Here is a 102,621-nt window from a genome sequence, read left to right as displayed (position 1 = left end):
GCAATTCCGCCCACTTCATTTTTTTCCAAATACTCCGGGGAGCGCGAGGCGCTGGCCCCTCGCCCCCACTCTTGACACACGCACCCCCACCTGCCACATGGGCTGAACACACATAACCCGCAACCGGGCGTTCAGTGGGCGCCAAACCGACGAGGAGAGCCGATATGGCCCTGGATTCAAAATCCGTCTCTCTCACCTTTCCCGATGGCAATGCACGATCCTACGACGCAGGCGTCACGCCCGCGGAGGTGGCTGCCGATATCTCGACCTCGCTGGCGAAAAAGGCCATCTCGGCCACTGTGAACGGCCAGCATTGGGACCTGCAATGGCCCATCGATGCAGATGCCGACATCGCTATCCACACCATGAAGGATGAAGCGCAAGCCAATGAGTTGATCCGCCACGATCTGGCGCACGTGATGGCACGCGCTGTGCAGGAAATCTGGCCCGCGACCAAAGTCACCATCGGCCCCGTTATCGAAAACGGCTGGTACTATGACTTCGACCGCGAGGAACCGTTCACGCCCGAAGATCTCGGCCTCATCGAGAAAAAGATGAAAGAGATCATCAACAAGCGCGACCCCGTCACCACCGAGGTCTGGGACCGCGACCGCGCGATCAAGTTTTACAAGGCCAACAACGAGCCCTACAAGGTCGAACTGATCGAAGCCATTCCGGGTGACGAGCCGCTGCGCATGTATTGGCACGGCCACTGGCAGGACTTGTGCCGCGGTCCGCACCTGCAGCACACCGGCCAACTGCCAGGCGACGCCTTCAAGCTGATGAGCATTGCTGGTGCCTATTGGCGTGGCGACAGCAACCGCGCGATGCTGCAGCGCATCTATGGCGTGGCCTTTACCGGCAAGGAAAAGCTGAAAGCGCACCTGCACATGTTGGAAGAGGCCGCCAAACGCGACCACCGCAAGCTGGGCAAGGAAATGGATCTGTTCCACATGCAGGAAGAGGCCCCCGGCCAGATCTTCTGGCATCCGAATGGCTGGACCATCTACACGCAACTGCAGGACTACATGCGCCGCGCCCAGCATCGTGGCGGCTATGTCGAAGTGAACACCCCGCAGGTCGTGGACCGTAAGCTGTGGGAACGCTCGGGCCACTGGGACAAGTACCAGGAAAACATGTTCATCGTTGAAGTCGACGAGGAACATGCGCGTGAAAAAGCTGTTAACGCGCTCAAACCCATGAACTGCCCCTGCCATGTCGAGATCTTCAAGCAAGGCCTGAAATCCTATCGCGACTTGCCGCTGCGCATGGCCGAATTCGGTTCCTGTGCCCGGTATGAACCCTCGGGCGCGTTGCACGGAATCATGCGTGTACGGGGATTTGCACAGGATGACGCGCATATCTTCTCGACCGAAGATCAGATCGGCGACGAATGCGCGCGGTTCATCGGGTTTTTGACCGATGTTTACAAGGACCTTGGCTTTGAGAGCTTCAAGGTAAAATTCTCTGATCGCCCTGAGCAGCGCTCAGGCTCGGACGAGGTCTGGGACAAGGCCGAAGAAGCCCTGCTGACCGCGACCCGCGCGGCGGGCGTTGAACCGGAACTGAACCCCGGCGAAGGTGCCTTCTATGGCCCGAAACTGGAATTCGTTCTGACCGACGCTATTGGACGCGACTGGCAATGCGGAACGTTCCAAGTGGACTTTGTTCTGCCGGAGCGGCTGGATGCAACTTACATTGGTGCTGACGGTGCCAAGCATCGCCCCGTTATGCTGCACCGCGCCTGCCTGGGCTCGTTCGAACGCTTCATCGGCATTCTGATCGAGGAACACGCGGGCAAGCTGCCCTTCTGGCTGGCCCCGCGTCAGGTCGTGGTCGCCTCGATCACTTCGGACGCGGATGCGTATGTGATGGAAGTTGTTGAAACTCTGAAAGCCGCAGGCGTGCGCGCCGAGGCGGATATCCGCAACGAGAAGATCAACTACAAGGTCCGCGAGCATTCGGTCGGCAAAGTCCCGGTGATTCTGGCCGTTGGACATCGCGAAGTCGAAGAGCGCACCGTCAGTGTTCGCCGCCTCGGTGAAAAACAGACGCAGGTTCAGCCGCTTGAAGTTGTAACAAATGAGCTGTCACAGGCGGCCACCCCACCGGATATGCTGTAACAATCGGCGTCATATCGCTGGCAATCCGGCCCCAAAATTGGGGCCGGATTGAAACATTTCACTCTTTTTTCATCAAAAACAATATATTACGGTGCAAGAGGGCACTCCGCCCCCTGACGTGCTTGTGAGACACGGGCTCGTGAATTCAACTCCGGCCAGCAAGGAACTACCTTTGTCAGTGTCACAAGCAGACATACCCAGTCATCAAGAGGATTACCGAGATGTCGAACACAGCTAAATCCCTGGTTATCGCAACCGCAGTCGCAGCCGCCGTATCGGGCGCAGCAACCACAGCAACCGCTCAGGCAAAAGAAAAATGCTATGGCGTATCGCTGGCCGGTCAGAACGATTGCGCCGCAGGCCCCGGCACAACCTGCGCGGGCACCTCGACCGTCGACTATCAGGGCAACGCATGGACCCTGGTTGACGCAGGCACCTGCGCCGACATCGAACTGCCAGCACAGGCGGACGGCACACCGCGCAAAGGCTCGCTGGAAGCACAGGACCGCGACCTGCCGGCATAAGGTCGGCCAAACGAATTCAGGGGGCGGGCACCAACGCCCGCCCCTTCACTTTCGTGATCAAGGAGCTGGCTCATGTTGGACAATGCACACCGGTCGAACCGCCTGCCCGCAGCGCCGGGTGTCGGGTACAAACCGCAGCATTTTGCTCAGATACTTGAACACGCGCAGCCCGTTGCTTGGCTGGAAATCCATGCCGAGAACTATATGGGCGACGGCGGGCGGCCCTTGGCGCAGCTGCGCCACCTTTCCGAACAATTCCCGATCTCGGTCCATGGCGTCGGCCTGTCTATTGGCGGCGAAGGTGCGCTGGACCCCGATCATCTGGCCCGTCTGAAACATCTGATCAACTGGCTCAACCCCGCCAGCTTTTCCGAGCATCTGGCATGGTCTACCCATGACACGCATTTCTACAACGACCTGCTGCCGCTGCCGTACACCGACGCAACATTGACGCGCGTGTGCGAGCATATCAATCAGGTACAAGACACCGTCGGGCGGCAGATGCTGTTGGAAAACCCCTCCAGCTATCTGGCATTCGAAGAAAGCACGTGGTCCGAGCCTGACTTTCTGCGTGAAATTGCCCGCCGCACCGGCTGTGGCCTATTGCTGGATGTGAACAACGTCTTTGTCTCAGCGACCAACCTGGATTATTCGCCCCAAGGTTACATCGATGACTACCCGCTTGAGAAAGTCGGCGAAATTCACCTTGGCGGCCATGATGAGGATGAAGACGACCATGGCCATCCGTTGCTGATCGACAGTCATGGGCGCGAAGTGGTCGATCCGGTCTGGGCCCTTTTGGATTATGTGCTGGAACGTTCGGGCCCAAAACCCGTTCTGGTCGAATGGGACACAGATGTCCCTGACTGGCCCGTTCTGCGGGAAGAGGCTGTCCGTGCGCAGACCGCGCTGGACAAGATCCCGGCATGAGCGTTTCGCAATCCGAATTTCGCGCGGCCATGATGGATGCTTCGGCGCCCGTCCCCGAAGGTTTGCTGGACGCCGAGGCGCGACCGGCCGGTCGCCGGTTCAGCGTCTATCGCAACAATGTAGCCGTCTCGCTAACCGAGGCGATGCATCAGGCTTTTCCCGTCATCACCAAGTTGCTGGGGCCGCAGAACATGGACGGGCTGGCCGGGATATTCCTGCGTCAGCATCCGCCCTCTTCGCCGCTGATGATGTTCTATGGAGAGGCGTTCCCCGACTTCCTGGCCGGAATGCAGCAGCTTTCGCATCTTGGTTATCTACCAGACGTTGCGCGGCTGGAACTTGCTCTGCGCCGGTCATACCACGCCGCCGACAGCGAGCCCGCCCCGACAGAGGCATTGGCCGTGGACCCCGAGCAGGTCATGCAGGCCCGGCTGCGTTTTGCCCCGGCCATGCAGGTGATCCGCTCGGACTGGCCTGTTTACGCAATCTGGCGCTTCAACACCGAAGCGGACGCCCCAAAACCCGATGCGCGTGCTGAGGACGTGTTGATCACACGCCTGGAATTCGACCCGGCTCCTCAATTACTACCTGCGGGCGGAGCTGACTGGATTGCTCATATCGAAGGTGGCGACACAATCGGCGAGGCTTTTGAAAAAACCGCCGCGGAGTTGCCGGAATTTGATCTTGGAACCACTCTGGCGCTGCTTCTGCAAGGCGGTGCAATAACGTCTGTGACTATCGAAAGGCTGGAGACATGACTGCTTTGATCTCAACCTACAATAACGTTCTGGGAAAGGTGGACCTGGCGTCCAACTGGCTGACGCCGACATTGGCACGGCTGGTCTTTATCGCTGTCCTTCTGGTTTATTACTGGAACTCGGCCATGTTGAAGATCGACGGTTCGATCTTTTCGCCGTCCAGCGGAGCCTTCGGTCAGATTTTCCCCAAGGCTGCCGAGGCCGTATTGTGGGATGTGTCCCAGATGACATTCTTCCAGCGCATTGTCATTTTCTTTGGAACGGTCGCCGAATTCGTCCTTCCAGCGTTGCTGCTGGTGGGTTTGTTCACCCGTCTGGCCGCTTTGGGCATGATCGGCTTCATCTGGGTACAGACAATCGTCGATGTCACCGGCCATGGCGTGCAACTGGGCAGCCTTTTTGACGCGGCGCCATCCATCATGGATCAGCGTACACTTTGGACGTTCCTGATGCTGGTGATCGTCATCAACGGCGCAGGCCCGATCTCACTCGACCGGATTCTGCGCTTGAAGTGATCTAGAAATGCGCTTTGGGCTGGTCCGGCTTACCTGCCGCCAGCCCAAGCACCCCGGCTACCCCGGCAAATGCGATCGGGAACATGGTGAAAACACCAAAGCCAAAAGCGTAATACATCGCCCCCGCTGAAATCAGCAGCAGAATTCCGGCAAACAGAGCGCGCGCCGGTGCCATGGCGCCCCCGGCAATCGCCAGCAAAGGTCCGATGATTGAAACGACCTGAATCAGGCCGGGGTTGTCTACCTGATTCAGAACTCCATCAATCTCACCTACATGGTCGATCACGACCACCTTCGCATACCCGAAAAACCCGACGATCATACCGATCAACCCGGCAATTACGCCCAAAACCATGGCGGCATTACGCATAGAAAATCCTCGCTGCTACATGCAGGCACATAAGTATCTATTTAAGAAATACCAAGCTGCGCGCGTGTTTCAGCGGTCCAGCCCAGCAGCAGTTCTCCGTCCTTTTCGATCAACGGGCGCTTCATCAGGGTGGGATGCTCCTTCAAAAGCTCCAAAGGTGCCTTTACGCGCTGGGTGTCATCCAATCCGCGCCAGGTCGTCGACCTTGTGTTGAGCAAAGCATCGCCGAACGCGGCAAAAGCCTGCGACAGCACAGAATCCGGCACGCCATCGCTGCGGACGTCCACAAATTCAGCGTCTGGCAACGTTTTCAATGCCTTGCGACAAGTGTCACAAGTCTTCAGTCCATAAAGGTGCATGTCTTTACTGCTCCTGCATTTGGTTGCTTTTTAGGCAATCTTGCCGGTTTCCGGCGGTTATTCTTGATTTTTTACTTCACCGTGCAATGTTGAAAAAGGCGAAACATGTAAATTGGGCTGTTGAAAGAAGGCGAAACGGTCGAATTTGCGATGTCGCTCACCACAGCCCCCACCAATTTGTGGGACAATGCGTAAGTAGAAGGAGACACGGGACATGCCAACCGGCACCGTGAAATGGTTCAATACCACCAAAGGCTATGGATTTATTGCCCCTGATGAGGGGGGCAAAGATGTGTTTGTTCATATCTCGGCCGTAGAACGGTCCGGCCTGACCGGACTCGCAGACAATCAAAAAGTCTCATACGAGTTGCAGGACGGACGCGACGGCCGCCAGATGGCTGCTGAATTGAAGCCGTTGTAACAACATGCCCGCCAAGTGCGGGATGATGAAATTAAGGAGGACGGCCAATTTCCGGCCGTCACCCATCCCCCACCGGTTTTGTTCCATTATCCTCGCGCGGGTTTAGCGTCTGCGCGGCTTTGCCAATGTTCGCCCATCGCCACGATGCAGGATGTCCCGGATGCGTAGGTCACGACCATGGTCCAATCGCCATGCCGACTTGTCCAGACTTCCATAATTTGCTCTGGCCCGCGAACACCTGTTGCCACACGCTCCGCCCCGAACTGCCGTTCAAGCTTTTGATGCAGTTGCGGCGTCGGTTCGCACAACACCTCGGCTATAGGCGACTTGGCCTGCACAGGTAGCGCAAGGCCGGAAATCAGAGATGCGATCACTAGCTTTGTTAGATAAGCCATGGAACCAATGTAACGATTCCATGACAATGCGTATAGACAAAAGCTATGCGGTTTTAACTTCTATTTCCGGATAATCTCTTCGAATTCGCGCCATTCCCGGGCCGTCATACCCGAGCTTTCCTGCGTGACCTCCTGCCCTGCCAGCATGTTCCGAAGGCTTTCGACCATCTGAGCGGACAGGTTGACCGCGCCAAGCCTGTAATCTTCGAAAGCCTTGTAGGCAAACGGCACCCAATCGGCGGCAATCCTGCACATCGCATCCGCATAGACGCGGATTTCGTACTGCGCATGAGGGTCAGCGCGCAGGCGCAGGAAATGAAACAGGTTGTGCAAATCCACCTTCCAATACCATTGCGTGTAAATGTTTGCAGGCAGGTTCATCCGCGCCAGCTCGCGCGCTAGTCCCTGCTGCCCATCCTGGCTGATCATCGATTCGTAATTGTCGTAGCACCGGGTGCTGTCCGCCTTGAGGATTTCCAGAACCCGCGCTGCCTCTTCCCCTTCCAGAGCCGCACCGCGGCCCTGGTTATTTACCTCGGATTGAGCAGCGACGTGATCTGGCGCGGGAATATAGAACTCTCGGTCCAATATTGAGTAACGCGCCGAATACTCGTTCACGTTTGCCGTCCGATGCCGGATCCACTGGCGCGCCACAAAGACCGGCAGTTTCACATGCAGTTTTACTTCGCACATCTCGAACGGGGTCGAATGCCAGTGCCGCATCAGATACCTGATCAGCCCTTCGTCATTCTGAACCGATTTGGTGCCTTTGCCGTAAGACACACGGGCGGCCTGACAAATCGCGGCGTCGTCGCCCATATAATCGATCACGCGGACAAAGCCGTGGTCCAGAACCTGATGCGCGGTATACAGGTGATCTTCCATTCCCGCTGAAACGACGCGACGTGTTGGATGCGATTGCGCACGTTGCGCTTCGATCTCGGCCTGTTGGTCAGCGGACAGCGGCATCAAATTTTCCTTTCTGGCAATGAGTCGCCCCCTACTATATCTCGACAATCGTAACACCGGAACCGCGATATATGCCGCAACCCGCGTAAAACGCGATTTGTGCGACTTGGTGCTATCGACACGCTAAGTCGGCGCGCTAAGCTCTTGGCAAACTGAGTCGAAAAAGGATGGCCAAAATGGCGCTGACATATCTTCACACCATGATCCGCGTAAAGGATCTGGAAAAATCCATGGAGTTTTTTGAACTTTTGGGCCTGAAGGAAACCCGCCGGTATGACAGTGAGGCTGGACGCTTTTCATTGATCTTCATGGCTCCTCCGGGACAGGAGGACGCACCGATTGAGCTGACATATAACTGGGATGGCGATGATAAACTTCCCAGCGACAGCCGTCATTTTGGCCACCTCGCTTACGGTGTAGATAACATATACGAGGTCTGCCAGCACCTGCAGGACAATGGCATCACCATCAACCGCCCTCCGCGGGACGGTCGTATGGCCTTTGTGCGCTCCCCCGACAACATCTCAGTCGAGCTTCTGCAGAACGGCAATGCGCTGGAACCGGCCGAGCCCTGGGCCAGTATGGAGAGCACCGGCCACTGGTGATCCGGTGGATCATAGCATTGGGGCTGGCCGTATTGGCCAACCCGATCAGGGCTGAGCCGTGTCGTCTGGCCCTGGCGCTGGCGATGGATATTTCCGTTTCGGTCGATGATGCCGAAGACGCGCTGCAACGACAGGGTCTGGCGGCGGCTCTGTTGGCGCCGGAGGTTCAGGAAGCCTTCTTTTCTTCTCCGATGCCCGTTGCTTTGGCTGTGTATGAATGGAGTGGTCGATCCACTCAGCACATCCTCATGAATTGGCGTCTGATTGAAAACCAAGGTGACTTGCTGGCTGCCGCAGCCCGGATCAGCCAGTCGACCCGGTCCAACGAAGGCTCGGCCACAGCAATGGGGCACGCGCTGCGATTTGGCGCCAAGTTGATGCAAAGTGCGCCGGAGTGTCTGTTTCATACCATCGATCTGTCAGGGGATGGGACCAACAACGACGGATACGGACCGCAGATCGCCTACACGCGGTACTTTCCCCGGGAAATCGTGGTCAATGGGCTGGTGATCAACGCAGCCGACTTTGAAGGCGAGCTGTTTTTAATACCCTTCTTTGAAAACAACGTCCTGCACGGCCCCGGTGCCTTTTTGGAAGTCGCCCAGGGGTTTGACGATTTCGAACGCGCTATGCGAAAGAAGCTGAAGCGGGAACTGAGCGGCCTGCAAATTGGCGCGCTGCGGAAAAACGCCCCATGATGGTCCGTTTGATTGCTGCGCTCTTGTGCGTGATATCCGGGTCGGCATCAGCACAGTGCCGTCAAGCACTGGCTCTGGGACTGGATGTGTCAGGCTCAGTCGATGCGCAGGAATACCGGCTGCAACTGGAGGGTCTGGCCTCGGCATTGCGCCACCCTGAGGTCAGCCGGTTGATGCAATCCGACGGGACTGCGTCCGTGCGTCTGGCGATATTTGAATGGAGCGAACCCGGGCACGAACGGATGCTGCTGAATTGGACTGAGATACAGGCTGCCACCGATCTGGATGCGATCAGCCACAGTTTGATCCAGACATCGCGCAGCACCGCTCCACAGGGAACAGCCTTGGGATCTGCCATGGCATTTGGCGCGGACTTGCTTGGTCAGCAAGGGGCGTGCTGGCGCCGCACTCTGGACCTTTCCGGAGATGGCAAACATAACCTCGGCCCGCATCCCAAAGACGTAAAAACGGCATTGCGACGTGAAGGCATTTTAATCAATGGCCTTGTGATCGGCGCGGACGACCCGAGTGCCGGTGATCTTCGACATGTCCAGGTTGGCGAGCTCTCTGCCTATTACTCGGCCTGGGTCATTTTTGGGCCCAACGCATTTGTAGAGGTCGCGCTGGGATTTGAGGCGTTTGAAGACGCCATGACACGCAAACTGATCCGCGAACTGGACAGCCTTGTGCTGTCCGACGCACGCCCCTGATCAATAGATATACCTGATCTGATCCGTCCAATACCGTTCGACGCGGCGCAGCGACGTGGTGATGTCGTCGATACCTTCCAGTTCCAGCACGCCTCTGCCCTGCAATCCTTCGGCATGACGCGCAAACAGATCGGACACGATATCACGGATTTCCCTGCCGCGCGGTGTCAGGCGCACGCGCACCGAGCGGCGATCAATTTCGCACCGCTGATGGTGCATATACCCCATCTCGACCAGTTTCTTGAGGTTGTAGCTGACATTGCTGCCTTGATAGTAGCCACGGCTTTTCAACTCACCTGCCGTAACTTCGTGATCGCCGATATTGAACAGCAGTAGCGCCTGCACCGCATTAATCTCCAATACACCAACGCGTTCAAATTCGTCTTTGATGACGTCCAGCAGCAACCGGTGCAGCCGCTCCACAAGAGCCAGCGCCTCAAGGTAGCTGGTCATGAACCCTTTGGCCCCCAGCCCGGAGACCTGCATTTCCATACTCATCCGACCCTCCGATTCAGTCGTGCTGTTTCAGACACGATGAACCGAAAATCCGAAAAATCGGTTAAGCCGGATTTTTCATTACTTTTGAAACGTTTGCGCGATGTCCGAGATCAAACTGGTAAACTGCGCCGGCGGTTGCACCTGACCGGTGACCCATTGATACAGATCCTGATCATTTTCGTGCAGCAGCGCGTCATAGACATCCAACCCGGCCTCGTCCATGTCGGCCAGATTACGATCCGCATAGGCGGACAGGATAATGTCCATCTCTTTGATCCCGCGCCGCATCGATCGCATCTTCATACGCTTGATGCGCACATCCCGGGGTTCGCTCAATTCTTCTGCTCCAGCATCAGACGCATCTTCTTCTCCAGCCGCGCGGCGCGTTCTAAACAGGCCCGCATCTCGCCACGAATAGCGCGCAGTTCGGCCACGGCGGTTGACAGCTCCATACCGCCTTCGCCCTCTTCCACCGGCGCGTCCCTGCCTTCACCTTCTCCGGTCAACAGCCACATGATCGAGACATTGATCATGCCCGCCATCATCGACAACCGGTTCGCGCGCGGTTCGGACAGATCGTTTTCCCAATCGACAATCGTTGCCTTCTTGACCCCAAGCCGTCGCGCCAACTGAGTCTGTGTCATTCCCGCCGCTTCGCGCGCTCCGGCCAGGCGATCCCCAAATGTTGCAGAATCCGGACCATACCAGTCGTTTTCATCGTTCATTCGGGTCTCCAATTCACGTTGTTTAAGCGGCTTGAACGTCACTCGGGCGCACCCTATGACAGACGGGTTGAACATACAAACCGAGGCCCACCATGAGTTTCCTGTCTGCGACACTGTCACGCGTTAAACCTTCGCCCACCATCGCTATGACAGCCAAGGCAGCCGAACTTAAAGCCGCCGGGCGCGATGTCATCGGCCTGAGCGCAGGTGAGCCGGATTTTGACACGCCTCAGAACATCAAGGACGCCGCTGTTGCAGCCATTGCGGCAGGTAAAACGAAGTACACTGCGCCTGACGGCATTCCCGAATTGAAACAAGCAGCGTGCGCCAAGATGAAGCGCGATCACGGGCTTGATTACACGCCTGCTCAGATCTCGGTCGGAACCGGCGGCAAGCAAACGCTGTACAACGCGCTGATGGCGACGATGAATGACGGCGACGAGGTGGTCATCCCCGCGCCGTACTGGGTGAGTTACCCTGACATGGTCTTGCTGGCCGGCGGAACGCCGGTTGTCGTTGAGACGACGCTGGAGAACAGCTTTAAGCTGACGGCAGAACAACTGGAAGCCGCAATCACGCCAAAGACAAAATGGTTCATCTTCAACTCGCCCTCGAACCCAACTGGCGCGGGATATAGTCGGGATGAGCTGAAGGCGCTGACGGATGTTCTGATGCGCCATCCGCATGTCTGGATCATGTCGGACGATATGTACGAACACCTGGCTTACGACGGCTTCGAATTCTGCACCCCTGCCGAAGTTGAACCCGGACTTTATAACCGGACGCTCACTTGCAACGGGGTTTCGAAAGCCTACGCCATGACCGGTTGGCGCATCGGTTACGCGGCCGGTCCGGTCGAAATCATTGCAGCGATGCGAAAGATCCAGTCACAATCAACCTCGAACCCGTGCTCGGTCAGCCAATGGGCGGCGGTTGAAGCATTGAATGGAACGCAGGCGTTTCTGGCCCCAAACAATGAGACTTTCAAACGGCGCCGCAATCTGGTGGTACGGATGCTGAGCGAGATCGACGGCATCACCTGCCCGACACCTGAGGGCGCGTTTTACGTATACCCCTCAATCGCCGGGCTGATCGGCAAAACGACACCTGCCGGAACCGTCATCGAAAATGATGAGGCCTTTGCCACTGCCCTGCTGGAAGAGGCGGATGTTGCCGTCGTGTTTGGCGCAGCCTTTGGCCTTTCGCCGAATTTCCGTGTCAGCTATGCTACGTCCGATGCGGCACTGACCGAGGCCTGCAGTCGTATACAGCGTTTTTGTGCAGCTCTGAGGTAAACATGTCCGCCGATCTTCCCGAATACTACTTTCGCGTTCGTGAAAACGGGGCTGCGGTGTTTCGGATCGATACGGAAAACCGCCAACGCCGGATCGAGATGGATCAGATTGCCGTCATCAACATCCGAAATGGCGAGGTCAAGCCGCACGGGCAACGGGCTTTGTCCGAGCGGGATCAGGCAGAGATCGCCAAATGGATGGAAGAGCGCCGAGCCCTGCTGGCCCAGCGCGACATCGACGACATACATCGCGCCGTCGACCACCTGAACCTGACTGCACAATGGGCGCAGTCAAAGGCAAGTGACGAACAGCTTGAGGACGTGACCGACCGGTTGCTGATGGCGATGCACGACCTGCGCACGGTTCTGGTGCGCAAAAAGGCAGACCGGTTGAGCAAAGGTTAAGCAGGTTCAGCCGGTGCCTGCATCTGCCGCACCGAGTGCATCCAGAACCGGGCCATCAGCAGAACAGCTGCAAAGGCCAGGCCAAGAACCAACCCCAGCCATATGCCGATACCGTCCATCTGCCGGACAAATCCAAAATAGTACGACGCCGGAATACCAACGACCCAATAGCTGAGACCGGCAATGACCATTGGAATTTTGGCGTCTTGCAATCCACGCAGCAGACCCAGAGCAATGACCTGCGCTCCATCAACCAGTTGAAACAGCGCCGCCATGGCAACCAAACCGACCCCGATAGCCAGGATTTGCCCGCGCTGCGGATCATCCGCCTCCATGAACAATGAAATCAGCGGCTCGGCACAGGTCAGAAACAGGATAATCGTCAGAACGGACATGACCAGCGACATGCCCGTCACGGCAATTGCTCCTTTTTCAAGATGCGCCCTGTCCCGGCGGCCCAGCGCGTTGCCTGCCCTGATGGTGGCGGCGTTTGACAACCCCAGATGCACCATAAAAGTCGCCGAAGCGAGGTTCAGCGCGATTCCATGCGCGGCCAGCGGAACCTGACCCAGCCAGCCCATCATCACGGCTGATGTCGCAAACAACGACACCTCGGCCAAAGTGGTCAGGCCGATAGGCACGCCCAGCTTCCATACGCTGGCGAACATCTCCCAATCCGGGCGCCAGAAGCGTTGGAAAAGGCTATGCTCTGGCAAAGTCCGAACCACGTAGATAACAACGGCAACCAACGAAACGACCTGCGTTGCGATTGAGGCTATCGCTGCCCCCATCACGCCCAGTTCGGGCGCACCCCAATTGCCGAAGATGAGCGCATAGTTGGTCACTGCGTTCACAAGTGCCGCCGCAACCGTGATCCACAATACGATCTGCGTTCGCTCCAATGCAGCCAGATAAGACTTCAACACCATAACAAGCAGGGCTGGAAACAAGCCCCAACCCGCAACGCGCAGATATTCTGACGCAGTTTCAGCGACTTGCGGTTCTTGCTTCATGGCGATCAGGATTGGGTGGGACCACCACAGCAATGGCATGACCACAGCAGCGTACAGTAACGACAGCCAAAGCCCCATGCGAGTCGAGCGGCGTATGCTAGTTTCGTCTCCTTCCGCCGCTGCGGTGGCGACCATTGGCATGACCGCCCAGCCAAAACCCGCGCCGAACAAAAACAGCACGAAGTAATAGCTGCTGGCCAGTGTAACCGCAGCCAGCGCTTCGACCCCGTACCAGCCCAGCATGATCGTATCGGTCAAACCGATCGCAAACTGCGCCAGATGGCCTCCGATCAACGGCAGACCAAGCACGGCAATAGCCCGAAAGTGGGCCGGATATGTCATCACTTTTGTCATTGCACCAGCCATATGCGCGCGCTTGGTGCGGGACAAGAGCCGATCAATAAAATTTCATTGTGATACTTTGGCGCCCGCTTCCATCGAAAGAGCGGGCACCCTGGTGTTTAACGAGCGTCCGGATGCAACGTCGCGCCCAGAATATGCTCGGACCGGTGTATGACGTGATGCGCCTGCCCCACGATCAGGGGATCGGGTTCGCCAACAATGTCATGGTCCTTACCCGGGTAATCCAATGTCGACAGGAAATGCCGCATACAGTTCAGGCGGGCGCGCTTCTTGTCATTTGACTTGATGATCGTCCAGGGCGCGTCCGCGGTATCGGTGTAGAAAAACATGGCCTCTTTCGCTTCGGTATAATCATCCCATTTGCTGAGGCTGGCCTTGTCGATGGGTGACAGCTTCCACTGTTTCAGAGGATCGGTTTCGCGACTTTTGAAACGGCGTTGCTGCTCTTCCTGCGTGACCGAGAACCAATACTTGTACAGCTGAATGCCCGAGCGGACCAGCATACGCTCCAATTCGGGCGTCTGACGCATGAACTCAAGATATTCATTGGGCGAGCAGAAGCCCATCACCCGCTCGACACCGGCGCGATTGTACCAGGACCGGTCATAGAACACCATTTCACCAACCGTCGGCAGTTCCTGCACATAGCGCTGGTAATACCACTGCCCCTTCTCTTCCCAGGTGGGTTTGTTCAAAGCAACGACCCGAGCCTGTCGCGGATTCAGATGCTCCATAAACCGTTTGATCGTACCACCCTTGCCTGCGGCATCGCGCCCTTCGAACAACAGAACAAACCGCTGCCCTGTTTCCTGCGCCCACAACTGAACCTTCAATAGCTCTGCCTGCAGCTTTGCTTTCTGCGCCTCATAGGTCGCCCGTGCCATCTTGCGACCATAGGGGTATTTTCCGCTTTCAAACGCCTGGCGGATTTTCTCGGGACTGGGCGTAGAGGGGTCAACCTCAATGGCTGGTACGGGTTTGATCTGAGGGGAATTTATTTCGACCGGAGCAATGGCTTCCATACATTTTTTCCTTTTTCTACTGTCCTGGAAACGGGCTAGCAGAATGGCCGTGGATGCGCTTTGATTGGGGTCAAATTGATGCCTCAAAAACCCATAAATTCCGCGCCGGATCGGTGGTTCCAATGCACACGTCTTTTGTCGAGCTAAATGGCCAGACCTTTTGTCTCCGAACATGGGGGGATCGCGACGCACCTCCACTTTTGATGTTGCATGGATTCCCCGAATACGGCGGTGCGTGGACCGATCTCGCCCCGCACCTTGCGGATCGTTTCTTTTGCATCGCCCCGGACCAACGGGGTTACGGCCAAAGCTGGTGCCCCGAGGGTGTGCGGAACTATGCCCTGTCGCAACTGGTGTCTGACATGGCGGCGCTGATCCGTTCCCATGGTTCGCCGTTCACTGTATTGGGTCACGACTGGGGCGCATCTATTGCCTATGGGCTGGCCATGTTCCAGCCTGATCTGGTTGATCGACTCATCATCGCAAACGGCGTACACCCAGTTCCGTTTCAACGCGCCATGGCAGCGGGCGGCGCGCAATCAGAAGCCTCACAATACATCAACCTGTTGCGGGCACCCGATGCAGGGCAAAAGTTTTCCGAAAACAACTTTGCACAGCTCGAAAAGTTCTTTCGTCATGGCATGGGGTCGGATTGGCTGACCGAAAGCCGCATGACCGAATACCGCGTAGAATGGACCCGTCCCGGCCGGTTGCAAGCGATGCTGAACTGGTATCGCGCCTCACCACTGGTTGTCGCCAAGCCCGGAAAACCTGCGACAGACCTGCCCGATCTGCCACTCGACCGGTTGCACATCCAATGCCCGCACCTGCTGCTCTGGGGACCTGATGACAGGGCGCTTTTGCCCGAAGCAACGGATGGCTTGGAGGCGTTCGCCCCGGATCTGACACGCGTTGTGATCCCCGGTACTGACCACTGGTTGCATCATCAAAAACCGCAGGACGTGGCCCACGCCATTTTGGAATGGGTCCCTGATCTGTGCTGACAATTGAGGCGACGCTGAAAGAAAGGTAACTTGCCTCTGGCTTTATCGATGACCCCAGTCGTCGGGGTTGTCAGAGTTGTTCGGCGATAAGCCCAACTCATCCCCAACGGTTGAACATCCAAGCCCCAGCACTGTCCGGTTGGCATAAGAGAAATAGGAACAGACCTGGTTGATCTCCAGGATTTCGCCATCGCCCCACCCTGCCGCGCGCAGGGCCATCACATCCGCTTCGATCAGATCCCCCGGTGCCTCGGTCAGTTTTCGGGCGTAGGTCATCGCGGCCACCTGCGCTGCGTCCAGCGGAGCAGCAGCCGGATCGCGCGTTTCAATCGCCGCCCGGATCGCATTACCCCGCGCTTCGTCCCCAAGCAACCGCTGCAATCCTGCGAAATGATGCTCAACGCAATATCCGCACCTGTTCAACGAGCTGACCCACACGCCCAGCACCTCGAGAAACCATTTTGGTACCTTGTTGCCCGAGTGATGCAGCACTGCCTTGTAGATTGCCATATGGCCTTCCATCGAATGCGGCCGCAAAGAATGCGCCATCATGATGTTATCCACGTTATTACCCGGGCCCGTAACCCGGTCATACAGTTTCTTCAGCTTGCCCGTGGCCTCAGCGAAGGGAATGGTCTTGATCCAGCTCATCAGGGCTCCTGTTCTCGTGATCGCTTATCATCCTGAGACTAAGAGCGCTTTGGACAGGTGGCGAGATGAAATGTTTCTGATGAAGTCGCGGAGTTGTCAGCACCCATCCCACCCGCACCCGATTTTGGAATTGGCCGGCATTTTGATAAGATCAGACGATATTCAAACGAAAATACTTTAATCAGGAGAATTCAAATGCCGAGAGTTGTTCCGACTTCGTGGATGCCAAACGTAAGAATGGAGAGGATACATCTCCATTGGACTGGTGGCGGTAACTCAGCAAATTCAACGGACAAGAAATCCTACCACATACTGATCGAAGGAAATGGTGATCTTGTGCGCGGCAAGTCGATTGCCAAAAACGTCCGCCCCTTACCAAGCGACTACGCGCGTCACACTGCCGGGGCCAACAGTGCATCCATAGGTGTCTCGTTGTGCTGCATGGCAGGCGTTAATCGAGAAAGAGACTACAAGGATTCAACGGCTCCAATGACCACAACGCAGTGGAACAAAAGCTTTGAAGTCATCGCCGATCTTTCAGAGAGATACGATATTCTCATCACACCCACCAAGGTGTTGACCCATGCGGAGGTTGAGCCAAACCTGAATATCCCACAGAGCGGAAAATGGGATGTTACACGTTTGTCGTTCAACTCTAACCTTCGGGGACATCGGGATATTGGCAATGAAATGCGCGCCAATGTTGCCGCGCTGCTCGGGGACGGCGGGGTCTCAGCTGCGGACGACATGTCCGAGGCCGAAAAGCTTCCCAAGTTTCGCGTGTCCGGCGTTCATCCAGACGTTCTGAACTTCAGGGCATCACCGGGGGGCAAGAAAACAGGAGCCCTTCCAGAAAGAACCGTGGTTGAGCGATTGGGTGTTGATGGTGAATGGTGGCGGGTCAGAACCCGTCTTGGATATGTCGGATACGTACATTCGGGTTATCTCAAACCGGTTGATCCTTGATACTTGGCGCACCGAGGCTATCACCCGGTCCGAAACGGCCGATTGTGTCGCTTGATGAGCCTCAACCAAGATATCTGAAAAGTGCCGCGCCACGAATCCTTGACGAGACCCAGGTTGATTTCGACGCGCGTTAGGTCAGGTTTCGCGGAAAACAGATAGGTGCAGGGCGCCTTTCCTTACACTTTGGGCTCTGCGCAGCCATCCATTGCGGGTCGCGTCGAATAGGATCAGGAAACTTTTTTGGACCTTCATCGCAGGCCTGAGCTTTGCAAGAGCAACGCGTTACAAGCTACATAATTCTGCCGGTCGTGGCGTTCGGTGCTACAAGGGCAACGAGAGTTCGTTTGACGCTCAGACGATCCACAACACCTCGCGTCCCTCTTCCCCCGGACCACATCACCTGCCATAATGGGGGAAACTCAAAAACAAGAGCAGCACCCATGCCCGACGATCTGTTGACGCCCGAAGCAACCACCACCTATGACGCCTCGTCCATCGAGGTGCTAGAGGGTCTGGAACCGGTTCGCAAACGTCCCGGCATGTATATCGGAGGCACGGATGAGCGTGCGCTGCACCATATGGTCGCCGAAATCCTCGACAACTCGATGGACGAGGCGGTCGCGGGCCACGCCAACCGGATCGAGGTAGAGCTGCACTCCGATTACGCCCTGACCGTGCGCGACAACGGGCGCGGCATTCCGATCGATCCGCACCCCAAGTTCCCCGACAAATCTGCGCTGGAGGTGATCCTGTGCACCCTGCACGCGGGTGGTAAGTTCTCGGGCAAAGCCTATCAGACCTCGGGCGGTCTACACGGTGTGGGTGCATCGGTGGTGAACGCGCTGTCGGATTCGATGGTCGTGCAGGTGGCGCGCGACAAAACGTTATTCGAACAGCGGTTCTCGCGCGGTGTTCCGTTGGGCCCCGTGGAAAAGGTCGGCGCGGCCCCCAACCGGCGCGGCACTATGGTGACTTTCCACGCCGATGCCGACATCTTTGGCCATCACAAGTTCAAACCTGCGCGGCTGTTTAAATCCATCCGCTCCAAGGCCTATCTGTTCTCGGGTGTTGAGATTCGCTGGAAATCCGCAATCGATGACGGCGAAACCCCGACCGAGGCGAGTTTCCACTTCCCCGGCGGCCTGTCGGATTACCTCAAGGAAACGATGAACGGCTCGTCCACCTATGCTGAGCAACCCTTCGCTGGCACCGTGGACTTCAACGAAAAATTCGGCACCCCCGGCAAGGTCGAATGGGCGATCAACTGGACGCCCTCGCGCGACGGGTTCATACAGTCCTACTGTAACACCGTCCCCACGCCCGAAGGCGGCACCCATGTGGCGGGGTTCTGGGCGGCGATCCTCAAGGGGATCAAGGCGTACGGAGAACTGATCAACAACAAGAAGGCCGCGCAGATCACCCGCGACGACCTGATCACCGGCGGCTGTGCGCTGGTGTCGTGCTTTATCCGCGAACCGGAATTCGTCGGCCAGACCAAAGACCGCCTGGCCACGGTCGAGGCGCAACGGCTGGTCGAAAACTCGGTCCGTGACCATTTCGACAACTGGCTGGCCGCGGATACGAAATCCGCCGGCGCGATACTGGACTTCCTCATCCTGCGGGCTGAGGAACGTCTGCGCCGACGGGCCGAGAAGGAAACACAACGCAAGTCCGCCACTAAGAAACTTCGTCTCCCCGGCAAGTTGGTGGACTGTAGTAGTTCAACACGGGACGGCACGGAATTATTCATCGTCGAAGGCGATTCTGCGGGCGGTTCGGCAAAAATGGGCAGGGACCGCAAAACACAGGCCCTGCTGCCCCTGCGCGGCAAGATCCTGAACGTGCTGGGCGCGGCCAGTTCGAAGCTAGGCACCAATGCCGAGATCAATGACCTGACACAGGCACTGGGTGTGGGCCTTGGCACCAAGTTCAATGTCGACGACCTGCGTTATGACAAGGTCATCATCATGACCGACGCGGATGTGGACGGGGCGCATATCGCCTCGCTGCTGATGACGTTCTTCTTCACCCAGATGCGGCCTATGATTGACGCAGGCCACCTGTACCTCGCCTGCCCGCCTCTGTACCGCCTGACCCAAGGCGCCAAACGCGTCTATTGCCTGGACGAGGCTGAGCGGGACGAATGGCTTGAGAAAGGTCTGGGCGGCAAGGGCAAGATCGACGTCTCGCGTTTCAAAGGTCTGGGTGAAATGGACGCCAAGGACCTGAAAGAGACTACGATGGACCCGGCGTCCCGCAAACTGATCCGGGTCACCATCGACGAGGACGAACCCGGCGAGACCGGCGACCTGGTCGAGCGTCTGATGGGTAAGAAGCCCGAACTGCGGTTCCAGTATATTCAGGAGAACGCGCGGTTTGTGGAGGAGTTGGATGTTTGATTTCTTTAGGCGCAAGACGCGCCTTCTAGCTCTTAGGCGCAGCCTTAAAAAAAGAGCACCATCCCCATTTGCCTATAGTTCCACTAACAACTACTACGTACCCACACTTTGGCGCGAGGATACAGAGCAATCTGTGTTGGTGGACGAGATAACCGGATGCTCGATAGTTGGTCGGCTTTGGATAAACGACGAGTTTTCTGAGTACCTAAAAATACCAATCAAAGAGTTACCCGAATGGGAACTAAAGATTACACGTTTTTTCGGTTATGTTCGTAAAGACTTTGAAACAACGTCGAAGTTTATCGCCGGAGAATTGACGTTTTCTACCGAACGCGCGTGGATACACGAAAAGTTCTTTCAGTCTCTGTATAATGCGACACTGAGACATCGCGATGATAGAATTGCAGTGCTCAAGAAAATTGTAGAATTGCACTACAACCGAGCTCTAGATGGGGCGCCAATACTGTATGAAGCTAAGAAACGATCCATAATTCAATTGGAAACTGACCACTTTGGTCAAAGAATCTACGGTCACCCCAAGCATGATCAAATATCAGCACGGTTTCGTTTATTGATTGAGTCCCTTGCTAGCTCTGGTGACCTTGAGAAAGTTGGACGCCACGACTTCAAGTTATCGGCTAAAGCACTGGTGACTATTTCAGATTACGCCCAAGAAGAACGTCGTCATAAAGATAATGTGCGGCAAAACCGAATGCTGTTCTGGATCACCGTGGCAATAGCGTTAGCTACTGCTGCACAAGCTTATTCAGTGTGGCAATCGGGGACTTGATAGTGAACATTTTATTCGCGACCAAGGGTTGTCCATTTCTCAAAAGAATATTCTCATCAGGCTGTGACTAGATGACAGACACACCAACACCACACGCGCCCTCAAAAAACCAAAATCTACTGCAATTCAAATTCCTTCAGTTTACTAATCAAACCAAGACCCGGTGTCCCCGTGACAAGTCGGCTTGGATTTAACGATTAAGGATTTGCAATGGCCCGCCTTTATGACAGTCGAAAACGTGTTCTCGTAACGGGTGGGGCCGGGTTTCTGGGCTCGCATCTGTGCGACCGGCTTCTGGATCAGGGGCATGAGGTTCTGTGTGTCGACAACCTGTTCACCGGCACCAAGCGCAATATCGACCATCTGCATAACAATCCGCGTTTCGAGTTCATGCGCCACGACGTGACCTTCCCGCTGTTTGTGGAGGTCGACGAGATCTATAACCTCGCCTGCCCGGCCTCGCCCGTGCATTACCAGCACGACCCGGTGCAGACGACCAAGACCAGCGTGCATGGCGCGATCAACATGCTGGGTCTGGCGAAACGTCTGAAATGCAAGATCTTTCAGGCCTCAACTTCTGAGGTTTATGGCGATCCGACCATCCATCCGCAGACCGAAGATTATTGGGGCAACGTCAACCCGGTTGGTCCGCGCTCGTGCTATGACGAGGGCAAGCGCTGCGCCGAGACGTTGTTCTTCGACTATCACCGTCAGATGGGGTTGGAGATCAAGGTGGCCCGCATCTTCAACACGTACGGCCCCAGAATGCACCCTGCCGATGGGCGCGTCGTGTCGAATTTCATCATGCAGGCCCTGACGGGTGAGCCGATAACGATCTTTGGCGACGGCACACAAACCCGGTCTTTCTGTTATGTGGATGACCTGATCGAAGGGTTCATTCGACTAATGGAGACCGACAAGAGCGTCACCGGCCCCGTCAACCTTGGCAACCCGAATGAGTTCTCGATGAACGAACTGGCCAGTGAAGTGCAGGCGCTTGTGGGCACCGACACGCCGATCAGTTTCAAGGACCTGCCGCAGGACGATCCCAAGCAACGCCAGCCCGACATCACTCTGGCCCAGACCCTGCTGAACTGGGAACCCAAAGTGCAGCTGAAGGAAGGGTTGGCATCCACCATCAGCTATTTCAGAGAGCTGCGGTCAGAAGCTGCGTCCCGGTAAGCAAGGGCAACTTTGCACCAACAGAACAGGTTTGCACAGGTCTTCGCCTGGGCTTTGACCGGCCGCCAGGAAAGGGCGGAGGTACTTTCTCGTTGCCTAAACCTTTGATCTCGTTCACACTTACCGCATCATAACAACAATGAATTGAGGTCCGGGCGTCCAGTATCTTGTTACCAACACTGATTTGAAAGACGGGAGGACGACATGAAAACACTAACCTTCGGGCTTGCCCTGACCCTGCTGGCCTCACAAGCCCCGGCGCAGCAGATGCTCAGCACTGCATCGCCCATTCCAGACGGGGCCGAAAGCCGGTTTTGCTATTATGATGGCATGGCCTATTCCGAGGACGCCTTTGTCCTGATGGTCGGCGACAACACCGTCACCTCGACGATCACCACGGTTCAGGAACGCCTGCTGCGCTGCCACCGCGACAGTGACGGTACACTAAAATGGAAACCACAGAGCACGTTCTCGACCAATAACTAAGTGCTGCAACCGCGATCAGACGGCAAGTCCGATCAATGCGACTCCGGCAGCCATGAGTACGGCGGCACCCAGCCGTCGTATCCAATTGCCTTCTTTGAGGAAAATGAACCCGATCAGCGCGGCGAAGATGACCGAGGTTTCACGCAGCGCCGAAACCGCGCCGAGCGGTGCGAAGTTCTTGGCGTAAAGCACCAAACCATAGGCCGTCATGGACACCAGCCCGCCCAAAATGCCTGTCATCCATATTTTGGCGGGCAATTCCATTAAGGTTGCTCGTTTCCGAACTCCGACAAACCCGGCAATGAACAGGTGCAAAAACGCGCCCCACGCCCAATAGCTGAGCGTATTGCCCGACAACCGAACCCCGATCCCGTCGACGACGGAATAGATCGAAATGCAGAACCCGGTGCCCAGCGCAAACATCAGCGCACTGCGCCCGACACCCGAGCGTAGCGCTTTCCAGCTGCTGAGCTGAATGCCAATGCCAATCAGTGCTATCCCGGCCCAGGCCTGAATGGGCAGCACCTCTCCGACCAGAACCATCGCCCAGAGCGAAACGAGCGCCGGAACGATCCCGCGGGCGATGGGGTATACCACGCTCAGATCACCGTGCTGATAAGCTTTGCCCAGCATGAAGTAATAGCCGAAATGCACGACCGTCGAGAGCAGGATGTAGATAAAACTCTCGGCGTTTGGCAGCGGCAGAACCATCACCATGACCGTTGCGGGCAGCACGTGACCAAAGGCAACCAGACCCAGCATCGTGGTGCGATCCGCCGCCGTTTTCACGATGGCATTCCAAACCGCATGCAACAAGGCAGCCGAAAGAATTATGAGGACAACGAACAGGGTCATGCCCGGACCTTTCCCGCAGAAACAGTGCGCGCAAAAAGGGTAGTTGGCCCCATTCACTTGACGCGATCTCGGCCAAAAAGTGGATTTATGTCAAGCCGGTTTCAAAGCGACTGCTTGTTCAGCCAGTCTTCGATCTGAGCGGCAGGCCCTTCCCAATCTGGCTCCATGAAAAGGAAATGCGCATGATCCTCGACCAGCAAAAAAGTTCCGCGATCTCCATAGCGTTCCGCCAGCGCGCGGCAGGTATTGGGGTTGACCGCCCGGTCTTCCGCGCCTGAAACGACCAGAACGGGGCAATCCACCTTATCGAAATCAACCTTGATCGCGTGATGATCGTCGAACATCCAAAAGAACATCTCGAACATCACACGTCCGCTTTCAGCGCCCAGTTGATTGAACACCTCGTGCTGTTGCGCCTCATCCATCTTATTGAGTGCAAATGGCGCCATCAGGTCAAACTCGACCCGCATGGGCTGTTTCCAGAATGCCCCACCCTCCATCAATGCGCGCGGCACGGCCCGTTCATCGTCAGTTTCCGGCAAAGTGCCCCATGGTGCATTCGGATTGATCAGAACGATGGAACTGGCCAGGCCCCGTGACGCCACTTGTTGCGCCACGACCCCTGCAATGGCGTGCCCAAGAATGACAGGTTTGCTGTCCAGACCCTGCACAAAGGCCGCAATGTCCTTGGTGTAGTCCATGACACTGGTGTCGGTCAGTTCGGGGTCAGGATCCGCGTTCGGATCCCCGCCGTGGTGACGCAAGGTCGGGGCATGCACAGTCCAACCGCGATCGCGAAAAAAGCTCGCGTAATCCTGCATGCACCAGGGTCCGGCAAAAGCCCCATGGATCAGAACAATCTCTTTGGTCATCGAAATCTCCCTCTGTTCTGCTTCCAGTATGGGAATGTGGTAAGATGATACAACAGCCCGTGATCGCTGTTGCAGGACGCACAGTTGATCCTAAAATCGGGCTTATGAGTTTCATAGCCGATAACCAATTGCCCCTGTTGATCCTGTTTTTTCTGATGGGTTCAGTCGGCACCGCCTTCCTGTTTCGTAAACCGGCAGGGCATCGGGCATGGAAGCTGGCCGATTTGGTCTGGGTGGTATTGGGTGGCTTCGGTGCTTTGATCGCCGTTTTGGCGGGGCTTTATACTTCCGACAGCTCGCGGCTTGACCGCCAGATCGATGTGGCCTACGCCGCGACTCTGGCGTTTGACCGAGACGCCGCAAGGTTCCGCCTGCGGTTCTGCGACCCCGCCTACGATCCGGACACAGCTGTGTTATGCGACAAGGTCGAATTCCTGTCGGCCTCAACCGCCAGTAACTCGGAACTGCCTCTGTTTATCGCCGTCACCAATGAGGTCGCCCCCCTGCAAGGCCTGCATTTCCTGTTCGGGCGACAGTCCAAGGATGAGATGGAAGAAATTCGCGGGATGGCAGCCAAGGCCGATGCCTTCGACATCGACCAATTTCTGGTCTTCACCTCTATGGATGAGAAAACTCAGGCCGCCATCGACAATATGCGCCGCAAGGTGCCCGCGATTGCCGGAGATTACCTGATCCTGGCGCAGAGCTATGACGATCTGATCGAACAAGTCGGCAAGCTTAAGGCTGAATGGGAATACCTACAGGCCAATGCCCATATTCTGGTATTGCAGATCGTGGCCTTGTGCCTTGTCAGTTTTGCTGCGCCGTTCCGGCTGGGAAAATCCCTCGTTGAACTGCGCGCGACACTCAGCGCCGGTAAGCCTGCGCCAGCGCCTGTGGATCAGCCCCCAGAAAGTAACGCAGAAGCGTCCATAGATTCCGCGCACCGCGCCGAATCCACCCCACCCGCTCATAGCGCTCCGCGCTCGTAAAAACGCGTGTGCGCAAAATAGTGATCCGCGGCAAAGCCCGCACCAGCGCCACATCTTCCATCAAGGGTTGGTCCGGAAACTCCCCTGCCGCTTGATAAACAGAACGTGGCACCAGCAACCCCTGATCTCCGTACGGCAGTCCGAACACCCGGCTGCGCAGATTGGCCCAGCCAGCCACCCAGGCCGGAGCGACCCCGCGTGCCCGAAACGCCAACCGAAAGGCGGCGGGCGCGTTGGAAGGCAAATGGGCGCTCACGGCCTCGCTCCATCCCTGTTGCAGAACTGTGTCCGCATGAAGGATCAGCAGCCAGTCGCCTTTGGCCAGCGCACATCCACGGCGCAACTGTCCACCGCGTGATGGTGTGCCCGTGACAATCTCGGCACCAGCCTCTTCCGCGATATCCAAGGTGTGGTCGGTTGATCCTGCGTCGCTGATGATCAGCTCTCGGATCAGCCCGGCATGCAGCCCCTCCATCAATGCCTCAAGGCATGTCGGCAGGGCGTCGGCGGCATCAAAGGTTGGAATCACAACCGAGATCGGGGCGGGCATGTCTGATAACCTCTGGTCTTGTCATCGGATCTTCCTATATCACGAGGTCTGAGGAAATGACGAGGACCAAGCCATGCCCACCCGCCGCATATTGCGCCTGACCGGCTCGGACACCGAAAACTTTTTGCAGGACCTGATCACCAATGACATTCAGGGCCTGAACGCCGGGCTGGTCTACGCCGCATTGCTGACACCCCAAGGCAAGTATCTGGCGGATTTCTTCCTGAAACGCGATGGCGATGGCGTGCTGCTGGATGTGGCCGAGCACCTCGCGGATGATCTGGTCAGGCGTCTGACGATGTACAAACTGCGTGCTGATGTGGCGATCGAAGGCGCAGATCTGTACTTGCAACGTGGCACGGGCCCTGCGCCGGATGGCGCTCTGCCCGACCCCCGTCACCCGGACATGGGGTGGCGCAGCTATTCTGCCGCTCCTGAAGGTGACGATGAGTCCGACTGGGATGCGCTGCGTGTCCGGCACTGTATTCCAGAAGCTGGCACGGAACTGACCCCGGACAGTTATATCCTCGAATCCGGGTTCGAAGCGCTGAATGGCGTTGACTTCAAAAAGGGCTGCTATGTCGGTCAGGAAGTGACCGCGCGCATGAAGCACAAGACCGAGCTCAGAAAAGGTTTGCGGCGTGTCTTGGTTCAAGGCTCGGCCCCGGTTGGAACCGAAATTACGGCAAATGGCAAACCTGTCGGCACCCTGTTTACGCAATCCGGGGATCAGGCGATTGCGTATCTGCGCTTTGATCGGGCAAGCGGTGAGATGCAGGCAGGCGACGCCACGGTGCGTCTGGGGGACTGAGCCCGCCTTGTTGCCAAATCGGCACGACCCACGCGGCAGAATAATTCGAAAAGTTTGAACCTGTTGCCCTGCGCTGCCACAGTGCGGGCAAACAGGACAAACCGGATACCTGCATGTTTCGACTTTATTCCGCGATCTGGCGAGCCAGTGCCGGGCGGCAAATCATACTCATCCTGCTGTCCATTGCCATTGCGGGCCTCGCCGCTGTGCCGCTTGAGTTTCAACGTGACATCGTCAACCACCTGACGGCTGATGATGTCGGAACTGAAAAGCTGATCCAACTGGGCATTGGCATGATGGCGGTCATCCTGCTGAGCCTCGCCTTGAAATGGGTTCTGGGCTATCGCGCCGGAACCTTGGGCGAAGACATGATCCGGTTGATCCGCCAACGCCTTTTATGGCGTTCGACCGACCTGAAGGATACAAGCGAAGGCCTGCGCAAGGGCACCATGACCACCGCCATTTCGGCCGAAGCTGAAGAGTTGGGCAAATTCGCGGGCGGCGCCTTTTCAGATCCGGTCGTTCAGATCGGAACGCTGATCAGCGTGATCGGCTATATCTCTTCCACGCAACCCGGGTTGGGGCTGATTGCGTTTTCGATGATCGTTCCGCAAATCATCATCGTTCTGGTCTCGCAGCGCAAAGTGAACACCTTCGTGGCGGAGCGCGTCCATATATTGCGCAGCGCTACAGACAGGCTGACGACCGAGGATATCGAAGCCGTCGAGCGGGACATCAATGCCATGTTTGACGGCATCTATGACACGCGACGACGGATGTTCCTGTGGAAGCTTTCGGCCAAGTTTCTGCTGAGCGTGATTAACGGCGCCGGAACCGTTGGTGTTCTGATGCTGGGGGGCTATCTGGTGTTACAGGGTAAAACGGATGTGGGCACGGTGGTGGCCGCCACCAGCGGGCTTAGCCGCATTCAGGGTCCGACCGCCTTTCTGATCGCCTTTTACCGTCAGGTCAGCGCAAATCGCATAAAATACGAGCTGATGCTGGAACTGTTTGGCCCGGACCCAACCCGTTATCGGTATCGTCCCAAGGCATAAAAAAACCGCGCGGCAAATGCCCGCGCGGTCTGGTGCCAAAAGTGACGAAACGTCACGCGCGTTCTGAATATTCCATCGTTTCGGTGTTCACGACGATCATTTCGTCCTGCCCGATGAAAGGCGGAACCATGACTTTCACGCCGTTGTCCAACACCGCAGGCTTGAACGAGTTCGCCGCTGTCTGTCCTTTGACAACCGGCTCGGTCTCGACGATCTTGCAGGTCACTTTTTGCGGCAGCGTCGCGTTCAGAGCCTCGGCTTCGTAGAATTCGACAACGATGGTCATGCCGTCCTGCAGAAACGGGCGGCGTTCACCCAGCAAATCAGCAGGCAATTCAATCTGTTCATAGGTTTCGGCATCCATGAACACCAGCATCCCGTCGGATTCGTACAGGAACTGCTGGTCTTTTTGCTCTAGGCGTACACGCTCAACCTTGTCCGCCGAGCGGAAACGTTCGTTCAATTTCGAGCCATTGCGCAGGTTGCGCAGCTCGACCTGCGCAAATGCGCCGCCTTTGCCGGGCTTTACATGGTCAACCTTGACCGCCGCCCACAGGCCATCGTTATGCTCAAGCACATTGCCGGGGCGAATTTCGTTCCCATTTATCTTGGGCATTACATAAATCCTTCACAAACGGTTGATGCGTCAGTTCCCGTCCCTATATCTGGCGGGATCACACCTGACAAGACAACGAAACCTAGTGCTGCACTTGCAGCAAGCCATGCACATGACGCAACGCAACTATGCATATTAGCTGTATCCGAATCACACCTAATAGGTCATAAGGACCCTCACGCCGAAATTGCAAGAGCAAGAAAAATAAGGAAGACGAGATGAGAGATTTCGTTGACGGCACTGCCTTTAACAATGAGCAAGGCAATCGTGCTCGGAAACTTTTCGCGGCCGTTGTACTGGCTGCGCTGGACGATGCAATTGCCGATGACAAGAAATACGGCAATGGTCCGGAACAGATTGCACGTTGGGCCCGCTCGCGCGATGGGCGCGAGGTCTTGTCCTGCGCAGGCATCGACCCGAATGAGCGGGTTGTGGACGGGTTGATGGAATTCGTTGGACGTGGTGTACGCACTTCGGTCGCACTGTCGCGTGAAGAAAGCGAACGCCGCAACACCGCTCAGCAAGCCGAAGCCGCCTGATCCAAGACGGTTTCGCTTTGAAAAAACGCGCTCTGTCAATCAGAGCGCGTTTTTCTATGCCCGATCGCTTCTTTGCTCAAAAGAACAACAACCATTGCCGAACCACCCAAACTTCGGCCGCCAGCATGGTCGCAAACAGCGCTTTACCCCAGACCGACAAGCCGCGCTTCCACAGCAAGACATATGCTGCCAAACAGGCCGCAGCTGACACCGGTGCTACCCACAAAGCATGATGGTCGCTGTCCCAGTAGCTGACCGGGCTGTGAAATACCCAGTCGCTGAAAGGCCAGAACTGGGGTCGTCCATCCCCGGCATGAAGCAGAAAGTCCGTCGCAAGATGCAACAGACCTGCCGCAGCCCCGACAGCCACGGCGCGCCACCCCCGCCAGACTGCCAGAAGGAATACCAGGCCCCACAGAACAAAGGAATTGTCTATGGCAAAGACGGTCTGCCACGCCGGGGAAAAGTAAAGTTGGTCAAAGACCACCTGTTCGGGAATGCCTAGAACATACAGGGATACGCCGGCCATGAGGTACAGGGACAGATCCGGCAGCAACGCTCCTATCAACGCAGCCCAAAGGATACGCCCCTCAGGTGGTCGGGCAAATGCGGCGGCCCCGATCAAAAGATGCGCTGGGGTGTTCATACGGGGCTTTCCCTTTCCGCTCAAATCAGATCATCTGCGCCACGACATATAGGAGACACAACATGGTGCGCGCCATAATGATTCAAGGCACCGGCAGCAATGTCGGGAAATCGGTACTGGTGGCCGGGCTGGCGCGCGCCTTCACGCGGCGGGGTATGCGGGTTGCTCCGTTCAAACCGCAGAACATGTCAAACAACGCGGCCGTCACCGAAAACGGGGGCGAGATTGGCCGCGCGCAGGCGCTTCAGGCCCGGGCGGCAAAGCGGGCGACCCACACGGATATGAACCCTATTCTGCTGAAGCCTGAAACGGATACGGGTGCGCAGATCATCGTTCAAGGACAGCGCGCAGGCACGATGAAGGCCGGGGACTATCGCAAGGACAAGTCCAAACTGCTTGGGGCCGCGTTGGAAAGCTTTGACCGGCTCTGCGCCGATGCCGATCTGGTTCTGATCGAAGGCGCGGGCAGCCCGGCTGAAACCAATCTGCGCAAGGGTGACATCGCCAATATGGGATTTGCCTGCGCTGCAGATATTCCGGTTGTTCTGGTCGGAGATATTCACCGGGGTGGCGTGATTGCCCAGATCGTCGGCACTCAGGCAGTGCTGGACGAAGGCGATCTGGCGCAGATCAGGGGTTTTGCCGTCAATCGGTTCAAAGGGGATGTATCCCTGTTTGACGAAGGACGCGATGACATCGCCGCGCGCACCGGATGGCCTTGTCTGGGGGTCGTGCCCTGGTTTCACGACGCCTGGAAACTGCCCGCCGAGGATATGATGGACATCCGTTCCCATGCCGGCGGCGCGTGCAAGGTCGTGGTACCTCAGCTGGAGCGTATGGCCAATTTCGATGACCTCGACCCGTTGTCGGCTGAACCCGGCGTGAGCGTCGAAATCGTCCCTGCCGGACGACCACTTCCAGGTGATGCGGATCTGGTGTTGCTACCTGGCAGCAAATCCACCATCGGGGACCTGACTTATTTCCGGGCACAGGGCTGGGATATCGACCTCTATGCCCATGTTCGCCGGGGCGGGCATGTTCTGGGGCTGTGCGGCGGTTATCAGATGCTGGGCAAAACCATTTCCGATCCCGATGGTGTCGATGGCAGACCGGGCAAGGTTGACGGGTTGGGGTTGCTGGATGTCGATACCGTTATGGGCGGTCAGAAACAGGTCATTTTGCGCTCGGCCCATGCCCTGCCCGACCGAGAGCCGGTCAGCGGGTATGAAATCCACATGGGGCACACCGAAGGCCCGGACTGCGCCCGCGCCTGGCTGGAGGTTGAGGGCAAGCCAGAGGGTGCTGCCAGCGAAAATGGAAGGATCAAAGGCAGCTATCTACACGGCATCTTTTCGTCCGACGCGTTCCGGGCAGGCTATTTGTCAACACTGGGTGTGACTTCAGACATTGCCTACGAAGACGGCGTGGAAAAGGCGCTGAACGATCTGGCCGATCATCTGGAACGCCATATGGACCTTGACCTGCTGCTGAGCCTGGCGCGGCCACCAAAGCGCGGGTGAGATTTATTCCATCTCTTTCGCGGCAAGGGCGCGTGCGATTTCTCGCCGGACCATCTTGCGTACATTGCGCGTGATACGTTCGCCCATCGTGCCCTGCAACTCCTGTCGGACAACCTCTGCGATCAGGGTGCGCAACGCCTCCTCATCCATGTCGATCGTCGTGGCCCCTTCATCAGCCTCAACACCCGTCTCGGTTGTGATTGACTGAGAGGATCGGATGAATTCCGCCTGAATCGGTGCCTCATCAACCTGCTCAGGTTCGATTGCCTCTTTGATCGAGGCCGAATCCACGGACATGGCGGCGGCAAACTCTTCTTCGACATTCCATGGCAGGGACTGGGACGGTGTGCCAGAATATGCATCTTCGCTGTCACCATCCGGTTCCCATTGGTCTTCTGTTTGCGCAATGGCGGCTTCCAGTGCCTCGATCTTCGCGCTCAGGCTGGTCGCCGGATCGCCGGAAGACTTTGACGCTTCGTCCTCTGCCCCGGCATCGGCACCATTGGCAGGCTGGCCCGCTTGAACAATATCACACGCCCGCAACAGCATAGGTTTGGCCGCGGCAGCACTGTTAGAGGCCGACTCGGGATAGGTGGCAGCGCCATCTGCCTTGGCGGGTTTGCTGACACGCAAAGCATCGGTCAGAACCAATCGCCCCGGCTTGCGCGCCGCAGCGTGTTGATCTGAGACGGATTTACCGCGATTGTCTTCACTGACCAGACGTTTTACCGAAGACAGAACGTCTTCGATCCCTGCTTTGACGACATTATCAGACATTGTTCTCTACCGCTCTATCGTTGGGTTGAGTGTAGCCAAACAATCCCAACCCCACAACAGATAGTATTGCCGATCAATCCCGACGCAATGCTTTGAGGACGCGATCCAGATTCTTGCTCTGCTTGCTGACCCGTGCCGGAGCTTTCTTGACCAGATTGTAGTACAGTGTCGGGTCATAGATTTGCACGGCCAGCCCCAAACGTTCTGCCGTCAGAAGACCTTGTGCCTGCAACAGCTGGTAAGCTGCACGGGACCGTTCTGTACGCGAAGCCACTTCGGCCAGCTGCGCGTCCAGCAGGTCTTGCTGGGCGTTCAGAACATCCAACGTTGTCCGGGCCCCCAATGTCGCTTCTTCACGGATACCATCGAAAGCAACCTGAGATGCGCGAACCCGCTCGGTTGATGCCCTCAGGCTGGCGCTGGCCGCCTGATATGCGGCATAGCGGTCGGTGACGCCCTGCGTGATGTCCTTCTGTGTGTTCAGAAGGTTGGCGCGCGATGCGTCCCGGGTTGCCATTGCCCGCCGAACACTTGCGGCCAGTCGACCACCCGCATAGATCGGTTGTGTAAAGTTCAGCGACACGGCAGCGTTGTTCACGTTGTCATCGTTGTCGAACCGTTCCGTGACGCCTGCGTTCGCGTTCAGGCTGACATTTGGCCCAAGGTTAGCCCGTTGCTGCTCCACGATCAGGTCAAATGCGCGAACCTGATGTTGCGCTGACAGAATCGCGGGATGGTTGCGTTGTGCCAGACTGACCGCCTCGGCCTCGCTCCGCGGCAGATTGGGAAGGCTCGGCTGACCCGCCGTACGCCCCGGTGCCTTACCGACCGCATTTACGTACTCGGCTTGCGCAATGCTCAATTGACCACGCGCGACGGCAAGATCCGCCTGCGAACTGGCCAATTGCGCCTCGGACAAAGCGACGTCTGTACGTGTCACCTCACCAACTTCGAAGCGATCGTTCGATGCACGAAGTTCCTCGGCGGAAACGTCCACGTTGTTCTGCCGGATTGCCACGGTCTCTTCCTGCAGCAAAACGCCCAAATATGCATTCGCCGCTCGGATCAGAACCTGTTGTTCAATGTCGAGCAAGGTTTGCCGAGTCGACAAGACAGTTTCCTGTGCCGATTGCTTACCGAGAATCGAAGCGCCGCCGTCATACAGCAATTGGCTGAGCGTAAGACCGGTGAAAAACTGGGTAGGATCGTTCGTCACGACCACGTTATTGGTCCGTGTGCGATTGTAGTTCTCGCTGATTTGCACGGTCCAGTTGACGATTGGGCGCAAGGCCGCAAGCGCGATTGCCACGTCTTCATCCGCTGCCCGCAACAACGCCCGGTTCTGCTCCAGCAGGCCGCTTGTGTTGTACGCGCCGATGAAGGCGTCCGTTATGTTATCAGCCCACGCGGCTCGCCCTGGCAATACGCTCATGGCAAGTCCTGCGGTCACTGCGAATGCCCTGACCAGCTTACCTGTCGCCGAATCACGCATACCGAAATCCTCTCAAATCAAAATTACACTGCCCTGCAAGCAGTTTGCGGCCTTCTTTTCAACTAATCAAGGCAACACAGTAATCTATCAGCGGACTATAGCGAAAATACACACTCGGCGGAAAAACTCTCTAATTTCGGTGCACTGGCGTTGAATACATCCCGCCAGCTGACACGGCCACCGGACTTTCGGCCAATCCGCACGGTACCAAGATTGCCTTCGACAAACAGGCAAGCGATCCGGCCGTGTTCTTTTAGCTGATCCAGCAGAACCTCGGGCACCTGCTCAACACCGCCCTGCACCATAATCGCGTCATAGGGGCCATGCTCGGCCACGCCCTGCTCCAACGGACCAACGTGGATGATGGCATTGTCGACATCGGCTTCGGCAAGAAGGCTCTGCGCTTCGGCTGCCAGAGCTTCGTCGCTTTCCACCCCTACAACCAACTGCGCCATGCGCGCGGCAACGGCGGTAGAATAGCCCATCGCCGGAGCGATATCGAGAACCATCTCATCGTTCGAAATATTCAGAGCATCCAATATCTTGGCCAGTGTCCGGGGCTCGAGCATACTGCGCCCGTCACCCAGATCGATCACACTGTCCACATATGCGGCTTCACGCTGCGCGTCCGGCACAAAGTTCTCGCGCGGGACGCTCAGCATCGCTTCGATGATAGGGAATTTGGTGACATCCGAGGGTCGGATCTGCGTATCAACCATCGTGCGGCGCCGGGCTGCGAAATCTGTCATTGGATCTCTCGTCTCATTCCCAAAGTTAACCGGCTTGTGCCATATCCTGAACCGCCCAGCAACGTCCGTGTTGCCGCAATCTGATCGCGCATTTGCGTTTGCGTTCGTGGGTTCCGGCAAATTTCGATCTTGTCACCAAAATTGCACTCAATCCACTGGACGCCCCTGAGGAAAGCTGTTAAAACCCCATGCACACCACAGCAAGTATTTGATTTTACTTGAAAAGGCGAGTTGGCGGAGTGGTGACGCAGCGGATTGCAAATCCGTGTACACCGGTTCGATTCCGGTACTCGCCTCCAAACCTCACAGAGACACGCATACACAAAATACCCGCAAAGCCCAAAGCCTCGGCGCAAAGTGGTGCCGCGCGACCTGTTTCAGCGTCTTTTTGCTGTTTGACATTTCAATTTCAGCTTTCTTCGCGCATCGCAGCTATGGCTTCACTCCGACCGGATCGAAAAACGACCCGCCATCCTGCACTGCGTCGGATGCCGTCAATCGAGAAATTTTGTGTCTTAAATTCAGCCGAAAACGAAACTTCATGACAACATGGGCGTGATGATTTAGGAGTTAATCAAAGAAAAAAGTTCTGGACGTAATGTGGAGCACATAGCCTTTACCTTCGAGATGGGGGTCGTTTGCGGCCTTCTGGCTTTCACCGTTTTTCTGTTCGTATCCGAGATCGTCAGAATCGACCTCTCTGCCATTTTGGTATTGGTTCTCATTGGATTGCTCAGCTACACGCCAGGTCTTGAAAACCTTGCGAATGTCCCGCGTCTGTTCGACGGGTTCGCATCCAACGCCGTCATTTCAATCATAGCGGTCATGATCGTCGGTGCGGGTCTGGACAAGACGGGTATCATGAACAAGGTGGCCGCTGTCATTCTCAAGTACGGCGGTAAATCCGAAGGCAGGGTTGTGCCGATCATCTCTGGAACGGTCGGCGTCATTTCTTCGTTCATGCAGAATGTCGGTGCCGCCGCTTTGTTCCTGCCCGTTGTCAGCCGTATTTCTTCACGGTCAGGTATTCCCCTTTCGCGCTTGCTGATGCCGATGGGATTCTGCGCCATTTTGGGCGGCACCATGACAATGGTCGGTTCATCGCCTCTTATCCTGCTCAATGATCTGATCCTGACGGCCAATGATGGATTGCCGGACTCGCAGAAAATGCAGCCCTTTGGGTTGTTCTCGGTGACACCGATCGGGGCCGTTCTGATCCTGACGGGGATTGGTTACTTTCTGCTGTTGGGCCGATGGGTTTTGCCCCAGGCCGAGGAAGACGACAACACAGGTACTGGTCAAGGGACGCAGGAATACCTGCAACGGGTCTATGGCCTCAAGGCGGATGTGTTTGAGGTCGTGGTGCCGGAAGACAGCCCGCTGGTTGGCCAGATTCTGGCCGATATCAACCATGAAAACCATCTCTACATCATCTCGACATTCTATCGCGGCAAAACCTCGATGGTTCAGGTTCTGACGGCGGAAATCGCCGCACCCTGCCGGTTGGCCATTGTCGGACGACGTTGGGAGGTCGAGGTGTTTGCGAAGAAATTCGGCCTGACCGTACTTCCTGATCTGGATATTTTTGTCGAAGAGTTCGCTCCCACAAACGCAGGCGTTGCCGAAGTTGTCGTCACCCCGGACAGCAAACTGATCGGCAAATGCCCGCGCGAGCTTCTGTTCCGCAAGACCTATGGCATGTCGCTGCTGGCCATTCACCGGGGCGAAGAGACGCTCAGCCATGTCGAGACCGACGATCACGAGTCCACTCAGATCGGGCTCGAGAAATTCCATGCCGGTGACATGCTTGTGGCGCATACCAGATGGGACAACCTGATGCGGATCAAGCGCGATCCGGATTTCGTGGTTGTGACAACGGACTTCCCTCAGGATGAGTTGAGGCCGCAGAAGGTCGGCTGGGCGCTGGCATTTTTCGCCATTTCGCTGTCCTTAATCCTGTTTACGGATGTCCGGCTTTCGCTGTGTCTGCTGACCGGAGCGGCGGGCATGATGCTGACCCGTGTGCTCAGCGTGGATGAGGCATACCGCGCTGTCGGATGGAACACCGTTTTCCTGCTCGCCTGCCTCATACCATTGGGACAAGCCGTGCAGAATACAGGCACAGCCGCGTGGATTGCCCAGCAGATCCTGTTAATTCTGGATGGCTGGCCGCTATGGTCGCTGCAAACTGGCATCGCCATTCTGGCGACAGCGTTTTCACTGGTTATGTCGAATGTCGGCGCCACGGTCCTGCTTGTTCCGCTGGCGGTATCGATTGCAGTTGCGGCTGGCGGAAACCCGGCTGTCTTTGCATTGACGGTCGCCATCTCTACCTCGAACAGTTTCATTATCCCGACCCATCAGGTGAACGCACTGATCATGGGTCCGGCAGGTTACAAGGTGATGGATTTCGTACGTTCCGGCGGAGTTATGACGGCGTTGTTCCTTGTCGTCTCACTGGTCATGATCAACGTCCTGTATTAGCGCGGCAAGATCGTGAATTTCCGGAGGTTTGGTGAGGGTTGGCTGTCGTAATGGCACATCACCACCCAAGGACGTGGCTTTTCGCTGATCCGTCTCAGGTAGCATCCCAGCAAAACATGCCGCCCATCGACATCCACAGGTCGCTTTCCATCCCTCCGCAACATTGTTACGAGCGACTCGCTTGACAAGCGGGCCAGCAGTGCCGCATGACCCTTCCGTTGGTGTCGGCGACAGCCGATGAAAAGGGAATGCGTAGACGGGTTTTCCGCGAAACGCAGCCGCCCCCGCGACCGTGACCGGAGAGGGTGCCCAATGCCACTGGCCAAGTGCCGGGAAGGCGGGACATCCGGCAGAGGAACTCCTCTGACATCCGCAAGCCGGGAGACCTGCCAACGCCCGAAGTTGAAACCGGACGGGGTGTTCCGGTGTCGGGTCAAGATCGACCCGCATGAAACCCCGTCCCCCGAAAAAGGATTTGGGGGGATGAGAGACATGACCGACACCGCTCCGGTCGAGCTGCTGGTTTGCACCACTTGCCGTCGTGGCCTGCCCATCGAAGATGATGCGCAGCGGCCCGGCACGTTGCTTCACAAAGCGCTCGAGCAAGCGGACCTGCCCGAGGGCATCACCCTGAAAGCCGTGGAATGCCTGTCGAATTGCAACGAGGGCTGCTCCATCGTGCTCCGCGGAGGGCCGGAACGCTGGACCTTCGTCTACGAACATCTCAACGAAACCGATCATGTCGAAACCATCGTGGAAGGTGCAACCAAGTACCTCGCGACCGAGGATGGTCTCGTCAAATGGCGTGAACGCCCCGAACATTTCCGCAAAAACTGTGCAGCCCGCATTCCCCCGATTGGAGCCTTGAAATGAGCAATCTGGAAAAACTCCCCGTCACTGTGATCACCGGCTTTCTGGGCTCGGGCAAGACCACGCTGGTCAAGCACCTGATGCAGAACCCACAGGGCAAGCGTCTGGCCGTGGTCGTCAATGAATTCGGCGATGTCGGCGTCGATGGCGATATCCTGAAATCCTGTGCCATCCCCGATTGCCCGGCGGAAAACATCATGGAACTGGCCAATGGCTGCATCTGCTGCACCGTAGCCGATGATTTCATCCCCACCATCGAAGCCCTGATGGCGCTGGAACCGCGCCCTGATCACATACTTATCGAAACCTCCGGTCTGGCACTGCCCAAACCGCTGCTGAAAGCGTTCGACTGGCCCGATATCCGCTCGAAAATCACCGTGGACGGTGTAATCGCGCTGGCCGATGCCGAGGCTGTTGCTGCGGGTCGGTTCGCCCCGAACGTTGAGGCGGTGGATGCTCAACGCATGGCCGATGACTCGATCGACCACGAAACGCCTCTGTCCGAGGTGTTCGAGGATCAGATCTCCTGCGCCGACATCATCCTGTTGACCAAGCCCGATCTGGCAGGCCCGGAAGGCGTGGCGAAGGCAAAAGAGATCATCGCCGCCGAGGCCCCTCGCCCGCTGCCAGTGGTCGAAGTGGCCGAAGGCGCCGTGGATGTACGCGTTGTGCTGGGTCTGGAAGCCGCCGCCGAGGATGACATGGACGCCCGTCCTAGCCATCACGACGGCCATCACGACCACGAGCATGACGATTTCGAAAGCATCATCGTCGAGTTGCCGGAGCAGACCGACCCGGCCCAACTGGTCGCCAATATCGAACGTCTGGCCAATGAACTGAACATCCTACGCGTCAAAGGCTATGCCGCCGTACAGGGCAAGCCTATGCGCCTGCTGGTTCAGGCCGTCGGCGCCCGGGTGCGTCACCAGTATGACCGCCCGTGGGATCCTGGCGAGGAACGCCGCTCGCGTCTGGTTGTGATCGCCGAGCATGACGACATCAAAGAGGCTGCGATCCGCGATATCCTCGTGGGCGTGACCGAGGCTGCCGAGTAAACCATGCACGTCGTCTTCCGCGAAAGCCACGGGTTAGAAGAAACTGAAACCCCAACCGATCTGGGCCAGAGCCCGGCGGATTTGGTGGTGCTGTCCTTTTCGGACAGCGACCTTGGCGCATTCGCGGCGGGCTGGCATCGCGGTGGCGGGCCGGATGGCCGGATGCCGACGATGCGGCTGGCGAACCTGACGGCGCTGAAACACCCCCTGTCCGTCGACACCTATGTCGAGCAGACGCTTGAGGGGGCAAAAGGCATCCTGATCCGTCTGATCGGCGGCGTGCCGTATTGGTCCTACGGCTTGCAGCAGGTTCTTTCGCTGGCGCAGGCAAAGGGCATCGCCTTAGCCGTCCTGCCTGCCGACGGTCGCGAAGATACGCGGCTGGACGACTACTCCACCCTGCCTGTCTCAACCCTGCGGCGGTTGGCGCATCTGTGCGATACCGGCGGAGAAGTTGCCGCGCAAGCCGCGCTTGCTCAGATGGCTTTGGCCGCGGGGCTTTACGCAGGTCCCGTGATGGGCTCCAAGACGATCCCCGAATGCGGCGCATGGTGCCCGGATCGCGGCGTGATCCCGGTGGACAAGTCGTTCACGGATGACGCCAAACGCATCCTCGTTACCTTCTACCGCGCCTATCTGACCTCTGCGGACACGGCCCCGGTCGCCGCACTGATCCACAGCCTCCGCGCGCGGGGTTTCGAGGCCGTGGGTCTATTCGCACCATCGCTAAAAGCCCCGACCGCCGCCGAGTGGCTGCGCGAAAACATCACGGCACTGCAGCCGTCGGCCATCATCAACGCCACCTCATTCTCGGGCAAAGGCGCGTCTGGCACCTCACCTCTGGACGTGGCCAATGTGCCGGTGTTTCAGGTCGCGCTGTCAACTGCGCGCCGCAAGGCGTGGGACGAGGCCGAACGGGGCCTCTCACCGGCCGACCTCGCCATGCATGTGGTGCTGCCCGAGGTGGACGGACGGATATCGGCAGGCATCGCCTCGTTCAAGGAACCGGGCAAGCGCGATCCACATCTGGAATACTCCCGCTTTGCCCACCGGGCCGAACCGGAACGGATCGAAGCCATCATTGATCGCGTCACCGGTTGGCTGAACCTGCGCGACAAGCCGAAGGCGGATCAGGTTCCGGCGCTTGTGCTGTCGACCTATCCCGGCAAAGATTGGCAGATGGCCCATGCCGTTGGCCTCGACGCGTTGGCCTCAGCCGAGGCGATGCTGGCTGACCTGCAGGGTGAAGGTTATGACACTGCGCCAGCGGAACCGATTGCCGAAACGCTGCTGAATGCTCGGATTTTGTGGCCTCTCAAGGGCTATCTGACAGCGCTTGCCGAGTTGCCGGAATCACTGCACGACGATCTCGAAACCGTATGGGGCGAACCCAAAGACGACCCCGCCTTTTCCGAAGGTGCATTCCACTTCACCGCGCTGCGGCGTGGAAAGGCACTGGTCGCGCTGCAACCGGAACGCGGCACGCCTGAACTGCGCGACGACGACTATCACGACCTGTCACGTACCCCACGCCACAGCTACGTCGCCTTTTATCTGTGGTTGCGCAAAAGCCTCGGTGTAGACGCGCTGATCCATATTGGCGCGCACGGCACATTAGAGTGGCTGCCCGGCAAGTCAGTCGCTCTGTCCGGCGATTGCTGGCCCGAAGTTCTGATCCGAGATCTGCCGGTGATCTATCCCTTCATCGTCAACGACCCCGGCGAGGCCGCACAGGCCAAACGTCGGATTGGAGCGGTGACGTTGGGCCATATCCCCCCGCCGATGAAGGAAAGCGGCACGCCGGATCGCATGGTGCGGCTGGAATCGCTGCTGGACGAGTTCTCGAACGCCGACGGGTTGGATCCCAAGCGCCGCGACCGCTTGCAAGAGGACATCCGGGATGAGGCGCAGGCGATTGGGTTGGAAAGCGATCTTGGCCTTGATCAAGCCACCTGCACCGCCGAGGCGATCACCCGCATCGACCGTTTCGTCTGCGACATCAAGGAAAGCCAGTTTGGTGACGGCTTGCACATCTTTGGCCGAGTGCCCGAAGTGGCGGCCAATTTCGATGCCGCGCCCTCGGCCCACTCGGAATGCGCCGCCCTGATCGACGCGCTGGCTGGTAAACGGATCGAGGCCGGGCCTTCGGGTTCGCCCTATCGCGGGCGGTCGGACGTGCTGCCCACCGGGAGGAACCTTTATACTACCGACCCGCGCTCGGTGCCGACCCGTGCGGCTTATGCGCAAGGCGTCAAACTAGCCGAAGAACTGGTGCGACGGCATCTGCAGGAAGAAGGCGATTATCCCAAGGGGTTGATCGTCGACTTGTGGGGGTCGGCTACCATGCGCACCGCCGGGGAAGAATTTGCCATGGCACTGCATCTGCTGGGCGTCAAGCCGGTCTGGGACAAAGGGTCAGAGCGGGTCTCGGGCATCGAAGTGCTGCCGATCACCGACCTCAGCCGCCCGCGGCTGGACGTGACTTTGCGGGTCTCGGGCCTGTTCCGGGACGTGTTTCCGACCCTTTCGGCCTTGTACGGGCAAGCAGTAAAGGCGCTGTCGGACCGCGATGAAGCCCTCGACTGGAACCCCTATGCCGGTCAGCCCCCTGCCGCGCGGGTCTTTGGCCCCGCCCCAGGCAGCTATGGCCTGAACATGACGCATCTGTCAGAGACCTATACGGATGAGGCGCGCGAACAGGCCGGGCAAGCCTGGCTTGATGCCAGCTCATTTGCGCTGGAAGGCGAGCATATTGCGCAGGACAAGGACGGCATCGCCCAGCGCGTGGCCAATGCCGACAGTTTCGTGCACCTTCAGGACCTGACCGAGACTGACCTGCTGCTGGCCAACGACTATGCCACGCATGAGGCCGGGTTTGCCGCCGCCAAGAATATCACCGGCGGCACTGCGCAGCTTTATCATCTGGACAACACCAACCCGGAAAACCCACGCGCCCGCACCCTGCCCGAAGAGATCAGCCGCGTCGTCCACGCCCGCGCCGCCAATCCGGGCTGGATTGCAGGGATGCAGCGGCACGGCTTCCGGGGCGCTGCAGAGATCGCGGCGACGCTTGACCACTTGGCGTCCTTCGCGCATCTGTCCGGCACGGTCGCACCGCATCTGTTCGACCTCTATCACGATGCCACGCTGGGCGACGAAAAGGTGGATACCTTTCTGCAGGAAGCCAACCCGCAGGCGCATCAGGCTATGCAGGATCGATTCCGCGCTTTGCTGGATGCGGGGCTTTGGAACACAAGACGCAATTCGATCCGGGCCGATCTGGAGGGTCTGGGATGAGCGCCCCCATCGTACAGGGCTGGTGCCCCGGCGCGCATCGTCCGATGATGTCGGGCGACGGGCTGGTTGTGCGGGTACGGCCCCGGCTGGCGAGGCTGAGCGCCGCGCAGGCATTGGGCCTGTGCGAACTGGCCGAACGGTTCGGCAATGGCACCATCGACCTGACCAACCGCGCCAATCTGCAATTGCGGGGCGTGAAAGAGGCCGATCATCAACCCTTGTTGGCGGAACTCGCCGTGCTGAACCTGCTGGACGCAGAACCCGGCATCGAAGTCCGGCGCAACGTTCTGGTCTCACCGCTCCATCAGGCTGGTGACATGACCGCGCGGCTGACGCAAGAATTGATCGACCGGTTAGGAGATCTGCCCGCCCTGCCCGCTAAATTCGGTTTTGCCATCGATACCGGCCCTGAGCGTTTGTTGGCGGCGGATTCGGCGGATATCCGGCTGGAAACCAGCCCTGACGGCCTCATCCTGCGCGCTGATGGAGCGCAGACAGGTCTTCGTGTGGCCGAGGCCAACGCAATTGATCAACTTATCGCGCTAGCGAACTGGTTTTCTGAGAACTTCACGCCTAGGACTCGCCGCATGGCACGGGTGGTTGCGACGCTCGGTTTGCCGCAGGAATGGCAGGGCAACATGCCCGGCCCCGTCGGCACCCCGCTTCAGCCCGGACCCTGCGATCTGGGCGCACTGTATGGCGCGGCCTTCGGGCAGTTACCTGCACGAGGGCTAGCCGATCTGATCGAAAGCAGCGGTGCCTCGGCCCTGCGGGTTACCCCCTGGCGGCTGATATTGCTGGAAGGCGGGGCGGCGATACCCGCCCCGGCCTTTGTCACCGACGGCACCGATCCGCTTATGACCACCGACGCCTGCCCCGGCGCACCGTTCTGCCCACAGGCGCAAGCCGAGACCCGGGAGATTGCCCGCGCTTTGGCACCGCGCGTTCCCGGCAGCCTGCATGTTTCGGGCTGCTCAAAGGGATGTGCCCGAATGAGCCCGGCCGATGTCACTTTGGTGGGCCTGAACGGTCGATTTGATCTTGTCAAACAGGGCCGCGCGGGGGATGAGCCCTGCCAACGCGGGCTCGACCCGGAAACACTCATGACCATGGACTTCACCTGATGCCCTATGAATACGAAACCGACGGCGCGGCGATCTACAAGGAAAGCTTTGCCACCATCCGGTCCGAAGCCGATCTGGCCCGTTTCAACGCCGACGAGGAACAGGTCGCCGTCCGCATGATCCACGCCGCCGGGATGGTCGGGCTGGAAGAGTTCGTGCATTTTTCGCCGGGCTTCGTCGCGACCGCCCGCACCGCGCTGGAAAACGGCGCGCCGATCCTGTGCGACGCGCGCATGGTCAGCGAAGGTGTGACCCGTTTCCGCCTTCCCGCCGATAACGAGGTGATTTGCACCCTGCATGACGAGCGCGTGCGCCCGCTGGCCGCCGAGATGAGCAACACCCGCTCTGCCGCCGCACTGGAGCTGTGGCGTCCGCATCTGGAAGGCGCGCTGGTCGCCATCGGCAACGCCCCCACCGCCCTGTTCCACCTGTTGAACATGCTGGAAAACCCCGACTGCCCGCGCCCCGCCGCCATCATCGGCTGCCCGGTCGGCTTCGTCGGCGCGGTCGAATCCAAGGACGCCCTTTGGGAGGCTCAGCCGGTGCCGTCCTGTATCGTCAAAGGCCGTCTGGGCGGCAGCGCCATCACCGTCGCCGCCGTCAACGCCATCGCGAGCCGTGCCGAATGAGCGCGGGAAAGATATATGGCGTGGGCCTCGGCCCCGGCGACCCGGACCTGATGAGCGTCCGGGCCGACCGATTGCTGCGCAATGCACGTCACGTGGCGTTCTTCCGCAAACCGGGCCGCAGCGGTCAGGCACGCAAGATCGTCAACGGTATGATCCCCAGGGACGCAGTTGAGTTTCCGATGGAGTATCCCGTCACCACGGAAATCCCACTGACCGATCCGCGTTATAACGAGCTGCTCTCGGACTTTTACAAGAACTGTGCTGCGCATCTGAAGGCGCTGTCGGATCAGGGCGAAGACGTTGTGGTCCTGTGCGAAGGCGACCCGTTCTTCTACGGCTCATTCATGCACCTTTACAGCCGGTTGCGGGATGAGGCCGAAGTCGAGGTCGTGCCTGCCATAACCGGCATGTCCGGTGCCTGGACGGCCACCGGCGACCCGATCACATGGGGTGACGACGTGCTGACCGTTCTGGTCGGCACCCTTCCCGAAGACGATCTGGCGCATCGAATGTCACAGACAGACGCTCTGGTCGTGATGAAAATCGGACGCAATATCGACAAGGTGAAACGGGCGCTGAAAACGGCCGGGCTGTATGATCGCGCGTGGATCGTCGAATTCGCGCAAATGCCCAACCAGCGCGTCTGCAAACTGTCCGAAAACTGCGACGGAATAACCCCTTATTTCTCGATCATCATCGTGCACGGTCAGGGACGGCGGCCATGAGTGGCTGGGTCAAGATCGCGGGCCTCGGGCCTGGGGACGAAGCACTCGTGACACCCGAGGTGACCGCCGCGCTGACTGAGGCCACGGATGTGGTCGGCTACATCCCCTATGTCGCTCGTGTCGCCGAGCGCGAAGGGTTGACGTTGCACGCCAGTGACAACCGGGTGGAGATCGACCGTTCGCAACATGCGTTGCAGATGGCGGCCGAAGGGAAACGCGTGGTCGTCGTATCCTCGGGCGATCCGGGCGTGTTTGCGATGGCGGCTGCGGTGTTCGAAGCGCTGGAAAATGGCCCCTTGGAATGGCGCGATATTCAGATCGACGTGCTGCCGGGGATCACCGCGATGCTGGCGGCCTCGGCACGGGCCGGGGCACCTATGGGGCATGATTTCTGCGCCATCAACCTCAGCGACAACCTCAAGCCGTGGTCTCTGATCGAAAAGCGTCTGCGGCTGGCGGCGCAGGCCGATTTCTCGATGGCCTTCTACAATCCACGCTCGAAATCTCGCCCGGAAGGGTTTGTAAAAACTCTGGAAATCCTGCGTGAAGAATGCGAGCCCGAGCGCCTGATCCTGTTCGCCCGCGCGGTGTCACGCGAAGATGAGGCGATCCGCATTTCGACACTGGCCGAGGCCACGCCCGAGATGGCGGACATGCAGACCGTGGTCATCGTCGGCTCGTCCCGCACCCGTGTGATCGAACGCGATGGCACCCCGATCGTCTACACCCCGAGGTTCACCCCCGAATGAGCCAGCCAGTCCAGAACCTGTGCGACATTCGAAAGCTCGGTCCGCTGCGGCAGCACCGGGCGGTCGATCATCAGCACCGGCAGGCCCAGCGCCCGCGCCGCGTCCAGCTTGGCGCGCGCACCGGTGCCGCCCGCGTTCTTGGACACAATCAACTGCGTTCCGTGACGCTGCATCAGCGCGCGATCATCCTCTTCGGCAAAGGGCCCTCGGGCCACAACGACATCGGCATTGGGCAGCGGCAGATTATCGGGTTCATCCACCAGCCGCAGCAGGTAATGATGCTGGGGCTGGGCGGCAAAGTCCTCAAGATGCATTCGGCCAACCGCCAGAAATACCCGCTGCGCCGCGCCGGACAGAGCCGCGACCGCAGCGGCGATGTCCGGAACATGACGCCAGTTGTCGCCGGGCTGCGGGCTCCAGGCCGGGCGGGTCAGCGCAGTCAGTGGGGTGCTCGTGATGCGACAGGCCTCGATCGCGTTCCGGCTCATCTGCGTGGCAAAGGGATGAGTCGCATCGATCACGTGACTGATCCGGTTTTCACGGATATAAGCGGCCAGCCCCTCGGGGCCGCCAAAACCGCCAACCCGCACGGGCAAGGGCTGCGGGCGCGGTTTGTCGACGCGGCCGGCATAGGAATAGGTCGCGGGAATCCCTTTCTCGGCCAAGCCTTTGGCCAGCGCATTGGCCTCAGTCGTACCGCCCAAAACAAGCAGGTTGGGGATCGGGGGGTGTGTCATGCATGAAGCTCCATGGCTAACCGTTCTGGGCCTGGGCGAAGATGGACTGGATGGCCTGTCGTCGGCAAGCCGTCAAGTGCTGGACCGTGCCGAAATCATCATGGGCCCGCCGCGCCACCTGTCCTTGATCCCCGAAACATCCGCGCAGCGAGTTGAATGGCCTGTGCCCTTTACCGATGGCCTGCCGATCCTGACCGGGTTTAGGGGGCGACCCACTGTCGTTCTGGCCTCGGGCGATCCGTTCTGGTTCGGTGCTGGTTCGGTCATCGCGCGCAATTTCGACGCCGGGGAATGGACCGCCCTGCCCGGCCAATCGACCTTTTCGCTGGCGGCAGCCCGGTTGGGTTGGCCGCTGGAAAACACCCTGACTTTCGGACTGCACGCAGCCCCACTGACACGGCTGCGCCCCCATCTGGCCCCAGGGCTGCATGCCATCCTATTGTTGCGCAACGGGGCTGCCGTGGCGGAACTGGCGACCTATCTGACCGAAACCGGGTTTGCTGACACGCGCCTGCACGTTATGGAAGCACTCGGCGGCCCTCGCGAACGCGCGCGCATCGTGTCTTTGACCGAGGCATTGCTGGGCGGGTTCGATCACCCGGTCTGCGTCGGTCTGGAAGTTGCGGGAGAGGGACGCGCCTTTCCCAAAGCTTCGGGCAAACCGGATGAGATTTTTGAAACCGATGGCCAAATCACCAAACGCCCGATCCGGGCGCTGACCCTGTCGGCGTTGGCCCCCCAGCGTGGCGAACACCTTTGGGATATCGGCGGTGGAACCGGATCGATCAGCATCGAATGGCTGATGTGCGATCCGACCCTGACCGCGACCACGATCGAACCCCGCGCGGATCGCGCCGAGCGGATTCGCCGCAATGCCAATACGTTGGGGCAGGATCGGCTGCACGTTGTGCACGGAACCGCACCGGACGCGCTGACCGGCCTTACCCCGCCCGATGTGGTTTTCATCGGTGGTGGGCTAAGCACCGATTTGCTGGTGTGGCTGCGCGACGCTTTGCCCGCTGGCACCCGGCTGGTGGCCAATGCGGTGACGCTGGAAAGCGAGGCGCTGCTGGCCCAATGGCACGAAAAACTGGGGGGCGAGCTGTTGCGGATTGAGCTGGCACAGGCCTCTGCCCTCGGCCCCCGTCGCGGCTGGAAATCCGCCTATCCGGTGGTGCAGTGGAGCGTCACCCTATGATCGTCGCTGGCCTTGGATTTTCTTCGGCGGCCACCGTCGACAGCCTGCGCGCTGCCTTTGACGGGGCCAGCGTCGGGCAGACCGTGAACGCGCTGGCCACTGTTGCCGACAAGGAAGGCCATGACGCGCTTGCAGAGTTTGCTGCAACCACTGCCCTGCCGCTGTATTTCATTGCGCCGGACGATCTGCCCGGGCAGCGCACTCTCACCTGCTCGCCCCGCAGCCGCGCCACCTATGGCACCGGTAGCGTTGCCGAAGCATCCGCCCTTGCCGCCGCCGGACACGGCGCGCGGCTGATCTCACCCAGACATATCTCGGACGACCGGCTGGCGACCTGCGCCATAGCCATCGGAGGACAATCATGACCGTTCATTTCATCGGCGCCGGACCAGGCGCTGCCGACCTTCTGACCCTGCGCGGCCGCTACATCATCGCGTCCTGCCCGGTGTGCCTGTATGCCGGGTCGCTGGTGCCTGAAGAAATCCTGAGCCACTGCCCCGAGGGCGCAAAGATCATCAACACCGCGCCGATGGACCTGGATCAGATCATGGCCGAGATCGAATCCGCGCACAAAGCCGGTCAGGACGTGGCCCGTTTGCATTCCGGTGACCTGTCGGTCTGGTCGGCGATGGGCGAGCAGATTCGGCGGCTGAAAGAGATGGGCATCCCGGTCAGCGTGACGCCCGGTGTGCCGTCCTTTGCCGCCGCAGCAGCGTCGCTGGGCACCGAGCTGACCCTGCCCGGACTCGCGCAATCTGTGGTCCTGACCCGGACACCGGGCCGCGCGTCGTCGATGCCCGAGGGCGAAACGCTGGAGAACTTCGCCCGCACCGGTGCGACTCTGGCCATTCACCTGTCCATCGGCAATCTGGACAATGTGATCGCCGACCTGACCCCGGCCTATGGAGCTGATTGCCCGGTTGCTGTGGTCTATCGTGCCAGCTGGCCGGACGAACGGATCATTCGTGCAACTCTGGAAACCCTGAAGGAATCGCTGGACGAAAGCATCTCGCGCACTGCCCTGATCATGGTGGGTCCTGCTCTGGCAGGTGAGGGTTTTGACGAAAGCTGCCTGTATTCCAAGGATTACGACCGCCGCTATCGCCCACAAAGCGCCGAAAGCCCGTGGTCGAGCTGGAGCCATGGTGATGACTAATCCTCCGGGCGTTTTGATCTCGGCCCCGTCGTCGGGAACCGGAAAAACCACTGTCATGCTGGGGCTGTTGCGGGCACTGGCCGAGGATGGACTGACGGTGCAACCGTTCAAGAGCGGACCTGACTATATCGACCCGGCTTTTCACCGGGCGGCGGCGGGGCGGTCCTCGTTCAATCTTGACAGCTGGGCGATGGGCGAACCGCTTCTCGGCGCGATTTCGTCGCAGGCCGAAGGTGCGGATATCGTTGTGGCCGAAGGCTCGATGGGTCTGTTCGACGGCGTGGCAAAACCCGGAGAACTGGGCCATGGCTCCAGCGCCGAGACCGCTGCACGGATGGGCTGGCCGGTCGTGTTGGTGCTGGATGTGGGCGGTCAGGCACAATCGGCGGCGGCCACGGCGCTGGGCTTCAAGATGTACAACCCAGACCTGCCTTTTGCCGGGGTGATCCTGAACCGCTGCGCCAGCCCTCGTCACGAACGCCTGACCCGATTGGGGATGGAGCGCGCAGGCCTGCCGGTTTTGGGTGTGTTGCCGCGCCGTGGTGACCTGACCCTGCCCGAACGCCATCTGGGTTTGATTCAGGCCGTCGAGCACCCTGACTTGGAAAGCGCAATTGTGGGTTATGCCGCGTTTCTGCGCGAGCATGTGGAACTTGAAGCGATCAAGCGGGCGGCTTCCTCAGGCCCGCAAGGGCCATCGTCAGCCGCGCTGCCGCGTCCTCCGGCTCAGCGGATCGCACTGGCCCGCGATGCGGCTTTTTCCTTTACCTACCCGCATTTGCTGGAAGGTTGGCGAACGGCTGGGGCCGAGATTTTGCCCTTCTCGCCATTGGCTGATGAAGCACCGGCGGCGGATGCCGATCTGGTCTGGCTGCCCGGCGGTTATCCGGAACTGCACGCCGGGACTCTGGCGGCTGCGAACACGTTCCTCGCTGGTCTGCGCAAACATGCAGAGACAAAGCCGGTGCATGGGGAATGCGGTGGGTATATGGCGCTTGGTCAGGCCCTGATCGACAAGGATGGCGTGCGGCATGAAATGGCTGGTTTGCTGGGGCTGGTGACATCTTACCAGAAACGCAAATTCAATCTGGGCTATCGCAAAGCTGAACTTCTGGCTCCGATGCCGGGATTCGCCGAAGGCACGGCCTTGCGCGGGCATGAGTTCCACTATTCTTCGATTGTGGACCAACCCGACGCCCCTCTGGCCCGTGTGTTTGACGCGGAAGGCGCGGAAGGACCTCAGACAGGCTCCGTGCGCGGCAACGTCACCGGCACATTCTTTCACCTGATCGCAGAGGCCTCGGCATGAGCGGCTTTGTCTCTTTCATCGGTTCGGGCCCCGGAGACCCGGAATTGCTGACGCTGAAAGCCGTGGACCGGATGCAAAAGGCCGACGCGGTGCTGTTTGACGACCTCAGCAGTGGCCCGATTCTGGGCCACGCCAGAGAGGACGCCGATCTGGTAGGTGTCGGCAAACGGGCCGGACGCCCCTCGCCCAAGCAGGACCATGTCAGCCGGTTGCTGGTGGATTATGCCAGGACCGGCCAGCACGTCGTACGGTTGAAATCCGGGGATGGCGGCATGTTCGGGCGCCTGGAAGAAGAGCTTGTTGCTTTGCGTGACGCTGGTATTGAATATGAGATCATTCCCGGCATCCCTTCCGCCGTTGCAGCGGCGGCAGCGGCCGGTATCCCGCTGACACGCCGCCTGACCGCGCGGCGGGTCCAGTTTGTTACCGGCCATGATGTCAGTGGTGAATTGCCGGACGATCTGAACCTGGCGGCGTTGGCCGACGCGCAAGCCACTACCGTTGTTTTCATGGGCAAACGCACGTTTCCTTTGTTGGTCGAGGCACTTAACGCCCATGGCCTGCCACTGGATACGCCCGCTCTGATGGCCGAATCCGTTTCAACCCCGGATCAGAAACTGCAACGTGCCACCATAGGCGCGCTGGCGGAACAGTTGAAATCCGAGATCGGCAAGGCTCCGGCCCTGATCCTGTACGGCCCGCTGGCGGAGTTCGAAGATGATTGATCTGAGCCTGATCGGTATTGGCACCGGCAACCCCGATCACGTGACCTTTCAGGGGGCGCAGGCGATCCGGGCCGCGGATCTGATCCTGATCCCGCGAAAGGGAGAGAACAAGGCTGATCTGGCCGGGTTGCGCGAGGAGATCATTGCGCAAGTGGCCGAATCTCAGCCACAGATCGCCTATTTCGACATTCCCCAACGCCGTGCCGATGATGGCTACCTGCGCGGGGTCGACGAGTGGCATGACGCCATTGCACTGCGTTGGCAGGAGGCGATGGACGCGCACCCAGAAGCGCAGCACGTAGCGCTGCTGATTTGGGGGGACCCATCGCTTTACGACAGTTCGCTACGCATTGCGGCGCGGCTGGACCCGCAACCAAAAACGAATGTGATCCCCGGCATTACCGCCTTGCAGGCCTTGACCGCGGCCCACGCGATTCCGATCAACGATCTGGGTGCGCCCTATGTCGTGACCACCGGGCGCCGTATCCGGGATGAGGGGTGGCCAGAAGTCGCCTCGAAAGTCGCCGTTATGTTAGACGGGGAATGCTCGTTCCAATCCCTTGAAATGGCAAGTTATAACATCTGGTGGGGTGCCTATGTGGGCATGAAAGAGGAACTGCTGATCAGCGGCCCTCTGGATCAGGTCGCTCAGCAGATTCTGGACACACGCGCCCGGGCGCGTGCCGATCATGGCTGGATCATGGATATCTACCTGCTGAAGAAGCGCGCTGGATAACCACGGCCCCTGAACACGGGTTTGTGAGTGCGCGATAGGGCCGAGTCTGGCACACAGGTCTCAGTAAGATATCGGAGACGTGATGATGAAAGCCTTCGTTCCCCTGCTCTGCCTGACCGCCTTGCCTGTCTGGGCGCAGGACGCGCCCGAGGGCTGGGCCGTGTACCCGACTGACAAACCCTATGCCGAACTGGTCGATGCCACCAAAGCAGCGATCAAGGAAAACGGATTAATCGTCGTGACACAGGCAGGCCCGACCAAGGCGGCTGCCGCGCGCGGGATCACCATTCCGGGCAACCGGGTAATCGGGGCATTCAACAACGACTTTGCAGTGCGGGTGCTGGAAACATCGACCCACGCCATGATCGAAGCGCCGGTCCGCTTTTATGTCACTGAAAATGAGGACGGAACCGCAACCCTGTCCTACAAAACGCCCAGCTTTGTCTTTGCCCCTTACGCATCGGAAGGCGGACAGGATTTGCTGGAAATCGCCGCAGAACTTGACACAAAGTTTCAATCTGTCGCCGAAGACGCAGTCAAATAGTCACACTGACGTGATCCACCTTGCGTCCGGGAGCGTCCTCCGCAATCTGCTTCGAAACGGTTTTTTCGGAGCATGACTGATGCAGGACCCCTCGCCCCGCGCTGCGGATCTTCTGGCCCAACGGCTGTATGAAGCGGGGTGCCGCCACGCTTTCGGGATGCCCGGGGGCGAGGTGCTGACGCTGGTGGATGCGCTGGAAAAGGCAGGCATTACTTTTCATCTGACCAAGCACGAGAACTCTGCCGGGTTCATGGCCGAGGCCGTGCATCATCGCGACGGCGCGCCTGCAATTCTGGTGGCCACGTTGGGTCCGGGCGCAATGAACGGCATCAACGTGGTGGCCAATGCGTTGCAGGACCGGGTGCCGATGATCGTGTTGACCGGCTGTGTCGATGCGGATGAGGCGCTGACCTATACGCATCAGGTCATGGATCACGCACAAGTCTATCGCTCGATCACCAAGGGCACCTACACTCTGACCGCCAAAGGTGCGGATGTCGTGGCCGACAAGGCGGTGTCGCTGGCCATGCAACCGCGCCCCGGCCCGGTTCATATCGATGTTCCGATCTCGGTTGCCGACACGCCTGTGACCGGCGTGAAACGCCGCCGCCTTGCCAAGATCGCTCCGGTAAGCCCCGGTGGAGAATGTCTGGAAAAGGCCCGTCGTTGGGTGGCCGAGGCCGAACGCCCCTTCGCCATTATCGGTCTGGATGTCCTCTATGACGACTCGCGCTGCGTGGTGCGGGCATTCTTGGAACATTTCGGCATTCCCTTTGTGACAACCTACAAAGCCAAAGGCGTGGTGCCCGAGGATCACCCCTTGTGTCTGGGCGGTGCTGGCCTGTCCCCGTTGGCTGACAAACATCTGGTGCCTTTGGTCGAACAATCGGATCTGGTGCTGTGTCTGGGATATGATCCCATCGAAATGCGCCCCGGCTGGCGTGAGATCTGGGATCCTGACGAAAAGCGCGTCATCGATATCTCTGCCGTGATCAACGATCACTACATGCATCAGGCGGGGCTGAATCTGGTGGCTGATACCGGCGAGACGTTGGAAGCCATTGCCAAAGGCAATCCTGCGCGCGCGACCTGGCCGAATGGCGAGCCCACTCAAGTCAAGGCCGCACTGGCGCAGGTCTTCCCCACTGACGACGATTGGGGACCCGCCGCGATCATCGCCGAAACCCGTGCAATTCTGCCATCTGAGACACTAGCCACTGCCGACAGCGGTGCGCATCGTATTTTGCTGAGCCAGATGTGGGATTGCAGCGAGGAACGCGGGCTGATCCAATCCTCGGCGCTTTGCACCATGGGCTGCGCGGTTCCTATGGCAATCGGCCTGAAGCTGGCCGAGCCCGACCGCCCGGTGATCAGCTTCTCTGGCGATGCCGGATTCCTGATGGTCGCCGGAGAATTGTCGACGGCGGCTGAAATGGGCGGCAATCCGATCTTTCTGGTTTTCGTCGACGCCAGCCTTGCACTGATCGAGTTGAAACAACGCCAACGTCAGATGGGCAACACGGGCGTGGATTTCGGCCATCATGACTTCGCGGCTATGGGCCGGGCCTTTGGCGGCAATGGTCACACTGTCCGCAATCGGACAGAGTTGCGCACAGCGCTCGAAGCTGCTGTAAAAGCCGAGACATTTACCGTCATTGCTGCTGAAATCGAGCGTGGAGGCTATGATGGCCGCATCTGAGGGTCCGCTGAAGGGCGTCAAGGTTCTGGATCTAAGCCGCATTCTGGCGGGACCCACCTGCACGCAATTGCTGGGCGATCTGGGCGCAAGCGTCATCAAGATTGAAAACCCCGCCACCGGTGGCGATGACACGAGGCAATGGGGCCCGCCCTATGTTACGGATGCCGAGGGCAGCCGCTCGGACCTGAGCGCCTATTTCATGTCGGCCAACCGCAACAAGAAATCCGTCGCGCTGGATATTGCCACTGCCGAAGGTCAGGCCGAGGTCCGTCGGCTGGCATCACACGCGGATATTCTGATCGAGAACTTCAAACCCGGCGGTTTGGCCAAATACGGGCTCGATTACGCCACGCTGTCGCAAGAGTTTCCAAGCCTTGTTTACTGCTCGATCTCGGGCTATGGCCAAACCGGGCCGAATTCCAGCAAGCCCGGCTATGACCTGATGGCGCAGGGCTATGGCGGGATCATGTCACTGACCGGCGACCCCGAAGGCGCACCGATGAAAGTGGGCGTTGGCATCGCGGATGTGATGTGCGGCATGTATGCGAGCGTTGGGATTCTCGCCGCACTGCGCCACCGGGACCTGACGGGTGAAGGCCAGCAGATCGATCTGGCGCTGGTGGATGCGCAGATTGCGTGGCTGATCAATGAGGGCGTGAATTATCTGACCTCGGGCAATGTCCCGCAACGGCGCGGCAATGGGCACCCGAATATTGTGCCCTATGACGTCTATGAAACCGCCGACGGGCATGTGATTCTCGCGGTCGGAAATGACGGGCAGTTCAGGAAGCTTTGCAGTTTCATCAATCAGTCTGAGCTGGCCGACGATCCCAGATTCGCGACCAATCCTGCCCGGCTGGAACACCGCGATGCGCTGAACGCTGTACTGCGTCCTGCCGTCAAGGCGCTGGACACGAAGGCCGTTATTTCTGGTCTTGAAGCTGTCAAAGTACCCGTTGGCCCGGTTCAGTCGCTGGATCAGGTTTTTGACACAGATCAGGTGGCTGCGCGGCAGATGCAGATCGCCATGCAAGCCCAGCCGGGTCAGGTCAACCTAATCGGGAATCCCCTGAACATGTCTCGCACGCCTGTAACATATCGCAGCGCTCCACCGGTCTGCGGGGCGGATACCGAGGCCGTTCTGAACGCTGAAAACCCGTTCGAGGATTGAAATACTTGCACATTTAGGCGGCAAGTTGCTGAAACATGCCCTTGAATCGGCGGTTTTTTTCGCCTTTTACGCACACGTCATTTCACCAATTCGAGAGCAGGGTCGATACTGTTACGCCCCTCTCGCACACTCTGTTACATCGAACAGTGTCAAATATCGCAATCAGATTGGACCCAAGTATGAAACAAGACGTTTTTGGACAGATGAACACCCTGACCCAGCCGGCAGCTGTCGACGCGTGGAATGGTGTTCTGCTTGGGTTCATGGCTCATGCCGCTGTCACCCCGCAGCATTTGGGCAAAGTGCTGGAGCTTGAGCCCGACTTTGCGCTGGGTCACGCGATCAAAGGTCTGTTCATGGCACTGCTTGGGCGGCGCGAGATGATGGCGGTTGCGGTTGACGCACTGACGACGGCCAACGCTGCGATGGAACGTCAGCCCATCACCGCACGCGAGCGTTTGTATGTGGATTCGCTGGCCCTCTATCTGGCGGGACAACAGACGCAGGCGGTACAGAAATTCGAAGCGATCCTGCGCGATCACCCGCAGGACACGCTGGCGATGAAGCTGAGCCACGCAACCCGCTTTGTTCTGGGCGACGCCGAAGGGATGCGCCGCTCGATCGAGCGGGTCATGCCTGCTTATGAACCGGATCACCCGGGTCGCGGCTATCTGCTGGGCTGCCATTCCTTTGCGCTGGAGGAAACCGGCGCGTACGAGAAGGCCGAGATCGCGGGCCGACAGGCACTATGGATGGTGTCCGATGACGCCTGGGGCCTGCATGCGGTGGCGCACGTGCACGAGATGACAGGCAATGCGCAGCTGGGCCTTGATTGGCTGGCCGGGCGTGAAGACGCCTGGGCGCATTGCAACAACTTCCGCTATCACGTCTGGTGGCACAAGGCGCTGATGCATCTGGATCTGGGTCAGGTCGATCAGGTGATGGAGCTGTATGACGCCCATATTCGCAAGGACAAAACCGACGACTACCGGGACATCTCTAACGCGACATCGCTGCTGTCCCGGCTGGAGCTCGAAGGCGTAAATGTCGGAAACCGCTGGGAAGAACTGGCCGATCTGAGCGCTGCGCGTACCGAAGACGGCTGCCTGATCTTCGCCGATCTGCATTACCTGCTGGCGCTGACCGGTGACAACCGCGCCGATGCCACCGCCAAGATGCTGAACCGCATGAACAAGGATGCGGCGCGCGCCGCGGACGACATGACCCGCCGCATGGCAGACCCGGGCGTCTCGGCTGCCATGGGGCTCGAGGCATTTGGTGATGGCCACTATGGCATGGCGTTTGATCATCTGCTAGCAGCGCGCGGCTCTATGCAACTGGCTGGTGGCAGCCACGCGCAACGTGATGTATTTGAACGCATTACCATCGACTCCGGTCTGCGCGCGGGTCGCCTGGACGCGGTGGAACGCATTCTTGATGACCGCCGCGCCAAGCGTGCTGGGGGTGAAGACAATTACGCCATCGCACGCCGCGCCCTGATCGATGCGGCCCGCGACAGCGGCGACGTCCAAAGCGTCCCCGCCGAATAACAAGAAGACCAAGAAGGACAGAAAACGTATGGCGACCATATCGCCCGCTTCTGATTTTGTACCCGCTGCGGCCCCGGCCGCAGCCCCCGCCCGTGCGCGCGATCCGCGGCTGGATTTCTATCGCGGCATCGCGATGTTCATCATCCTGATCGCCCATATCCCCAATGATCCCTGGGCCAAATGGATTCCCGCGCGGTTCGGTTATTCCGATGCCACCGAGATCTTTGTGTTCTGTTCAGGCATGGCCTCGGCCATCGCCTTTGGTGGGGCCTTTCTGCGCAAAGGCTGGTGGATGGGCACTGCCCGTGTGGCCTATCGCATCTGGCAAGTCTATTGGGCGCATATTGCCCTGTTCTTCTTTGTGGCAATGACCATGGCCGCGCTGGATCAGACCGGCGCGTTCGAGAAAACATATGTCTCGTCCCTGAATCTGCAGCATTTCTTCAACGATCCTGCACCGCAGTTGGTCGGGATTTTCACGCTAACCTATGTGCCGAACTACTTTGACATTCTGCCGATGTATCTAGTGGTACTGGCGCTGATGCCGCTTTACATGGCGCTTTACCGCGTCAGTTTTTGGCTGATGGCCGCGGTTTGCGTGGCGATCTGGTTCATCGCTCAGACCGGTGCGCTGGCCCTTCCGGCCGAGCCGTGGTCCGAACGTCAGTGGTTCTTCAACCCGTTCGGCTGGCAATTGCTGTTCTTCACCGGCTTTGCATTCATGCGAGGTTGGATTCCTGCGCCACCGGTCTCGAAGGTATTGATCTGGGCTGCCGCCTTGTTCCTGATCCTGTCCGCCCCGTTCGGATCGTGGAAGGTCTTTACCTGGATCAACAACGCAGCGCCCGAGCTTGGCGCGATGATCCGTCCGGGCTGGCCCCTGACCGAAGATCTGCGCGGGAAGACCGAGTTCGGCCTGCTGCGCTATATCCACTTCCTTTCGCTGGCCTATCTGGGTTGGGTCGCCGCGGGTGAGCATGGCCACCGCCTGATCGCCACCGGTCACGGGCTGGGCGCGCGTGTCTGGCAGTTTCTGCTGACCGTCATCACCAAGGTCGGCCAGCAATCCCTTGCCGTCTTTGTATTTTCCATGGCCGCAGCCCGTTTGATCGGCGTTGCACTGGATCAGACTGGGCGGGATGTTGCCAGTGTTTTCGTCGCCAACATGATTGGCTTTGCGATGATCATCGGCGTTGCCTATTTGGCAGCTTGGTTCAAGTCACAACCCTGGAAGTCGAAGAAATGAATTTTACCCGTCGCGCATTCCTCGCCTCGACGACCGCCCTGGCCCTTGCCCCGTCCGCCTATGCGACGGGCGGCGAAGTGCCGTTTGACCGCAACTACGTGGTTGAGATGGCGCGTAATCTGGCCAGCCGTCCTTATGCGGAACGCGAGATGGTGCCGCAGGAGTGGCAGGACCTGACCTATCAGCAGTATCGCTCGATCCGGTTCCGGTTGGACCGTGCGCTTTGGTATGAAACCGAGACGCCGTTCAACGTCGATTTTTTCACCCCCGGTCTGTATTTCCCCCGCACCGTGAAAGTGGAAACGGTTGAGAATGGCATGACCACTCCGGTCGCCTTCGACCTGGAGATGTTCGACAAGTCCGAAGACGTTCCTCAACTGCCCATTGACGACACGCTGGGCTTTTCCGGTCTGCGCCTGCGGACCGAGATGCATCGCCCCGGCAAGACAGATGAATTCTGCGTCTGGCAGGGGGCCAGCTATTTCCGTGCCATCGGCCTGCACGAGGTTTACGGCCTGTCCGCGCGTGGTCTGGCGCTGAAAACCGGTGACCCGGATGGAGAGGAATTCCCCGAATTCATCCGCTTCTGGCTGGAGCGCCCCGAGCCCGGCCAGCGCAATATGGTCGTGCATGCTTTGATGGACAGCCCCAGCGTGACCGGTGCCTACCGCTTCAACGTCACCGCGGGTGCAGATTGCATTATGGATGTTGAGGCTACGCTGTTCCCGCGAGAAGAACTGCCCCATGTCGGTATCGCGCCCGGAACGTCGATGTTCCTGTTCGATCAGACCAACCACAGCCGGTTCGACGACTTCCGCCCTGCAGTGCATGACAGCGACGGGCTGCTGGTGCGCAATGGTGCTGGCGAAGTGCTGTGGCGGCCATTGGCCAACCCGACCCGCCTGCAGATTTCTTCCTTCGTGGATACGAACCCGCGCGGTTTTGGTCTGATGCAACGCAAGCGTGAGTTCTCGGACTACGCTGATCTTGAGGCGAACTATCACAAGCGCCCCGGCCTTTGGGTCGAACCTAATGGCGATTGGGGCAAAGGCACCGTGACATTGGTCGAGATTCCGGCCGATCAGGAAATCTATGACAACATCGTCGCATATTGGCGCCCGGCTGAACCCTATGCGGCTGGCAGCCAAGTCGACCTGTCCTATCGTCTGATCTGGGGGGAGGAGCCTCAGCGAACGCCGATGCCACGCGTCATCAACACTGCGATGGGCGAAAACACCTTCGGCGAGGGTCGCCTGGCTGTCATCGACTTTGAAAACAGCGAATTGTTCGACGACATCGATACGATCACGATCTTTGTGGATTCGCCTCATGCCGAAACATCGGAAGGGGTTTTGCAACGCAACCCTGACACTGGCGGTTTGCGGCTGGCCTTCTCGTTCCAGCCGGGCGAGCGGAACCATGTCGAGCTGCGCGCGCAATTGCTGAAAGACAAACAGCCTGCCTCTGAGGTCTGGCTATACCGTTGGACCACATGAACCACGATCTGCATATCATGCCGCCCGAGGCCCCTCTGGCGATGCCCGCGCAGAATTTCGGCGCGCGGTTCCGGGATGCAGGTGCGCCATCCGACCAGCGCAGGTCGTCTGCCGGTTTCTGGCGCGCGTTGGCCTTTTCACCGGCCATGGCCGCCACTCTGGCCCTGCTTTGGGTCATGAGCGACTGGTTCGGCGCAGAAGGCATCAACGTTGTCGAAGGCATTCTGCTGGCCCTGATCTCATTCAACTTCTTCTGGATTTCCTTCACCGTCTGTACGGTTCTGTTGGGCATGGTGTCGCTGTCCAGACAGGAACGCCCCGAGCGCAAGTCCGGCGCGCAACCCCTTCGGGTGGCCCTGCTGACCCCGGTTTACAACGAGGTCCCGTGGAACGTGCTGGGCAACGCCCGCACCATGCTGGAGGATCTGCAGACCCGCAGTGGTCAGCACCACTATGCCATGTTCATCCTGTCCGACACGCGCGACCCTGAGATTGCGGCACAGGAACAAGCCAGTGTCGAAGCGCTGCGCACCACGCTGGCACCGGGGCTGGAGCTGTACTATCGCCGCCGTGAACAGAATACCGACCGCAAGGTGGGCAATATCGCCGACTGGGTCAGCCGCTGGGGCGCGGATTGGGATGCCATGCTGGTTCTGGATGCCGACAGCCTGATGACCGGGCGCGCGATCTATCGCCTGACCGATGCGCTGGCCCGCGATCCGGGGGCTGGCCTGATCCAAAGCTACCCGCAACTGATTGGTGCTCAATCGGTCTTTGCCCGGATGCAGCAGTTTGCCAATGGCGTCTATGGCATCGCATTTGCCGAAGGTCTGGCGCGTTGGTGCGGGCAAGAGGGCAACTATTGGGGCCACAACGCAATCATTCGCACCAAGGCCTTTGCAACCAGCGCTGGTCTGCCCAAGCTTCGTTCACTCAGCGGTCAGGACAAGCTGATCATGAGCCACGATTTCGTTGAGGCCGGATTGCTACGCCGTGCCGGATGGGCCGTTCGGTTCCTGCCGCGCATTCGCGGATCTTACGAAGAAACGCCGCCCACCCTCATCGACCATGCCATGCGGGATCGCCGATGGTGTCAGGGCAATTTGCAGCACCTGAAACTGCTGGGATCGACCGGGTTCCGGGCCGTGTCGCGCTTTCACATGTTCCATGGCGCGGTCGGGTATCTGATGTCTCCGCTGTGGTTCGCCCTGCTGTTGATGTGGGCGCTGATCGGTCAGGGTCAGGATGCATCTGTCCTGCATTATTTCAGCCCCGACAACCCTCTGTTCCCGCAGTGGCCTGAGATGTCGGAAACCCGGCATGTGCTGATCATTCTGGTCATGTATGCGATGCTGCTGGCCCCCAAGGTTCTGGGCGTTCTGGCCCTGCCGCTCAGCGGTGTGCGCTATGACGATTTTGGTGGTGGGCGCAAATTCCTGACCTCGTTCCTGGCCGAAGTTCTGCTGTCGATCCTGTACGCTCCGATCCTGATGGTGCAGCAGATGATCGCCGTGTTCCGCACTGCCTTCGGTATTCAACGGGGTTGGTCGCCTCAGGCCCGCGACGGCGGCACCTATGGTCTGCGCACGCTGATCCTGTGCCATGCGCTTGAAACCGTCAGTGGCGTCGCGCTGAGTGTCGGTATTCTGTCCGGTCTGGTATCGGTCTGGCTGGCCCCGATTGCTATCAGCCTAGCGCTGGCTATCCCGCTCTCTGCGCTCAGTGGTGTATCGGCAGGAGCCGCGCGTAGAATGGTTGGAATGCGAGAAGATTTCAGCGAACCCGCGATCACCCGATCAGCCCGCCGCTATCGTGACGAGTTGAAACGGCTGGTCGAAGGCAAAGGCAACATGACCCCGGCAGAATAGTTAGCTGCCGGGAAGCCCTTCGTACCAATCGACAATCATGTTGGCCCAGCCAGTTGGAACTGTGTGCCCGCCGGGGAACAGTGCAAATTCCAGCGCGCTGCCTTCGGCACAGGTGGTCCAGCGACGGCGCATGAAATCACCTGTTGTGCTGAACCCGGCTGGTTTGTGATCGACGCAGCCATTTGCGTTGCGCCAAATTTCCAAACCCGCATAGATATCGCCCTGCTGAAAACGCCCACCGCCCAGCAAGCGTCCCTCCAGCGGAACCACATTGTCGGTCCAACCGTGGGTGTGGAACATGCGGATCGGGCCCGCGCAAGATTCCGGATGCGGGCGCCAGAACCCGCCGGACACTGGAACATAAGCCGAGAATGTGTCGGGGGCATCGCAAGCCAGATAGTTGACCATGAAGGCACCGGCGGAAAACCCGCCCAACAAGACACGGTCGGCGTCTATCCCAAATCGTTCCGCCGCGTCCTGAACCACTTCGGACAGAAAGGCGGTTTCGTCCCGTTCGCCAAATCCGGGATAAAAGTTCCAGCTTTTGGTTCCGCCCCGGTCAGGTCGTTCAAGACCTTCGGGGGCCATCACCGCATAGCCGCGCTCCAACAGCGGTTCGACCATACCGCGATTACGCATTGTACCGGACCCGCTGCCGCCGTACCCATGCAAGAACACCACCATCGGCGCATTGTCCGCATCGGGCAGTTCGATGTGATACGCGCCCATCGGCGTCTCGCAAACGCCTTGCTGATCGGCACACGCGGCAAAAGTTGCCTGCCCGGCAATTGCAAAGGCAGCCGCAACGCTGAATTCACGGATCATCCTGCATCCTCATTGTACTTACGAACCGGTAGCCCGGCCCTGACCCATCCCGGCCCCGCAGCCGAGCCCAACATCCCTTCCGGCACGTCAATGATATTGGTAAATCCCGCCTCGATCAGGCGGTTGCTCAGACGGGCAGAGCGTACACCGCGCGCGCAGATCAGAGCAACAGGAGTTGCCTGATCACCGCCGGTCAACTGGGTCAGCGCGTCGACGAAATCTTCACGCCGCATATCCAGTGGAACAGCGCCTTCGCCAATGCCCGAAGCGCGCCATTCCCGCGGCGTGCGGATGTCAAGCAACAGAATACGTCGGTCTGCGGCCTGTTCATGGGCCGCAGCTACGCTGATCCGGCCACCGCTGTGGTTTTCGGGGATCAGGCGGTATTCCCTGATCGCAAACCCGGCTGCAACCGCCGCACATCCGCCGATCACCACCCACCTGCGGGTTCGGTTCACTTGCTCGGCCAATTTGCAACCTCCTGTTCGCTGTTGGTGGTTCTAACACAAATGGGCTGAAACGGACGCACTGAAACACCATGACAAGATCAAGATCGCGTCATTACCTCGTCGCTTTGCCGATTGTGCCAAAGACCCATTAGGACTCTGTAAAAAAGTTACAATATCTGGACAGTCGAGAAAATATCCTTACAAAATTGGCTTCACCCTGACCGCTCAGACCGGAGTATCGCACTTGTCCCTATTCCTTATCGCGGCCCTTCCCTTTCTTGGCGCTGTGTTCCCCGCCTTGCTGATCCGCGCAGGCCGGAACGCAGCCGCGTCCGCAGCCGGGTTGACCACATTCCTGGCCCTGATGGGTCTGCTGATCCACATCCCTTCGGTCATGCGCGGAGACGTCGTGACCGCTCGGTTCGACTGGATACCGGGGCTGGGCCTGAACGCAAATTTCATGCTGGACGGGTTGGGTTTCCTGTTTGCCTTGCTGATCCTCGGCATCGGGATGCTGATCATCCTTTACGCCCGGTTTTATCTGTCGCGCGAAGATCCGATGGGGCAGTTCTATACCTATCTTTTGCTGTTTCAGGGCGCGATGGTCGGGATTGTCCTGTCCGATAACATCTTGCTTTTGCTTATTTTCTGGGAACTAACATCGCTGAGTTCATTCCTGCTGATCGGCTATTGGAAGCACCTGCCCGAAGGTCGTCAGGGCGCTCGCATGGCGCTGGCCGTGACCGGGTCCGGAGGTCTGGCGATGATCGCCGGGATGCTGATCCTCGGTAATATCGTGGGATCGTTCGACCTCAGCGTTATTCTGCAGAACAAAGAACTGATCCAGGCTTCGCCCTATTACCTGCCTGCGCTGATCCTGATCCTGCTGGGCTGTTTCACCAAGTCGGCGCAGTTCCCGTTCCATTTCTGGCTGCCGCACGCCATGGCCGCGCCGACGCCCGTGTCGGCCTATCTGCACTCGGCCACGATGGTGAAAGCGGGGCTGTTCCTGATGGCCCGCATGTGGCCGGTTCTGGCCGGAACCGAGGCCTGGTTCTACATTGTAGCCACAACTGGACTGATCACCATGCTGATCGGCGCTGCGATTGCGTTGTTCAAGGACGACCTGAAGGCGCTGCTGGCGTTTTCGACCGTGTCGCATCTGGGCCTGATCACCATGCTGCTGGGCTTTGGCACCAAGATCGCCGCCGTCGCCGCAGTGTTCCACATCATCAACCACGCGACCTTCAAGGCCGCCTTGTTCATGACGGCCGGGATCGTGGACCATGAAACCGGCACGCGCGACATCAAAAGGCTGGGCGGTTTGCGCCACCTCATGCCAATCACTTTTACCATTGGTACGATTGCCGCGCTGTCCATGGCAGGTCTGCCGCCACTGAACGGGTTCCTGTCGAAAGAGATGATGCTTGAGGAAACTGTCCACACCACGTGGCTGAATTCGCATTATCTGGTTCCCGGGCTGGCTCTGCTGGCGGCATTGTTCTCTGCAGCTTACTCCTTCCGCTTTGTCAGTCACGTCTTCCTCGGCCCGCAGCGGAACGATTACCCGGGCCATCCGCATGATCCGCCCGTTGGATTGTGGATCGCACCCGCGTTTCTGGTCGTGCTCGTGATCCTGATTGGGCTTTATTCTGCTGCCATTGTCGGCCCACTGGTCGCAGTGGTGTCCAGCGCGGTGATTGGCGGCGAAAAGCTTCCTTACTATTCCCTGAAACTCTGGCATGGCTTCACACCGGCGCTTTACATGTCAGCGGTAGCCACGCTGGGCGGTTTGTTCCTGCTGGCGCTGCACAAGCGGGGTGAGCAGATCTGGAACGCCCTGCCCCGCCCCGAGGCCAAGCAAATCTTTGAAGCCATCATAGAAGCGCTGACCAGACTGAGCCGCTGGATCACCGATGAGATGCACAATGGCGTCCTCAGCCGCTATGCGATCATCTTCGTCGCCTTTACCGTTGGTCTTGGTTATTACGCCTATTCCACAGGTACCATTGGCGTTGAAACCCGCGTTCCTCTGCCTGCACAGATCATCCCGATCATCGGCTGGATCTGCCTGGTTGGCGCGACACTGGGCATCATGTGGTTCCACCGCAACCGCCTGTTGTCGCTGGTATTGATCGGTGTCGTTGGCCTGATCGTTTCGGTTGCGTTCAACTATCTTTCGGCCCCTGACCTTGCGCTGACGCAGATCTCGGTCGAGGTGGTGACGATGATCCTGTTGCTGCTGTCGCTGAATTTCCTTCCAACCGAGACGCCCTGGGACAGTTCGGCCGCACGACGTTGGCGGGATGCAGCGATTTCCGTCGTGGCGGGCCTTGGTACCGGTGCGCTGATCTATGCGATGATGATGCGCGATTTCGCTTTCCCGACGATTTCAGACTTCCATCTGGCCAATTCCTATAAAGGCGGCGGCGGCACCAATGTGGTCAATGTAATCCTTGTCGACTTCCGGGGCTTTGATACGTTTGGCGAGATCATCGTGCTTGGCATCGCTGCACTGATCATCTTTGCGCTGACGGAATCCGTTCTCAGCACCAATGTCCGCAGCTATCTGCTGAATCGCAAACCGCATTGGCCGCAATCGGGCGACTCGCATCCGCTGATGATGGTTGTCGTAACCCGCGTGATGATGCCGATTGCACTGATGGTCGGGGCCTACATCTTCTTCCGCGGCCACAACCAGCCCGGAGGTGGTTTTATCGCCGGTCTGATCGTAGCCATCGCCTATCTGATGCAATACATGGCCAGCGGCTACACCTGGGCGATTGAACGGCAGAGGTTCTACTATCACGGCACCATCGGCTGGGGCGTTCTGATCGCCGCTGCAACCGGACTGGGCGCATGGTTCAATGAACGTCCCTTCCTGACCAGTGATTTCGGCTATATCAACTGGCCGCCGCTGGAAGAGTTTGAATGGGCCACGGCCATGCTGTTTGACACCGGTGTCTTCCTTGCGGTTCTGGGGGCGGTAATGCTGGCGCTGGACAGCCTGTCCCGCTTTGCGTGGCAACCGGGAATGGCTCAGGAATTCCCGATGGATATCAACCCATTGCGGGATGATCCCCGGGAAGAAAAACAAGAGAAGGAGCAGGCCTGATGGAAGCGCTCGTAGCCTCTGCCGTCGGCATTATGACCGCTGCCGGGATTTTCCTGATCCTGCGCCGCCGGACATTCCCGGTCATTCTGGGCCTATCTTTGATCACATACGCGGTGAACGTGTTCCTGTTCGCGACCGGACGGCTGGCTTTGAACGCGCCAGCGGTTCTGAACAAATACAAAGAGGTGCCCTATACCGATCCGCTGCCGCAGGCGCTGGTCCTGACGGCCATCGTGATTTCCTTCGGGATGACTGCTGTGATCGTGATGATCTCGCTCAGCGCCTATCTGTCCGCCAAGGATGACCATATCGACATGACAGCGCAGGACAGCGTGGACGCACCGGGAGAAGACGCATGAACCATTGGATCGTTGCGCCGATCGTCCTGCCCGCGATCCTGGCCCCGTTCATCATCATGGTCCTGCGATACCATCTGGACTTGCAACGTATCTTCTCGGTCGCCGGTGTTGTGGCCTTGCTGGGGATTGCGCTGACGATTACCGCTCAGGCCTCGGGCGGTGATATTCAAGTTTACGAACTGGGCGACTGGCCCGCCCCTTTTGGTATTGTCATGGTGCTGGACCGCATGTCAGCCATGATGGTTCTGCTGACCGCGCTTCTGGCCTTGCCGATTGTGCTTTATGCCATAGCCTCAGGCTGGGATGACCGGGGCAAACACTTTCACGCGCTGTTCCATTTCCAGCTGATGGGCGTATGCGGGGCCTTCCTGACCGGTGACGCATTTAACCTGTTCGTATTTTTCGAAGTTCTGCTAATTGCCTCTTACGGCCTGATGACCCATGGCGGCGGCGCGGTAAGGCTGAAGGCGGGTGTACAATATGTGGCCTACAACCTGCTGGGCTCGACCCTGTTCCTGTTTGCCCTTGGTACGATCTATGGCGTGACCGGAACACTGAACATGGCGGATATCGCCGTCCGCGTTGCGGAAATTCCGGCCGAAGATACAGCGCTTCTGCGGGTTGGCGCGGTGCTGTTGCTGCTGGTATTCTGTATCAAGGCCGCCGTTCTGCCCCTGCATTTCTGGCTACCTGCCAGCTATGCCAATGCGCCACTCCCGGTTGCGGCCCTGTTCGCAATCATGACCAAAGTCGGAGCCTATTCGATCCTGCGGATGTACACTCTGGCCTTTGGACCGGATGTCGAGGTGACGCAGGGACTGGTGGGCGATTGGCTGCAACCTGCCGCGCTTGTGACCCTCGCGGTCGGAGCAATCGGCATATTGGGATCGCAACACATCGCCCGCATGGTCGCTTTCTGTGCGATTGCGTCCATGGGCACCCTGTTGATCGCAATCGCGCAATTCACGCCCGACGCCACCGCAGCCGCGCTGTATTACGTGTTCCATTCAACACTGGCGACTGCGCTTCTGTTCCTTGTGGCGGATCTGATCATGGAGAGACAGGGCGGAGCCATCGCACCCAAGCCGCCCATGCCGCAAAGCGGGTTGATCGCCTCGTTGTTCTTCGTGGGGGCTATTGCGATGGCAGGAATGCCGCCCCTGTCCGGCTTTGTTGGAAAATTGCTGGTTCTGGACGCTTCGCGGGATGCCTCGGATGCAACGGCGGTCTGGGCGGTCATCCTGATTGGCTCTTTCGTCACCATCGTCGGGCTGGCCCGCGCCGGGACGCTGATCTTCTGGAAAAGCCATGATACTCAGGTTGTACCAATCGACGCGCCTGCAGAAGATGAAGAGGCACCTGAACAGCCCGCACCGGAACTACAACCCGGCCTGGCATTTACCGCCGTGTTCGGGGCGGTTGCAGGGCTGATCCTGTTGACCCTGTTCGCAGGTCCGGCGCTGGAATATACAAGCAAAACCGCAGAGCAGTTGTTTACGCCTGAAAACTACATCTCTGCCGTGTTGGGAGGGGAAGAGTGATGAAACTGCTGCGCCGGATTTTCCCGCACCCTCACCTGTCCTTCCTGCTGACGCTTGTCTGGATGCTGCTGGCAAACAAGCCTTCGCTGAACTCACTGGTCTTTGGCCTGATCCTCGGGATCATCATCCCGTTCATCACGCAGCCCTACTGGCCGGATCGCCCGAAACTGCGCAACTGGCCGATGATCGTCGAATATATGCTTGTCGTGCTCTGGGATATCATCGTCGCGAATGTGACGGTGGCACGGATCATCCTGTTCAAGCGCAATGATGACCGTCACCCCAACTGGATTTGCGTACCTTTGGAACTGCGGACCCCCGAGGCGATCACCGTTCTGGCCGGCACGATCACCATGACACCCGGTACCGTCAGCTGTGATCTGTCGGCACAGGGGCATAACCTGCTGGTCCATTGCCTCGATGCGCCGAACCCGGACGAGGTGCGCGACCAGATCAAGCAGCGCTATGAACGTCGCCTGAAGGAGATTTTCGAATGATCGAATATGCCATCTACTTCGCCTTCGCCTGTTTCGGAGCCGCAATCATGATGTGTCTGTGGCGGATTATCACTGCGGACGGTGTTGGAACCCGCGTTCTGGCACTGGACACGATGGTGATCAACACCATCGCCCTGATGATCCTTTACGGCCTGAACCAGGGCACCGAGATTTTCTTTGAAGCCGCCATGATCATCGCCATGCTGGGCTTTGTCTCAACCGTGGCCTACGCGCGCTTCATGTTGCGCGGCAACATTATCGAGTGAGGGCCGCATGACATTCATCCTGGAACTGCTGATCGCCTTTTTCCTGATCGTCTCGGGTATCTTCGGCTTTGTCGGGTCTTTCGGCATGATCAAGCTACAAGATCCAATGTCCCGCCTGCACGCGCCGACCAAAGCGACGACGCTGGGCGTAGGTGGTATTCTGCTGGCATCGATCGCGCATTCCGTCCTGCTGGAAGGCATGCTGTCCCTGCACGAGCTGCTGATCACGCTGTTTTTGTTTCTGACCGCTCCGATCACGGCCCTGTTCATTGCAAAATGGCACATTCATCGCCATGAAAAACCCGAAGATCTGCCGGATGCAGGCGAGGATGAGCTGTGGGCGACGCACGCGGTCGAGCAGGTCGAGGACGTTCCGGACCATAGCGCGAATTAAACCCAATGCACTCACCTCCGCTGCCCCTGACCCGCGATCTGGTTCTTATTGGCGGAGGTCACACCCACGCGTTGCTGCTGCGCAAATGGGGTATGAAACCCTTGCCCGGCGTGCGGGTGACGGTGATCAACCCCGGCCCATCCGCCCCCTATTCCGGAATGTTACCGGGGTACGTCGCCGGGCACTATGACCGCTGGGAACTGGACATCGATCTTGTCAAGCTCGCGCGGTTTGCCGACGCTCGGGTAATTCTGGGCGCGGTGGACGGTATCGATATCGAGGCGCGTGAAGTGCATGTGTCCGGGCACCCACCGGTGGGATTCGACGTGGCTTCGGTCAATGTGGGGATCACGTCAGATATGCCCGCCTTGCCAGGCTTTGCCGAACATGCGGTTCCTGCCAAGCCTTTGGGCCCGTTTGCAGCACGGTGGGCTGCTTATCTGGAGGGCAGCGGCCTGGCCTCGGTCGTCGTGATCGGCGGTGGGGTCGCAGGGGTCGAACTTGTCATGGCAATGGCACACGCGTTGAAGGCCAAGGGACGGGCGGCGAAGGTTACCCTGATCGACAATGCATCTGCCTTGACCGCCACCAAGCCAAAATCGGCGGCAACGATCCGGCGCGCGATGCGCGATCTCGGTGTTGAGGTGATCGAAAACGCCGTGATTTCTCGGATCGATCCGGAACACGTCGAACTGCAAGACGGGCGCACGATCCCGGCCAGTTTCGTCACCGGCGCGGCCGGAGCACGCGCCTATGATTGGATCGAAAATACCGGGCTGGACCTTCAGGACGGCTTCATTCGGGTGAACAGCTATCTGCAATCCAGTGATCCCACCGTGTTCGCCGCCGGGGACTGCGCTCATCTGACCGACAACCCCCGCCCTAAGGCCGGTGTGTATGCGGTGCGCGAAGCACCCGTGCTGTTCAACAATCTGCTCGCAGCGCTGGGGGCTGGACGGATGCGCAAATATGTCCCGCAGAAAGATTACCTCAAACTGATTTCTCTGGGTGGCAAATCAGCGCTGGGTGAGCGTTTGGGGACGTCCTTCAGCGGACCGATGATGTGGAAATGGAAAAACCACATCGACCAGACTTTCATGAACAAGTTTCGGGACCTGCCGCAGATGAAGCCCCCTGCCTTGCCGCATGACCGGGCCCATGGGCTGGATGAGGCGCTGGGGGAAAAGCCCATGTGCGGAGGATGCGGCGCAAAGGTCGGTCGCGACGCCTTGCAAACCGCCCTGAAATCGCAGCCCGCCCCTGCCCGACCAGACATCACCCCGTTGCCCGGAGATGACGCAGCGCTGTTACAGACGGGTGGCGTTCAGCAGGTCATGACCTCCGATCACCTGCGGGCTTTTACCAAGGATCCCGCACTTATGGCGCGTATCGCTGCCGTTCACGCCTTGGGGGATATCTGGGCCATGGGGGCCGCGCCTCAGGCCGCAACGGCAACAATTATCCTGCCGCGCATGTCCGCTGACATGCAAAGCCGCACCATGACCGAAATCATGTCGGTCGCCGGAGACGTCATGCGAGACGCCGGGGCCGAGATTGTAGGCGGGCACAGTTCAATGGGCGACGAGATGACCATCGGCTTCACATTGACGGGCCTGTGCGAAACCACCCCGATCACACTTGCAGGAGGGCAACCGGGGGATCTTCTGATCCTGACCAAACCCCTGGGCAGCGGCGTTCTGATGGCCGCTGAAATGGCCGGTCTGGCCAAAGGCGCCTGGATCGCAGCGGCCTATAAACTGATGGTACAGCCGCAAGGCGCGGCGGCCCGCATATTGGCCAAGGCCAACGCGATGACCGACGTAACCGGGTTCGGTCTGGCCGGGCACCTGCAAGGTATCTGCGAAGCTTCCAATTGCGGGGCCTTGATTGATCTGGACGCTATCGAGGTGATGGACGGCGCGCTGAAACTCACGGATCAGGGCGTTCAATCAACGATCTTTGCCGACAACCGCGCGAACGCCCCTGATCTGCCCGCCGAAGGCAAGGCCGCCTTGCTGTTTGATCCTCAGACCGCTGGTGGTTTGCTGGCCGCTGTAGCCGCAGACGATGCCGATGCCCTGTTGAAAGACTTGAGAAATGCGGGCTATCCCGCCGTGATCATTGGTGAACTGTCCGAGGCTCCCGGACTACGACTTCAAAGCTGATCCAGCAGGCTTTCAATCCGGATAGCCGCCGCGTTCAAACCCTCATTGTCCAAGGTGGCGACATCTATGCTGGCCAGAACCTCAACCGTTCGGGATCGCCGCGACTTTGTGTACGCCGGGTCGTAATGCTGTTCCATCAATGCCCATGTCAGCGCCTGTTTTTCCCCCGCATCGATCAGGCGCATCCAACCGTCAACAACCTCGTGCCCACGATGGAAACGCAGCGGTGAAAGACGGTCCTTCAAACGGTCGCTGTCAGACAGGATATCGTCATAGGCCCGAACCAGATAGGCGGCGCGCGCCTCGATCGGAGCCGTAATCTGGATACGTGGCGCGGCGCATAAGGCGTTCCACAGGCTGGGCGGCAGGATTAGGCTGCCGATCTTGGAAGATTCTGCCTCAACCACAACCGGCCGCGTCGGATCCATCGCGCATAGCGCCCCGGACAGCGCAGATTCAAATGCCTTTTGGCTGGGCTGCCCTCCGGGTCGTTCCCCCAGCAAGGACCCTCGGTGATTGGCCAGTGCTTCGAGGTCCAGAACCTGCACTCCACGCTTTTGTAGCTGAGCCAGCAACTCTGTCTTGGCGGTACCGGTATAGCCATCCAGCGCCACAAGCCGATGCGGCAACGGATCGTCATACAAATATGCGTTTACCAAACGGCGGTAGGTGCGATAGCCACCGTCGATCACTTCCGCGCGCCAACCGATTTGCTGCAACATCCAGGTGAAGGACCCCGAACGCTGCCCGCCCCGCCAGCAATAGACCAAAGGCCTCCAACTGCCTTCATGATGGCTTAGGTGCTGCTCGATGTGATTGGCCGCGTTGCGGAACACCAACGCAGCCCCCAGTTTGCGCGCCAGAAAGGGGCTTTCCTGCACATAAATGGTTCCGACCCGGGCGCGTTCCTCGTTGTTCAGAACCGGCAGATTGATCGCGCCCGGCAGATGATCTTCGGCAAACTCTGCAGGGCTGCGCACGTCGATAACTGTGTCATAGCCATGCGTATAAAGGTGGGTCAGATCAGGAAATTTCAGAGCCATGCCAAAGGTCTAACGTGCCGCGTTTTCAATGGAAAGACCGCACACCCTTATACATCGAAAGGTTCTATCAACTCAGGTCCGCTGGCACGGTTCGAGTTCACTGCCGGATCGACGCGATGAAAGGTCAGCACATCCTCGGCCCCCGGCTGCATCAGACGCGCCGCCCCCTTTCCTGCCTCACCCAGCCACAACGGCCAATCCTCGGGCTCAACGATCAAGGGCATTCGGTGGTGGATGGTGCTGAGATTTTCATTGGCCGCCGTTGTTACGATGGCGCAGCTGCCCTGGCGGTTTTCCTCGGGCCCCCAATCCTGCCAAACTCCTGCAAAAGCAATCGGAGCACCATCCTTGCGGTGGATGTACCATGGCAAGCGGGTGCCCTGCTGCGTCTTGGTCCATTCATAAAATCCCGTGGCCACGATCAGACAGCGGCGCGATCGACATGCGGCGCGAAAGGCAGGCTTGTCCGCCAGCGTCTCGGACCGCGCGTTGATCAGCAAGGGTCCGGCGGTTTCCGACTTGTACCAATGCGGTAAGAACCCCCATCGCAGCGCATCCAGATGGCGGCCCGTCTCGCCACTGCGGACCACATGCACCTGATTTGTCGGACAGACATTGAAGTTTGGAACGTTCGGCAACGCATTTGCAGGACGCGCAGAAAACAGCTGCGCCATAGCGTCATTCGGCAGAGTTATTGCGAACCGTCCGCACATGGCGCTCAGTGTTCCTCAGCTATCGTTGGTGGGTGCAGCCTCTCTGCCCCGTCGCGAATCCTTTCAGGGTCAACCCGAAAAAAAGGCCGCCCGTCAAAGGCGACCCTTTCAAGTGTTTCAAAGCCAATTACTTCTGCTTGATCCGCCCATCGACGTAAGGTTGATACGGGGCGTTTTTGGCCAGATACTCGGCCGTTACATCTGCAAGATCCGGGCCGAAATCATAGGCGTTTTTGTCATCGCCTTCGAACATCTTGTACCCGTCACCGCCATTGCGCACGTAGTTGTTGGTCACGACGAGGTAGGTCTTGTTCGGGTCAATCGGTACATAGCCGTCGCCTTCAGCGACCATCACGTCACTGATGCGCCCTTCATTCGGCGCGACGCTGGGATCCCAGGTAAAACTCAGCCCCGCAACTTGGGGGAACCGGCCTTTCACCTCTTCCACCTGACTTACACCGTTTTCAAGCGCGTCAATAACGGTCTGCCCGGTGATCTCAAAAGTAGACAGCGTGTTCTGGAAGGGCAGCACGGTCAGCACTTCGCCCATGGTCACTTCGCCTTCGTCAATCGACGCGCGCAGACCGCCAGAATTCGCAATCGCGATCTGAGCGCCCTGATCGGCAACACGCGCCAGCATGGCATCGGCCACAAGGTTACCCATTTCGCATTCCTGTACGCGGCAAACCGCCCGGTCGCCTTCAATCGCGGCGGCTGAGCTGGCAACGACGCGTTGTTTCATTTCTTCGATCGGTGCGCCCATTTCCGCAACGCGCGCGGCGATATCCGCATCGGGCGTAACCGACGCATCCAGCAGGATGGGCTCACCCTCTGCCGAGATCAGGTTGCCGTCGTCATCAAAGGTCAGGGTGATCTCGCCCAGATATTTGGAATAGGCATAGGCCTGAACAACCGGCACATCACCGACCATCATCGGGTATGACCCCGCCGCACCTTCCTGCGTGTTCGAAAGCAGCGTGTGCGAATGGCCACCGACAACAAGATCAAGCCCTGGCACCTGCTCTGCGATCTCCAGATCCTTGGCCAGACCAACATGGTTCAATGCGATGATGATATTGATGCCTTCATCCTGCAAAGCGGCCACATCCGCCTGCAGGCTTTCAATCTCATCCTTGAAAATCACGTCCTTGCCGGGGCTTGACGTTTCAACCGTGTCCGTTGCCAGTGCTGAAATGATGCCGATCTTCTGCCCGCCAACGTCAAGCACCACATGGTTGCCGACCTTGTCCTTCAACTCGGCCGACGATGACAAGTCCAGATTACCCGAGATCACCGGGAAGCTGACAGTGTCGATGAATGCCGCCAGTCCTTCCGGGCCATCGTCGAATTCGTGGTTGCCAACGGCCATAACATCGTAGCCGATGGCCTCCATGAATTCGGCTTCAGCAGCGCCTTTGTAGGTGGTGTAAAAAAGCGATCCCTGGAACGGGTCCCCCGCGTCCAGCAGCAGGACATTCTGATCCGCCAGCGCATCGCGTCGGGCGTCTACCATGGTCTTGAGGCGCGCTACGCCGCCAAAACACTTACCTTCAGCTTCGCCTTCTGCGTCACAGGTCGAGTCGTATTTGTTAATCGACTCGATGCGACTGTGGATGTCGTTTGTGTGCAGAATGGTCAGCTTGAATTCAGCCATCGCCATGCCGGCAGTCAGGCCAAGAATTGCCGCAGATGCCAGGAATCGCGTCAACATATTGAATCTCCCTGTTATAATTTGCAGGGATCGTGCGCCGATGACGCCGAAGAGTCAAAGAAGAAATCCGGCTTGATTCCAACGCGTACGCGAGGCATCAGGTTCGCATGCTGATTTACAAGATTTTCCGCGCCGATGAATGGGCCGCGTTGCAAGACAAAGGCGCCACCGACGGCGCGCCGATTGATGTGGCGGATGGGTTTGTACACTTCTCAACCGCCGAACAAGCCGCTGAAACGGCAGCCAAACACTTTGCCGGTGTCGATGGGCTGACTTTGCTGGCTTGTGATGCCGATGCCATGGGCGATGACCTGAAATGGGAGGTCTCGCGCGGCGATGCCCTGTTCCCGCATCTCTATCGTCAGATCCGCATGAGCGATGTTGTCTGGTCCCGCCCGCTGCCCTTTGACGGCACCGCGCACCAGTTTCCCGAGGACATGGAATGACACTCTTTGTCGACCCCGATCGTGACCAGTTCGAGGCGTTCAAAGACTTGGATCGCGACCGGCCGATTGAAATGCTCAACCTGGTAAAGTTTCGGGCCAAGGCACAGTATCCAACCGCGCATGAATTGGCGGATGCAGCGCTGACCGGGGCGCAAGCTTACAAGCGATACGGGTCTGAAACCGCTCCTATCGTTGAGCGTATTGGGGCAAGCATCCTCTGGCGCGGGGTTTTTGAAACGACCCTGATCGGCCCGGCGGATGAAGTGTGGGATGCCGTTTTCATTGCGCGCTATCCGACGGCCCATGCGTTTCTTGAAATGGTCACCGACCCGATCTATCGGGCGGCGGTGGTCCATCGCCAGGCGGCGGTGGAAACCTCGCGCCTGATCCGGTGTGGAGCAAGCGAAGGCGGGAAAGCGTTCGGATGAAACTGATTGAACAACTGGGGCTTGCCGCGCTGCACCGCATGGACCCCGAGGCGGCGCACGGAATGTCGATCAAGGCGTTGAAGTCCGGGCTGACACCCGCACCGGGACCCGTGACAACACCGCGTCTGAAAACCAGCGTTGCTGGGCTGGACCTGCCGAACCCCGTCGGACTGGCCGCAGGGTTCGACAAGAATGGCGAGGTCTTAAAGCCACTGTCACGCGCCGGGTTCGGCTTTATCGAGGTTGGTGCCGTCACGCCGCGCCCACAACCGGGAAACCCCAAACCGCGCCTGTTTCGCCTGACCGAAGACAAGGCCGCCATCAACCGCTTTGGCTTCAACAATGAAGGCATGGAGGTGATGGCCAAACGGCTGGCAGAGCGGCCCAAGGATGCAGTAATTGGCCTGAACCTGGGGGCCAACAAAGACAGTGAAGACCGCGCCGGCGATTTTGTCAAAGTGCTGGCCCATTGTGCCGAACATCTGGATTTCGCCACCGTCAATGTTTCGTCCCCAAACACGGAAAAACTGCGGGATTTGCAGGGCAAAGCCGCTCTCACCGCGTTGTTGAGCGGTGTGATTGAGACCCGGGATGCGCTGCCGCGTCCGTTGCCGGTCTTCCTGAAAATCGCACCGGATCTGACCGAAGCAGAATTGCAGGACATCGCCGAGGTCGCACGCGAAACCCGTGTGGATGCCGTGATCGCCACCAACACCACCCTGTCCCGCGACGGCTTGCGCAGCGCGCACAAGGACGAGGCCGGTGGATTGTCGGGCGCGCCGCTGTTCGAAAAATCCACTCGCGTTCTGGCTCGGCTTAGTCAGATGACCGGCGGTGGCATCCCGCTGATCGGCGTCGGTGGCATCAGCAACGCAGAGCAGGCCTATGCCAAAATCTGCGCCGGGGCGTCGGCTGTACAGTTCTACACGGCGATGGTTTATGGCGGCATTTCTCTGGCGGCTGACATTGCCAAAGGGCTGGACGATCTGCTGGCTCGCGATGGTTTTGACAACGTATCTCAGGCTGTGGGCAGCAAACGAGAGGATTGGTTATGATCGAATACTGGCACAACCCCCGTTGTTCCAAATCGCGCGCCGGGCTTGCGCTGTTGGAGGAGAATGGCGCGCAGATCACTCTGCGAAAGTATCTTGAAGACGCGCCTTCAGTGGAAGAATTGCGTGCAGCCCTGTCCGCCCTGGGGCTGTCGCCCATTGAAATGATGCGCACCGGTGAAAAACGGTTCAAGGAATTGGAGCTGAGCAAAACCGCGCCGGACGACGAGTTGATCCGGGCGATGGCCGAAAACCCGATCCTGATCGAACGCTCGCTTGCGATTGCCGGTGATAAAGCCGCTATCGGGCGTCCACCTGAGAACCTGTTGACGCTGCTTTAGGCCACCTGCGCCTCGAGCCTCGGGTAACGCCAACCCATTGTCACGCCACGTGCGATGTTGAGAACCATCAACGCGGCCCACAAACCGTGGTTGCCAAAGCTCGGCACCAGTATGAACAGCGCAACCACGTAGATCGCCACCGACTGTATCATCGCGTTGCGCATGGCACGGGTCCAGGTGGCACCGATGTAGATGCCGTCGAACATCCAGCTTGCCACCCCGACCACCGGCGCAAGCACAGCCCAGAAAAGATACTCGCGCCCGGCCTCGCGCACCTCAGGTGATGTTGACATGAGGTCGATCAGCGCAGGACCGGCTACAAAGAAAACGGCTCCCAACAAAAGCGCGCCACCTACGCCCCACTGCGAGGCCATGACAGAGGCGCGGCGCACCTGATACCGGTCTCGGGCACCAACCGCACCCCCAACCAACGCTTCGGCGGAAAAGGCAAATCCATCCAGTGCGAAGGCTGTGATTTCAAGAAATTGAAGCAACACCTGATTGGCGGCCAGATTGACATCGCCTAGATCAGAGCCGACGAAAAGAAAGGTCGTGAAGGACCCCGTCAACAGAACCGAGCGGATCATGATATCGCCGTTGACCTGCAACATACGGCGCAGCCTGTCAGCATCAAAAATGCGAGCCCAGTCACGCCAAATTCCATTCTCGAACCCGTCCCGACACAGCCATAGACCCAAGGCCAAACCGGTCCATTCTGCGATCAGCGTGGCAACGGCCACACCTTCGACACCCCAGCCAAGGCCAAGTACGAACCACAGGTCCAAAACGATATTCAACCCGTTCATCCAGATCTGCAGGATGAACACTCCGCGCGTGCGCTCAACGGCAATCAGCCAGCCAGTCACCGCATAAAGCGCAATGGTGGCCGGTGCCCCCCAGATGCGAATCTCCAGATAGGACCGGGTCAGGGTTTCGACCTCGGGACTGGCCGGGGAAAGGGCGAACGCACCCGCGAAAACAGCCACTTGGGTGAGGATAAAGAACAGCCCTGCCGCCCCGCCAAGCATCAGGCCGCGCATCAGCAGCGCCCGGGTTTCAGCAGTGTCACCGGCACCGCGCGCCTGTGCCGCCATCCCGGTGGTTCCCATCCGCAGGAAACCGAAGATCCAATAGATGGTCGACAGGATTACAGCGCCGATTCCGACCGCTCCGATCGGCGCCGCCTCTCCCATTTGACCAACGACACCCGTATCCACCGCCCCAAGAATCGGAACTGTGGCGTTCGACAGCACGATCGGCACCGCAATCTTCAGCACCCGCCTATGCGTGATGGGCACCGAGGCGTCTTGCATGGTCAGCCCTTATCTCTGGGTGGTTGCGGCATCAGGAAGTGGCCAGACGCCTGCGCAAACAGTTTCGCATGATTGTCCTGCCAGGCTTCGACCCGGACCGAGGCGTAGCGCCGCCCTGATCGGCTGACAAAAGCCCGCGCATACGCGTCCCGCGGCAGGCCTGAACGTAGGTAATCCACCGTAAAGTCGATTGTCTTGGGAAAGCGGATGCTCGGGTCGGTCACAATGGCCTCACCGTCGATCTCACCACTTTCGATGCGCGGGAACATATGCTCCCAGCTGAGGGTGATGACGGCGGTCACTTCAAGGAAAGCCGCCGTCACCCCGCCATGTATCGCAGGAAGAAACGGGTTGCCGATCAGCTTGTCATCAAAGTTCAGAACACCAGTCAGTTCATCCCCGCGCCGGTCGAAGCTGATATTGAGAAAGCGGATGTAAGGCACGCCATCAACCAGCGCGCGCAACGCCGCATCGCGCCGTCGCTTGACCACCTGCATCGGTTCAGGACGAGGTCTTGCCATGTTACTTTCCTTCAACCGTGAATGACCCGGCAGCAGTGGCCACCGGTAGTTCCGTGTCGTTGTCCATTGCCGTCGCCCGTACAAACGCCACGTTCCGCGTGATGTGATAGCAGACGGCGTGCGCTGTAACAGTCTGACCCGGCGTCGCCGCGCGCATGTAGTCGATACGCAGATCAATGGTCGCTGTCCCTCCGGGTGCAGAAGGATGGCTCATTACTGCCGCGCCGCAACACGTATCGAGTATCGTGGATATCGCCCCACCGTGAATCACGCCGGTACGGGGATCTCCGATCAGATCCTCGTTGTACGGCAATGTGATCACTGCCTCGCCCTCACCGATTTGCGTGAGCGTCAGGTTCAATGCCCGCGCATGGGGGATCGCCTCGATAAACTGGCGGGCTAAAACTGTCTTATCGACCATGAGATTTGCGTCCTGTTCTCTGCCCCTCCTTTATGAGCCGCTGTTTCGGCAAAGGGCAAGCCCACCTGTTGCGCTTGGGATCGGGACCGCCTAGGTTGCTGACAAGGAGATCGGGAATGTCCAACAACCGTTTGTCATTCAAAGAAATGTGCGCCGAGTTCGACGTAACCCCGCGCACCCTGCGCTATTACGAATACATCGAGCTTTTGCAACCGGACCGCGAAGGTCGATCCCGGTTTTATGGCGCACGGGAATGCGCGCGGATGAAGCTGATCATGCGTGGCCGCAAGTTTGGATTCCCTCTGGAAGAGATTCGCCAATGGCTTTTGATCTATGAAGATCAGGGCAATGAGGCACAAATGGCGACCTTTGTCGAAATGGCAGATCGCCAGATGAGCGAGCTTCAGCAGCAGCGCGAGCAACTGGACGAGGCGATGGACGAACTGAAGCGCCTGCGCGACCAGACGGCCAAATCGCTGCAATAACGGCCCCTCCAGCTTCGCTATATTCAAACCAGTTTACCCGTTTTTGACGGGCCGAGTGCGCGATGCTCGTTCTATTGAAACCGTTCTTTGGGGGCGGTTTCTGTTGACGCCACGGAAAGAAAATTGCGCCACAGCGTGCTTACGTGACCGGATGTTACGTCAATTTTGAAGTGACGCAGCGTCTGAATTACGTAAACGTCACTCTCGTGTTGTAAAGCGCGTATCAACTGCGCAACTCATATCTCAATGACGCCAGTGACGAGAGTACGACCAATGACCGAAGATGTGATGACCATCCGCGAAATGTGCGAGACCTATGATGTCACGCCACGCACTTTGCGGTTCTATGAGGCCAAGGAACTTCTGTTCCCGATCCGTGAAGGCCAGAAACGTCTGTTCACCAAGCGTGATCGGGCGCGGCTCAAACTGATCCTGCGCGGCAAACGGTTCGGGTTCAGCCTGGAAGAAATTCGACAGCTGCTGGATCTGTACCATGTTGGCGACCAACAGGTCACCCAGATGACCCGCACCTATGAAATCGCGTGCGAGCGTCTGGCGGACATGGAATCACGCCGCGAAGAACTGACGCAAGCCATCGACGATCTGAAAGAGCAGTTGCGCTGGGGCGAGAAAGTTATCGCCTCGATGAAACAGGAAAAGAAGGCGGCTGAATAAACCCGCCTCCGGACATATGAATTAAGGGAGCTTCACATGCCCGTCTACAACGCGCCAACCAAAGACATGCAGTTCATACTGCACGACGTTCTGAAAGTCTCGCAGTCGGGTATTCCCGGCTATAATGAACTGGAGGCCGAATTTACCGGCGCGGTTCTGGAAGAAGCCGGAAAAGTCGCCACCAATGTTTTACACCCGCTGAACGTCGTGGGCGACACCGAAGGGTGTCGGTTGGAAAACGGTATTGTGTACACTCCCACAGGCTTCAAATACGCCTTCGAGCAGATGAAAGAAGGTGGCTGGACTGGCCTCGACATGCCGGAAGAGTATGGTGGCCAGAACATGCCCTACGTCATGGGCACTGCGGTTGGCGAGATGTTTTCGGGCTCCAATCAGGCGTTCACGATGTATCAGGGTCTGACACACGGCGCGGCCTCGGCCATTCTGGCACACGGAACTGACGAGCAGAAGAACAAATACCTGCCGAACATGGTCAGCTGTGAATGGACCGGCACCATGAACCTGACCGAGCCCCATTGCGGCACCGATCTGGGCCTGATGCGCACCAAGGCGGAACCGCAGGACGACGGCAGTTACAAGATTTCCGGTCAGAAAATCTTTATCTCGGCTGGCGATCACGACATGGCCGACAACATCATTCATCTGGTTCTGGCCAAGATCCCCGGCGGCCCCGAGGGCATCAAAGGTGTGTCTCTGTTCATCGTGCCCAAGTTCATCGTCAATGAAGACGGCACGCCGGGTGAACGCAACGGTGTCTCGGTCGGCAAGATCGAAGAAAAGATGGGCATCCACGGCAACTCGACCTGCGTCATGAACTATGACGAAGCCACCGGCTGGCTGCTGGGTGAAGAGCACAAAGGCATGCGCGCCATGTTCACCATGATGAACGAAGCGCGTCTGGGCGTAGGGATGCAAGGCCTGTCTCAGGCCGAGGCTGCGTACCAGAACGCTCTGGAATACGCCAAGGACCGCTTGCAAGGTCGCGACGTGACCGGGGTAAAGAACCCGGATGGCCCCGCCGATCCGTTGATCGTGCACCCGGATATCCGCCGCAACCTGATGGATCAGAAAAGTTTCACCGAGGGCGCACGCGCGTTCATCCTGTGGGGCGCGACCATGATCGACAAGGCGCACCGCTCGGGTGACAAGGACGCGGACGGGCTGATCTCGCTGCTGACCCCGGTCATCAAAGGCTTCCTGACGGATGAAGGCTACGACATGACCGTGCAGGCACAGCAGGTCTATGGCGGCCATGGCTACATCGAAGAATGGGGCATGTCGCAATACACACGCGATGCCCGGATCGCGATGATCTACGAAGGTGCAAACGGCGTTCAGGCGCTGGACCTTGTGGGCCGCAAGCTGGCGCAGGATGGCGGCAAGCACGTCATGGCCTTCTTTGAGATGGTCAAATCCTTCTGCAAGGAAAATGGTGGTAAAGACGAAGCCTACGACAAGGCCTTTGTCGAACCGCTGAAAGCCGCGTCCAAAGACCTGCAAGCGGCTGGCATGTACTTCATGCAGGAAGGCATGAAGAACCCGAACAACGCACTGTCAGGCTCTTATGACTTCATGCACATGTTCGGTCATGTCTGCCTGGGCCTGATGTGGGCGCAGATGGCCATGGCCGCTCAGGAAGCTCTGGACGGTGGTGCCTCGGATAAAGAGTTCTATGAGACCAAGATCAACACCGGCCGCTTCTACATGGCCCGCCGCCTGCCCGCGACCGCGATGCACCTGTCGCGCATCCAGACGGGCGCGGACACGGTGATGGCTCTGGACGCGGCGAACTTCTGATCTCAATCTGGTTCCGGGCGCTTTCGCCCGGACCCCGTTCCAGGAGGACATAGCATGCCGAAACGTTTCCGCCTGACCCGCCGCTTTCCGGTTGCCATGACCGAGGATGGCTATCGCAGGCTCAAAGGATTTGCCCGAGAGGCAGGCCTGGACGAAGGCGAGGCGCTGTCCTTTCTGTTCGAGAACTTCAACAGCGTGATTGATGAGGAGAACCTGACCCACCGCCTGCGCATCTTCAATTCCGAACTTGAGGCCCGAAAGCGGTGACCGATGCACGCCATCAGTTCACCTGCACTTGCCGCACGTTCGGACGCCTCCGGCGGGAGTATTTTTGAAAAGATGAAGGCATGATGCGCCCCTGCCACCGGGCCCACTCGCCATCAGGACAGGGAAGACTTCACCTTTTGCGGTTATCGGCTCTCCAGCCTGTACCGCGTGATCAGGAAAACAAGCCAAGGTTGATTTATGGTTAACGACCGAACTTCATCTTTTTACAAATACTCAATTCCGACCTGACCACACACGCCTTGGGAGGGGCGATTAAATGACCATCAAACTGCATTGTTTTGGCGAAAGCGGAAACAGCTACAAAGCGGCACTCGCGCTCGAGATGTCCGGGTTGGAGTGGGAGCCGGTTTTTGTCGACTTCTTCAACGGTGTGACCCGCACACCTGAATACCGCGCCGAAGTGAATGAAATGGGCGAAGCGCCTGTTCTGATCGACGGCGATTTCCGCACCAGCCAGTCCGGCGCTATTCAGGCTTATGTGACCGAGAAGTCCGGCAAGTTTGGCGGCAAGAGCCACGAGGAAAACTACGACATTCTGCGTTGGGTATTGTGGGATAATCACAAGCTCAGCTCGATGGCTGGCCTGACCCGGTTCCTGATCAATTTCCTCCCCGAACAGCACCGCAACCCCGATGTAATCGCCTTCAATCAAGGGCGATTGAAGGCCGCGTATCAGGTGTTGAATGACCATTTGAACGGTCGCGACTGGATCGTTGGTAGCGGCGTCACCAATGCCGACATCAGCTGTTGCGGCTACCTCTATTACCCAGAACCATTCGGCTTTGACCGCGCCGACTGGCCCCATATCGACGCCTGGCTGACTCGCCTGTCCGAGCAGCCCGGCTGGAAACACCCCTATGACCTGATGCCCGGCAACCCGTCGGATCGAGCTTGAGGAGAAGACCCATGACCGAAGCCTATATCTATGACGCGCTGCGCACGCCGCGCGGTAAGGGCCGCAAGGATGGCAGCCTGCACGAAGTAACCTCGGTGCGCCTGTCCGCCCTGACCCTGAACGCGATGAAAGAGCGCAACAACCTCGAAGGTCACGCCGTAGAAGACGTGATCTGGGGCAACGTCACGCAGGTGATGGAGCAAGGCGGCTGTCTGGCGCGTTCGGCCGTTCTGGCCTCGGACCTCGACCAGTCGATCCCCGGTCTAGCGATCAACCGGTTCTGCGCCTCTGGAATGGAGGCAGTGAACCTGGCGGCCAACCAGGTCAAAGGTGGTGCGGGCGAGGCTTACATCGCCGGTGGTGTCGAGATGATGGGCCGTGTTGCGATGGGCAGCGATGGCGCGGCGATTGCCGTTGACCCCTCGCTGGCGATGGAGACCTATTTCGTACCTCAGGGCATCTCGGCCGACATTATTGCGACCGAGTATGGTTTCTCGCGCGATGACGCGGACGCGCTTGCCGTTGAATCGCAGAAACGCGCCGCGGCCGCTTGGGAAGATAACCGCTTTGAAAAATCAGTTATTACCATCAAGGACCAGAACGGCCTGACCATTCTGGACCGCGACGAATACATGCGACCCGGCACCGATATGCAGAGCCTGGGTGCGCTGAACCCGTCGTTTCAGATGATGGGCGAGCAAATGCCGGGCTTCGACAAGGTGGCGATGATCAAATACCCGCATCTTGAGCGGATCAACCACATTCACCACGCCGGCAACAGCTCGGGCATCGTGGACGGTGCGGCGGCTGTTCTGATCGGCAACAAGGAATTCGGTGAGAAATACGGCCTGAAACCACGCGCCCGCATCAAGGCAACCGCCAAAATCGGCACCGATCCGACCATCATGCTGACCGGCCCGGTTCCGGTGACCGAGAAAATCCTGACCGACAATGGCATGAAGATCAGCGATCTGGATCTTTTCGAGGTGAACGAAGCCTTCGCCTCGGTCGTGCTGCGGTTCCAGCAGGCGTTCGATGTGGACCCGGCGCTGGTGAACGTCAACGGCGGCTCGATCGCGATGGGTCACCCGCTGGGCGCAACCGGTGCGATGATCATCGGCACGCTGTTGGATGAGCTGGAGCGGCAGGACAAGGAAACCGGTCTGGCCACGCTTTGCATTGCGTCCGGCATGGGTGCGGCAACCATTATCGAGCGGGTCTGATGCCCAAGCTGGATCTCTCTCAGATCCCGTTCAAGGGAGGCTCGTCCTATCCCGGCAAGCTGGCCGAGGCGACCGCAGGTCGTTTCGTGCAGCGTCTGGGTGATGCAGGCGGGCTGTCCCAATACGGGGTCAACATCGTACGGCTCGAGCCGCAGGGCGTGTCCTCGCTGCGCCATTACCACATGGAGCAGGACGAGTTTGCCATCATGCTCAGCGGCACCTGCGTACTGATCGATGACGATGGTGAGCATGAGATGCAGCCCGGTGACTGCGCCGCTTGGCCAGCAGGTGAAGCCAACGGCCATCACCTTGTGAACAAAACCGATGCGCCCGCGACCTTTCTGGTGGTGGGCACACGGACCCCGACCGAGACCGGCTATTACAGCGACATAGACATGATGGTGAAGGATGATGAGAACGGATTCTCTTTCACCCGCAAGGATGGCAGCCCGCTGACGGCTGACCAGATTGGAGATGACAATGACTGATTTCACTCTGACCAAAGACGCGGACGGCGTCGCCTTCGTGACCTGGGACGCCCAGGGCAAATCCATGAACGTGCTGACCCGCGAGGCCTTTCAGGAGGTCAGCCAACTGATCGATCAGGCCCTGAATGATGATGAGATCAAAGGGATCGTCATTACCTCGGGCAAAGAAGGGTCTTTTGCAGGCGGTATGGACCTGAACACACTGGCCACTATCCGTCAGGAAGCGGGTGATGAACCGGCGCAGGCGCTGTTCGACTTCGTCATGGGTGGCCATCACATTCTGCGCAAGCTGGAACTGGCGGGCATGGACCCCAAGACCAAGAAAGGCGGCAAACCGATTGCCTGCGCGATAAACGGCACATGCGCCGGGATCGGGACCGAGATCGCTCTGGCCTGCCATCACCGCGTTATGACCGACAACCCGAAATCCAAGATCGGCCTGCCGGAAATTCTGCTGGGCATCTTCCCCGGTGGCGGTGGCACCATGCGCTACAGCCGCATGGTTGGTGCGATGGCAGCGGCCCCAGTCCTGCTGGAAGGCAAGATGATGGACCCGAAGAAAGCCAAGGGTGCGCAGCTGATCGACGCAGTGTCGGATGATCCGGTTGCAGCCGCGAAAGAATGGGTTCTGAACGCCAAGGATGCCGATCTGGTCAAGCCTTGGGACGCGAAGGGCTATAAAATGCCCGGCGGCGCGCCCTACCACCCCGCCGGCTTCATGACATTCGTGGGCGCAAGCGCGATGGTGAACGGCAAGACCCAAGGTGCCTTCCCGGCCGCCAAAGCCCTACTGAGTTCGATCTACGAAGGTGCGCTGGTCGATTTCGACACCGCTTTGAAAATCGAGGCCCGCTGGTTCACCAACGTCCTGATGAACCCGTCGTCGTCGGCGATGATCCGGTCGCTGTTCCTGAACAAGGAAGCGCTGGAGAAAGGCGCAGTCCGTCCCAAAGATGTACCCGATCAGCGCGTCAAAAAAGTCGGCGTTCTGGGTGCGGGCATGATGGGTGCCGGTATCGCTCTGGTCTCGGCACAAGCGGGGATGGAGGTCGTTCTGATCGACCGAGATCAGGAAGCTGCTGACAAGGGCAAGGCCTATAGCGAAAGCTACATGGACAAGGGCATCAAGCGCGGCAAAGCCACCGCTGAAAAGAAAGAGGCCCTGCTGGCCCGCATCACAGCGACCCCTGATCTGGAGCACCTTAATGGTTGCGATCTGATCATCGAGGCAGTGTTTGAAGACCCCGGCGTCAAGGCCGAGATGACCAAGAAGGTCGAGGCTATCATTCCCGAAGATTGTATCTTTGCCTCGAACACCTCGACCCTGCCGATCACCGAGCTGGCCAAGGCATCCGTGCGTCCGGACCAGTTCATCGGTATCCACTTCTTCTCGCCGGTCGAAAAGATGTTCCTGGTCGAGATCATCAAGGGCAAGGAAACCGGTGATCGCGCGGTGGCCAAAGCGCTGGACTATGTCCGCCAGATCCGCAAGACGCCGATTGTGGTCAACGATGCGCGCTTCTTCTATGCCAACCGCTGCATCATTCCTTACATCAATGAAGGTGTGCGGATGATTGCCGAAGGTGTGAACCCGGTTCTGATCGACAACGCCGCGCGTCAGTTGGGCTTCCCGGTCGGTCCGATCCAGTTGACCGATGAGACCTCGATTGATCTGGGTGCCAAGATCGCCCGTGCGACCAAGGCCGCGATGGGCAACGCCTATCCGGAAAGCCCCTCGGACGATCTGATCTTCTGGATGGAGGAACAGGGCCGTTTGGGCCGCAAGGCGAATGCAGGCTTCTTCGACTATGACGAAAAAGGCAAGCGCGTCGAATACTGGAAGGGTCTGCAAGACAAGTACCCGCATGCCGAAGACCAACCTGACCTGATCGAGGTACAGGAACGTCTGATGTTCGCACAGGTTCTGGAAGCCGTCCGCGCGCTGGAAGAAGGCGTTCTGGAAGACATCCGCGAAGGCGACGTGGGCGCAATCCTCGGCTGGGGCTTTGCGCCATGGTCCGGTGGTCCGCTCAGCTGGCTGGACATCATCGGCACGCCCTACGCGGCCGAGCGTTGCGATCAACTGGCAGAGACATACGGAGAGCGCTTTGCCTGCCCGCCGCTGCTGCGAGAGATGGCAGAAAAAGGTCAGAGCTTTTACGGGCGTTTCAACCCCGCAGCAAAAGCTGCTTAAAACGGTAATGCAGGCGCGTGACATCACGCGCCTGCATCGTTCTTGTCAGTGTTTGGTTAGATCTGCCATTCAGGCCGCAGGAACAGAACCGGCGCGTTTGGACGCCCCGGTCGACCCGGTCGCCTGACCCCAGAGGGCGGTCGGATCGGAAATATCGGATCCTGCGGAATGGGTGCAGGCAGAGCACCCAATGGGTTGGCAAGGGCCGACATATCACCCCTGCTTGCAATCGAATTGACGAGGTCAGTCGCGGACTCTTCATCAGCGACATCATACCGGGGTCCATTGGACGTGCCCCGCATGTTGAACCGGCCCGACGGGCAATAGGCCTGCAAGCCGCCTTCGACAAAGATCACCTGATCATCGTCGAAGAACAGGGAACAGACCTCGAACGACGATCCCGGCGCCTGCGACATCAACCGGCCGGTGCCGTTCAGCAATCGTGCGGGCACCACGGACAAGCCGCTGGCTTCGGCATCAATCTTGGACAAGTTCAGCGCCATGCCCTGCTCGGGCATCAGCCAGACTGGTCGTCCATTATACGCAGCGCGTGCAGGCACAAAAACCGGCAAATACTCTGCGCGGCGTTCGTCGGCTGGAATGACCACGACACTGGTCGAGATGCGGCGCACCTCTTTGAAACCGTGATCCATCGTCCGAACCAGATCGCCAACGACAATCCGCTCAACCGGTTTCAGGCCACTGGTTGTGGCAATCTTTGTACCGTGCAGAAAACCGCCACGACGCGCATTCACCGCGTGGTTCAAATTGGACTGATCAGCCTCAAACGACCGATCGAGATAAACAGAAATACTCGTAACTTCAGACACGTGCCTAACCCCCTTTGGCACAAATTGATTATGTCAAAGAGCTAGCATCAAAAATGAGGCCTGTCTTATTTCGGACATATTTACGCCCAATTTGGGTCGAATCTGCGTGGATTCCGGGGAAGTTTGTAAACACTGGCACAGAAAATTTGGTCTTTTTTGCCAATCCTGAAACGAACGACCTGTGCCGAGACTCCGAATCCTCGCATCTTGCAGGCTGTGCCGCAAAGACTGCATTCACGACCAACCGTCCAGAATTTACGATTGGCGAAACATCAGCCCGCTGTCTGTCAGGTGACCTCTTGCGGCGCGGATGCTCGCCTGCTCCGCCATCCCAGCAACATTCCTGCCGCCGCGATCAGGGCAATACCGGCCACCTGCATGACACCGATGGTCTGCCCCAAAGCCACGAAGGCAAAAAGCGGGCCGAAGATCATGACCGAGTATTCGAATACGGCCACATAAGACGGCTCGCCAACCTGGTAGGCCTTGATGAGCATGAAGACCGCTATCGTCGAACCGATCGCCTGAATAACGATCCACAACACGACAGGACCAATCTCCCACACCCACCCGCGTGTGACAAAGGCGTCTGGTCCATCCGATGTGGCAACAGGCGCGAATGTGAACAAAGTTACGCCAACCGCCCCTGCCAAACCAAGCGTTACCACCATGGCCGCCAGCATCGCGACAGTACTCTCCTGAGAGCAATGCGTGCGCGTCAGGATCGCGCTGAGCGCATAGAAAAACCCGGCCGCGACCGGCACCAGCGTTCGCATGTCAAATTCTGTCGGGTTCGGCTGCAGTACCAGAAGGGTGCCAGAGAACCCGATTACCACCGCCAGAATACGCCAGGGCCCTATCGTTTGCCTAAGCGCAAGCGACGAGATCAGCAGTACAAAAATCGGCGATGTGAACAATCCGGCCAGTGCCTGTGCAATCGGCATCATCGCCAATGACGCAAAGTAGAACAGCATTGCCGTGGTGATTAGTATGCTGCGCAAAATGACTGGCCCCCAACGGCGCGGTCTTAGCCCCCCAAATCCAAGAGCAGCCAAGCAAACAATCAGCGGCAACATCAACAGCGCCCGAGACAGGTGGAACTGCCACAGGCCAACCGTTTCGGCCAGCAAAATCACCACATTGTCGATTACGCCTATAATCGCCATCGCGCCGACCATCAGAACCGAGGCCAGCACAGGGGATGACTTTATAGGTTCCTGCATGTTCGCGCCCCAATTGCGATCAAAGATCAGCGGTTTCAATCCTGTTGGGTATCCAGCACAATTCAGAAAGGCTGCGCAACAGGTTTGCGCCCTGTGAATGCACCATGCTATGCTGCGGCAAAACAAATTTCGAGCAGACCTCATCCAGATGACGGCCCTGAAACAGTACCAGCGGATCGAAGCCACCGGTCTGTGGCGCCCCTCGCCCGATGAACAGCGGCGCGAGGTTGTTGTGTCGATTGGCGAAGCCACCCTGACCATTTCCGATTTCAATGACAGGGCCTTGACCCATTGGTCTCTGGCGGCGCTTGAACGGCAGAACCCCGGTGCCTTTCCGGCCATCTTCAATCCTGACGGCGATCCGGATGAGACGCTGGAACTGGGGGAATCCGAAACCACGATGCTTGAAGCGATCGACCGGCTGCAACGCGCCATCGACCGTTCTCGCCCGCACCCCGGGCGCTTGCGCTGGCTGAGTGTCGGAGGCGTTGTTGCCGCCGTTCTGGCCGTATTGCTGCTCTGGCTGCCCAGCGCGTTGCAAAACCACGTTGTCTCGGTTGTGCCTGAGGTTAAACGACATGAGATCGGTGACACGATTCTGCGTCGGATCGAGCGTGTGTCAGGGCAGGCCTGTACCTCTCGGGATGCGCAGGCTTCGCTGGAACGGCTGGCCCGGCGTACGGGCGTACGGCAGATCATCATTCTGCCTGCAGGCGTGCAAGACAGCCTTAGCCTGCCCGGCGGTACCGTTCTGCTAAGCCGTGCGCTGGTTGAGGATCACGAAGACCCAGCCGTTGCGGCGGGATACGTTATCGCAGAGCGAGCACGCGCCGCACTAAAGGACCCGCTGGATGACTTGCTGGACAGAACCGGAGCGTCCTCGGCCTTTCGGCTGCTGACCACCGGCGGTCTGACGCCCGAGATCATCGACACCTATACCGAACAGGTGCTGTCACAGCCCCGTCCGTCCATACCGGACGAAGACTTGCTGGCAATGTTCTCACAAAGCGCCCTGCCCTCGACTCCGTACGCCTATGCCCGTGACATTACCGGAGAGACAGTATTGAGTCTGATTGAGGCCGATCCCATGGCGGGCCGGACCTTGGAACAGGTATTGCCGGACCGCGATTGGGTTCGGCTGCAGAATATCTGCGGGGAATAAGCCCTATTTGGTGCCGAACATCCGGTCGCCCGCGTCGCCGAGACCCGGCATGATATAGCCCTTCGAATTCAACTCGCGGTCCAGAGATGCGGTGACGATTTTCACATCCGGGTGTGCTTCTTTCATACGCGCGACGCCTTCGGGCGCGGCAAGCAGGCAGAGGAAGCGGATATCCGTTGCACCAGCTTCTTTCAGCAGGTCAATCGCCGCGGCCGAACTGTTACCGGTGGCCAGCATCGGGTCCACGGCGATGACCAAACGGTCTTTCAGGCTCTCAGGTGCCTTGAAGTAATACTGCACGGGTTTCAGCGTTTCTTCGTCGCGATACAGGCCCACGAAACCGACACGTGCCGAAGGAACCAGTTCTAGTACCCCATCCAGCATCCCGTTGCCTGCGCGCAGAATCGACACCAGCGCCATCTTCTTGCCCGCCAGAATGGGGGCATCCATCTCTTCCATCGGTGTTTCGATATGGCGCGTGGTCATTGGAATTTCACGCGTGACCTCATAGGCCAGAAGCAGAGTGATTTCGCGCAGCAATTGCCGGAACACGGCGGTCGAGGTGCCTTTGTCCCGCATGAGCGTCAGTTTGTGCTGCACCAGCGGGTGATCGACGACGGTCAGGTGTTCGCTCATGTTGTCTCCAGTCTTTTCTTGACCCGCGCGCGGGTGTCTTCATCGCAAAAGGCCGCGTTCAGGGCCATTTCATTCAATGCTGCAAAATCTTCGGCCTCCCAGCCGAAGGCCGCGTTCAACATCTCATATTCCCGCCGCATGGTCGTGTGAAAAAACGGGGGATCGTCCGTGGAGACCGTGACCTTAACACCCGCATCGCGCAAGCGCGCGATAGGATGTGCAGCGAAATCCGGGAAAAGGCCCAGAACCACGTTCGATCCGGGGCAGACTTCAAGAGTGATTTCTCGGTCAACCAGTTCGCGAACAAGGTCCGCGTCTTCGATGGCGCGGACGCCATGCCCGATACGCTCAACCCCCAGATCGCGCAGGGCATCGCGTACGCTCTCAGGGCCACCGAATTCACCAGCATGTGTGGTCAGACGCAGCCCGGCTTCGCGCGCGCAGTCGAAGGCCCATCTGAAGTCACCCTGTGTTCCAACGGACTCATTTCCACCCATGCCGAATCCGGTGATCCAGTCGCCCGCGGTCTCTGCCGCGCAATGGGCGCTGCGCTTGGCTTGTTCGGGGCCGAAATGACGGACACAGGTGATTACGCCGCGCAGGGTAATATCGAACTTGCGCTCGGCCTCGTCTGCGGCGTCCTGAATGGCATTCAGATAATCGCGCCATGCGTGCAGATCACCGCCTCCGCAGAAATCCGGGCTTAGGAAAGTCTCGGAATAGACCACGCCGTTTTCAGCGCTTTCCTCCAAAATGGCCAAGGTGAGCCTGCGAAAATCTTCGGGCGTTTTCAGGACTTCACAAGCGGCTTCGTAGACGCTCAGGAAATGCGCGAAATCGCGAAAATCATATGACCCATCGGGTTTGAAGATACCGCTAAGGTCCACGCGCTTTTCATGCGCGAGTTGACGGATGAAGGCCGGAGGAGCTGCACCCTCGTGATGCAGGTGCAGTTCGATTTTGGGCAGGTCGGCGACGCTCATAGAAAGTTCCTTCCCGGTCCTTGCGCCGGAATGTTCAGGTGATGGGCGATGCTGGCGGCGATGTCGGCGAAGTCCACTCGCCCGATCTGTCCCGCACCCCGCCCTGCAACCAGAATCGGCACTTGTTCACGCGTGTGATCCGTTCCGGTCCAGCTGGGGTCATTGCCATGATCGGCGGTTAGCAGCAACAGGTCGCCCGGACGGAGTTTGGCCAGAACCTTCCCGATTTCCCGGTCGAACCACTCCAATGCTCGGGCATAGCCGCTGATGTCGCGACGATGGCCATAGAGACTGTCGAATTCGACGAAATTGGCGAACGTTAGGCTCCCCTCCTCCGTCTCACCCACAAGTTCAGACAGATGCTGCATCAGCCTGGCATCAGTTCCCTTGCGCAGCGTGTCGATACCCTGCATCGAGAAGATGTCGCCGATCTTGCCCACGGCGTGTACATTTCGCCCCGCATCCTGCACCCAATTGGTCAGCACTGGTGCGGGTGGCAAAATGGCATAATCCTTGCGATTGGTTGAGCGTTCGAACCCTGCCTCAGGCGTTCCAACAAAGGGGCGGGCGATGACGCGACCGACTTTCATCTCGTGCAAACGCGGGGCAAGCGCGCGGCACATGTCTAGCAGCCGTTCCAGCCCAAAGCTTTCTTCATGGGCGGCAATCTGAAACACACTGTCGGCAGAGGTGTAGCAGATCGGCCAGCCGGTCCGCATGTGTTCGGCACCCAACTCGGCGATGATCGCTGTGCCCGAAGCGTGGCAATCGCCAAGGATCCCTTCGGTCCCGGCGGCCTCTGCGACGGCACGGCTCAGGTCCTCAGGAAAAGCCGGAACTGTATCAGGGAAATAGTGCCAGTCCCATGGCACAGGCAGGCCGGCCAGTTCCCAGTGGCCCGAGGGCGTGTCCTTGCCGGGTGAGTGCTCACGCGCGCAGCCCCACAGACCAGTGGGTTCGGCGTACAATCCCGGAGTTGCGTCGCCGGATGCCAAGCGCGCTGCCGCGCCCAGACCCAGCGCGTCGAGATGCGGCAGGTTTAATGGGCCGGAGCGCCCCTCTTCCGCTCGCCCTTCGGCGCAAGCCTGCGCAATATGGGCAAGCGTATTCGCCCCAGTATCCGGAACTTTGCCGTTGAAAAACCGGTTGGCATCAGGTGCGCCGCCTATACCGACAGAATCCATGACTACGAGGAAAGCGCGGCTCATAGGCTGATCCTTTCGTGGATCAGATCGGGAATCGTCGGAGCCGTTTCGCTGATGGTGATCGCGCTGAGCACGCATTCCGCACCCCGCCGTGCCGCATCTTCCCGCGCGGCATGGGTCACGGCAATTGGTGAACCTTTGGTCACACGATCCCCCAGCCGGAGAATATCCGAGATCCCAACGGCAGGGTCAATCTCATCGCTTTCGACCTGGCGGCCACCGCCCAGCGCCACCACAGCAAGACCCAAAGCTTCGCCGTTTATAGCAGAAATGAAGCCGTCCTGTGGGGCTGGAATCTCCTGGATGACATTCGCCTCAGGTAGGAACCGTGCCCAGGTTTCGACGAACTGAACGGGGCCACCGACCGCAGCCATCATGCGACCAAATCGTTCTGCAGCTCGACCGTCACGGATGATTTCAGCGATCTGTTCGCGCCCTTCGTCAACCGACGCGCACATGCCTGCGTCGTTAAGCAGGACACCGCCCAGTTCAGCCGAGATGTCCGCCAGCGGCGAGGGTTGCGACCGGGTCAGGGCTTTCATCACCTCTGCGATTTCCAACGCATTACCCAGCGCCGGGGCCAAAGGCTGATTCATATCCGTAATCACCGCGGATGTCCGGCACCCTGCGGCGTTCGCAGTCTCGGTCAATGCTGTGGCCAGCTTTTGGGCATCCTCCATCGTCTTCATGAAGGCACCGCTGCCGACCTTGACGTCAAGAACCAGCGCGTCCGGGCTGGCCGCCAGTTTCTTGGACAGGATCGATGCCGTTATCAGGTCCAGACTTTCGACTGTCGCGGTCACGTCCCGCACCGCATAAAGCCGCTTGTCCGCCGGTGCGATCTGACCCGTCGCCCCAACGATGGCCGCGCCGGTTTCACGCAAAATCTGCGCAAGGCGGTCCTGCCCGATCTGCGTACTGACACCCGGTATCGCCTCGAGCTTGTCCAGCGTTCCGCCAGTGTGCCCCAACCCACGGCCCGAAATCATCGGAACGTATGCGCCATATTCAGCCAATGCCGGAGCAAGTACCAGACTAACGCTGTCCCCGACCCCTCCGGTCGAGTGTTTGTCAATCACGGGTCCATCCACGTCCCAAGTAAGAACGTCACCGCTGTCGCGCATCGCAACTGTCAAATCCGCACGCCCTTGAGAGCCCAATCCGCCCATACAGACAGCCATGGCAAAGGCACCGGCCTGCGCATCACTGACGCTGCTATCCGCCAGCCCTTGCGCGAACCAGATCAGTTCCTCGCGGCCCGGCACCTCTTGTCTGCGCAGTTTTGCAATGATCGAACGGGCGTCCATGTGGTCAGACATCCTCCATGTGAGAGGCATCGAACGCGCCTGGCAGCAAATCACCGATCGTCGTCTCGAACTCTGCACCGTCCACAGTCGCCAGCGTGACTTTAACATCGCGCTTACCGAACTCGGCAAGTTTCTGACGACACCCTCCGCATGGTGGAACCGGTTGCGAGCTGGATGCGACAACGTAGACCTCGGTCAGTTCCTGCTCGCCTGCGGCCACCATCGCTGCAATCGCTCCGGCCTCGGCACAGGTGCCTTCGGGGTATGCGACATTCTCAACGTTGCAGCCGGAATACACCTGACCCGAAGAAGATCGCAGTGCCGCGCCAACCTTGAAGTTCGAATAAGGCGCATAGGCGTTTTCCCGGACGGACAAGGCAGCGTCTTTCAGCGACATGGCGATTCCCCATTTTTGATCATCTGGTCAGAAATTCGCACCGTAATGCATAAAGGCAGGGGAATTGAAGCCCCCGACCCATGTTTTTCGGTCAGCCCAGCGTTGTGTTGAAGGTACCGGGCAAGGTGACTTCCAGCAACTCGACGGTGTCGGACGGAGCGGACAACCGCGTGCGCATCCCCGGAGGGATGACGAAGGCATCCCCTTGCTCCAGCCGATAGGGCTCGCGGCCTTCACCTTCCAATGTCACCTCACCGTCCATCACGAAAGTAAAGTGGATATCCGTGTCATGGCTGGCCCATTCCGGATCGCCCTGCCCCTTGCGCACGACCTGAACACCGGCGACTCCCTTGGTGTTCTCAGCAATCGTCGTGTCGCGGCAGATGTACCCCGGCAAGCGGAACGGCACCCATTCTGCGTCTTTGGCCTGATTGTAGACAAAGCGTTGCCCTTGCCATTCCCTCTCCGGGCGGAAATGCGGCGTGGGCAGTTGCATGTCGTGATCGATTTCCGTGACATGCTCAGCCGGTACACCGATTTCTATGACCTGCACATTATCTGACGCTTCCAAGACGCGGTGTCGAATTTCCGGAGGCTGGATGAAGCAATCCCCAGCTGTCAGACGCAGTTTCTCGCCCTGATCTTCATAAACGACATCCACCCAACCATAGATGCAGAAGATCAGCTGAAACCCGACCTTGTGAAAATGCACCATGTCCGGAACCGGACCGCCATCGGGAATGCGGATATGGCTGGCTATGATCGACCCGCCCAGCCGGTCCGGCACCAGATCGCGATAGTGCATACCAGCGCGCCCGATGATCCAAGGCGCCTGATCCTTGAGCCTGCGCACCACGTAGGAATGCACCGTTTCAGGCATCACGAGCGGCGGGTTCCGCTCTTCAATCTCGACCCGGGTGCCGTTTGGCGCGACAAGAACACGTTGACCGTCGGCAAAACCGTTCGGGTCATCCGTCAGGATGCGCAATGTTCCGGGGCTTTCCGGCGCGTCCTTTTCGATGCGCAACCGCAGACCATGTCCTGAAAACACCGCAACGCGCGGATCGTCTGCGGGATAGATCATGTCCATCTTCATCCCCAACGTCTTTGTATAAAAAGGGATGTCGTCCCGAAGTTCTTGAGTGGGCAGGCGAAATTCAGCGTATATCCGCGATGGATCGGATGTCTCGGTCATAAGTTTTCTCGTCGGACTGTGATTTTGACCATCCGATCAGAACCGGCGCCAAAATGCCAATCGAAAAGAACATCCAAGGCGTTTCTTCCAGCACGAAATGCCGCGTTTCCTTTACTGTCTGCAAAGTTGCGCCGTTCAGTCCGGTGAATTCTTTCAAATGCTGCACAATGAAAGCCCGACATTCGACGGACCTTCCGTCAATGGCATGAGGCGCGCAAATCCAATTTCGGCCACAGGGCATTAGAACATGCCGGCGGCCCGATCATCTGTCTTGTCAGTCCTGACTGCTTCGTTCTGACTGAGAGGTGTTGGCTTTCAAAACGTTGATCAGATGAAAACATTCATGTCAGACTTCAACTCACCCGCTGTTCACACCTGCGACAAACGGCAAAGTTACGTGACGTAGCCAAGCTGGAAAAATTAGTTTAACGTTAAATCAAATTTTCAGAGGGAGCTGAAAAAGCAATGTCGGACACCCCAAGCCTGCGACAGGCCGCGCTTGACTATCACGCCCACCCCAAACCCGGAAAACTTGAGATCAAGGCCACCAAACCGATGGCCAACGGTCGCGATCTGGCGCGCGCTTATTCCCCCGGGGTGGCAGAGGCCAGCCTTGAGATCAAAGCCGATGCCGCAAATGCTGAAAAGTACACAGCGCGCGGCAACCTTGTGGCTGTGGTGTCCAACGGCACCGCCGTTCTGGGTCTGGGCAATATCGGGGCACTTGCGTCAAAGCCCGTGATGGAAGGTAAAGCCGTTCTGTTCAAAAAATTCGCCGGCATTGATTGCTTCGACATCGAAGTCGATCAACCCGACCCCGAAAAGCTGGCGGATATCGTGTGCGCTCTGGAACCAACATTTGGGGCAATCAACCTGGAAGATATCAAAGCTCCGGATTGTTTTGTTGTCGAAAAACTCTGCCGCGAGCGTATGGGCATCCCGGTTTTCCATGACGACCAGCACGGCACCGCAATTGTCGTTGGTGCCGCTGCCAAGAACGCGCTGCACGTGGCCGGGAAGTCATTTGAAGACATCAAGGTGGTGTCAACAGGCGGCGGGGCGGCCGGGATTGCCTGTCTGAATATGCTGGTGAAATTGGGGGTGAAGCGCGAGAACATTTGGCTCTGCGACATTCACGGGCTTGTCTACGAAGGACGCGCCGAAGACATGAACCCGCACAAATCCCAGTTTGAACAGAAATCGGATTTGCGGACCTTGGACGATGTGATCGGCGACGCGGATCTGTTTCTGGGCCTGAGCGGCCCGAATGTCTTGAAACCCGAGATGGTCAAGAAGATGGCCGAGCGCCCAATTATCTTTGCACTGGCCAACCCGACGCCTGAAATCTCGCCTCAGGCCGTACGCGAGGTTGCCCCGGATGCGCTCATTGCCACGGGTCGCAGCGATTTTCCCAATCAGGTCAACAACGTCTTGTGTTTCCCCTTCATCTTCCGGGGGGCTCTGGATGTCGGTGCGACCGAGATCAATGATGCGATGCAGATTGCCTGCGTTGACGGTATCGCGGAAATGGCACGTGCAACCACAAGCGCCGAGGCCGCAGCCGCTTATAAGGGCGAACAACTGACTTTTGGGCCGGAATACCTGATTCCGAAACCCTTTGACCCGCGTCTCGTGGGCGTGGTGTCATCGTCGGTTGCCAAGGCCGCCATGGACAGCGGTGTCGCAAAGCGCCCCATTGAGGACCTAGAAGCCTACAAGGAACAGCTAAACCAGACTGTCTTCAAGTCTGCCCTGCTGATGCGCCCCGTATTCGAGGCCGCCGCCGTCGCATCCCGCCGCATCGTTTTTGCAGAAGGCGAAGATGAAAGAGTGCTGCGGGCCGCGCAAGCCATCCTCGAAGAAACGACCGAGACGCCAATCCTGATTGGACGACCCGAGGTGATCGAAGCTCGATGCGAAAAGCTGGGGCTGACCATTCGTCCGGGCGCGGATTGCCAGATTGTGAACCCGGAGAACGACCCCCGTTATTACGACTATTGGAACTCGTATCACCAGATCATGCAGCGCCAAGGTGTGACCCCTGATTTGGCCAAGGCAATTATGCGCACCAATACAACCGCCATCGGCGCAATCATGGTGCATCGTGGAGAAGCAGACAGCATGATCTGCGGCACGTTTGGCGAATATCGCTGGCACCTGAACTATGTTGAACAGGTTCTGGATGATGGTGATCTACGCCCTCATGGCGCCTTGTCCCTGATGATTTTGGAAGACGGCCCTTTGTTTATCGCCGACACGCATGTCCGGCAATTACCTACACCCGAAGAACTCGCCGAATCGACGATTGGCGCCGCGCGACATGTCCGTCGGTTTGGCATTGAGCCAAAGATCGCATTCTGTTCGCAATCGCAATTCGGAAATCAGGCCGAGGGATCGGGCAAACGGTTGCGTGCCGCGCTGGAAATCCTGGACCAGAAGCCGCGTGACTTTGTCTATGAAGGCGAGATGAACCTGGATGCCGCTCTGGATTCCGACCTCCGGGCGCGGATTTTCCCGGCATCACGCCTGAAGGGCGCAGCAAACGTGCTGATCTTTGCTCATGCGGATGCGGCCAGCGGCGTGCGCAATATCCTGAAAATGAAAGCGGACGGGATCGAAGTTGGCCCCATTCTGATGGGCATGGGCAACAAAGCCCATATCGTCACCCCATCCATCACCGCGCGCGGCTTGCTGAACATGGCGGCCATTGCGGGAACTCCGGTGGCGCATTACGGCTAATCTGCTCGGCGTCCAATTTGACCGCATCCCTCAAAGGGGTGCGGTTAGGGTTGTGTTCACACCTACCTTGCTAAACATGGGCGCATTTACATGGTGGTCACTGAGCAAGGTCGGCAAAGACCCCGCTGAGTCGTCTGCGGCTAGACTTTTTTGCATGGCAAAGTTTGCAATTTTGCAAAATGGCTATTTCAACGCAGAATGTCTTATTGTGAAAAAGGGGTTTGCAAAAATTTGCAAGTCATTGCGCGGTTTCCTGCAAATATTTTGCGATAAACTGACGCGTCGTCATGGGCCGCGCTTGCCCCAAAGTTTTCTGGGTCCTAACACATTGTCCAAGTCGTTGTGAGGAGGACGAGATGGCGTATCAGGACGTTTATGACAGCTGGAAAACCGACCCCGAGGCGTTCTGGATGGACGCCGCAAAAGGCATCGACTGGGCCAAGGAACCCAGCAAAGCGTTATTCGACGACAATGCGCCCGTGTACGAATGGTTCAGCGATGCGCGGGTCAATACCTGCTGGAACGCGGTAGATCGTCATGTGGAAAACGGTCGAGGCGAACAAACGGCCATCATCTATGACAGCCCCATCACCCATACCAAGCGCGAGATTTCATATGTCGAGCTGCGCAACCGCGTCGCCACTCTGGCCGGAGCGCTGCGGGCCAAGGGTATCGAAAAAGGTGATCGCGTCATCATCTATATGCCGATGATCCCCGAAGCGCTTGAGGCGATGTTGGCCTGTGCCCGTTTGGGCGCCGTGCATTCGGTGGTGTTTGGCGGGTTTGCAAGCAACGAACTGGCCGTGCGCATCGACGACGCCAAACCTAAAGCGATCATCGCCGCATCCTGCGGGATGGAGCCGGGCCGCGTAGTGCACTACAAACCTCTGCTGGATGGCGCGATAGACTTGGCCGAGCACCAGCCGGATTTCTGCGTCATCTTCCAGCGTGAACAAGAGGTTGCCCAACTGGTCGAAGGGCGCGATTTCAACTGGCACGGCTTTCAATACGGCGTTGAGCCCGCCGAATGCGTGCCGGTCGATGGCAATGATCCGGCGTATATTCTCTATACGTCCGGCACCACAGGAGCTCCGAAGGGAGTCATACGCCCCACGGCGGGGCATCTGGTGGCGCTGAACTGGACGATGAAGAACATCTACAACGTCGATCCGGGCGATGTTTTCTGGGCGGCGTCCGATGTGGGTTGGGTCGTGGGCCATTCCTATATCTGCTACGCGCCGCTTATTCATGGGAACACGACAATTGTGTTCGAGGGCAAGCCGGTCGGAACCCCGGACGCAGGCACGTTCTGGCGCGTGATCTCGGAACATAAAGTCAAAAGCTTTTTCACCGCGCCCACGGCTATCCGCGCCGTCAAGCGGGAAGACCCGAAAGGTGAGTTGATCGCGAAATACGACCTGTCTCATCTACGGGCGCTTTATCTTGCGGGTGAGCGCGCAGACCCAGACACGATCACTTGGGCGCAGGACGCGTTGAAAGTTCCGGTGATCGACCACTGGTGGCAAACCGAAACCGGTTGGGCCATTGCAGGCAATCCGTTGGGTATCGAAGAATTGCCGGTCAAGCTGGGTTCACCGGCGAAACCGATGCCCGGCTACGACGTGCAGATTCTGGACGAAGGCGGCCACCCGATGAAAGCCGGTGAGTTGGGGGCCATCGCCGTCAAACTGCCGCTGCCTCCGGGCACGCTGCCGACACTCTGGAACGCAGATGCGCGGTTCAAGAAGTCCTATCTTGAGCACTTCCCTGGATATTATGAAACCGGCGACGCCGGGATGATTGATGAGGACGGATACCTCTACATCATGGCGCGCACCGATGACGTCATCAACGTGGCGGGCCACCGCCTGTCAACCGGCGGGATGGAAGAGGTGCTGGCCGCCCATCCGGACGTCGCCGAATGCGCGGTGATCGGTGTATCGGATCAGTTGAAGGGTCAGATGCCCGTTGGGTTCCTGTGCCTGAACGCGGGCGCTGACCGGGAACACGGTGACGTGGTGCAGGAAGTGGTCAAGATGGTGCGCGACAAAATCGGCCCGGTCGCGGCTTTCAAACTGGCGGTTGTCGTCGACAGGCTGCCCAAGACCCGCTCGGGCAAGATTCTGCGCGGCACCATGGTCTCGATCGCCGACTGTCAGGACTACAAAATGCCGGCCACGATCGACGATCCTGCCATCCTGGATGAAATCAAGGGCGCTTTACAAACAATCGGTTACGCAAAGTAACCCAGGGGCGGCGCAGGCCGCCCTTTTCACGTCTGCTCTTGCAACCAGAAACAAGCCCCCTACTGTCGCAATAAGACAGTGAGGGCCCATGACACAAACCGACATCTGGCGTCTCAGCGCCACAGACCTGACGACCCTGACCCAACGCGGAGAACTGAGCGTAGCGGAAGCGGTTCAAGCCTCGATTGATCGTATGGATGCGGTCAACCCGGACCTGAATGCAGTGGTAGAAGATCTGCGGGTTGAAGCGTTGGAACGTGCTCACTCACTGGACAATGCGCGGGCAAATGGAGAACCCACCGGCCCGCTGCATGGCGTGCCGGTCACGATCAAAGTGAATGTCGATCAGAAAGGCCACCCCACAACCAACGGTGTCGTCGCTTTGAAGGATGTGATTGCACCGGATGACGCTCCGGTTGTCCGCAACCTGCAAAACGCCGGCGCAATTGTGATCGGGCGGACCAACACGCCCGAATTCTCGTTCCGCGCCGACACGGACAACCCGCTTCATGGGCGCACGCATAACCCCTGGGGGCGCCATATCTCTCCTGGCGGGTCATCAGGCGGGGCCGGTGCTGCGGTGATGGCCGGTATCGGCGCGTTGGCCCATGGCAACGATATCGGCGGCAGCCTGCGCTTTCCCGCAGCCGCCAATGGGGCCGTGACAGTGAAACCCGGGCTGGGGCGCATTCCAGCCTGGAACCCCAGCCAAAAAGCTGAACGCGGCCTGCTGGCCCAATCGATGTCCGTTCAGGGCCTGATCACCCGGTCGGCGGCAGACCTGCACCTGTCCATGCCCAGCCTGATCGCCGCAGACGCGCGCGATCCGTTTCATGTACCAATGCCATGGCGAGGTCGTGACTTCGACGCGCCAATCAAAGTGGCTTTCACCAAAAACACATTCGGCTACGCCCTGCACCCCGAGGTCGAAAAAGCGCTCGACACAGCGCGCGAGGTGTTGATCGATGCTGGTTATGTGGTGGAAGAGATTGACCCGCCGGACGTGTTTGAATGCGGTCGGGTCGGATACCGCACGCTGATGGGCGAAGTGCTGACGCTTATGAAATCGGATATCGAAGCCGCCGGTTCCAAGACCATTCAGAACATCTTTGAGGTCTATTTTCAGGAATTCCCGCCTATAGTTGAAACCGAGATGATTCAGATGCTGGCCAAACGCAGCCACTACGCGCGCGAATGGTCGATGTTCCTGCAGGATTACCCGCTGGTCCTGTCGCCTTTCCTGCCGCAGCCGTTTTTCAAACCCGACAGGGACACGGAAGGGGCAGAAGGCGTGCACGAAGTTCTGGGATGCGCCGTCTATTCCTATGCGATGAATTTCCTCGGCCTACCCGCGGCCTGTGTCCCGGCACGTTTGGCTGATTTGCCCAAAGGCCCTCAGCCGATCAATGTTCAGATTGCCGCGCGGCGTTGGCGCGAAGACATGGCAGTGGATGCCGCCGCCGCAATCGAAGCCCGTGTGGGGCAAATGTGCCTGCCGTTATGGGATAAAATGGACGGGTCGCGTTAGCCAAAAAAAATAGACCCCGGGTTATTGTGCCCGGGGTCCGACTGCTAAAATAAGCCCGGATTTCTGATGACGAGCGTAGCACCACCCACCCTCGCCAGCGCGAAATCTGCGCAATCATTCGAATACGCCGTTCAGGTGGCCACTCACTCCCACCTTGGCGTGTTCTCCGGGCAAGTTCACATTAGCGAATTGTAAATGGTTTCCCTGTGAACTGCTTCACACAGCCTCAAAAAAAACCTCGCAGAAACGCAAATTTATGTGAATTGCTCAGAAATCAGGCGCTCCTCCAGCCCGTGACCGGGGTCGAACAGAATGCGGTGTGCAATCGCGGGTTCCGACCTGATTTCGACCCAGTCGATGTCAGGGAATGAGATGGAATCGGCATCCGCCATGACCGGGCGTTTGTCCGCGTCCAGAACATCGAAACGAACCTTTGCGATTTTGGGCAGCAGCGCCCCGCGCCACCGTCGGGGGCGGAAGGCTGCAATCGCCGTCAGGGCAAGAACATCCGATCCAATGGGCAGGATCGGACCGTGGGCAGAGTAGTTATAAGCGGTTGATCCCGCGGGTGTTGACAGCAAGGCACCGTCACAAACCAGTTCCGCCATGCGCACACGGCCATCGACGCTGATCTTCAACCGCGCTGCCTGCGGGCCCGCGCGCAGCAGTGACACTTCGTTGATTGCCAGCGCTTCGTGCAGCTTTCCGGACTGATCCATCGCCCGCATCGCCAATGGATTGATAACCTCTTCCTCGGCGTCTTCCAGCCGCGCCATCAGATCGTCTTCGTGGTACTCGTTCATCAGGAAGCCGATGGTGCCGCGATTCATCCCGTAAACCGGCGTATCGAGGTGCTGCATGTTGTGCAGGGTGTGCAACATGAAGCCATCCCCGCCAAGCGCAACCACAACATCTGCGTCACGCGGCGCAGCATTACCGTGTTTGGCCACCAGGAAGTCTCGGGCCGTTTGCGCCACTTTGACCTCACTGGCAAGAAAGGCGATTCTCTTTTTCATATTTTCCGGTTTCCAGTGCTGCACATTTGGTTCCGAAACAAACATACCTTTCCCCGATAGGCCAGTCTCGACGCCACTGCGGGCTAAATCGTCGTTTTACAGCTTTTGCGAACCCACAGTTTCCGATAGGAAATCCACGAGATTTACCCCAGCAATCTGGAGCCCCCATGAACGCCAATCTTCGTGACACCGGTTTTTTCACTCAATCCCTGTCGGATCGCGATCCTGAGCTTTTTGGCTCGATCACGTCGGAACTGGGCCGTCAGCGCGACGAGATCGAGCTGATCGCCTCTGAGAACATCGTCTCTGCCGCCGTGATGCAGGCGCAGGGTTCGGTGATGACCAACAAATACGCCGAAGGCTATCCCGGTCGTCGTTACTATGGCGGCTGCCAGTTCGTCGACGTCGCCGAGAACCTGGCCATCGACCGCGCCAAGCAGCTGTTCGGCTGCGGTTTCGCCAACGTGCAGC

General features: G+C 58.7%; 102 protein-coding genes, 1 tRNA gene, 2 pseudogenes and 1 riboswitch. Of the genes and pseudogenes, 68 read left to right on the top strand and 37 right to left on the bottom strand.

Annotated features, from left to right (window positions below; translation table 11 throughout):
• Positions 1 to 164 precede the first annotated feature (164 nt).
• The 5 genes from thrS (at position 165) to ACR0LF_RS18130 (ending at position 4,850) form a co-directional block, all read left to right on the top strand.
• Positions 165 to 2,123: a threonine--tRNA ligase gene (gene thrS / locus ACR0LF_RS18150; protein WP_480573110.1), complete on the top strand. Its 1,959-nt coding sequence runs from the start codon at positions 165 to 167 to the stop codon at positions 2,121 to 2,123.
• 221 nt (positions 2,124 to 2,344) lie between these two features.
• Entirely contained in the window at positions 2,345 to 2,647 is a 303-nt protein-coding gene (locus tag ACR0LF_RS18145) for a BufA1 family periplasmic bufferin-type metallophore (RefSeq protein WP_171177392.1), read from the top strand.
• Between the two features lie 72 nt (positions 2,648 to 2,719).
• The gene (bufB, locus tag ACR0LF_RS18140) at positions 2,720 to 3,577 is read left to right on the top strand and encodes an MNIO family bufferin maturase (RefSeq protein ID WP_480573107.1); all 858 of its coding nucleotides are present in this window, start codon (positions 2,720 to 2,722) and stop codon (positions 3,575 to 3,577) included.
• Entirely contained in the window at positions 3,574 to 4,335 is a 762-nt protein-coding gene (locus ACR0LF_RS18135) for an HvfC/BufC family peptide modification chaperone (protein WP_480573105.1), read from the top strand. The genes bufB and ACR0LF_RS18135 overlap by 4 nt, the downstream gene beginning before the upstream one ends.
• A complete protein-coding gene (locus ACR0LF_RS18130; protein WP_480573102.1) occupies positions 4,332 to 4,850 on the top strand; it encodes a DoxX family protein in 519 nt (172 codons plus the stop codon). Before ACR0LF_RS18135 ends, ACR0LF_RS18130 begins: the two co-directional genes overlap by 4 nt.
• Before the next feature lies 1 nt (position 4,851).
• Here the strand turns inward: ACR0LF_RS18130 and ACR0LF_RS18125 are convergent, their stop codons facing one another.
• Together ACR0LF_RS18125 and ACR0LF_RS18120 are read right to left on the bottom strand one after the other, a co-directional pair.
• Entirely contained in the window at positions 4,852 to 5,220 is a 369-nt protein-coding gene (locus tag ACR0LF_RS18125) for a hypothetical protein (RefSeq protein ID WP_480573099.1), read from the bottom strand.
• A 41-nt stretch (positions 5,221 to 5,261) separates the two neighbouring features.
• Positions 5,262 to 5,579 (bottom strand): ArsC/Spx/MgsR family protein, encoded by a 318-nt coding sequence (locus ACR0LF_RS18120; protein WP_480573096.1) that lies wholly within the window; start codon positions 5,577 to 5,579, stop codon positions 5,262 to 5,264.
• A 214-nt stretch (positions 5,580 to 5,793) separates the two neighbouring features.
• On the opposite strand from ACR0LF_RS18120, the gene ACR0LF_RS18115 reads away from it, so the two are divergent.
• Positions 5,794 to 6,000 carry a cold-shock protein gene (locus ACR0LF_RS18115; RefSeq protein WP_152458488.1) on the top strand — a complete coding sequence of 69 codons (207 nt, stop codon included), beginning with the start codon at positions 5,794 to 5,796 and terminating at the stop codon, positions 5,998 to 6,000.
• An 86-nt stretch (positions 6,001 to 6,086) separates the two neighbouring features.
• Here ACR0LF_RS18115 and ACR0LF_RS18110 read toward each other — a convergent pair whose 3' ends face one another.
• Together ACR0LF_RS18110 and thyX are read right to left on the bottom strand one after the other, a co-directional pair.
• Positions 6,087 to 6,395 (bottom strand): hypothetical protein, encoded by a 309-nt coding sequence (locus ACR0LF_RS18110; protein WP_480573093.1) that lies wholly within the window; start codon positions 6,393 to 6,395, stop codon positions 6,087 to 6,089.
• 60 nt (positions 6,396 to 6,455) lie between these two features.
• Positions 6,456 to 7,364 (bottom strand): FAD-dependent thymidylate synthase, encoded by a 909-nt coding sequence (thyX, locus tag ACR0LF_RS18105; RefSeq protein WP_480573090.1) that lies wholly within the window; start codon positions 7,362 to 7,364, stop codon positions 6,456 to 6,458.
• 176 nt (positions 7,365 to 7,540) lie between these two features.
• Between thyX and ACR0LF_RS18100 the strand changes: the two genes are divergently transcribed.
• Genes ACR0LF_RS18100 through ACR0LF_RS18090 form a run of 3 tightly spaced genes read left to right on the top strand, consistent with a single transcriptional unit; the run spans position 7,541 to position 9,377 of the window.
• Positions 7,541 to 7,969, top strand: coding sequence for a VOC family protein (locus ACR0LF_RS18100; RefSeq protein WP_480573087.1), 429 nt, complete (start codon positions 7,541 to 7,543; stop codon positions 7,967 to 7,969).
• On the top strand, positions 7,966 to 8,667 hold the full coding sequence (locus ACR0LF_RS18095; RefSeq protein WP_480573084.1) for a DUF1194 domain-containing protein: 702 nt from the start codon (positions 7,966 to 7,968) through the stop codon (positions 8,665 to 8,667). The genes ACR0LF_RS18100 and ACR0LF_RS18095 overlap by 4 nt, the downstream gene beginning before the upstream one ends.
• Positions 8,664 to 9,377, top strand: a complete 714-nt coding sequence (locus ACR0LF_RS18090; RefSeq protein WP_480856445.1) for a DUF1194 domain-containing protein — start codon at positions 8,664 to 8,666, stop codon at positions 9,375 to 9,377. Before ACR0LF_RS18095 ends, ACR0LF_RS18090 begins: the two co-directional genes overlap by 4 nt.
• Here ACR0LF_RS18090 and ACR0LF_RS18085 read toward each other — a convergent pair whose 3' ends face one another.
• The 3 genes from ACR0LF_RS18085 to ACR0LF_RS18075 all read right to left on the bottom strand — a co-directional run bounded on the left by ACR0LF_RS18085 (position 9,378) and on the right by ACR0LF_RS18075 (position 10,600).
• Positions 9,378 to 9,875: a MarR family winged helix-turn-helix transcriptional regulator gene (locus ACR0LF_RS18085; protein ID WP_480573078.1), complete on the bottom strand. Its 498-nt coding sequence runs from the start codon at positions 9,873 to 9,875 to the stop codon at positions 9,378 to 9,380. It abuts the gene before it with no gap.
• 78 nt (positions 9,876 to 9,953) lie between these two features.
• Positions 9,954 to 10,178, bottom strand: a complete 225-nt coding sequence (locus ACR0LF_RS18080; RefSeq protein WP_480576102.1) for a succinate dehydrogenase assembly factor 2 — start codon at positions 10,176 to 10,178, stop codon at positions 9,954 to 9,956.
• A 29-nt stretch (positions 10,179 to 10,207) separates the two neighbouring features.
• Positions 10,208 to 10,600 carry a helix-turn-helix domain-containing protein gene (locus tag ACR0LF_RS18075; protein WP_480573075.1) on the bottom strand — a complete coding sequence of 131 codons (393 nt, stop codon included), beginning with the start codon at positions 10,598 to 10,600 and terminating at the stop codon, positions 10,208 to 10,210.
• A gap of 92 nt (positions 10,601 to 10,692) precedes the next feature.
• On the opposite strand from ACR0LF_RS18075, the gene ACR0LF_RS18070 reads away from it, so the two are divergent.
• Together ACR0LF_RS18070 and ACR0LF_RS18065 are read left to right on the top strand one after the other, a co-directional pair.
• On the top strand, positions 10,693 to 11,895 hold the full coding sequence (locus ACR0LF_RS18070) for a pyridoxal phosphate-dependent aminotransferase (protein WP_480573071.1): 1,203 nt from the start codon (positions 10,693 to 10,695) through the stop codon (positions 11,893 to 11,895).
• 2 nt (positions 11,896 to 11,897) lie between these two features.
• Positions 11,898 to 12,299 (top strand): hypothetical protein, encoded by a 402-nt coding sequence (locus ACR0LF_RS18065; protein WP_480573068.1) that lies wholly within the window; start codon positions 11,898 to 11,900, stop codon positions 12,297 to 12,299.
• Here ACR0LF_RS18065 and ACR0LF_RS18060 read toward each other — a convergent pair.
• Together ACR0LF_RS18060 and ppk2 are read right to left on the bottom strand one after the other, a co-directional pair.
• Positions 12,296 to 13,654 carry an MATE family efflux transporter gene (locus ACR0LF_RS18060; RefSeq protein WP_480856444.1) on the bottom strand — a complete coding sequence of 453 codons (1,359 nt, stop codon included), beginning with the start codon at positions 13,652 to 13,654 and terminating at the stop codon, positions 12,296 to 12,298. The two genes, ACR0LF_RS18065 and ACR0LF_RS18060, sit on opposite strands and share 4 nt — an antisense overlap.
• Before the next feature lie 119 nt (positions 13,655 to 13,773).
• Positions 13,774 to 14,697, bottom strand: a complete 924-nt coding sequence (gene ppk2, locus ACR0LF_RS18055; RefSeq protein ID WP_480573065.1) for a polyphosphate kinase 2 — start codon at positions 14,695 to 14,697, stop codon at positions 13,774 to 13,776.
• Between the two features lie 122 nt (positions 14,698 to 14,819).
• On the opposite strand from ppk2, the gene ACR0LF_RS18050 reads away from it, so the two are divergent.
• A complete protein-coding gene (locus tag ACR0LF_RS18050; protein ID WP_480573062.1) occupies positions 14,820 to 15,701 on the top strand; it encodes an alpha/beta fold hydrolase in 882 nt (293 codons plus the stop codon).
• A gap of 42 nt (positions 15,702 to 15,743) precedes the next feature.
• Here the strand turns inward: ACR0LF_RS18050 and ACR0LF_RS18045 are convergent, their stop codons facing one another.
• Complete coding sequence (locus tag ACR0LF_RS18045; protein WP_480573059.1) at positions 15,744 to 16,352, bottom strand: carboxymuconolactone decarboxylase family protein; 609 nt, start codon at positions 16,350 to 16,352, stop codon at positions 15,744 to 15,746.
• 93 nt (positions 16,353 to 16,445) lie between these two features.
• On the opposite strand from ACR0LF_RS18045, the gene ACR0LF_RS18040 reads away from it, so the two are divergent.
• The 5 genes from ACR0LF_RS18040 to ACR0LF_RS18020 all read left to right on the top strand — a co-directional run bounded on the left by ACR0LF_RS18040 (position 16,446) and on the right by ACR0LF_RS18020 (position 22,175).
• Positions 16,446 to 17,318: an N-acetylmuramoyl-L-alanine amidase gene (locus ACR0LF_RS18040; protein ID WP_480573056.1), complete on the top strand. Its 873-nt coding sequence runs from the start codon at positions 16,446 to 16,448 to the stop codon at positions 17,316 to 17,318.
• A gap of 440 nt (positions 17,319 to 17,758) precedes the next feature.
• Positions 17,759 to 19,717: a DNA topoisomerase IV subunit B gene (gene parE, locus ACR0LF_RS18035; protein WP_480573053.1), complete on the top strand. Its 1,959-nt coding sequence runs from the start codon at positions 17,759 to 17,761 to the stop codon at positions 19,715 to 19,717.
• Complete coding sequence (locus ACR0LF_RS18030) at positions 19,710 to 20,507, top strand: hypothetical protein (protein WP_480573050.1); 798 nt, start codon at positions 19,710 to 19,712, stop codon at positions 20,505 to 20,507. The genes parE and ACR0LF_RS18030 overlap by 8 nt, the downstream gene beginning before the upstream one ends.
• Positions 20,508 to 20,717: 210 nt before the next feature.
• Positions 20,718 to 21,689 (top strand): UDP-glucuronic acid decarboxylase family protein, encoded by a 972-nt coding sequence (locus tag ACR0LF_RS18025; protein ID WP_480573048.1) that lies wholly within the window; start codon positions 20,718 to 20,720, stop codon positions 21,687 to 21,689.
• Between the two features lie 204 nt (positions 21,690 to 21,893).
• Positions 21,894 to 22,175 (top strand): DUF1496 domain-containing protein, encoded by a 282-nt coding sequence (locus ACR0LF_RS18020; protein WP_480573045.1) that lies wholly within the window; start codon positions 21,894 to 21,896, stop codon positions 22,173 to 22,175.
• Between the two features lie 15 nt (positions 22,176 to 22,190).
• On the opposite strand, the gene ACR0LF_RS18015 is transcribed toward ACR0LF_RS18020, so the two are convergent.
• Positions 22,191 to 23,030 carry an EamA family transporter gene (locus tag ACR0LF_RS18015; protein WP_480573042.1) on the bottom strand — a complete coding sequence of 280 codons (840 nt, stop codon included), beginning with the start codon at positions 23,028 to 23,030 and terminating at the stop codon, positions 22,191 to 22,193.
• A gap of 101 nt (positions 23,031 to 23,131) precedes the next feature.
• Complete coding sequence (locus ACR0LF_RS18010) at positions 23,132 to 23,902, bottom strand: alpha/beta hydrolase (RefSeq protein ID WP_480573039.1); 771 nt, start codon at positions 23,900 to 23,902, stop codon at positions 23,132 to 23,134.
• A gap of 104 nt (positions 23,903 to 24,006) precedes the next feature.
• On the opposite strand from ACR0LF_RS18010, the pseudogene ACR0LF_RS18005 reads away from it, so the two are divergent.
• A pseudogene (locus ACR0LF_RS18005) lies at positions 24,007 to 24,762 on the top strand (hypothetical protein); the annotation flags it as partial.
• A 7-nt stretch (positions 24,763 to 24,769) separates the two neighbouring features.
• On the opposite strand, the gene ACR0LF_RS18000 reads toward ACR0LF_RS18005, so the two are convergent.
• On the bottom strand, positions 24,770 to 25,444 hold the full coding sequence (locus tag ACR0LF_RS18000; RefSeq protein WP_480573036.1) for a TIGR04283 family arsenosugar biosynthesis glycosyltransferase: 675 nt from the start codon (positions 25,442 to 25,444) through the stop codon (positions 24,770 to 24,772).
• 73 nt (positions 25,445 to 25,517) lie between these two features.
• On the opposite strand from ACR0LF_RS18000, the gene ygfZ reads away from it, so the two are divergent.
• Both ygfZ and ACR0LF_RS17990 read left to right on the top strand, forming a co-directional pair.
• Positions 25,518 to 26,255, top strand: coding sequence for a CAF17-like 4Fe-4S cluster assembly/insertion protein YgfZ (ygfZ, locus tag ACR0LF_RS17995; protein WP_480573033.1), 738 nt, complete (start codon positions 25,518 to 25,520; stop codon positions 26,253 to 26,255).
• A 113-nt stretch (positions 26,256 to 26,368) separates the two neighbouring features.
• Positions 26,369 to 27,310, top strand: a complete 942-nt coding sequence (locus tag ACR0LF_RS17990; protein WP_480573030.1) for an ABC transporter transmembrane domain-containing protein — start codon at positions 26,369 to 26,371, stop codon at positions 27,308 to 27,310.
• A 52-nt stretch (positions 27,311 to 27,362) separates the two neighbouring features.
• Here ACR0LF_RS17990 and efp read toward each other — a convergent pair whose 3' ends face one another.
• Positions 27,363 to 27,926, bottom strand: coding sequence for an elongation factor P (efp, locus tag ACR0LF_RS17985; protein WP_480573027.1), 564 nt, complete (start codon positions 27,924 to 27,926; stop codon positions 27,363 to 27,365).
• 218 nt (positions 27,927 to 28,144) lie between these two features.
• Between efp and ACR0LF_RS17980 the strand changes: the two genes are divergently transcribed.
• Complete coding sequence (locus tag ACR0LF_RS17980) at positions 28,145 to 28,465, top strand: DUF6280 family protein (protein WP_480573024.1); 321 nt, start codon at positions 28,145 to 28,147, stop codon at positions 28,463 to 28,465.
• Positions 28,466 to 28,541: 76 nt separating this feature from the next.
• On the opposite strand, the gene ACR0LF_RS17975 is transcribed toward ACR0LF_RS17980, so the two are convergent.
• On the bottom strand, positions 28,542 to 29,111 hold the full coding sequence (locus tag ACR0LF_RS17975; protein ID WP_480573021.1) for a cobalamin biosynthesis protein CobQ: 570 nt from the start codon (positions 29,109 to 29,111) through the stop codon (positions 28,542 to 28,544).
• A gap of 62 nt (positions 29,112 to 29,173) precedes the next feature.
• On the opposite strand from ACR0LF_RS17975, the gene ACR0LF_RS17970 reads away from it, so the two are divergent.
• On the top strand, positions 29,174 to 30,631 hold the full coding sequence (locus ACR0LF_RS17970; protein ID WP_480573018.1) for a cobyric acid synthase: 1,458 nt from the start codon (positions 29,174 to 29,176) through the stop codon (positions 30,629 to 30,631).
• A 3-nt stretch (positions 30,632 to 30,634) separates the two neighbouring features.
• Here ACR0LF_RS17970 and ACR0LF_RS17965 read toward each other — a convergent pair whose 3' ends face one another.
• The 3 genes from ACR0LF_RS17965 to ACR0LF_RS17955 form a co-directional block, all read right to left on the bottom strand.
• Entirely contained in the window at positions 30,635 to 31,408 is a 774-nt protein-coding gene (locus ACR0LF_RS17965) for a hypothetical protein (protein ID WP_480573015.1), read from the bottom strand.
• Between the two features lie 73 nt (positions 31,409 to 31,481).
• Positions 31,482 to 32,900 carry a TolC family outer membrane protein gene (locus ACR0LF_RS17960; RefSeq protein ID WP_480573012.1) on the bottom strand — a complete coding sequence of 473 codons (1,419 nt, stop codon included), beginning with the start codon at positions 32,898 to 32,900 and terminating at the stop codon, positions 31,482 to 31,484.
• A gap of 95 nt (positions 32,901 to 32,995) precedes the next feature.
• Positions 32,996 to 33,649, bottom strand: a complete 654-nt coding sequence (locus ACR0LF_RS17955; RefSeq protein ID WP_480573010.1) for a protein-L-isoaspartate O-methyltransferase family protein — start codon at positions 33,647 to 33,649, stop codon at positions 32,996 to 32,998.
• Between the two features lie 225 nt (positions 33,650 to 33,874).
• Between ACR0LF_RS17955 and ACR0LF_RS17950 the strand changes: the two genes are divergently transcribed.
• The 9 genes from ACR0LF_RS17950 (at position 33,875) to cobJ (ending at position 44,582) form a co-directional block, all read left to right on the top strand.
• Positions 33,875 to 33,948: transfer RNA gene (locus tag ACR0LF_RS17950), tRNA-Cys, on the top strand.
• A 328-nt stretch (positions 33,949 to 34,276) separates the two neighbouring features.
• Positions 34,277 to 36,133, top strand: coding sequence for an SLC13 family permease (locus ACR0LF_RS17945; protein ID WP_480576095.1), 1,857 nt, complete (start codon positions 34,277 to 34,279; stop codon positions 36,131 to 36,133).
• Between the two features lie 202 nt (positions 36,134 to 36,335).
• Positions 36,336 to 36,541, top strand: a riboswitch (cobalamin riboswitch).
• Positions 36,542 to 36,625: 84 nt separating this feature from the next.
• Positions 36,626 to 37,006 carry a DUF1636 family protein gene (locus ACR0LF_RS17940; RefSeq protein WP_480573007.1) on the top strand — a complete coding sequence of 127 codons (381 nt, stop codon included), beginning with the start codon at positions 36,626 to 36,628 and terminating at the stop codon, positions 37,004 to 37,006.
• The gene (cobW, locus tag ACR0LF_RS17935; RefSeq protein WP_480573004.1) at positions 37,003 to 38,058 is read left to right on the top strand and encodes a cobalamin biosynthesis protein CobW; all 1,056 of its coding nucleotides are present in this window, start codon (positions 37,003 to 37,005) and stop codon (positions 38,056 to 38,058) included. The genes ACR0LF_RS17940 and cobW overlap by 4 nt, the downstream gene beginning before the upstream one ends.
• A gap of 3 nt (positions 38,059 to 38,061) precedes the next feature.
• The gene (gene cobN, locus ACR0LF_RS17930) at positions 38,062 to 41,355 is read left to right on the top strand and encodes a cobaltochelatase subunit CobN (protein WP_480573001.1); all 3,294 of its coding nucleotides are present in this window, start codon (positions 38,062 to 38,064) and stop codon (positions 41,353 to 41,355) included.
• Complete coding sequence (locus tag ACR0LF_RS17925) at positions 41,352 to 42,479, top strand: cobalamin biosynthesis protein CobG (RefSeq protein WP_480572998.1); 1,128 nt, start codon at positions 41,352 to 41,354, stop codon at positions 42,477 to 42,479. Before cobN ends, ACR0LF_RS17925 begins: the two co-directional genes overlap by 4 nt.
• Positions 42,479 to 43,108 carry a precorrin-8X methylmutase gene (locus tag ACR0LF_RS17920; protein ID WP_480572995.1) on the top strand — a complete coding sequence of 210 codons (630 nt, stop codon included), beginning with the start codon at positions 42,479 to 42,481 and terminating at the stop codon, positions 43,106 to 43,108. Before ACR0LF_RS17925 ends, ACR0LF_RS17920 begins: the two co-directional genes overlap by 1 nt.
• Positions 43,105 to 43,833 (top strand): precorrin-2 C(20)-methyltransferase, encoded by a 729-nt coding sequence (locus tag ACR0LF_RS17915; RefSeq protein WP_480572992.1) that lies wholly within the window; start codon positions 43,105 to 43,107, stop codon positions 43,831 to 43,833. Before ACR0LF_RS17920 ends, ACR0LF_RS17915 begins: the two co-directional genes overlap by 4 nt.
• Positions 43,830 to 44,582 (top strand): precorrin-3B C(17)-methyltransferase, encoded by a 753-nt coding sequence (gene cobJ, locus ACR0LF_RS17910; RefSeq protein ID WP_480572989.1) that lies wholly within the window; start codon positions 43,830 to 43,832, stop codon positions 44,580 to 44,582. The genes ACR0LF_RS17915 and cobJ overlap by 4 nt, the downstream gene beginning before the upstream one ends.
• Here the strand turns inward: cobJ and ACR0LF_RS17905 are convergent.
• The gene (locus ACR0LF_RS17905) at positions 44,555 to 45,319 is read right to left on the bottom strand and encodes a cobalt-precorrin-6A reductase (protein ID WP_480572986.1); all 765 of its coding nucleotides are present in this window, start codon (positions 45,317 to 45,319) and stop codon (positions 44,555 to 44,557) included. The two genes, cobJ and ACR0LF_RS17905, sit on opposite strands and share 28 nt — an antisense overlap.
• Here ACR0LF_RS17905 and cbiE point away from each other — a divergent pair.
• The 13 genes from cbiE (at position 45,318) to mdoH (ending at position 60,017) form a co-directional block, all read left to right on the top strand.
• Positions 45,318 to 46,517: a precorrin-6y C5,15-methyltransferase (decarboxylating) subunit CbiE gene (gene cbiE, locus ACR0LF_RS17900; protein WP_480572982.1), complete on the top strand. Its 1,200-nt coding sequence runs from the start codon at positions 45,318 to 45,320 to the stop codon at positions 46,515 to 46,517. The two genes, ACR0LF_RS17905 and cbiE, sit on opposite strands and share 2 nt — an antisense overlap.
• A complete protein-coding gene (locus ACR0LF_RS17895) occupies positions 46,514 to 46,882 on the top strand; it encodes a cobalamin biosynthesis protein (protein ID WP_480572979.1) in 369 nt (122 codons plus the stop codon). Before cbiE ends, ACR0LF_RS17895 begins: the two co-directional genes overlap by 4 nt.
• Positions 46,879 to 47,673, top strand: coding sequence for a precorrin-4 C(11)-methyltransferase (gene cobM, locus ACR0LF_RS17890; protein ID WP_480572977.1), 795 nt, complete (start codon positions 46,879 to 46,881; stop codon positions 47,671 to 47,673). Before ACR0LF_RS17895 ends, cobM begins: the two co-directional genes overlap by 4 nt.
• On the top strand, positions 47,660 to 48,982 hold the full coding sequence (locus tag ACR0LF_RS17885; RefSeq protein WP_480572974.1) for a cobyrinic acid a,c-diamide synthase CobB: 1,323 nt from the start codon (positions 47,660 to 47,662) through the stop codon (positions 48,980 to 48,982). Before cobM ends, ACR0LF_RS17885 begins: the two co-directional genes overlap by 14 nt.
• Positions 48,979 to 49,707 carry a uroporphyrinogen-III C-methyltransferase gene (cobA, locus tag ACR0LF_RS17880; RefSeq protein ID WP_480572971.1) on the top strand — a complete coding sequence of 243 codons (729 nt, stop codon included), beginning with the start codon at positions 48,979 to 48,981 and terminating at the stop codon, positions 49,705 to 49,707. Before ACR0LF_RS17885 ends, cobA begins: the two co-directional genes overlap by 4 nt.
• On the top strand, positions 49,700 to 50,443 hold the full coding sequence (gene cobF, locus ACR0LF_RS17875; RefSeq protein WP_480572968.1) for a precorrin-6A synthase (deacetylating): 744 nt from the start codon (positions 49,700 to 49,702) through the stop codon (positions 50,441 to 50,443). The genes cobA and cobF overlap by 8 nt, the downstream gene beginning before the upstream one ends.
• An 85-nt stretch (positions 50,444 to 50,528) precedes the next feature.
• Positions 50,529 to 50,987 (top strand): DUF302 domain-containing protein, encoded by a 459-nt coding sequence (locus ACR0LF_RS17870; RefSeq protein WP_480572965.1) that lies wholly within the window; start codon positions 50,529 to 50,531, stop codon positions 50,985 to 50,987.
• 79 nt (positions 50,988 to 51,066) lie between these two features.
• The gene (locus tag ACR0LF_RS17865; RefSeq protein ID WP_480572962.1) at positions 51,067 to 52,686 is read left to right on the top strand and encodes a thiamine pyrophosphate-binding protein; all 1,620 of its coding nucleotides are present in this window, start codon (positions 51,067 to 51,069) and stop codon (positions 52,684 to 52,686) included.
• Entirely contained in the window at positions 52,673 to 53,857 is a 1,185-nt protein-coding gene (locus ACR0LF_RS17860; protein ID WP_480572959.1) for a CaiB/BaiF CoA transferase family protein, read from the top strand. The genes ACR0LF_RS17865 and ACR0LF_RS17860 overlap by 14 nt, the downstream gene beginning before the upstream one ends.
• Positions 53,858 to 54,036: 179 nt before the next feature.
• Positions 54,037 to 55,407 (top strand): tetratricopeptide repeat protein, encoded by a 1,371-nt coding sequence (locus ACR0LF_RS17855; RefSeq protein ID WP_480572956.1) that lies wholly within the window; start codon positions 54,037 to 54,039, stop codon positions 55,405 to 55,407.
• Between the two features lie 28 nt (positions 55,408 to 55,435).
• Entirely contained in the window at positions 55,436 to 56,653 is a 1,218-nt protein-coding gene (locus ACR0LF_RS17850; RefSeq protein ID WP_480572953.1) for an OpgC family protein, read from the top strand.
• Positions 56,650 to 58,149: an OpgD/OpgG family glucan biosynthesis protein gene (locus tag ACR0LF_RS17845; protein WP_480572949.1), complete on the top strand. Its 1,500-nt coding sequence runs from the start codon at positions 56,650 to 56,652 to the stop codon at positions 58,147 to 58,149. Before ACR0LF_RS17850 ends, ACR0LF_RS17845 begins: the two co-directional genes overlap by 4 nt.
• Positions 58,146 to 60,017: a glucans biosynthesis glucosyltransferase MdoH gene (gene mdoH / locus ACR0LF_RS17840; protein ID WP_480572946.1), complete on the top strand. Its 1,872-nt coding sequence runs from the start codon at positions 58,146 to 58,148 to the stop codon at positions 60,015 to 60,017. Before ACR0LF_RS17845 ends, mdoH begins: the two co-directional genes overlap by 4 nt.
• Here the strand turns inward: mdoH and ACR0LF_RS17835 are convergent, their stop codons facing one another.
• Both ACR0LF_RS17835 and ACR0LF_RS17830 read right to left on the bottom strand, forming a co-directional pair.
• Entirely contained in the window at positions 60,018 to 60,842 is an 825-nt protein-coding gene (locus ACR0LF_RS17835) for a CE1 family esterase (RefSeq protein WP_480572943.1), read from the bottom strand.
• Complete coding sequence (locus ACR0LF_RS17830; RefSeq protein WP_480572940.1) at positions 60,839 to 61,312, bottom strand: rhodanese-like domain-containing protein; 474 nt, start codon at positions 61,310 to 61,312, stop codon at positions 60,839 to 60,841. Before ACR0LF_RS17830 ends, ACR0LF_RS17835 begins: the two co-directional genes overlap by 4 nt.
• Before the next feature lie 223 nt (positions 61,313 to 61,535).
• Between ACR0LF_RS17830 and ACR0LF_RS17825 the strand changes: the two genes are divergently transcribed.
• The 7 genes from ACR0LF_RS17825 to selD are packed head-to-tail and all read left to right on the top strand — an operon-like array spanning position 61,536 to position 69,628.
• Positions 61,536 to 64,406, top strand: coding sequence for a monovalent cation/H+ antiporter subunit A (locus tag ACR0LF_RS17825; RefSeq protein WP_480572937.1), 2,871 nt, complete (start codon positions 61,536 to 61,538; stop codon positions 64,404 to 64,406).
• The gene (locus ACR0LF_RS17820; RefSeq protein ID WP_480572934.1) at positions 64,406 to 64,765 is read left to right on the top strand and encodes a Na+/H+ antiporter subunit C; all 360 of its coding nucleotides are present in this window, start codon (positions 64,406 to 64,408) and stop codon (positions 64,763 to 64,765) included. The genes ACR0LF_RS17825 and ACR0LF_RS17820 overlap by 1 nt, the downstream gene beginning before the upstream one ends.
• A complete protein-coding gene (locus ACR0LF_RS17815; RefSeq protein WP_480572931.1) occupies positions 64,762 to 66,306 on the top strand; it encodes a monovalent cation/H+ antiporter subunit D in 1,545 nt (514 codons plus the stop codon). The genes ACR0LF_RS17820 and ACR0LF_RS17815 overlap by 4 nt, the downstream gene beginning before the upstream one ends.
• Complete coding sequence (locus tag ACR0LF_RS17810; protein WP_480572928.1) at positions 66,306 to 66,803, top strand: Na+/H+ antiporter subunit E; 498 nt, start codon at positions 66,306 to 66,308, stop codon at positions 66,801 to 66,803. Before ACR0LF_RS17815 ends, ACR0LF_RS17810 begins: the two co-directional genes overlap by 1 nt.
• Positions 66,800 to 67,069, top strand: coding sequence for a K+/H+ antiporter subunit F (locus tag ACR0LF_RS17805; protein ID WP_480572925.1), 270 nt, complete (start codon positions 66,800 to 66,802; stop codon positions 67,067 to 67,069). The genes ACR0LF_RS17810 and ACR0LF_RS17805 overlap by 4 nt, the downstream gene beginning before the upstream one ends.
• Before the next feature lie 7 nt (positions 67,070 to 67,076).
• Positions 67,077 to 67,463 carry a Na+/H+ antiporter subunit G gene (locus ACR0LF_RS17800; RefSeq protein WP_480572922.1) on the top strand — a complete coding sequence of 129 codons (387 nt, stop codon included), beginning with the start codon at positions 67,077 to 67,079 and terminating at the stop codon, positions 67,461 to 67,463.
• Between the two features lie 5 nt (positions 67,464 to 67,468).
• Positions 67,469 to 69,628 carry a selenide, water dikinase SelD gene (gene selD, locus ACR0LF_RS17795; protein WP_480572919.1) on the top strand — a complete coding sequence of 720 codons (2,160 nt, stop codon included), beginning with the start codon at positions 67,469 to 67,471 and terminating at the stop codon, positions 69,626 to 69,628.
• Here the strand turns inward: selD and mnmH are convergent.
• From mnmH to ACR0LF_RS17780, 3 genes are all read right to left on the bottom strand, one after another.
• Complete coding sequence (gene mnmH, locus ACR0LF_RS17790; RefSeq protein ID WP_480572916.1) at positions 69,619 to 70,671, bottom strand: tRNA 2-selenouridine(34) synthase MnmH; 1,053 nt, start codon at positions 70,669 to 70,671, stop codon at positions 69,619 to 69,621. The genes selD and mnmH overlap by 10 nt on opposite strands.
• A gap of 47 nt (positions 70,672 to 70,718) precedes the next feature.
• Positions 70,719 to 71,384 (bottom strand): SOS response-associated peptidase, encoded by a 666-nt coding sequence (locus ACR0LF_RS17785; protein WP_480572913.1) that lies wholly within the window; start codon positions 71,382 to 71,384, stop codon positions 70,719 to 70,721.
• 127 nt (positions 71,385 to 71,511) lie between these two features.
• A complete protein-coding gene (locus ACR0LF_RS17780; RefSeq protein WP_480572910.1) occupies positions 71,512 to 73,095 on the bottom strand; it encodes a bifunctional metallophosphatase/5'-nucleotidase in 1,584 nt (527 codons plus the stop codon).
• A gap of 107 nt (positions 73,096 to 73,202) precedes the next feature.
• Here ACR0LF_RS17780 and ACR0LF_RS17775 point away from each other — a divergent pair, with 107 nt between their 5' ends.
• The 4 genes from ACR0LF_RS17775 to arsC are packed head-to-tail and all read left to right on the top strand — an operon-like array spanning position 73,203 to position 75,362.
• Positions 73,203 to 73,541 (top strand): DUF952 domain-containing protein, encoded by a 339-nt coding sequence (locus ACR0LF_RS17775; RefSeq protein ID WP_480572907.1) that lies wholly within the window; start codon positions 73,203 to 73,205, stop codon positions 73,539 to 73,541.
• The gene (locus tag ACR0LF_RS17770) at positions 73,538 to 73,969 is read left to right on the top strand and encodes a DUF1330 domain-containing protein (protein WP_480572903.1); all 432 of its coding nucleotides are present in this window, start codon (positions 73,538 to 73,540) and stop codon (positions 73,967 to 73,969) included. The genes ACR0LF_RS17775 and ACR0LF_RS17770 overlap by 4 nt, the downstream gene beginning before the upstream one ends.
• On the top strand, positions 73,966 to 75,024 hold the full coding sequence (locus tag ACR0LF_RS17765) for a quinone-dependent dihydroorotate dehydrogenase (protein ID WP_480572900.1): 1,059 nt from the start codon (positions 73,966 to 73,968) through the stop codon (positions 75,022 to 75,024). Before ACR0LF_RS17770 ends, ACR0LF_RS17765 begins: the two co-directional genes overlap by 4 nt.
• Positions 75,021 to 75,362 carry an arsenate reductase (glutaredoxin) gene (gene arsC, locus ACR0LF_RS17760; RefSeq protein WP_480572897.1) on the top strand — a complete coding sequence of 114 codons (342 nt, stop codon included), beginning with the start codon at positions 75,021 to 75,023 and terminating at the stop codon, positions 75,360 to 75,362. Before ACR0LF_RS17765 ends, arsC begins: the two co-directional genes overlap by 4 nt.
• Here the strand turns inward: arsC and ACR0LF_RS17755 are convergent.
• From ACR0LF_RS17755 to ACR0LF_RS17745, 3 genes are read right to left on the bottom strand one after another with little or no spacing between them, the layout of a single operon-like run.
• Entirely contained in the window at positions 75,359 to 76,675 is a 1,317-nt protein-coding gene (locus tag ACR0LF_RS17755) for an MATE family efflux transporter (RefSeq protein WP_480572894.1), read from the bottom strand. The two genes, arsC and ACR0LF_RS17755, sit on opposite strands and share 4 nt — an antisense overlap.
• Before the next feature lie 2 nt (positions 76,676 to 76,677).
• Positions 76,678 to 77,196, bottom strand: coding sequence for a PaaI family thioesterase (locus ACR0LF_RS17750; protein ID WP_480572891.1), 519 nt, complete (start codon positions 77,194 to 77,196; stop codon positions 76,678 to 76,680).
• Between the two features lies 1 nt (position 77,197).
• Complete coding sequence (locus ACR0LF_RS17745; RefSeq protein WP_480572888.1) at positions 77,198 to 77,617, bottom strand: PaaI family thioesterase; 420 nt, start codon at positions 77,615 to 77,617, stop codon at positions 77,198 to 77,200.
• A 116-nt stretch (positions 77,618 to 77,733) separates the two neighbouring features.
• On the opposite strand from ACR0LF_RS17745, the gene ACR0LF_RS17740 reads away from it, so the two are divergent.
• From ACR0LF_RS17740 to ACR0LF_RS17705, 8 genes are all read left to right on the top strand, one after another.
• On the top strand, positions 77,734 to 78,102 hold the full coding sequence (locus ACR0LF_RS17740) for a MerR family transcriptional regulator (RefSeq protein WP_480572885.1): 369 nt from the start codon (positions 77,734 to 77,736) through the stop codon (positions 78,100 to 78,102).
• 273 nt (positions 78,103 to 78,375) lie between these two features.
• Positions 78,376 to 78,777, top strand: coding sequence for a MerR family transcriptional regulator (locus ACR0LF_RS17735; RefSeq protein ID WP_480572882.1), 402 nt, complete (start codon positions 78,376 to 78,378; stop codon positions 78,775 to 78,777).
• Between the two features lie 36 nt (positions 78,778 to 78,813).
• Complete coding sequence (locus ACR0LF_RS17730) at positions 78,814 to 80,595, top strand: acyl-CoA dehydrogenase C-terminal domain-containing protein (protein ID WP_480572879.1); 1,782 nt, start codon at positions 78,814 to 78,816, stop codon at positions 80,593 to 80,595.
• Positions 80,596 to 80,649: 54 nt separating this feature from the next.
• Positions 80,650 to 80,862 carry a hypothetical protein gene (locus ACR0LF_RS17725; protein WP_170609554.1) on the top strand — a complete coding sequence of 71 codons (213 nt, stop codon included), beginning with the start codon at positions 80,650 to 80,652 and terminating at the stop codon, positions 80,860 to 80,862.
• Between the two features lie 277 nt (positions 80,863 to 81,139).
• A complete protein-coding gene (locus ACR0LF_RS17720) occupies positions 81,140 to 81,778 on the top strand; it encodes a glutathione S-transferase family protein (RefSeq protein WP_480572876.1) in 639 nt (212 codons plus the stop codon).
• 11 nt (positions 81,779 to 81,789) lie between these two features.
• A complete protein-coding gene (locus tag ACR0LF_RS17715; RefSeq protein WP_480572873.1) occupies positions 81,790 to 83,001 on the top strand; it encodes an acetyl-CoA C-acetyltransferase in 1,212 nt (403 codons plus the stop codon).
• Positions 83,001 to 83,489, top strand: a complete 489-nt coding sequence (locus ACR0LF_RS17710; protein ID WP_480572870.1) for a cupin domain-containing protein — start codon at positions 83,001 to 83,003, stop codon at positions 83,487 to 83,489. Before ACR0LF_RS17715 ends, ACR0LF_RS17710 begins: the two co-directional genes overlap by 1 nt.
• Complete coding sequence (locus ACR0LF_RS17705; protein WP_480572867.1) at positions 83,482 to 85,683, top strand: 3-hydroxyacyl-CoA dehydrogenase NAD-binding domain-containing protein; 2,202 nt, start codon at positions 83,482 to 83,484, stop codon at positions 85,681 to 85,683. The genes ACR0LF_RS17710 and ACR0LF_RS17705 overlap by 8 nt, the downstream gene beginning before the upstream one ends.
• A gap of 56 nt (positions 85,684 to 85,739) precedes the next feature.
• Here the strand turns inward: ACR0LF_RS17705 and ACR0LF_RS17700 are convergent, their stop codons facing one another.
• Positions 85,740 to 86,513, bottom strand: coding sequence for a Hint domain-containing protein (locus ACR0LF_RS17700; RefSeq protein WP_480572864.1), 774 nt, complete (start codon positions 86,511 to 86,513; stop codon positions 85,740 to 85,742).
• A gap of 287 nt (positions 86,514 to 86,800) precedes the next feature.
• Positions 86,801 to 87,736 carry a DMT family transporter gene (locus ACR0LF_RS17695; protein ID WP_480572861.1) on the bottom strand — a complete coding sequence of 312 codons (936 nt, stop codon included), beginning with the start codon at positions 87,734 to 87,736 and terminating at the stop codon, positions 86,801 to 86,803.
• A 148-nt stretch (positions 87,737 to 87,884) separates the two neighbouring features.
• Between ACR0LF_RS17695 and ACR0LF_RS17690 the strand changes: the two genes are divergently transcribed.
• Complete coding sequence (locus ACR0LF_RS17690) at positions 87,885 to 88,898, top strand: hypothetical protein (protein ID WP_480572858.1); 1,014 nt, start codon at positions 87,885 to 87,887, stop codon at positions 88,896 to 88,898.
• A 3-nt stretch (positions 88,899 to 88,901) separates the two neighbouring features.
• On the opposite strand, the gene upp is transcribed toward ACR0LF_RS17690, so the two are convergent.
• The 7 genes from upp to ACR0LF_RS17655 form a co-directional block, all read right to left on the bottom strand.
• The gene (gene upp / locus ACR0LF_RS17685; RefSeq protein ID WP_480572855.1) at positions 88,902 to 89,534 is read right to left on the bottom strand and encodes a uracil phosphoribosyltransferase; all 633 of its coding nucleotides are present in this window, start codon (positions 89,532 to 89,534) and stop codon (positions 88,902 to 88,904) included.
• The gene (locus tag ACR0LF_RS17680) at positions 89,531 to 90,517 is read right to left on the bottom strand and encodes an adenosine deaminase (protein ID WP_480572852.1); all 987 of its coding nucleotides are present in this window, start codon (positions 90,515 to 90,517) and stop codon (positions 89,531 to 89,533) included. Before ACR0LF_RS17680 ends, upp begins: the two co-directional genes overlap by 4 nt.
• Entirely contained in the window at positions 90,514 to 91,725 is a 1,212-nt protein-coding gene (locus tag ACR0LF_RS17675; RefSeq protein ID WP_480572849.1) for a phosphopentomutase, read from the bottom strand. Before ACR0LF_RS17675 ends, ACR0LF_RS17680 begins: the two co-directional genes overlap by 4 nt.
• Positions 91,722 to 93,029: a thymidine phosphorylase gene (locus ACR0LF_RS17670; protein WP_480576092.1), complete on the bottom strand. Its 1,308-nt coding sequence runs from the start codon at positions 93,027 to 93,029 to the stop codon at positions 91,722 to 91,724. The genes ACR0LF_RS17675 and ACR0LF_RS17670 overlap by 4 nt, the downstream gene beginning before the upstream one ends.
• A gap of 4 nt (positions 93,030 to 93,033) precedes the next feature.
• Positions 93,034 to 93,426, bottom strand: coding sequence for a cytidine deaminase (locus ACR0LF_RS17665; protein WP_480572846.1), 393 nt, complete (start codon positions 93,424 to 93,426; stop codon positions 93,034 to 93,036).
• Positions 93,427 to 93,517: 91 nt separating this feature from the next.
• Positions 93,518 to 94,621, bottom strand: a complete 1,104-nt coding sequence (locus ACR0LF_RS17660; RefSeq protein ID WP_480572843.1) for a cupin domain-containing protein — start codon at positions 94,619 to 94,621, stop codon at positions 93,518 to 93,520.
• Positions 94,584 to 94,787 carry a hypothetical protein gene (locus ACR0LF_RS17655; RefSeq protein ID WP_480572840.1) on the bottom strand — a complete coding sequence of 68 codons (204 nt, stop codon included), beginning with the start codon at positions 94,785 to 94,787 and terminating at the stop codon, positions 94,584 to 94,586. Before ACR0LF_RS17655 ends, ACR0LF_RS17660 begins: the two co-directional genes overlap by 38 nt.
• Positions 94,788 to 95,086: 299 nt before the next feature.
• Here ACR0LF_RS17655 and ACR0LF_RS17650 point away from each other — a divergent pair, with 299 nt between their 5' ends.
• From ACR0LF_RS17650 to ACR0LF_RS17640, 3 genes are all read left to right on the top strand, one after another.
• Entirely contained in the window at positions 95,087 to 97,360 is a 2,274-nt protein-coding gene (locus ACR0LF_RS17650) for an NADP-dependent malic enzyme (protein ID WP_480572837.1), read from the top strand.
• 356 nt (positions 97,361 to 97,716) lie between these two features.
• Positions 97,717 to 99,606: a propionate-CoA ligase PrpE gene (gene prpE, locus ACR0LF_RS17645; RefSeq protein WP_480572831.1), complete on the top strand. Its 1,890-nt coding sequence runs from the start codon at positions 97,717 to 97,719 to the stop codon at positions 99,604 to 99,606.
• Positions 99,607 to 99,694: 88 nt separating this feature from the next.
• Positions 99,695 to 101,134, top strand: a complete 1,440-nt coding sequence (locus ACR0LF_RS17640; RefSeq protein ID WP_480572828.1) for an amidase family protein — start codon at positions 99,695 to 99,697, stop codon at positions 101,132 to 101,134.
• A 254-nt stretch (positions 101,135 to 101,388) separates the two neighbouring features.
• Here the strand turns inward: ACR0LF_RS17640 and ACR0LF_RS17635 are convergent, their stop codons facing one another.
• The gene (locus ACR0LF_RS17635) at positions 101,389 to 102,150 is read right to left on the bottom strand and encodes an NAD kinase (RefSeq protein WP_480572824.1); all 762 of its coding nucleotides are present in this window, start codon (positions 102,148 to 102,150) and stop codon (positions 101,389 to 101,391) included.
• 167 nt (positions 102,151 to 102,317) lie between these two features.
• On the opposite strand from ACR0LF_RS17635, the pseudogene glyA reads away from it, so the two are divergent.
• Positions 102,318 to 102,621, top strand: a pseudogene (gene glyA, locus ACR0LF_RS17630) (serine hydroxymethyltransferase); the annotation flags it as partial.

Source organism: Ruegeria sp. E8 (genome assembly GCF_056533985.1).
The sequence above is the reverse complement of the archived record's forward strand: the minus strand, read 5'-3'. Positions and strand labels throughout refer to the sequence as shown.

Coding starts and splice junctions, on each gene's coding strand:
- thrS (WP_480573110.1), top strand. CDS start 165: ATGGCCCTGGATTCAAAATCCGTCTCTCTCACCTTTCCCGATGGCAAT.
- ACR0LF_RS18145 (WP_171177392.1), top strand. CDS start 2,345: ATGTCGAACACAGCTAAATCCCTGGTTATCGCAACCGCAGTCGCAGCC.
- bufB (WP_480573107.1), top strand. CDS start 2,720: ATGTTGGACAATGCACACCGGTCGAACCGCCTGCCCGCAGCGCCGGGT.
- ACR0LF_RS18135 (WP_480573105.1), top strand. CDS start 3,574: ATGAGCGTTTCGCAATCCGAATTTCGCGCGGCCATGATGGATGCTTCG.
- ACR0LF_RS18130 (WP_480573102.1), top strand. CDS start 4,332: ATGACTGCTTTGATCTCAACCTACAATAACGTTCTGGGAAAGGTGGAC.
- ACR0LF_RS18125 (WP_480573099.1), bottom strand. CDS start 5,220: ATGCGTAATGCCGCCATGGTTTTGGGCGTAATTGCCGGGTTGATCGGT.
- ACR0LF_RS18120 (WP_480573096.1), bottom strand. CDS start 5,579: ATGCACCTTTATGGACTGAAGACTTGTGACACTTGTCGCAAGGCATTG.
- ACR0LF_RS18115 (WP_152458488.1), top strand. CDS start 5,794: ATGCCAACCGGCACCGTGAAATGGTTCAATACCACCAAAGGCTATGGA.
- ACR0LF_RS18110 (WP_480573093.1), bottom strand. CDS start 6,395: ATGGCTTATCTAACAAAGCTAGTGATCGCATCTCTGATTTCCGGCCTT.
- thyX (WP_480573090.1), bottom strand. CDS start 7,364: ATGCCGCTGTCCGCTGACCAACAGGCCGAGATCGAAGCGCAACGTGCG.
- ACR0LF_RS18100 (WP_480573087.1), top strand. CDS start 7,541: ATGGCGCTGACATATCTTCACACCATGATCCGCGTAAAGGATCTGGAA.
- ACR0LF_RS18090 (WP_480856445.1), top strand. CDS start 8,664: ATGATGGTCCGTTTGATTGCTGCGCTCTTGTGCGTGATATCCGGGTCG.
- ACR0LF_RS18085 (WP_480573078.1), bottom strand. CDS start 9,875: ATGAGTATGGAAATGCAGGTCTCCGGGCTGGGGGCCAAAGGGTTCATG.
- ACR0LF_RS18080 (WP_480576102.1), bottom strand. CDS start 10,178: ATGAAGATGCGATCGATGCGGCGCGGGATCAAAGAGATGGACATTATC.
- ACR0LF_RS18075 (WP_480573075.1), bottom strand. CDS start 10,600: ATGAACGATGAAAACGACTGGTATGGTCCGGATTCTGCAACATTTGGG.
- ACR0LF_RS18070 (WP_480573071.1), top strand. CDS start 10,693: ATGAGTTTCCTGTCTGCGACACTGTCACGCGTTAAACCTTCGCCCACC.
- ACR0LF_RS18065 (WP_480573068.1), top strand. CDS start 11,898: ATGTCCGCCGATCTTCCCGAATACTACTTTCGCGTTCGTGAAAACGGG.
- ACR0LF_RS18060 (WP_480856444.1), bottom strand. CDS start 13,654: ATGACATATCCGGCCCACTTTCGGGCTATTGCCGTGCTTGGTCTGCCG.
- ppk2 (WP_480573065.1), bottom strand. CDS start 14,697: ATGGAAGCCATTGCTCCGGTCGAAATAAATTCCCCTCAGATCAAACCC.
- ACR0LF_RS18050 (WP_480573062.1), top strand. CDS start 14,820: ATGCACACGTCTTTTGTCGAGCTAAATGGCCAGACCTTTTGTCTCCGA.
- ACR0LF_RS18045 (WP_480573059.1), bottom strand. CDS start 16,352: ATGAGCTGGATCAAGACCATTCCCTTCGCTGAGGCCACGGGCAAGCTG.
- parE (WP_480573053.1), top strand. CDS start 17,759: ATGCCCGACGATCTGTTGACGCCCGAAGCAACCACCACCTATGACGCC.
- ACR0LF_RS18030 (WP_480573050.1), top strand. CDS start 19,710: ATGTTTGATTTCTTTAGGCGCAAGACGCGCCTTCTAGCTCTTAGGCGC.
- ACR0LF_RS18025 (WP_480573048.1), top strand. CDS start 20,718: ATGGCCCGCCTTTATGACAGTCGAAAACGTGTTCTCGTAACGGGTGGG.
- ACR0LF_RS18020 (WP_480573045.1), top strand. CDS start 21,894: ATGAAAACACTAACCTTCGGGCTTGCCCTGACCCTGCTGGCCTCACAA.
- ACR0LF_RS18015 (WP_480573042.1), bottom strand. CDS start 23,030: ATGACCCTGTTCGTTGTCCTCATAATTCTTTCGGCTGCCTTGTTGCAT.
- ACR0LF_RS18010 (WP_480573039.1), bottom strand. CDS start 23,902: ATGACCAAAGAGATTGTTCTGATCCATGGGGCTTTTGCCGGACCCTGG.
- ACR0LF_RS18000 (WP_480573036.1), bottom strand. CDS start 25,444: ATGCCCGCCCCGATCTCGGTTGTGATTCCAACCTTTGATGCCGCCGAC.
- ygfZ (WP_480573033.1), top strand. CDS start 25,518: ATGCCCACCCGCCGCATATTGCGCCTGACCGGCTCGGACACCGAAAAC.
- ACR0LF_RS17990 (WP_480573030.1), top strand. CDS start 26,369: ATGTTTCGACTTTATTCCGCGATCTGGCGAGCCAGTGCCGGGCGGCAA.
- efp (WP_480573027.1), bottom strand. CDS start 27,926: ATGCCCAAGATAAATGGGAACGAAATTCGCCCCGGCAATGTGCTTGAG.
- ACR0LF_RS17980 (WP_480573024.1), top strand. CDS start 28,145: ATGAGAGATTTCGTTGACGGCACTGCCTTTAACAATGAGCAAGGCAAT.
- ACR0LF_RS17975 (WP_480573021.1), bottom strand. CDS start 29,111: ATGAACACCCCAGCGCATCTTTTGATCGGGGCCGCCGCATTTGCCCGA.
- ACR0LF_RS17970 (WP_480573018.1), top strand. CDS start 29,174: ATGGTGCGCGCCATAATGATTCAAGGCACCGGCAGCAATGTCGGGAAA.
- ACR0LF_RS17965 (WP_480573015.1), bottom strand. CDS start 31,408: ATGTCTGATAATGTCGTCAAAGCAGGGATCGAAGACGTTCTGTCTTCG.
- ACR0LF_RS17960 (WP_480573012.1), bottom strand. CDS start 32,900: ATGCGTGATTCGGCGACAGGTAAGCTGGTCAGGGCATTCGCAGTGACC.
- ACR0LF_RS17955 (WP_480573010.1), bottom strand. CDS start 33,649: ATGACAGATTTCGCAGCCCGGCGCCGCACGATGGTTGATACGCAGATC.
- ACR0LF_RS17945 (WP_480576095.1), top strand. CDS start 34,277: ATGGGGGTCGTTTGCGGCCTTCTGGCTTTCACCGTTTTTCTGTTCGTA.
- ACR0LF_RS17940 (WP_480573007.1), top strand. CDS start 36,626: ATGACCGACACCGCTCCGGTCGAGCTGCTGGTTTGCACCACTTGCCGT.
- cobW (WP_480573004.1), top strand. CDS start 37,003: ATGAGCAATCTGGAAAAACTCCCCGTCACTGTGATCACCGGCTTTCTG.
- cobN (WP_480573001.1), top strand. CDS start 38,062: ATGCACGTCGTCTTCCGCGAAAGCCACGGGTTAGAAGAAACTGAAACC.
- ACR0LF_RS17925 (WP_480572998.1), top strand. CDS start 41,352: ATGAGCGCCCCCATCGTACAGGGCTGGTGCCCCGGCGCGCATCGTCCG.
- ACR0LF_RS17920 (WP_480572995.1), top strand. CDS start 42,479: ATGCCCTATGAATACGAAACCGACGGCGCGGCGATCTACAAGGAAAGC.
- ACR0LF_RS17915 (WP_480572992.1), top strand. CDS start 43,105: ATGAGCGCGGGAAAGATATATGGCGTGGGCCTCGGCCCCGGCGACCCG.
- cobJ (WP_480572989.1), top strand. CDS start 43,830: ATGAGTGGCTGGGTCAAGATCGCGGGCCTCGGGCCTGGGGACGAAGCA.
- cbiE (WP_480572982.1), top strand. CDS start 45,318: ATGCATGAAGCTCCATGGCTAACCGTTCTGGGCCTGGGCGAAGATGGA.
- ACR0LF_RS17905 (WP_480572986.1), bottom strand. CDS start 45,319: ATGACACACCCCCCGATCCCCAACCTGCTTGTTTTGGGCGGTACGACT.
- ACR0LF_RS17895 (WP_480572979.1), top strand. CDS start 46,514: ATGATCGTCGCTGGCCTTGGATTTTCTTCGGCGGCCACCGTCGACAGC.
- cobM (WP_480572977.1), top strand. CDS start 46,879: ATGACCGTTCATTTCATCGGCGCCGGACCAGGCGCTGCCGACCTTCTG.
- ACR0LF_RS17885 (WP_480572974.1), top strand. CDS start 47,660: ATGGTGATGACTAATCCTCCGGGCGTTTTGATCTCGGCCCCGTCGTCG.
- cobA (WP_480572971.1), top strand. CDS start 48,979: ATGAGCGGCTTTGTCTCTTTCATCGGTTCGGGCCCCGGAGACCCGGAA.
- cobF (WP_480572968.1), top strand. CDS start 49,700: ATGATTGATCTGAGCCTGATCGGTATTGGCACCGGCAACCCCGATCAC.
- ACR0LF_RS17870 (WP_480572965.1), top strand. CDS start 50,529: ATGAAAGCCTTCGTTCCCCTGCTCTGCCTGACCGCCTTGCCTGTCTGG.
- ACR0LF_RS17865 (WP_480572962.1), top strand. CDS start 51,067: ATGCAGGACCCCTCGCCCCGCGCTGCGGATCTTCTGGCCCAACGGCTG.
- ACR0LF_RS17860 (WP_480572959.1), top strand. CDS start 52,673: ATGGCCGCATCTGAGGGTCCGCTGAAGGGCGTCAAGGTTCTGGATCTA.
- ACR0LF_RS17855 (WP_480572956.1), top strand. CDS start 54,037: ATGAAACAAGACGTTTTTGGACAGATGAACACCCTGACCCAGCCGGCA.
- ACR0LF_RS17850 (WP_480572953.1), top strand. CDS start 55,436: ATGGCGACCATATCGCCCGCTTCTGATTTTGTACCCGCTGCGGCCCCG.
- ACR0LF_RS17845 (WP_480572949.1), top strand. CDS start 56,650: ATGAATTTTACCCGTCGCGCATTCCTCGCCTCGACGACCGCCCTGGCC.
- mdoH (WP_480572946.1), top strand. CDS start 58,146: ATGAACCACGATCTGCATATCATGCCGCCCGAGGCCCCTCTGGCGATG.
- ACR0LF_RS17835 (WP_480572943.1), bottom strand. CDS start 60,842: ATGATCCGTGAATTCAGCGTTGCGGCTGCCTTTGCAATTGCCGGGCAG.
- ACR0LF_RS17820 (WP_480572934.1), top strand. CDS start 64,406: ATGGAAGCGCTCGTAGCCTCTGCCGTCGGCATTATGACCGCTGCCGGG.
- ACR0LF_RS17815 (WP_480572931.1), top strand. CDS start 64,762: ATGAACCATTGGATCGTTGCGCCGATCGTCCTGCCCGCGATCCTGGCC.
- ACR0LF_RS17810 (WP_480572928.1), top strand. CDS start 66,306: ATGAAACTGCTGCGCCGGATTTTCCCGCACCCTCACCTGTCCTTCCTG.
- ACR0LF_RS17805 (WP_480572925.1), top strand. CDS start 66,800: ATGATCGAATATGCCATCTACTTCGCCTTCGCCTGTTTCGGAGCCGCA.
- ACR0LF_RS17800 (WP_480572922.1), top strand. CDS start 67,077: ATGACATTCATCCTGGAACTGCTGATCGCCTTTTTCCTGATCGTCTCG.
- selD (WP_480572919.1), top strand. CDS start 67,469: ATGCACTCACCTCCGCTGCCCCTGACCCGCGATCTGGTTCTTATTGGC.
- mnmH (WP_480572916.1), bottom strand. CDS start 70,671: ATGGCTCTGAAATTTCCTGATCTGACCCACCTTTATACGCATGGCTAT.
- ACR0LF_RS17785 (WP_480572913.1), bottom strand. CDS start 71,384: ATGTGCGGACGGTTCGCAATAACTCTGCCGAATGACGCTATGGCGCAG.
- ACR0LF_RS17780 (WP_480572910.1), bottom strand. CDS start 73,095: ATGTTGACGCGATTCCTGGCATCTGCGGCAATTCTTGGCCTGACTGCC.
- ACR0LF_RS17775 (WP_480572907.1), top strand. CDS start 73,203: ATGCTGATTTACAAGATTTTCCGCGCCGATGAATGGGCCGCGTTGCAA.
- ACR0LF_RS17770 (WP_480572903.1), top strand. CDS start 73,538: ATGACACTCTTTGTCGACCCCGATCGTGACCAGTTCGAGGCGTTCAAA.
- ACR0LF_RS17765 (WP_480572900.1), top strand. CDS start 73,966: ATGAAACTGATTGAACAACTGGGGCTTGCCGCGCTGCACCGCATGGAC.
- arsC (WP_480572897.1), top strand. CDS start 75,021: ATGATCGAATACTGGCACAACCCCCGTTGTTCCAAATCGCGCGCCGGG.
- ACR0LF_RS17755 (WP_480572894.1), bottom strand. CDS start 76,675: ATGCAAGACGCCTCGGTGCCCATCACGCATAGGCGGGTGCTGAAGATT.
- ACR0LF_RS17750 (WP_480572891.1), bottom strand. CDS start 77,196: ATGGCAAGACCTCGTCCTGAACCGATGCAGGTGGTCAAGCGACGGCGC.
- ACR0LF_RS17745 (WP_480572888.1), bottom strand. CDS start 77,617: ATGGTCGATAAGACAGTTTTAGCCCGCCAGTTTATCGAGGCGATCCCC.
- ACR0LF_RS17740 (WP_480572885.1), top strand. CDS start 77,734: ATGTCCAACAACCGTTTGTCATTCAAAGAAATGTGCGCCGAGTTCGAC.
- ACR0LF_RS17735 (WP_480572882.1), top strand. CDS start 78,376: ATGACCGAAGATGTGATGACCATCCGCGAAATGTGCGAGACCTATGAT.
- ACR0LF_RS17730 (WP_480572879.1), top strand. CDS start 78,814: ATGCCCGTCTACAACGCGCCAACCAAAGACATGCAGTTCATACTGCAC.
- ACR0LF_RS17725 (WP_170609554.1), top strand. CDS start 80,650: ATGCCGAAACGTTTCCGCCTGACCCGCCGCTTTCCGGTTGCCATGACC.
- ACR0LF_RS17720 (WP_480572876.1), top strand. CDS start 81,140: ATGACCATCAAACTGCATTGTTTTGGCGAAAGCGGAAACAGCTACAAA.
- ACR0LF_RS17715 (WP_480572873.1), top strand. CDS start 81,790: ATGACCGAAGCCTATATCTATGACGCGCTGCGCACGCCGCGCGGTAAG.
- ACR0LF_RS17710 (WP_480572870.1), top strand. CDS start 83,001: ATGCCCAAGCTGGATCTCTCTCAGATCCCGTTCAAGGGAGGCTCGTCC.
- ACR0LF_RS17705 (WP_480572867.1), top strand. CDS start 83,482: ATGACTGATTTCACTCTGACCAAAGACGCGGACGGCGTCGCCTTCGTG.
- ACR0LF_RS17695 (WP_480572861.1), bottom strand. CDS start 87,736: ATGCAGGAACCTATAAAGTCATCCCCTGTGCTGGCCTCGGTTCTGATG.
- ACR0LF_RS17690 (WP_480572858.1), top strand. CDS start 87,885: ATGACGGCCCTGAAACAGTACCAGCGGATCGAAGCCACCGGTCTGTGG.
- upp (WP_480572855.1), bottom strand. CDS start 89,534: ATGAGCGAACACCTGACCGTCGTCGATCACCCGCTGGTGCAGCACAAA.
- ACR0LF_RS17680 (WP_480572852.1), bottom strand. CDS start 90,517: ATGAGCGTCGCCGACCTGCCCAAAATCGAACTGCACCTGCATCACGAG.
- ACR0LF_RS17675 (WP_480572849.1), bottom strand. CDS start 91,725: ATGAGCCGCGCTTTCCTCGTAGTCATGGATTCTGTCGGTATAGGCGGC.
- ACR0LF_RS17670 (WP_480576092.1), bottom strand. CDS start 93,029: ATGGACGCCCGTTCGATCATTGCAAAACTGCGCAGACAAGAGGTGCCG.
- ACR0LF_RS17665 (WP_480572846.1), bottom strand. CDS start 93,426: ATGTCGCTGAAAGACGCTGCCTTGTCCGTCCGGGAAAACGCCTATGCG.
- ACR0LF_RS17660 (WP_480572843.1), bottom strand. CDS start 94,621: ATGACCGAGACATCCGATCCATCGCGGATATACGCTGAATTTCGCCTG.
- ACR0LF_RS17650 (WP_480572837.1), top strand. CDS start 95,087: ATGTCGGACACCCCAAGCCTGCGACAGGCCGCGCTTGACTATCACGCC.
- prpE (WP_480572831.1), top strand. CDS start 97,717: ATGGCGTATCAGGACGTTTATGACAGCTGGAAAACCGACCCCGAGGCG.
- ACR0LF_RS17640 (WP_480572828.1), top strand. CDS start 99,695: ATGACACAAACCGACATCTGGCGTCTCAGCGCCACAGACCTGACGACC.
- ACR0LF_RS17635 (WP_480572824.1), bottom strand. CDS start 102,150: ATGAAAAAGAGAATCGCCTTTCTTGCCAGTGAGGTCAAAGTGGCGCAA.